The organism is Sarcina ventriculi, assembly GCF_900456775.1.
GTDB classification, from domain to species: domain Bacteria; phylum Bacillota; class Clostridia; order Clostridiales; family Clostridiaceae; genus Sarcina; species Sarcina ventriculi.
In genome coordinates this window covers 288,358-403,700 of sequence record NZ_UAUL01000001.1, presented here as the reverse complement: position 1 = coordinate 403,700, position 115,343 = coordinate 288,358, and the positions used below count along the sequence as shown (strand labels likewise).

The window sequence follows — 115,343 nt, the reverse complement described above, 5'->3', positions numbered from 1 at the left end:
TTTTAATTTATAGGATTAAACATTAAATTTTAAAAACATAAAATATATGGAGAGATAATTATTTTAAATATTATGTTTAATTCTATTAAGACGCAAGGTATTTTAAGAATTGAAGAATGGAGATGAGTTTATATGTGGTATGAAAATGCAATTATTTATCATATTTATCCTTTAGGCTTTTGTAATGCACAACAGTTTAACGATTTTAAAATGAAACCTATAAACAGGATAAAAAAAGTCGGAGAGTGGGCACAATATTTAAAAGATTTAGGGGTTAATACAGTGTTTTTAGGCCCTGTATTTGAATCAAGTAGTCACGGTTATGATACAGCCAATTATTTAAAAATAGATAGAAGACTTGGAACTAACGAGGATTTTAAAGAGGTTTGTAAAATTTTGCATAGTTTTGGAATTAGAATTGTCTTAGATGGTGTTTTTAATCATGTGGGAAGAAATTTTTGGGCGTTTTCTGAATTTTTAAAAAATCGTTCTCATAAAGAATGGTTTAATATCAATTTAGCAGGAAATAGTCCTTATAATGATGGATTTTGGTATGAAGGTTGGGAAGGTCATTATGAACTTGTAAAACTTAACTTATTTAATAAAGAAGTTAGAGATTATTTATTAAGTGTTATTAAATTTTGGATAGATGAATTTTTAATAGATGGCATAAGATTTGATGTGGCTTATTCTTTAAATCATGACTTTATAAAAGAAGTTCATAATATGACAAAGAAAAGTGGTAGAGATTTTTGGCTTATGGGTGAAATGATTCATGGTGATTATAATTCAATTATGAATGATACCATGATGGATTCAGTTACAAATTATGAGTGTTATAAGGGAATTTACTCAAGTTTCAATTCAAGAAATATGTTTGAAATTGGATATTCTTTAAACAGACAATTTGGAGAAGAAGGGTGGTCTTTATATAAAAATAAACTTTTATATACTTTTGTAGATAATCATGATGTAACGAGATTTGCTACTATAATAAAAGAAAAAGCCCATATTCCTTTAGGATATGCATTAATGTTTGCAATGCCAGGAATACCTTCTATATATTACGGTTCAGAATGGGGAATAGAGGGCGAAAAATCTAAAGGAGATAGTGTTTTAAGACCAAGTTTAGAAAAACCTATTAAAAATTTTTTATCAGATTATATTCAAAAATTATGTCAAATAAGAAAAAAGAGTAAAGCATTACAAATTGGAAGTTATAAAACTATTTTTCAAACTAATAATCAATTTGCTTTTTTAAGGGAATATAATGGGGAAAAAGTAGTTTTTGCTGTTAATATAGATGATAAACCATATACTATAAATTTAAAGTGGATAAATGGAGAAAATTTTTTAGATGGAGCAAGGGTTCAAGGACAAATTAACTTAAAGAGCTTTGACAGTGCTTTTATAAAGATAATTTGAGATTTATAAAATTTTTATTGTAAAATGTGTTTAGATAGGTATTTAAATTTTTTTAATAAAATAAAATACTTGCAATAATAGCAAGTGTTTGTTAATATAATTTAGTAAATTAAATAACCTAAGGTTTAAAGCCGTAGGGGAGTAGTTAGCTCAATTTTAGATAAGAGTTATTAAGTCAACATCTTGATTTTTAAAATCTGGCTTAATATTAAATAACGAGACCTATGGGTAGTATTAACATACTACCCATAGGTCTTTTATTTTGAATTATTATATAGGAGGAATTATTTTAATGAGTTTTTTAACAATTTTTTTAACTGGAGTAGGTCTTGCTATGGATGCCTTTGTTGTATCTTTAACTCAAGGTATGGCATTGAAAGGAGGAAGTGGTGATAAAAAGCATATAAAGCTTGCAGTAAAATTAGCAGCATATTTTGGAGCTTTTCAGGCTATAATGCCAATTATAGGATGGGTATTAGGTCGATATTTTGAGAAATACATATTATCTTTTGATGATTATATAGCTTTTGCTCTTTTGTTACTTGTTGGAGGAAAAATGCTTTACGATTCACTTAAGGGTGGTGATGAAGAAGAGGTAAAATCTGATTTAAAGCATAAACAAATAATAGCATTAGCTATTGCAACTAGTATAGACGCATTAGCTGTTGGTGTAAGTTTTGCATTCTTAAACGTATCTATAAGTTCAGCAGCTATAATAATAGGTTTAACAACTTTTGTTATTTGTTTTATAGCAGTTATTTTAGGAAAGAAAATAGGAAGTTTTTTTCAAAAATATGCAGAAATTGCTGGTGGGGTTATATTAATTCTTATGGCTCTTAATATACTTATTCAAAATATAATTCTGTAAATTAGTTCTGTAAATAATGTTTAAAAAGATATTAATTTGCAGACAACGGTTAAAATTTGAGCTTTGAAATAAAAGCTGCATAAAAATAGATTTAATTTAAAAGTTGTGAATTTTTTGTAAATAATTCAAAGGATTCACAACTTTTTTTAGAAATAAGTTTAATTTTTATGGGATATAAAACAATAAAATCATAATAATTATAAGTTTACGTTATTTACCATTATAAAAGGGTTTAAAGTAGTTTTATAAAATAAAAATATCTAAAAAAATTTATACAAGGATAACGGTAACAAATTTAAGTTAATTATATAAAAAACCTATAAAACTGAAAATTTGTATTAAAAAATATATTATGCTATAATATGTTATAAAATAAAGCGCAAAAATTATATAGTTTTATCAAAGCAATTAAATAATCTTAAATATGTTATTAAGATTGAGTATTTTATGAAATGAGGATTCATGGTTATCTATTTTTAGGATAAAAAGTTAATCCTATATTGAATGCGAATATTTCATAAGTATTGAAAGTAATTGTGTAGATAAAATGTACTGTGTAATGTATGTAGATAGCCATGGAAAAATAAAATGGTGGGTGATTTAATAATGAAAAGGACAAGAATAACAGCATTGGTATTAAGCTTAGTAGTAGGTAATACAGTTTTATTACCAACTGGTATTCAAGTACAAGCACAGACGGCAGAGGAAGTTAGACAAGAAATTAAAGAAAATGAGAATAAAATAAATAGTTTAGATGAAGAGAAACAAGAGATTGTAGGGCAAAAAAGTGAGGTTGAAGAAAAGTTAAACGAAATAAAATCTCAATTAGATGAAAAAAATGTACTACTTAATGAATCTCAAAACAAGGTAAATGAATTAAATAGTAGAATAAGTGACTTAGAAAATCAGATAAATAATTTTAATAGTGAAATAGAAAATATAGAAAACGACATAACAATAAAAGAAAATGAGATTGCTGAGAGAGAAGAAATATTAGGACAAAGATTAAGAGGAGTTTATAAAAGTAGTATCGGAAGCGAAATTCTAAATCTTGTTTTAAGTGCCGATAATTTAGGTGATATTATAAGTGTTCTTTCAAATGTTAAGGTTTTAGTTCAAACAGATAATGACCTTATAAATCAAATAGCTGAAATGAAAGAAGATTTACAAAATCAAAAGGTTAATCTTGAAGATAGAAAATCTCAAGTAGAAAAAGATAAAACTGATTTAGAAAGTGCAAAAGCAGAACTTAGTGAAGTTACTAAGCAATATGAAAATCAGGTAAATGAACTTAAAGGTTTAGAAGAAGAACAAAGTGCAGAAATGGCAAAATTGACTGATGAAGAAAGAGCCATACAAGATGAGATAAATAAGTATAAAGAGGATAATGCAAATTTAGAGCAATATTTTAGCAATACAACTAGCGCTACATCAGTTGCAAGATATAGTGGTGATAATACAGCAGCTATAAGCAATGTTGGAGGTAGTAGTAGTGGATTTATTAAACCTTCTGGTGGAGGAGTTACTTGCCCATATGGACCAAGAATACATCCTGTAACAGGAGTTAATAGTATTCATACGGGAGTTGATTTTGGTGCTTCTTATGGTTCGCCTATTGTGGCAGCTAAGGCAGGTGTAGTTACGACAGCTACATATAATACTGCTTATGGCAATATGATTATTATAGATCATGGAGATGGTACAAGCACTCTTTATGCTCATGCATCAAGTTTTGCAGTATCTGTTGGACAAAGTGTGAGTCAAGGACAAACAATAGCTTATGTAGGTTCGACAGGATATAGTACAGGACCACATTTACATTTTGAAATTAGGATAAATGGGCAACATGTAAATCCTTTACCGTATCTTCAATAATAATAATGTAGGAGTGGTATAACCCCACTCCTACATTTATGTTATACAAAACAGATGGAGGAAATAAGCTAAATAAACACAACATAGGTGTTGACATTTACATTAAATAGTATATAATAAAAATCAATGTTTAATATAAATGGATATTAAGTTTAGTAATACTATACTTTAGATTTATAAAAAATACTAATATCATATTCGGAGGTTATTTGCAAATGAAGGTGGAGCAATTAGGCAGACATATACTAATAGAATATTATAATTGTGATAGAGAGATACTAAAGGATCATGAATTGATTGAAAAATTTATGTGTGAAGCTGCTGAAAGAGCTAATGCTACAATAGTTACAAGCTGTTTTCATAGATTTAATCCTTGGGGGGTAAGCGGTGCTGTTATAATACAAGAATCTCACTTAACAATTCATACATGGCCAGAATATGGATATGCTTCAGTAGATTTATATACTTGTGGAGATACAGTTAATCCATGGGATGGATTTGACTATTTAGAAGATGTTTTAAGAGCAGAAAGAAGTGAATCAACTGAAATAGCTAGAGGTATGGTTGAAAAAATAAGAAGATTTTCAAATGTGGAAGATGAGATTATAGTTCATAAGCCAATGGCTTAAAAGTTATATTTCTAAGGAGGAAGAGCTATGGAACTTTGGTATACAGAAAATCAAACTGAAAATATAAAATTTTCAGCAAGAGTAAAAGAAACAGTCTATTCAAAGAAAAGTGACTTTCAACAAATTGACATAATTGATACATATGAACTTGGAAGAGTTCTAGTTATCGATGGATGGACAATGATAACAGAGAAAGACGAATTTATATATCATGAAATGATAGTACATGTTCCTATGTCAGTAAATAAAGATATAAAAAATGTTTTGGTAATAGGAGCAGGTGATGGTGGTACTGTTAGAGAATTAACTAGATATTCTACAATAGAGAAAATAGATATGGTAGAAATTGATGAAGTTGTTGTTAGGGCTTCTCAAGAATTTTTACCATTTACAGCATGTAAATTAGATGATCCAAGAGTTAATTTATATTTCCAAGATGGTTTAGAGTTTGTTAAAGGAAAAGTTAACGAATATGATTTAATAATAGTTGATTCAACAGATCCAATAGGACCTGGAGAAGGGTTATTTACTAAGGAGTTCTATACTGATTGCTACAATGCTTTAACTGAAAAAGGTATTCTTGTGAATCAAGGAGAAAGTCCTTATTATAGCAATAATGCAAGAGAAATGCAAAGAAGTTTCTCTAAGATAAGAGAGATATTCCCAATATCAGAGGCTTATCAATATAATATGCCAACTTATGCATCAGGACATTGGATGTTTGGATTTGCGTCAAAAGTATTACATCCAACAAAGGATTTTAATGCAACTTATTGGAACTCATTAAATTTAGAGACTAAGTATTATAATACAGATTTACATTTAGGTGCGTTTGCTTTACCTAATTATGTTAAAAAATTACTTAATAAATAAATTACTAAATAGATTATAAGTTTTGTTTAGCTTATAATCTATTTTTGTTTTTAAATAAATAGTTTAACTTTGTATATAATAAAAATAGGTACATTAATGTTGTACCTATTTTTATTTTATATATTTAAATAGAAAGGTTATTAGAATTTTAGAGTTCTAATTTAAAAATTATGAAAATCACAGTTAAGGAATTAGTTACTTTATCAATGTTAGGTTCGCTTATGTTTTTAGGTCAATATATATTTCAGTTTATTCCAAACATTGAGGTTATAAGTTTATTTATTATAATTTTTTCTCTTATTTACAGATACAAAACTTTGTATAGTATAACGCTATTTATTATGTTAATGGGAATTTTTTATGGATTTGGTCTATGGATTTTAGGATATTTGATAATATGGCCGCTTTTATGTGTGATAACTATTATTTTAAGTAAATATTTAAAAGAAAATTATTTCATACTTTCATTGTTTTCTGCTACATTTGGTTTCTTATTTGGAGCATTTTATGCTATATCATATATTTTTGTTGGTGGTGCTGGTTTAGCCTTTGTATACTGGATTAGTGGAATTGTTTTTGATATTATCCATATGATAGGTAATTTTTTTATAATGTTATTTGTGGGAAAGACATTATATAATATTATAGTAAAAATAAATATGCTTTATTTAAAATTATAAAATATAGAAATGGTGTGATGAAAATGGGAAATGTTAAGACTAATGCTATGCGTATATTAGATTCAAAGAAAATCGAGTATATTGTTAGTACATATGATAATAAAGATGGAAAAATAGATGGAGTGTCAGTAGCACAAAAAATAAATAAAAATCCTAAAGAGGTTTTTAAAACATTAGTAACACAAGGAAGCGATAGAGAGCTTTTTGTTTTTGTTATTCCAGTTGAGAGTGAGCTTGATTTAAAAAAAGCTGCTAAAGTTGCGAAAGAAAAAAATGTTGAAATGATACCTGTTAAAGATATAAATAAGCATACAGGGTATATTAGAGGGGGATGTTCTCCAATAGGAATGAAAAAAATGTATAAGACATTTATAGATATTTCAGCAAAGGATTTAGATATTATCGTAGTTAGTGCTGGAAAAATAGGAGTTCAAGTCCAATTAAAACCTGACGATTTAATTAAAGTTACCTCTGGAGAATTTGCGGATATATCAAGATAGAATTTAGGCTGTATTTAAATACAGCCTAAATTTTTAATATCTTTTTTTTAACATGTATACGCCTAAAAGACCTAAAGAAATTCCAGCTCCTGCAATTGCAAGGGTTTTACATTTATTACTTTCCATCATTTCTTTTAAGCAACATTTATTATTTCCTAGAAAATCATGATTAAAAAGCTTATGCTTTGTTGTTTTATCATGTTCATAATTATTGTAAGAAGGTTCAATATTGTGTTTATAAGAATAATAATTGTTGTAAGATTTTTTAGGGATTTTAGTCATTTTTCTAAGATTTTTTAGTGTTTTTTTATTATTTATACCAATGTTTAAGCTCATATTTTTACCTATAAATTATAGGGTAGTCACCATCCTTTCTTTTTGACATTTCTATATAAATAAAATGTTCTTATATATTATTAGCAATTTTTTATGATATAAACATAAATATTATTAAATTAACTTTTTAACTCAAAATTAAGAACAAAACATAATAAAAACTAATAAAATATATTATAGCTTTTACTTTTATTTATGGTAACTATGGTTGCTTTAGATGAATAAAATATATAGCCTAAATAGTTGAAAAGGAGTGAGATGCCTTGAGTGATAATTCATATGATTATAGCAAACAAGATGGTTATTACGGAAGTAAAGAAGATTATTATGATGCAGATGGGAATTGCTATAATTTTATTTGTAATAGTTTCTTTAAAAATAAAGGGTTGGAAAATAAGAATATAAAGTTAAATTTAACAGCTGAAAAAAGGGCTAAGTTAGAAAAGGATATAAAAGAGTATTTTAATGAAAGAAGTAATAAAGAATTAAAAGATGAGGATTTTGGTATATTTTTAGATTTTTTTGTAGAAAAGGTTATGCCAGAGATATATAATGAAGGCATAGTAGATGCTTATATTTACGTAATTGAAAAGATAGAATCGCTTTTAGAAGTTAGGGAATAATTATAGTGTATACCTCTCTGATATTTTTAGAGGGGTTTTTTTATTTGCGGATATATGCTAGATAATTAATATAAAATTAGTTTTAAATTGTGAAATTATTAAAAAATATGGTGTATACTAATATTAATATTATAAGATTTTGGAAGCAGGGAGAAAGGAAGAAGTATGAAAGGAAATGCAGAACAAAGAGAATTTAAAAAATTAAAAAATCAAATAAAGCAGATAGAAGAAATTGTACATAATTCGAAAGGAAATGCTTTGTTTGAGCATGAAGCAACCATAAGAAAAAAGCTTATTCAATTAAAATCAATGAAGAAGGAAACTTTTAAGGATTTTAATGATATTTATGAAAGGTACGAATCTCTTTTAGAAGAAACAGGGAAAAAAATATTAGAAGCTTATAATAAAAGAAATGGAACAGATTTTGATTTTTATGAGGTTTTAAGAGGAAATTATAATGTATTTTTAAATTCTGGAATAATTACTGTTTTAACTAAAAATCATATACCTAAAATGATTGCAAAGGAATTTGATGAAAATTTTCCTGATAATCCAAAAGATGAGTATCCATTAGCTAGAAGAATTAAGAGAAAATTTTATATTCATTTAGGAGATACAAATACGGGAAAAACTTATAATGCTATTGAGAAATTAAAAAGTGCTAAAAAAGGATTGTACTTATCTCCTCTTAGAATTTTAGCTTTAGAAATATTTGAGAGATTAAATAACGATAATGTTATTTGTGATTTATCAACAGGTGAAGAGGAGGTTATAAAGCTTGGTGCAACTCATATGTCGTGTACTATAGAAAAAGCGAATTTGAAGCAAGATTATGATATTGTAGTTATAGATGAAATTCAAATGATAAATGACTCACAAAGAGGTAATGCTTGGACTAGAGCTCTATTAGGATTAAAATGTAGAGAAATTCATATATGTGGAGCTTTGAACTCAAAAGATATATTAAAAACTATAATTGAGGATTGTGGTGATGAATATGAAATAAAAGAATATAAAAGAAATACGCCACTAGAGGTTCAATATAAAAGTTTTAATTATAAAGATGTAAATGATGGAGATGCTTTAATTGTATTTTCTAAAAAGAGGGTTTTAGAAATAGCAAAGCAATATGCTGATAATGGAATTAAAACTAGCATAATTTATGGAGCTCTTCCGCCAGAAGTTAGAAAGATGCAGTATAATCAATTTATAAATAAAGAAGCCAATGTCTTAGTTTCAACAGATGCAATAGGTATGGGGGTAAATCTTCCAATAAAAAGAATTGTATTTATGTCAATTAAGAAATTTGATGGAGATGATGTTCGTGAATTAACATCTCAAGAAGTTAAGCAGGTTGCGGGAAGAGCAGGGAGAAAAGGAATTTATGATATAGGTTATGTAGCATCAGTAGGAGATACACAAGATTTTATAAAAGAAAAAATAGAAGCTACTGATGATTTTATTGAAAAGGCTGTGGTTGGTCCATCTGATGCAATATTAAATATAAAAACATTGCCTCTTAATGAAAAATTAGCTCTTTGGAGTAGTAGAGAAGAAAAAGTTAGTTATTATAGGAAAATGGATATAAGTGAATATTTAATAATTTTAGATAAAATAAAAAGATATAGATTACGTGAAGATATACAATGGAATCTTTTAAAAGTACCTTTTGATGTTTCAAATGAAGATCTTATGGATAAATTTTTGGAATATGTAGATGAACTTTTTGTCGCTAAATTAAAAAGTTTGACAAAGCCAGAATGTTTTAGTGGCAACTTAGAGGAGTTAGAGAATTATTATCAAAAAATAAGTATGTACTATTCTTTTTCTAAAATATTTAATTTAAAATTTGATGTAGAATGGGTTTATAAGGAGAGAAGAAGAGTTAGTGATGAAATAAATGAAATATTAGTTGGAATTTAGAATATTTTAGTGTGTTTAAAATTGTTGATTTTAGACTAAAAATCTAAAATTAGCAATTTTAAATATAAATAAAATATAAATTTCTATAAATAAAATATTTCTATTGATTTTGTAGGATTTTAGTAAGATAATTAAAAGAGTAGGTTATTTTTGGTTAATATTTTTACAGTTATAAATTATATTTAGTATAAAGTTAATATACTAAATGGTGTATAAAGCTATTTTATACTGAACATAGTTCACAAGGAGGAAGAGATATGCCTAAAATTATAAATAATTTGAGAGAAAAATTGATGGTTAAAGGCAGGGAAATATTGATATTTAAAGGATATAATTCTTTAAATATTAGAGATTTAGTTAAAGAATGTGATATTGCAATAGGTACATTTTATAATTATTATAAAAATAAAGATGAAATTGTTAACGCAATTATAAAGGCTGATTGGGAAAAAATAATTGCATCAACTGCTACTAAAATGAAGAATCAAGACTTAAATTTTAAAGAAAAAATGTATATTATGTATGATGGAGTTAATGAATTTTTAAAGAATTACTTAGATACATTTATGGTGATGATTTCAAACGGAGCTAGAGAGCATAGATATAGAAATGATAGAATACTTATTCCTTATGAAAATATTTTAAAAGAAATTTTAGTATTTCATAAAAATAAGGGTGATATAAGTTATACAATTGAAGATGAAAAATTGTCAAAGCTTATTTTAAATAACATAATTTTTATATGTAAGGATAATAGCATAAGTTTTGATGAATTTTATTTATCTTTAAATTTTAGCATAAAAATGAATGATTAAAAAAGTGTTGTTTATTAGTTGTACATATAAATAGCTTTGTAAAAATAAAAAGAGATTACTAATTGTAATCTCTTTTTCCTGATTAAAGTGTAACTTAATATTTAAGGGAAATTTTATATATCTAAATTAATAAAGAAAAGTATTCTTTATTAATATTAGGCGGTTAAATTATTATTATCTAAATTTTCATTAACTAATCTTTTCTTTTTAATTTCATATCTTTTATATAAAATCCAACCTACAGCTGCAAAAATTATAGGGCCTGCTGCAAGCCATAAAGTATTTGAAAGTGCATTTGTTTCACCTTCTAAAATAGGTTGTATGATTGAGAATATATTAGCAAATAATAGTGTAGCTGCTGTAATTATTCCCCAAACAACACCAGATTTTACGCTAAAGAATTCATAAGATTTTTTAATATTTTTATTTTTCTTAAATTTTATGTAAGCAATAACAATAAAGAAATATGGTACAGTCATGGCAACTGTCATTATAAGTACAACTTTATTGTAAAGAGCAGTTGATGTACTACCACCGCTAAATCCTATAGCTATTAAAAAAGCACTTACTATAATAGTTTGAAGCCAAACAGCATTCATAGGAATACCATTTTTATTTTCTCTGGTTAGTTTTTCTGGTAAAAGTCCTTTAGGAACTCCTTTAAATAATTGTTTGATAGGAGCATAAACTTTAAGTGGTAAAACTGCAAGTGCAATAGCTGTAGACCATGAAAGTATTCTATTAAGCCATAGTCCAAGATTTATGGAAGCAGCTTGATTAAGCCCAAAAACATGACCAAGTTTAATACCCATAGCTTGTACTTCGTAAACTGAGAAATTACCAAGGCTAACGTCTTGTCCACTTAAAACTTGTTTCCAATTTATATACATACCAATTAATAATACTATACCTACCATAAGACCAGTTATTATAATTGTTGAAAAAATAATTCCTTTTGGAACGTTTTTTGTAGGATTTTTAACTTGGTCAGCAAGCCCTGCTATTATCTCCATACCACCATACATAAATACTACAAAAACAAAGAATCCTGTAGCGGCAAGAGGGGTAGAATAGTTTGGATTAGGTCCAATGAATACTCCTTTAAAAGATGAAATCATAGGTTGAGAAAAGTGAAACCCTGAAGATGCAAATATTATTAAAGAGCCGCCAATTATAAGTATATGTATAACTATCATACTAACTAATGCTACTGTTGATAAGAATGTTAGATTTTTTACTCCAAAGCCAGAAGCAAGAGCTATAACTACTATTAAGATAACTCCTAAAATTGCTAGAGTTTGTGAATTGTTAAGTCCTAAAAATGTCCAAGTAGATGTCATATCTTTACCGAAAATAGCAGTTGATACTACAACCCAAGTTATTGTTGCTGTTGTAACGAACCATAAAACTTGAGAGCCATACCATATCATAGTGACTATAAGAGAATATTTTTCTCCCATAGATTCTTTCATCCAGATAAAAATACCGCCTTGTTTATCTTTAAAGGCAGAACCCATTTCAGACACCATAAAAGAATATGGAATGAAGAAAAGTATTGCGCCCACTATCATATATATTATTGCTGCGTACCCCATTTGATAAAAAGCTTGCTGTGGGTTAGCGATACCATAAAGGTTAGGGAAAATCATTGCTATGAATCCTAAAAGGGAAATTTTATATACATTATTTTTTAAATTTGGTTTTTCCAATTTAATCATCCTTTCATAGAAATATAGAGTAACACAGTTTAAAATATCTTAAAAGCTAAAATGAATTTTTAAAAAGATAATATGCATATGATAATTTTTATATAAGAATTATAAACTTGTATTATATTTAATAATTTATCATAAAAAATATAAAAAATAAATGCAATTATTAATTTTTAACATAAAAAATTAATAATTATTTAATAAAATGTTAACAAAAATAGAAAAAAATTATGATAATATGAAGTAGGGAGATGGGACTGTTACAAATAAAAATGAAATATGAACACAATTAATATTCATAAATAAAAAAGAAATCTAAAATTTAAAATTTTAGATTTCTTTACTTAATATTTTTATTTAAATATTTTTTATTTTATTTTGAATTAGACATTTTACGTTTATATCTAGAATATAAAATCCAGCCTATAAATCCAAATATTACAGGACCTGATGCAAGCCAAATTGAGCTTGAGATATTTCCGCTAAGAGCAGGTTGTATTATAGCAAATAAATTTGCAAAACCTAATACAGCAGCAGCTATAAATCCCCAGAAAAGACCAGATTTAACGCTATAAAATTCATAAGATTTTTTAATATTTTTATTCTTTTTAAATTTAATATAAGTTACAACTATAAAGAAGTATGGTACAGTCATAGCAACTGTCATTATAAGTACAACAGTATTGTAAAGGCTTGATGAACTTCCTGAAGTTGTGAATCCTAATAAGAATACAATAAAGCATACAATAGCAGTTTGAAGCCAAACAGCGTTCATTGCAACACCATGCTTATTTTCTTTAGCTAATTTTTCAGGGAAAACTCCTTTTGGTACACCTCTAAATAATTGTTGAATAGGAGAGAATACTCTAAGTGGTAAAATTGCTAAACCAACAGCAGCTGACCAAGAAAGTATTCTATTAAGCCAAAGTCCTAAAGCAGCAGAAGCTGTAGCATTCATCCCTAAAGCATTACCTATTTTAACACCTAAATTATCAGTTAAATAAACTGAATAGTTAGCAAGGTTTACTCCAGAACCACCTAAAACTTTATCCCAATTAGCATACATTCCAAGGAATATAACTATTCCAATCATAAGACCAGTTATTATTATAGTGGATATGATAATACCTTTTGGAACATTTTTATGAGGATTTTTAACTTTATCAGCAAGTCCAGCTATAACTTCCATTCCGCCGTAATCAAATACTATGAAAACAAAGAAAGCTACAACTTCAAGTGGAGTTGAATAATTAGGATTTGGACCTACAAAAACTCCTTTTACACTATGTATCATAGGTTGTGCAAAGTGACCTCCAGCCATTACAAATACTAAAATAGCTCCGCCAATTACAACAATATGTATAACTATCATACTAATAAGAGCCACTGTTGATAAAAATGTTAAATTTTTAAGACCACGACCGCATATAATTGCTAGTCCAATTATTAGTAAGACACCTAATATAGCAAGGGTTTTACTACTGTTTAACCCAAATAAATGCCAAGTTGATGTGGTGTCGGTACCAAATATTGCAGTTGAAATTGTTACCCAAGTAGTAGTAGCGACAGAAACGAACCATAAAAGTTGGGCAGCATACCATATCATAGAAACTATCATAGAATATTTTTCACCAACAGAATGTTTCATCCATGTAAAAATACCACCTTCGTTATCTTTAAAAGCCGAACCCATTTCAGATACCATAAACGAATATGGAATAAAGAAGAAAATAGCACCTATTATCATATAAATTATTGAAGCATATCCCATTTGATAGTAAGCTTGTTGAGGATTACCTATACCGTATAGTGTAGGAAATATCATTGCAATTAAACCTAAAAGGGATATCTTATAAACCGCACCTTTTGTGCCTGAATCTTTCATTTAAAGAATCATCCTTTCGTTATTAAGTTAAATATTATTTTTAATCAGGAAAATAAATAAAATGTGAATAAAACTGAATAAATATAATAAATTTTATTCATGAAAAGTTATAACGCTAACATAATATATTAATATATTATCATTAAAATGAATATTTTTCAATAAATTTATCATAATATAAATAAAAAAGCAATAAAATATTTAAAAAATATTAATAGAAAATTCAATTAATTAATTAGTTTTGCAATTTATCAATGGAAAGATAGCAAAATTGTGAACTTGTAAATACCAATAAAAAAAGCATCAATAATTACTTGAATTACTGATGCCTTTTTATTATTGTTTTAATTATTCTTCATATAAATATTCTCTTGTAAGAGGAATATCATTATTAACGCCTTTAGTAAATAATATTTGATGAAGATCTGTTATACCATTTTTAAATACGGCAGCACAAGAAGATAAGTATAAATCCCACATTCTTCTAAATTCTTCATCAAACATAGGTTCTATTTTATCCATGTTTGCATGGTAATTTTTATGCCATTCTAAAAGAGTCATCATATAATGACGTCTTAAACTTTCAACATCAATTGTATAGAATTTCATATCTGATGCAATATTTATAATTTCTCTTAAGCTTGGAATAACTCCACCTGGGAATATGTATTTTCTTATAAATGCATCTCCTTGAGATTCTTTTAAGCCACTTATGTAATGTAGAAGGAATAATCCTTTTTTCTTTAAAACTGCTGATACGTTTTGCATAAATAATTCATAGTTTTCTCTACCAACGTGTTCAAGCATACCAACGCTTACAACTCTATCAAATTCTAAACCAGATTTTTCAAGATCTCTGTAATCCATAAGTTTAACATCTAAATAATCTTCTAAATGTTCTTCAGCTATTCTCTCTTTAAACTTTTTGTATTGTTCTTCACTTAAAGTTATTCCTAAACCTTTAACTTTATAAAGTTTAGCAGCTTCTATAAGAAGGAAGCCCCAACCACAACCTATATCTAAAAGACTTTGACCTTCTTTTAAGTTAAGTTTTTTTAATATGTGATGAATTTTATTCATTTGTGCATCATAAAGAGTATCAGTAGGTTTTTTAAAATATGCGCAAGAATAACTCATAGTCTTATCAAGCCATAAGCTATAAAAATCATTTCCAATATCGTAGTGAGAAGATACTTCTTCTTTTTGTTTTGATTTAGAGCTAGCTTTATGGAATATTTTTGGTAGACCTTTAAAATCTGTTTTAAAACTATCTCTATGACTTAAAAATAAATCAAGAGCTTCATAAATGCTTCCTTCGATTTCTATATCTTTTCTCATGTAAGCTTCACAGAAAGTTAGAGATGTACTTGTTAATAGTTCTTTTTTTCTAAGTGGGGCATTTAATATAAGTTTAAATTTTGAAGGTTCTGTTCCAAGAACCATTTCTTCACCATCTGCAAATCTTATAGTAAATGGTATGTCATTAAAATTCTTTAAAAAGGTTTTTAAAAACATTTTATCTAAATCCATATTAGTTCTCCTTTAATTAATATTATAAAATGAAAGTTATTTTTGATTATAACCATTTTATTTGAATATATATCACTAAAATATTATATCAAATTAAATTAATTTTTTCACCAATAATTTATTAATATTTATAAATATTATTCTTTATCACAAAATTAAAGGAAAAAAATTACTTTTAACATAATGAGATGTAATAAATATGAATATAATACCAAAAATATTTAATGTATATAAAGTAAAGTTAATAAATTTATGTTTTTTAGATTTAAATTTATATATATTTTGATTTTTTTCAAAATTTAAACTAATATTGACAATATATGATAAAATATTATTTATAATGAGGTTATTTGAGAATGAAGAAACTGGAGATGATTTTTTTGAAAAACAATTGGATTAAAATTTTAATGCTAATAGTCATAATTTTATTTTCTAGTAAATATGAGGTTTATGGCAGTGAAAAGAAGGATATTTTATTTATAAGTTCTTATAATCCTAATTTTGTGACCTTTAATGATCAGGTTCTTGGAATTGAAGATGGTATGAATAATAATGTGCAATTGCAAATTGAATATATGGATTTTAGAAGCTTTTCAGATGAGGAGAATGAAAATAATTTTTATAATTTGTTAAAATATAAAATCAATAATTATAAGAATTTTGATGCGATAATTTTAGGAGATGATAAAGCATTAAGGTTTGGTATGAAATATAGAGATGAATTATTTAGTAATATTCCTATAGTTTTTTTAGGTGTGGGTAATATGAATGATTTAAATAAAGCTATAGATGAATATGGCATGTATGGGGTAGGCGAAATATATGATATAGAAGAGATATTGCAGTTAGCTTTAAAAATAAACAAGGAGTGTAAAAATATTATATTTTTAGATGGCTCAAGAGTCGATAATATAGAGGAAGATATATTTAAAAATATTGATGAAAATATGGTTAATAAATATGCTAAAGAATACCCAGATAAGAATTTTTCTATATTGTACAGTGAAGATATTGATGAGGAAAATTTAAAAAGTAAACTTCAGAGTTTTACCAAAGATGATATTGTTATATGTGTTTATCCCTATATATTTAAAAATAAAATAAAAATCACTTATAAAGATTTGATAGCTTTAGTTTCAGAAAATGTAAGTGATGATGTTCCTTTTTATGGAACTTTAAGTTATGGTATAGGCAATGGATTTTTAGGTGGAAAAGTAGTAAATCATTATACTCAAGGAAAAGAAGCAGGAATGATAGTAAATAAATTGTTAAATGGGGAAACCTCTAAGAACATATCTGTAGTTTCTAACGATATAAATCAATATATGTTTGATTATAATAAGCTAAAAGCTATTGGTATTAAAGAGAGTAGTTTGCCAGAGGGTTCTATAATAGTAAATAAACCAATATCGTTTTTCAAAAAATATAAAGATGTAATTTTTCCGACTACTTTAACTATAATAGGGTTGATAGGAATTATAGTTTTGCTGGTATTATATTCACTACATCAAAAAAAATATGAAAAAAAGATTCTAGAGGCTAAAATTATTGCAGAAGATACAAGTAGGTCGAAGAATCATTTTATATCAAATATAAGCCATGAACTTAGAACTCCTGTTGCTATTATAATATCTGCTAATCAACTTTTAAAATTAAAATATAAGGGAAATAATTTTGATAAAAACGATGATATTTTAGATAAGTTAAGCATAATAGATAAAAATTGTTATAGGCTGATAAGATTAGTAAATAATATAATAGATGTTGCAAAAATAGATGCTAATTTTATGAAATTAAATCTTGAAAATTTAAATGCTATTGAGTTTTTAGAAGATTTAGTTATGTCAGTTATACCTTATGCTGAAAATAAAAATATAGATATTATATTTGATACACAAGAAGAAGAAGTTATAATGACCCTAGATAAGGAAAAGATGGAGAGAGTAGTTTTAAATCTTTTATCAAATGCAATAAAATTTTCAAATGATGGTGGGGATATTTTCTTTAATGTATATATAGAAAATAATGAATTAGTGTTTTATGTAGCTGATAATGGGATTGGTATTAATGAAGAGGATTTGGAAAAAATATTTGAAAAATTTATTCAAGTAGATAAAACTATGACAAGAAAAAATGAAGGAAGTGGTATAGGGTTATCTTTAGTAAAGTCATTTGTAGAGTTTCATAATGGCAAAATATGTGTTGAATCTAAGCCTAGACAAGGTAGTAAGTTTACTGTAAAATTGCCTATACAAACTATTGAACAACACAATATAAATATAGAGAAGAATTTAGATAAAGATAGAACTAATGATACAATAAGCACTAAAGTTGAATTTTCAGATATTTATTTTTAAATTTATTTATTAAAGGAAACTACTTGATTTAACTAGTAGTTTCTTTTATTTAATATTGTGCACATTTATAAAAAAAGATGATTAAATGCATATCCAGCATAGATAAAGGCAAAATTCCAAATTGTTATGCCAAATACTGAAAATAAAATAAATTTCAAAATATTAGTTTTGGCTATTCCATTGACGAGAGAAATTAATGTACGAGCTACAGGAATAAGCCTAGATATAAAGCTTGCTTTAGCTCCATATTTATTTACATAAGAGAATGTTTTATCTATAGATTTTTGAAATCTAGGAAATTTAATATAAATTTTTTCAACAAAAGGTTTGCCAAGCAAATAACCTAAGAAGTATAAAACTAAGCTTCCTAAAAGCCCAGCTAAGACTGAGATGATAAGGGCTAAAATGAAATTTAAATTATTTGTGGCTATTAATATACCAGTAGCAGGCATGATTATCCCAGATGGAAAACCTGGTAAATTTAGATATTCTAGAAAAACTATTATAAATAGAAACCACATACCATATTCTGATAGATAGTTCATAACAAATTGTAAATTCATGATTATCACCTAAATGAAGCTTTTATTTTTAGCAAAGGCTTATTTTTAATGAAGATATAATTTTAAAATCATATATACTTTTATTATGTCTAATTTATTAAAAAATATATAAAATATTATATTAAATATATTTTACATTTTGTCCATAAAATAGTCAATTTTATGAACAAAATTATATAGCAAAATAAATAAAAAATAGATGATTAACAAATGTAACCATCCATTTTTGTTTTCTTATATTAATTTAATTGATTTTCTTCTCTAATTTTTATCATTTTTTCAGGATTTTTATGTTTCATATATAGATAAAAAGGTACTCCAGCAAGGATTAGCATAAATCCCCAAAGGACATCAGTTGCACCAGAACCATATATTGTCCAAGCAGCATAAACAAATCCTAAAAGAGGTATTATTGATGATTTTATAAATCTACCAATATTAAAGTTTTTATCACGCTTAGTTAAAAGCATTATTTCAGCGGCAGCAGTTGATGCATATACAGGCAAATATGATAATGTCGCAAGAACTACTACAAAATTAAATGCTGAATTAAATGATTTTGTATAATTCATTAAAAGAAGTATATTAACTAAAACTCCGCTTATTATAAGAGACATATATGGTGTTTTATATTTTGGATGTACTTTTGCAAATACTTCAGGGAATACTTTATCTTGTGCAGCAGCAAAAGATATTCTAGCAGTTGATAAAATCCAACCAACAGCTGTTCCAATTACACTAACTATAGCTATAATTGTAATAATTGTTGTAACATTACTACCTAAGTATTTAGAAAGTATATCAGAAATTGGTGATGAACTTTGTGCTAATGCGCTTTGGCTCATTGCACCCATTGCAAAAAAGTTTACTAAAAGATATAAAATAAGAGCTATTATTATACCTAAGATAGTACTTCTTTTAACATTTTTTTCAGGATTTTTGATTTCACCAGCATTAACAGAAGCTGATTCAAGACCTATAAATGCCCAAAGAGTTAAAGTTGCAGCTGATGATAATGTGCTAATGCCTTTATTTTTTGGAAATATTGGAGTAATATTTGCTGAATTAAAGTGCATAGAAGCAATTATTATAAAAAATATAAAAAGTAAAATTTCAACTACTGTTATAATACTTTGAGTTTGTCCTGCTTTTTTAACTCCTAATATATTAAGAAGAGTTGCGCCCCAAAGTATTGCTGAGCTAAATAAGAATGAGTAAAAGTGATTAACACCTAAAATTGGGAATATTACAGTTGAATAACTTGTAACTGTTATTATAACGGCAGCGTTTGCTATCCAACAACCATTCCAATAAAGCCACGCATTCATAAATCCCATGAAATCTCCAAAAGCAAGTTTTGAATATTCATAAGGTCCACCTGTTTTTGGAATTTTAGAACCTAATTTAGCAAAAGATAAAGCTAAAAAAATCGAACCTATACCGGTTATTATCCAAGCTAAAAGAGTGGAACCAGGACCAGATGTTCCAGCTAAAGTTGCCGGTAACATAAATATTCCAGAACCCATCATATTTCCAGCGACTAAAGCCGTTGCTATAAAAAGTCCGATATCCTTTTTTAAATTTTTATTTTCCATATGTATTTCCGTCCTTTATATAAAAATAAATATTTCAAAATTAATTACTATATCAGTTTAACACGCTAAAGTAATATTGTAAACAGATTTAAGATAATTTATTATTAATATAAAAATTTTAATTATATATTATAAGTTAGTATTATGTAATATATTAAATTTTATGAGTTATGTAAAAATATTTTTCTTTTAAAAAATAATTAAAGAAGGAAAAAGGGAAATTTTTGTAGAAATAGATTTAATCAAAATTAAGGAATTTGTTGGTTTTGAAATAAAATAGATGGTAAAAGGGAGGAATTTTAGGCTATGCAAGTTACTTTAGGAAGTGAAAGCTTTAAAAATCTTTATCATTATGATGGGCAGTTAGGTAGTATATGTAGTAAAGATTCGACTAAATTTGTTTTATGGAGCCCAACAGCTAAAAGTGTAAAGCTTGCTCTGTTTGATACAGGAGATTACAATTTAGAAAAATCTCCTAAGGAAGTTATAAGTATGATTAAAGGTGAGAAGGGGACTTGGTATTATGAGACAAATGTTAATCTAAATGGAACTTATTATACTTATTTGGTGAATAATATTGGCAATGAAAAAGAAGTTACAGACCCTTATGCTAAAGCTGTTGGAGTAAATGGAAGAAGAGCTATGGTAATAGATTTAAATGAAACTAATCCAAAAGGATGGGAAAAAGATATTAAGCCGGAGCTTATTGATGTGATAGATTCGATAATATATGAAATGCATATTAGAGATTTTACAATTGATGAATCATCTGGAATTTCATTAGATATTAAGGGTAAATATAATGGAGTTTGGCAAAGGGGCACTACTTTATTTGGAAATGGAGATATAAAAACAGGGGTAGATCACCTTGTTGAACTTGGGATAACACATCTTCATTTACTTCCAACATTTGATTATATGTCAATAGATGAAACAAAATTAGACAATCCACAGTATAATTGGGGATATGACCCACAAAATTATAATGTTCCAGAAGGATCTTACTCAACTAATCCTTATGAAGCAAAAATAAGAATAGAAGAATTTAAGAAAATGATTATGGAACTTCATAAGGTTGGAATAAGGGTAGTTATGGACGTAGTATATAATCATACTGCAGCAACAGATAATTCAAATTTGAATTTAGCAGTTCCTAATTATTATTATAGACAAAATTCACAGGGGTGTTTTTCAAATGGGTCAGGTTGCGGAAATGAACTAGCTTCAGAGCGTTCTATGGTTAGAAAAATGATTGTTGATTCTGTGATATTTTTGGCTAGTGAATATCATATAGATGGTTTTAGATTTGATCTTATGGGGCTTCATGATATAACAACTATGACAAAAATAAGGGAAGAGTTAAATAAAATAGATGAATCTATAATAGTTTATGGCGAGGGATGGACAGGTGGAGATTCACCACTTTTGGATTCTGAAAAATCTACTAAGCTAAACATAATAAAATATGGAGATTTACAAATAGCAGCTTTTAGTGATGAAATGCGAGATGGTATAAGAGGACATGTTTTTGAAAATGGTGTTCCAGGGTTTGTGAATGGATATAAAGGTGTTGAAGAAATGATAAAATTTGGAATAGTAGCTTCAGTAAAACATGATCAAATTAAATATGGAATAAATCCATCACCTTATGAAGGATATTCAGTAACATTTTGGGCAAATAAACCGTATCAAACTATAAATTATGCTTCAGCCCATGATAATTTAACTTTATGGGACAAGCTTCAAACTACTAATAAACATCAAGAAGAAGATGATTTGAAAGCCATGAATAAAATGTCAGCAGCTATAGTTTTAACCTCTCAAGGAATTCCATTTTTTCAAGGTGGAGAAGAAATTTTAAGAACAAAGCAATATAGTGATGGAAGCTTTGAGGAAAATAGTTATAATAAACATGATAGTATAAACGCAATAGATTGGAAGAGAAAAGAAACTTATAGTGATGTATTTAATTATTATAAAGGATTAATAAAACTTAGGAAGTCACATAAAGCATTTAGAATGAATTCTGATACAAATATTCAAAAAGGAATTAATTTTTTAGAAAAGGGTATAAATTTTACAAGTGATAATGTAGTTGCTTACACAATAGATGGGAATGTTGTAAATGATGCTTGGAAAAGTATTGTGGTAATATTTAATGCAAATAATGAAGAAGTTCAAGTAACAATTCCTAAAAAAGATTGGGTGATTGTAGTTAATAGAGAAAGTGCTGGAATTAAGAATTTAGGTGAAATAAATGGAGATAAAGTTATAGTGCCTAAAAATACATCCTATGTTCTTGTTGATAAGAAAAGTTTTGAAAATAAATAAAATTATTTTAGTTATATAAAAAATAAAAGGATATATCAATATTATTTGATATATCCCAAATTTATTTTAATATTATTTTACTAATAAATCACGTATCACAGCTGTAGCATCCATAAGTGGAGATATTGATTTTCCTTTATTTAATCTGTTAATTATTTTAGATAAGAAATCTGATAAATCAACTGACATAAACCATTCAGAGTCAAGTAACTCTTGTGGAGCATAAGTTAAATTAGTTGAATATACTCTTGATATTATTCCATCATTGTAGTATTTGTTGAATTTTTCAAGACCTTCTGTGAAGAATGCAAATGTAGTTGCTACATAAACATTTTTAGCGTTTCTCTTTTTAAGTTCTAGTGCGATATCTAAAACAGATTCACCAGAAGCTATCATATCATCAACTATTAAAACATCTTTTCCTTCTACATCTCTACCCATGTATTCGTGATTAACTATAGGATTTTTACCATTAACAACTAAAGAATGGTCTCTTCTTTTATAGAATAATCCAACATCAACACCAAGTACACTAGAGTAATAAATAGCTCTATCCATAGCTCCAGTATCAGGACTTATAACTAATAATTTATCTTTATCTCTTTCTAATGTTTTTTCATTTGTTATAAGAGATTTAACTATATCATAAGTTGGATATATATTTTCAAAAGATAATAATGGAATTGCATTTTGAACATTAGGGTCATGAACATCAAATGTTAATATTTCATCAACACCTAATCTTTCTAATTCTTGAAGAGCTAAAGCACAATCAAGAGATTCTCTACCCTTACGTCTATGTTGTCTAGATTCATAAAGAAGTGGCATAATAACAGTTATTCTACTAGCTTTTCCTCTTATAGCAGATACAGCTCTTTTTATATCTTGGAAATGTTCATCAGGTCCCATATTGTGTATAAAACCAAACATTTTATAAGTACAACTATAATTTCCTATATCGCATAATAAGTATATATCTTTACCTCTTACTGAATCTGAAAGTTTAGCTTTTCCTTCACCATTAGAAAATCTAACTTCATCGATTGGTATTAAAAAAGAATCAGTAGTATTTCTTCTAGCTTTTATTGAATTGTCTATTTTTTCTCCTAAATCTTTAGCACTTTGTAAAGCTATTATTCCTAACTCGTGAGTTAATTCATTCATAGTTTATGTATCTCCTCTATTTAATTCCTGTGTTTTTTGTCTGATTTTTTCAAATTCAAACAATAATATTATATACTAATAATACATATTAATAAAGTTACTTGTAGAAAAAATTAAATTTAATTTACAAAATGTATACAACAATGTATTATAATATGAAAATAAAGTTATTTAAAGGAGAAAATAGTATGTGTATAAAAATCCATGAAAATACAATAAAAAAAGCAATGGAAATTATTAAAAATAGCGAAAAACAAGGGCTTAGAGTAAAGGCAAACGGTTCTTCTTGCAGTGGAGTTAATTTTGAAATTTTTCCAGATAATATAAATGAAAATGATGATTATGTTATAACAGATAAGAGTGGAATAAAAATAATATTAGATAGAAATATTAAAAATATGTTTTCAGATGCAATCATAGAATATAAACAAACAATGGTAGGATGGGAATTTAAGATATATTAAAATGCAATTTTAAATTATATTTTAGTAGTAACAAATTAAAAATAATATTTATAATTTGTTAATATGTATTGACACAGCAATATTTAAAATCTATAATCAATGTGTGATTTAAAAAAATAAATATTTAAGGGGAGGCTCCTATATTAGATAAATGCTACTGCTCAGAAACATCGAAAGATGCCAATGGGTCAACAGGTATTGCCGAGTTAAGGCTTTACTTAACGTAGCTGAGTTAAGCTCAAAGCTATATAGTGCTAAAACCATGGTACAAGGTTTTATTGCGTATATTTTGAGTTTTTAGAGTTTCTCTAAAGGCTCTTTATTTTTTTATAGACATTATAATATATAATTATTTGATAAAAATAAGAACGGAGGAGTGGTTTTATGGACACGGAAGAGGGGTGTAGTTATCGATAAAGGAAATATAAAGGAGAAGATTTAATTATGAATATGGAAAAAACAATAGTAAATAGAAAGTTTGGAATAATTGATATAGTCATTTTCTTAGCTATTGCAGTATTATTATATTTAGCGTTAACACCAGCTATAAATGGATATGTAAAACCAACAGATGTTGGAAGTACGATATCAACTAATATAAGTAACATACCTTTCTATATGTTAAAATCTGTAGGTAGAATGACAGCGGCATATATACTTTCAATAATTTTCACACTAATCTACGGATACATAGCAGCTCATAATAAGAGAGCAGAAAGAATAATGATTCCAATACTTGATATACTTCAATCAATACCAGTATTATCATTTTTGCCAGCGGTATTATTGTGTCTTATGGCTCTTTTTCCAATGGATAACATAGGTGTTGAACTTGCAAGTATAATTCTTATATTTACAAGTCAAGCTTGGAATATGACTTTTAGCTTTTATAACTCTATAAAACAAATACCAAATGATTTAATAGAAGCATCTGATGTGTTCAGATTGAATAAATGGCAAAAATTTAAAAAATTAGAAGTTCCATTTTCAATGATGGGTCTTGTATGGAACAGTATGATGTCTTGGGCAGGCGGATGGTTTTTCCTAATGACTTGTGAAATGTTTACTTTAAATGGGAAGACATATGTTCTTCAAGGAATTGGATCTTATTTACAAGTTGCAGCAAACCAAGATAATATAAATGCCTTAATTTGGGGAATTGTATCATTAATTATAGTTATAGTATTACTAGATCAACTTGTTTGGAAGCCATTAAATGTATGGGCAGATAAATTTAAAATGGAACTTACTCAAACAGATGTACCACACTCATATGTACTTACTATGCTTAGAAGATCAGTTGTAGTTGGTTTTTTAGTGGATAAAGTTTTTGCACCAGTAATTACAGTTGTTGGTGGTAGAATAGACAAACTAGTTGATAGAAGAACTGTTAATAAGGCGAAAGTTGTAAGCAAAAAAAATAACGGATCAGTAATTAAATGGGCAATAAGAATAATAGCAATTATAGTTTTTGTTTATCTAGCTTTTGATGCAAGTAAACTTATAATGCAACTTTCAGTAAATGAATTATTAGGAATTTTCCCAGCAGCGGGTGCAACTCTTCTAAGAGTAACAGTTGCACAGCTTATTGCAGTAGTATGGACAGTTCCAGTAGGGGTTGCGATAGGTTTAAATAAGAAATTAGCTAGAATACTACAACCAATAGTTCAAATTGCGGCATCAGTACCAGCAACAGCATTATTTCCAGTACTTATTTTATTCCTTATAAACTATATAGGTGGATTAAATATAGCAGCAGTAATACTTATGCTTTTAGGAACTCAATGGTATATTTTATTTAACGTTATAGCAGGTGCTATGGCAATACCAGAAGATTTAAAAGCAGCAGCAAAAACATTTGGAATAACAGGAATAAAGAAATGGAAAGTATTAATAATACCAGCAATATTCCCATATCTAGTTACAGGACTTATAACAGCAGCAGGTGGTTGTTGGAATGCAAGTATAATTGCTGAATATGTAACATTTGGAGGTAAAACAGTAACTACAATTGGACTTGGAGCTTTAATTACAGAATCAACAGCAAATGGAAATTATGCTATGCTTTTAGCTTCAACATTAGCTATGATAATCATGGTTGTTGTTTTAAATAAATTAGTTTGGAATAGATTATACAGGCTTGCAGAAGAAAAATTTAGAATAGAGTTATAAAAAGGGGTGGTAAACATGAAAAACGTAAAAGAATTTATAAAAGTTAATAATATAGTAAAATATTTTGGGGGAGCAGAAAAACCTACATTAGATCATATTAATTTAACAGTACATGAAGGTGAATTTGTAGCAATACTTGGGCCATCTGGTTCAGGTAAATCTACACTTCTTAGAACAATGACAGGTCTTATAAGTCCTGATGAAGGTGAAGTAATCTTAGATGGAAAAAAAGTTACTGATGTGAGTTCAGAAGCCGCAATAGTTTTTCAAACCTTTGCTTTATATCCATGGATGACGGTGCGTGAAAATGTTGAAATTGGTTTAAAGGTGAAAGGATTTCCAAAAGATTATACAAGAAGGAAGGCTGAAGAACTTATAAGTTTAATAGGGCTTGATGGATTTGAAGAAGCATATCCAAAAGAACTATCAGGTGGTATGAGACAAAGGGTAGGATTTGCAAGAGCTTTAGCTGTTGAACCAAAACTTTTATGCTTAGATGAGCCATTTTCAGCTTTAGATTTTTTAACTGCTGAAAATCTAAGAACAGAGCTTGTAGACCTTTGGCAAGAAAAAAGAATGCCTATTAAAGGAATTATAATGATAACACATGGTATAGAAGAAGCTGTGCTTATGGCAGATAAAATAATAATGCTTAGTAAAAAGCCAACTCATGTAGCAGGAGAAATAAAAATAGATTTACCACATCCAAGAAATAGAAAATCACCTGAATTTGAAAAATTAGTAGATAGTGTTTATAAACTCTTAATTGAAGGAAAACTTGAAAATACAGAGGATAAAGTTGATAAAAGTAAAGCCGTATCAAAATCGCAAGTTCCACAAAAACCAGTTCCTATTCCTTTTTCTCACGTTGGAGTAATGGAAGGGCTTTTAGAATTAATTGATGATAATGGCGGAAAGATGGATATATATCAATTAGGTGGAAACTTAATGATGGAGATAGATGATTTATTCCCTAATATAGAAGGGATTTCAATGTTAGGATTTGCTACGGTTAAGGAAGGAGATATTTTTATAACTCCTCTTGGAAAAGAACTTGTTGAGCTTGATAAAGACGAGAGTAAAGAGCTGTTTAAAAAACAAATTGAACAAATATCAACATTTAAAGTTATAATGAATGTTTTAAACAATAAAAGCAATCATACAATGAAAGAGGAATTTTTTAAGGAGTTATTTAAAAAATATTTCCAAGCAGATGAAATTGAAAAAATGATGGATATAATAATAGACTGGGGAAGATATGCAGAACTTTTCTATTATGATCATGACTCAGAAGAATTATATTTAGAGCGTGAAGATGAATAAAAAGGAGATGTCAGATTGATTAATCTGACATCTCTTTTTTAGTTATTTTATTGTAGAAATTTTAAAACAATTTTTAAATTTATATTCCTAAAAATTACAATTTATGATAATATATAATTAATAAAATGGTATTAATTGGGATTTAAACATATATTTTATTTTTTATGGAGGTATTTATGAGTATTAGCGAAATGTTTTATAAATTTTGTAAAAACATAGACATGAGAGATGAAGGCATGATGGCTGATATATATATAGATGTAACTCTTTGTCTAAATAGGCATTTTTGGAATTCTATATCGCCAGTAAAACATAGAATTTATGCTGGTATAAAACAACCAATTTCTTACACTGGAAATTATATGGGCGATGTTTTGTATTTTAGATTGCCTTATTTTTATTATGAAAAATATAATAGATTTATAGGTAATGGACAATTAGGATTGATAGATGAAATAAAAGATGTGCTTCAAAAGGAATATCCAGATATTCCTTTAATTTACGATATAGATGGTATTACCATGGATATAAATCAAAGAAAAAATATAAAATTAAAAGTTATACCTACCTTTGTTAACGAGAATGGGAGTTATACTTATCCTGTTATAAGCGGTAGTGGACGATGGGAGGTAACTAAATTTATTTTAGAAATTGAGGAGTTTAATAAGTTAGATGAGTTATGTAATGGAAATCTAATGAATTTGTCTAAAATGATAAAAGTTTGGAGTAAAGTTATGAATTTGAATATGGATGAACTCCTTATAGACGTTCTATGTTATAATTTTATGCTTCATTATGAGCATAAAAATAAGGATTATATGTGTTATGATTGGATAAGTAGAGATTTCTTTAAATATTTGTCTGAGCAAAATCCAGAACAAGAATACTGGATAGTTCCTGGAAGTTTAAATAAGGTGTACAAAAAGGATGATTTTATAGAAAGAGCTAAAATAACATATTTGATTGCTAGAAAAGCTTGTTTAGATGGGTATGATTTAGATAAGAATATTTGGCAAAATATCTATGGAAGAAAATTTGTTCAAAATTAGTATAAATAAAAACAATGAAAACTAAGATTATTAGTTTTCATTGTTTAAAGAATTTATTTTTGATTCTTTATCTATATGTTTAGAATCTTTTAAAGTTTGCGAATCTACTTTTGCGTCACTAGAGAGTTTGTTTTCTAATGTATGTTCCATATTTTGAATTTTTTCTTGTCTTTTTAAATCAAGCTTTTCTGCATCTAAATCATCATCTAGTATAGTGTTTTCTATATATTTTGGCACCCTTGATGTCATAACAGATGAATCTATTAGTATATCTGGAAGGGATAAAAAACTAGAATATGCTAAATATTTAGCTTCCCATGTAGGACCAAATTTTTGTTTGAATCGTCGAAGTCCTGAAAAACTATAAAATACTTGACCATAATTATAAACTAATCTAGCAAATTTCTCTAAAAGATGAGATCCTGGAGTTAAACCAACGTTAGAAAGTGGAGCTTCTCCTAGGTTGAACTTTTTAAATCCTTTTTCTTGACAATAAAGAATTATACTTAAAAGTAAAAATTCCATAGTAGAGTTTGGAACTTTTTTTCTAAATCTCATTAAATCAATAGCCATTGATTTGTTATCATAACAATACATAAGTGAAACGAACGCGATTATTTCATTCTTATTGTTATCCCTTAAAATAGCAATAGGTCCTTTTTGAAGGTATGCTTCGTTAAACCATCCCATGGAAAAACTCTTTTCTTTTCTTCCTCCAAGCCATTCATCAGAAATGCTTTTGATTTTTTCTATAAATTCTTCAGTATGAGGAGCTTCCATTACTGAAAAAGAATAACCATCTTTTTCAAATCTCCTTAATAAGTTTCTAAATGAACTTTTCTTAGAACCTATAAGATTAAAAGTTTCTAAATTTACTACTGCCTCTTCTCCGAGTTTAAAGAAGTAATATCCATTATCATGATAAATACTTAAATTTTCTTCTGCAACTTGCAAGAAAGATGCCTTATATCCATACGTATCTAAATATTTTTGAAATTCTTGTATACAATCAGATAAATTTTCTCTAGGCACAACAGGGTCACTTAAAACTATTATTTTATCATTGAACTTAGTGTAGGGAATCATGGCAGTGCCATTTAAAGCCCAAAAAATTTTTTTATCTCCTAAGTAGACAAGATGGGTTAGCGAGTTTCCGTTAGTGCTTTTAGATAAAAAATCTTTAACTCTATTCATATCTACTTTTTCAGCATATAAAGGATCATCTTCAATTTTTTCTCTTGTAATATAAAGAAAAATTAAAAATAGTATAAAAATCCCATATGTTAGAATATCAACAAATATGTCGTATTTTTTTAGTTGGAATATTCTCCAATAATAATCATGAACATAACGATGATTTATTAAATTATTATGTATAAAGGTTTTAGCGTGTTCTATTAAAAATATTGTTACAGCAATTACTATTACGGAACTTACTGTATAATTTGAAAGTTTTATAGGAATGCTTTTTCTATGAAAGCTTTTTCTAGATAATCTTAATATTATAGACACTATTAATAAAGCTATAGCTTCTTCATAGCTTAAACCTTTTATAAAAGTAAATATTCCACCTAATATTAAGAGGGCTATTGTTATATAATAAGCTCTTTTTACTTTACAAAAAATTTCTTTAGATATCATAATAAGCATTAAACCTATTAAAAGAGAAATTTTATGAGATAACTGCAATAAAGGTCTTGGTAATATTTGAGATACTATCAAGAACCTATCTAAAAGTGGAGGATATAGAGCAGACACAATTAAAAATAAACCACTAAGTAAGATTAAAATAAATAGTATAAAATTAGTTACATTACTAAATATGCCATACTCATATGCAGACTTAAAAAAGTAAATTATTGAATTTTTTTTAGGTTTACCCTTAGAATTTTTAGAATCTTTTTCTACTTTAGGAGAGTTTCCAACGTTAGATTCTTTAGAATTTTTAAAGGGATTTTTCATTAATTGTCAACTCCTTAACTTTAGGGATTTATTTTATTCCTTTTTCTTTAAGTATATCATAAATGGTTTTAGATGTAGTATCTTTCATAGAGTATCCAAGAAGATTTAGTACTTCGTTAAGTTCTTCTTCTGATGATGTTTCAATTTCTACATATGGGAATGGACAAAAACTTGGGTCATTTATATCAATCTCTATTAAAGTGTTTTTGTACTTATAGCTTTCCCTATATTTTTTTATAGATTTTGTAAGCTCTAAACCTAAAGATTTAAATATATTTTCTCCAACAACACCGTTTTCTATGACAGTTTCATTTTCCTCCATAACTTTAAAAGTATCTTGACTTAACATTTTTTTTGTTGTGATAAAATATACAGTTTTGTTATTTATTAAATCATGAACAGTTCTGATTCTAGCATAACCTTTGTCTTTTAAAAGTCTTCCATCTTTAAAGTCAAATATATTGTTTATTTGGTTTTCTTTTTTTACATTTTCAAAATTTAATTCTTTTAGTTTTTTTCTTAAACTATCTAAATCAATATCGATAATTTTTGTTTCTAATTCTTTCATTATTTTTCTCCTTAATATTTATTCATTACTATATTATAATAGATTAAGGGAATTTTATATATAAGATTAGGTATTTTAATATGAGTTTTAGTTATTATTTTTACAATATTAAAATGATAATATATTTATATAAGTGTCTAATTAATTGTAACAATGGGAGTGAGTTATGTGAAAAACTTTAATATTTTAATTGTTGATGATCAAAAAGATATATGTAGATTTTTGCAGTTGGAGTTAGAGCATGAAGGGTATCATGTATTTATAGCTAATAATGGATATGATGCAATAGAACTAGTAAAAAGCAATTCTATTGATTTAATATTGTTAGATGTTATGATGAATGGTATAGATGGAATAGAAACTTGTAAAAGAATAAGAACTTTTAGTAGTATTCCTATTATAATGTTAACTGCAAAATCACAGCTTAGTGATAAGATAGCAGGTCTTGATGAAGGTGCAGATGATTATATTACAAAGCCTTTCGAAATTGAGGAACTTTTAGCTAGAATAAGGGTTTATGAAAGAAAAGCTAATGATAAATTTGAAACTTTATTTATAGGTGAATTAAAAATGAATGTTGATAAAAGAAGAGTTGAATGCTTAGGGAAAGAGATAAAGTTTACTAAAACTGAGTTTGATTTATTGAAATTTTTACTTAAAAATAAAGAAATTGTCATGGATAGACAAAATATATTAAATAAAGTTTGGGGCTATGATTATTTTGGGGATGAAAATATAGTTGATGTTTACATAAGACATTTGAGAGAAAAGCTTGAGCAATATGGATTAGATAAAAAAATACAAACAGTAAGGGGAGTTGGGTATGTTATAAAAAATGAAGATTAAGGTAAATAGAAAATTAAAATCGTTATTAAAATGGATAAATAATAAAAGAAAGAGTCATCGAGAATTATCGTCTTCTCTTGCTATAAATAATGGAATACTTATAGCCTTGATTTTAATATTTTTAAATTTAGGGGTTTACTGGTTTGTAACTATAGCGTTGAATATGGATAATATCGATGTTTTGAACAATGCAAAAATAACATTGCAAAATGAACTAGAAGAGGGAAGAGGATTAATAAATTCAGTTGAAAATATAGGTTTTGGAGATGATTTATATGGTCTTGTTTTTGATTCGAAGGGAAATTCTGTATATAAGACAAATGAAAATATAAGCATACCAAGTTATTTAGCTAAAGCAGCTGGAAGAATAAGAAAAACAGCAATGAATGGAAAACATGTTTTGTATATGGTTGTACCTGTACAACAAAGTGGGCAAAAATATTATGTATTTTTAATAAAAGATAAAACGTCAGATTCATATTATATAGAACTTCTAGCTGTTGTTATGATGCTGACTACATTTTTAGGAGTAATAATAGCTTTAATTGCTGGAAAAATAATTACTAAAAGAAGCTTAAGGCCAATGACTATAATGAGAGAAACTGCTGAAAAAATAAACGGTAACAATTTAAAAGATAGAATAATTATCAAAAAGCCAGATGATGAAATAGGAAAATTAGCAGGAACGATAAATAATATGATGGACAGAATTGAGGAAACTTTTGAGATGCAAAACAGATTTGTAGGAGATGCATCTCATGAGCTTAAAACACCAATAGCTGTAATAAAAGGTTATGCTGATATGCTAGATAGATGGGGAAAAGACGATAGAGAGGTTTTAGAAGAGTCGATAACTGCTATAAAAAAAGAAAGCGATCATATGAAAGTTCTAATTGACAGATTATTATTTCTAGCCAAGAAGGACAGTGGACTTATGGAAACTAATGATGAAGAATTAGAATTGAATATATTAATTAATGAAGTTATACACAGTTATGATATTATAAATCCCAATAACATATTAAGAAAAATTGAAGGAAATTGTAGAAATATAATAATTAAAGCTGATAGGGATATGATAAAGCAACTTTTAAGAATATTTATAGATAATTCTGTAAAATATACTGATAATGAGCATGGAATTGTAAAAATATCTGCTAATGTAAAAAATGATTATGCTGAGATATTGATAGAAGATAATGGCATAGGAATCCCTAAAAAGGATATAGAAAAAGTATTTGAAAGATTTTATAGAGTGGATAAGGGGAGAAGTAGAGAGCTTGGAGGAAGTGGTTTAGGATTATCTATTGCAGCGATAATAATAAATCATTATAACGGTAAAGTTAATTTAGAAAGTGATGTGGGAATGGGTACTAAGGCTTATATAAAAATACCTTTGTATAATAAAATATAACATCAATATAAGACTTTAAACATAGTATTATTTAATATAGCACTTTTTGGCTTATCATTTAAGGATAAGGTGATATTATGTTTATCAGGTATGAGGATATTAAAGATGAGAAAGTAGTTGATGTTAGAACTACCCTCGAACATGAACTGACTCCTTTTACAAAGTATAGTATTCCAATAATAGAAATAGAGGAATATTTAAAAATAAAAAAATTTTATCCTATGGCTTTTTATATAATTTTGAAGGGAATATTAAAAAGAAGAAGATTCATAAAAACAAGACTTCTTATGATATCTAGAAATAGAAAGAAAGCTTTAGTACTTGTATGTTCAAGGGGGCGTCTTAGAAGTCCCATGTTATATTTTTATGCAAGGCTTTTAGGGATTAAATGTGAGATTTTATATAGGGGAATAAAGCCGTTATTAAAATCTAGTGAAAGAAAGAAGCTTAATGAATTATTGTAGAAGCTAAATATATTAATGAAAATCAAGTTGCTAACTATTACTGCAACTTGATTTTTTTATTTTGAAAAATATTAAAATTAACATTATATAGAAAAAATAAGCATTAATAAATAAAATTTGTTAATATGCGTTGTTTTTTTAAATGTTGAGTCGTATAATAAATAAAGTATATTATTAGTTTGGAATCATGTAAAAAGGGGTGATAAAAATGAAAAAAGTAATGATAGGTGTTATTGTAGTAATAGTTGCAGCTGTTGTTGGCTGTACGATTTACGAGGTTGCATCTGCAAAGAGTACAACAACATCATCTGTATCATCAGTTAATAATTCTATTTCAAATAGCACATCAAGTGTGTCAGCAGCATCTAAAACTAATGCTCAAGAGTCTAATGATACGGCAAGTAGTACAACGAAAGCTAGCAATACAATTAGTAGTAGCAAAACAATAAACACAAAAGATTCATCAGCAAGTGTAAAAGCGAAAGTCATATCAAAGGATACAACAAGTAGTAGTGAAGGAAAAAGTGTAGCAGAAAATTCAAGCACTAAAGTTAGCCAAAGCGCTAAGAAAGATGAAACTGCAAGTAGTATAAGCAGTTCAACACAAATGCAACCAAGTAATACATCTGACACAACTCAAAGTTCAGGAACAAAAGTAATAAATAGTAAGGATAAAAATACAATAGAGAATAATAGCAATAAAGTTGAGAGCGATAACAACGCTAATTCTAGTAATAGTAATATTATAGATGGACAACCTGTGCTATTTAATAATAACTCTCAAGTTTCAGCATATTATGGAACATGGACAGTTGGAAGTAAAATAGGTTCTCCTATGGTTACTGATGGAACATTTGGTTCAAACCCTTCAGGTAAAACTTTAATATTAACTAAATCATTATATTCTTTTGATGGAACTGTTATAGAAAATCCTAATTATTACATAATATCAACTAATGCATTATCATATTTTGGAAGTGAAGGTTGGACAGGAAATGTAGGTGCATCAAATGGAATTATTAGATTTATAATTGCAGTGCCAAGTAATGTGAGAGTAACAACAAGTACAATTTATAAATATGAAACACAATCAAAAATAATAATAAATAGTGGTAGTATAGCGGTAATGAACGATGAGGGAAGTGTTTATTCAGCTAGTTTATAATAATAAAAAAAGATTGCAATTTTGCAATCTTTTTTTTATTAATTAAGCTCTGTTTATTGATCCGAATAATTCCATTTTTTCTTTAACAGTTGCTTTTATAGCTTCAAATCCTGGAGCTAATAATTTTCTTGGGTCAAATCCTTTGCCTTGAAGGTCTTTTCCTTCTTCAACGTACTTTCTAGTAGCAGCAGCAAAAGCTAATTGACATTCAGTATTAACATTTATTTTAGATACTCCTAAAGAGATAGCTTTTTTTATCATATCAGCAGGAATTCCAGTACCACCGTGTAAAACTAATGGCATAGTTCCAACAGAATTATCTATTTTTTCTAAAGTTTCAAAGCTTAATCCAGCCCAGTTTTCAGGGTATACACCATGAATGTTACCTATTCCAGCAGCTAACATAGTAACTCCTAAATCAGCTATTTGTTTACATTCAGCAGGATCAGCAACTTCACCAGCACCTATAACTCCATCTTCTTCTCCACCTATTGAACCAACTTCAGCTTCAACAGATATTCCTTTAGAAGAAGCAATTTCTATTATTTCTTTAGTTTTTTGGATGTTTTCTTCTATTGCATAGTGAGATCCATCAAACATTACTGAAGAGAAACCAGCTTCTATGCAAGCTTTAGCTCCTTCAAAGCTACCATGGTCTAAATGTAGAGCAACAGGAACTGTTATTTTTAATTCTTCTAACATTCCATTAACCATTCCAACTATTGTTTTATATCCGCACATATATTTTCCAGCACCTTCAGATACTCCTAAGATAACTGGTGAATTATTTTCTTGAGCAGTAAGTAATATAGCTTTTGTCCATTCTAAGTTGTTTATGTTGAATTGACCAACAGCGTATTTACCTTCTTTAGCTTTATTTAACATTTCTTTTGCACTAACTAATGCCATGATAATACCGCCTTTCATTATCGAAAAAATTATTTTAAGGGACTAAATTTGTCCCTCTGGGACTAACCCTTATATTATAATTATAAACTAAAATTTTAGAAAATTCTATACTTAAAACAAATTTTATATTATGTTGGCATTAAGATAGAAAATGCTAAATATTAAGGAAAAATATACTATAATATATTGGTTAGATTTATTTGTTGTAGTTCTTTTATGTATTCAGCAAGACATTTTATACTATCTAAAGAAGATAAGCTATTAGATAAATCACGAACTTTAATAAAGTCAATTAGTTTAACAGTTTCAGTATTTAGAGTATCGATATCTTGATGATTTACATATACAGATACTTTTTTAAAGCCATTAGACATAATTTTTTTAAGTTCTACGGATTTTTCTAAAGCATCATCCCAATTATTATTATCTAATGCTATTTGTATTTCTTGACTTACCTTTAAAGAGTTATCACATAAAGAGTTTAAATTAGTATCACCTATAAATACAAAGAATAATAAAATAAAAAGTGTTGCAAATGATATCAGGGTATTTTTCATAAAATCACCCCTTTATAGTGAAAGTTCATCAGAAATATCATCACTATATAGTTCTTGATAAAATATTTCTTCATTAGAATCAATCATGATTAGAAATAAGTCTTCTTTTTTGGGGGCTTTGATTTCTTTTAGTTTTTTATCTAGCCAAGATACATCTTTTTTTAATATATGTAAAGCTCGTTTATTAATCTTGCCATCAACATATAATAGTATTGGCATTTTAGGGTCTTTTACATTTATGTTTAAATCGTGTTTTGTAACAGTATCGCAAGATGATTTTGGAATTATTGATACTTTTCCATTATTTTCGAGAATGGCGTATTGAATTTCTTCTATATCTAAATAGCCACCACTTCGTATTTCTTCTAGTATATCATCAACAGTAAGGCGTTGTTTTTTTATCATACTTAGATTTAATTTTCCATTGCTTACTAAAACACAGGGAGTACCATCTATGAGTTTTCTAAAGGTTACGCTGTGTTGTTGAATTTCTGTGATAATTATATTTATTATTAAAAGAGTTACAATAGGTATTATACCAAGTATTAAGGGAAGTCTTGAGTCTTGCATAGGAAGGGAGGCAAGGTCTGAAATCATAATAGTTATTACAAGTTCATATGGTTGAAGTTCACCTATTTGCCTTTTTCCCATGAGCCTTACAACAAAGATTACTAAAAAATATAAAAGAGCAGTTCTAATAAATACTATGTACATATATTATCACTCCTTACAATTATATAATGTGAAAATACAGTTAATTTATTCTTACTTTCAATGTTTTTTCATAAATATAACTATAGGACATTAAGTTTGCTTAAGATGTTGATTTGCGTTTTGGTTAACAAATTGAAATCTTAAATAATACAATTACTATTGTTAGGGTGTGAGTGCTATTGGAAAAATTAAAAATTAAAATTGATGATAAGTATATTAGTGTGGATAAAGGAACAAAATTTTATCAACTTTTAGATAAAAATTATAAAGAAGACATTTATCCAATCATATTAGCTAAATTTAATAATATATATTTAGAACTTACAGATGAAATAAAGGAAAATGGTGATTTGGTATGGATTAGGTTAGATAATGCAATTGCTATAAAGGCATATAGACGAGCTTTGCAATTTGTATTTATAAAGGCAACACTAGATTTATTTAATGAGTGCAGTATAACAATTCAACATTCAATAAGGAATGGGCTTTATGGAGAAGTGCATAAGGATGTAGCACTAAATGAAGAGGATATAAAACTTATTAAAAATAGAATGATGGAGATAATAAATAAGGATATAGTAATAGAAAAATGTGAAGTAAAAACAAAAGATGCAATAAATATATTTAAAACCTATAAAATGAATGATAAAGTAAGACTTTTATCATCTTTAAAAAATGATAATGTTAAACTTTATAAAATAGATGATAGATACGACTATTTTTATGGAAACATGGTTTATTCAACAGGGATTTTAAAATATTTTGATTTAGAATATTATGACCCAGGATTTGTTTTAAATTTTCCTAAAGTAAAAGAACCAACAAAGGTATGCAAATTTGTTGATATTCCACAACTTTCTAAGGTGTTTAAAGAAACTAAAAGATGGATAAGCATTTTAGATGTAGCAGATGTTTCATCTTTAAACGAAAAGATAAGGAGTCATGAAAAGGAAGATATAATAAGAGTATCTGAAGCTCTTCATGAAAAAAAAATTGCACAGATAGCCGATATGATATTGAATAAAGAAAATACAAAAATAGTTTTAATAGCTGGTCCTTCATCTTCAGGGAAAACGACTTTTTCAAAAAGACTAGCAATTCAGCTTAGGGTAAATGGATATAAACCTCTTTTAATATCATTAGATGATTATTATATAGATAGGGATAAAACACCTTTAGATGAAAATGGAAAACCGGATTTTGAATCAATTAATGCTTTAGATTTAGAATTTTTTAATAATCAGTTAAAAGATTTATTAGCAAATAAAGCTGTAAAATTACCTAAATATAATTTTAAAACTGGAAAAAGAGAGGAAACTAAAGAGAATATTGAACTTTCACAAAATGGGATAATAGTAATAGAGGGAATACATGGTCTTAATCCTAAACTTATTTATAAAATAGCAGATGAGAATAAATTTAAAATATATATATCAGCATTAACTCAGTTAAATTTAGATAATCACAATAGAATATCAACAACAGATATAAGAAAGATTAGAAGAATAGTTAGAGATTTTTTGTCAAGAGGATACGGGGGAGCTGAAACTTTAGAAATGTGGCCATCTATAAAAAGGGGAGAAGAGAAAAATATTTTTAAGTATCAAGAAGAGGCAGATGTTTTATTTAATTCAACTTTGGTGTATGAGATGGCTGTTTTAAAAAAATATGCATTAGAAGAGCTTAAAAAAATAAATAATAAAAAAGATAGTTATGTATACTATGAGGCTAAAAGGCTTATGAATATAATTAATTTTTTTGAGGATATAGAAAAAGAAAAAGTTCCTGAAAACTCTATTTTAAGAGAATTTATAGGTGGAAGTTGTTTTTATGAATACTAGATAATATACAAAAAGGCTGTATCAAATATAAGTGTGCAGAATATATTTTTTATCTTTGATACAGTCTATTTATATAAATATGATAAAAGTATTAAAAGTTTAGAATAAAATTTAAAGTATATAAATTACTAATGACAGTTATGACTTGTGCAAGAGTTGTTTGCATCAAATTGAGGTAATTTATTTTCTTTAAATAGTTTTATGTTTTCTTCAATAGTACCTTGGCAAGCTTTATATACTTTAATTCCCATAGAATTAAGTTTTAATATAGCACCTGCGCCTATTCCTCCAACTATTACAGCATCAACAACCTCACCAGATAAAGCTTTAATTGGTTGACATTTTCCGTGTTCATGATTTAAATCACCATTATTTACAGATTTGATTTCATTGTTTTCTAAGTCACAAATTATAAAATGAGGGGCATTTCCAAAATGATTATAAGTTACACTTTGTAATCCTTCATTTGATTTTACAGGGAAACAAACTTTCATTGATAATTCCTCCTTAAATTTATTTTCATTGAAACATTTTTTATGTGCACATTTTTTTAAACATTCTGTATTGTATTGGCTATCTGAGAATATATAATCATATGTATCTTTGTTGATTAAATTTTCTATAAAAAGCGTAGGTTTTTTTAAAGTATCATAATTAAGGTCATAAATGATATGATATCCTATTTTGTAGCCTATTATAAGATTAACTTTTTTTAAAATTTTGATTTGCTGAGATACAGCAGCTTCACTTATATTTAAATGTTTTGCAATGCCTTTTGCACATATGCTTTTTTTAGACATTAATAATAAAATTTTTAGTCTAGTTTCATCGCTAAGAGCTTTAAAAATATTTATGTAAGCTTCCATAAATGACCTCCACGATTTAGTTAAGTAATTACTTAACTAAATTATAGTACACTTATTTTAGAAATTCAAGGGAAAAATAAAAATAGCTTGTATAAATAATATATACAAACTATTTTAAATAAATTTTTTAATCGTCATTTAAAAATTTTCTTATAGATTCATCATCATCATCTAGAGAATATCGATAGGAATTTTTTATTTTGTTATCCGTATTATTAGAAGAATTAAGTCTAGAGTTTACTGCTTCTCTAAAATCATCTATATTAACCATTCGTGTTTTATCAGATTCATTTTCCTTTAAAGACTCTAAATCAACTAGTTGAGTTTTATCCATAGAGTTTTCTTGTTTTTTTGAAAAATTATCATTAGATATACTTTTATTAGTTATGCTCTTATTTTTGTTTTTAGAATAATTTTCATTAGCCAATTTTATAGAAGAATTAAATTCATAATTTTCTCCGTGGAATGTTTCATCAAGAGAAGAATTTTGTTCTTTTTTCTTTAAAAAATCAAACATATGCTTTTTCTGTGTATTTTCTTCAAAGACATCTTCGTTTTCCTCAATTGTGTCTATAATTGTGTCTATATCATCTTCTGAGTTATAGATTTCTTCATCTTCCTCAGTTGTGTTTGTATGGTTTTCTAAGTCACAGATTTCTTCATTTTTGCTATACTTGTTTTCATTAATATTGGTAGCTGAATTAATATCTTTTAAAGTTTTAGAAAAAACTTCTGATTTTATAGAATTAAACATATCATCATCATTTTCAAATAAAGTTTTATCTAAATCAGAATCATCATTTTTATTTAAATTATTAAAGGAATCTAAATCTTCATATAATGTTTTATCCAAATCAGTAGCAGAGTTTTTCTCATATTTTTCAATATTATTGTTATTTGAATTATGATATGTATTTGGAAATTCAAATAAAGTTTTATCTAAATCTTTATATGAATCATCAACATTTTTAGATATAGCGGCTTCAGCATAATTTTCTATATCATTGCATTTAGCAATTAAATTATCAAATTCAATAAATTTTTCTTTGTTTTTTTCATCTTGAGATATATTATATGTTGTAAATTTATCCTTTGATTTTTCAGAAGCTTTGTATAAATTTCTTGATACAGTATTAAATAATTTTAAAATATTGAATGTAAAAAGCCTTAAAAATTTACCTAAAAATATCATGCCCTTATCAGTTTCGACTTGAGCTTTAATTGCAAACTTGTCCATATTATTTTTAAGTCTTCTTCCAACTATTTTACCATTTTTAGAGCTTTCTTCTCTTACATTGTAACCTTTTTTTGAAATTTTAAATTTAATAAAGCCAAGTAAATCAAATAATAATTCAACTATTTTTTTTAATAAAGAGCCTAATGAAGTAAAAAGCTTATTTACTCCTTTCCCTAATAAACTCATAATGTTGTCCTCCAATTTTTAAAAAATATAAATATTATTTTTAAATATTATATTAAAGTATTTTATAAATAAATACGGTATTAATAAAATAAATTATTTATTCAATATTATTATAATAAAGATTATATATAAGAAAATATAATATTAAAAATTTATTTGAATTGTAATAATTTGTTTACAAACAAAAATAAAGCTGTTTATATATTATAACAGCTTTATTTTACATTTATATATCATTTATATGGTTATGATTAAATTTATATACTATTTATAGAATTTATAAATTTTTTAAATCCGTCTATACCTTGAGGAGTGAGTTTAAATACACCACAATCTTCTAAGACTTTTACGAATTTATTTCCAACTTCTTTATTAATAAACTCATCAATAGATAAGTTTTCTTCTTTAATTTTATCTTTAAGGTAAGATGCCCAAGGTTTATGGTATTCCTTTATCTCTTCTATGCTTAAAGAATTATTTAAGAAGCTTTTTATATCATTTAATTCATTTAAAAGTCTTCCAGGAAGTACGGCAAGTCCCATAACTTCTATTAAACCTATATTTTCTTTTTTTATATGGTGAACATCACTATGAGGATGGAAGATTCCTAATGGATGTTCATTAGATGTTCGATTATTTCTAAGGACTAAATCAATAACAAATTTATTGTTTTCAAATCTTGCAATTGGAGTTATGGTGTTGTGGGGTTCACCATTTTGTGAATAGCTTAAAATATCAAGGCTTTCATCATCATAATTTCTCCAAGCCTCTAATATAAGGTTAGAGCAATTAACAAGAGATTTTATGTTTTCGCTTTTTAATCTTATTGTAGATAAAGGCCAATGTACAACAGATGCTTCAACATCTTTAAATTTATCTAATTTAAAATCAAATAAATTTTTGGCGTTGTTCATAGGAAATGTATGCCTTCCTCCTTGATAATGTTCATGAGCTAAAATAGAGCCTCCAACTATAGGCAAGTCAGCATTAGAACCTATAAAATAATGAGGGAATATATCAACAAATTCAAGAAGGTTAGTAAACGTATCTTTGTTAATACTCATAGGAATATGCTCAGTACATAGAACTATGCAATGCTCATTGTAATAAAGGTATGGGGAATATTGCATCATCCAGTTTTTGTTATTAAAGTTAAGTCGAATAGTTCTATGATTTGCTCTATCTGGATGAGTTACAGTTCCTTCGTAGCCTTCATTTTCAATGCATAAAAGGCACTTTGGATAATTATTTTTCTTTGAATTTCTCTCTAATGCTATTTGCTTAGGATCTTTTTCAGGTTTAGATAGATTTATAGTAATTTCCATGTCTCCATAAGGAGATTTTGATGTAAAGTTTATATTTTTAGCAATTCTATCTGTTTTTATATAATTAGAAGCTTTGCTAAGATTATAAAAATAATCAGTAGCTTCTTTAGGTTCATTATGATACCTTATGAAAAATTCTTTGTTTATTAAAGAGGGTGCAGGAACAAAAGTGTTCATGATGTCGCTAGAAAATATATCTTTTTCATAAAGGGTATTGCCTATTAATTTTTTATTTACAGCAATATCTAATAAACCATTTAAAGTTTCATGAAAATTTAAATTTATATCTTCATTTTTCATATAGCTATCTTCTTTAAAAAGAGATAACAGTCTATTTCTTGTGTAGATTGTATCCATCTCATCTATTAAATTGTTTTTTATAGATATATAAATAAGTCTGTCTATTAATGCGTAAATGTTCATCTTTACCCCCAAAATATTTTGTATTAAATTTATATTTCAATAACAGTTGGACCATCACCAATTGATGCTATATAAAATGATGCTTCATAACCTATGGCATCTTTATAGGCTTGACCTACATTTGCAATAAAGTTTTCTACACTATCATTATTAACAATAGCAATAGCACATCCTCCAAAGCCAGCACCAGTCATACGAGCACCTAAAACACCAGGTTGCTTCCATGAAACTTCAGCTAGTGTATCTAATTCTTTACCTGTAACTTCATAGTCATCTCTTAAAGATATATGAGAGTCATTCATAAGTTTACCAAATGTTATAATATCATTTTCTTTTAATGCTTCAACGGCTTTCTTAACTCTAGCATTTTCATATATAGCATGTCTACATCTTTTAATTTTTGTTTCATCATTTATAAGATGAGCGTGTTTTTCAAATTCTTCAGGTGTTAATTCACAAAGAGCCTCTATGTTACAAGCTTCTTTTAGCTTTTCTAAAGAACTATCACATTCAGCTCTTCTTTCATTATATTTTGAGTCAGCAAGTTCACGTCTTTTATTAGTATTCATTATAACTATGGTTTTATCTCCTAATTTAACAGGTACATATTCGTAGTTTAAAGTATTGCAATCTAGTTGGATAGCAGTATCTTTTTTGCCAAGAGATATAGCAAATTGATCCATTATTCCACTATTTACACCAATATATTTATTTTCTACAGTTTTACCAAGTAAAGCAGCTTGTACATCGTCCATATCAAGGTTAAACTCTTCTCTAAATATTTTAGCACATAACATCTCTAAAGAGGCTGATGATGAAAGACCAGCTCCGTTTGGTAGATTTCCGTATATAGCCATATTGAATCCATGGTTTATTTTAAATCCTTGTTCTAATAAGAATTTAACTACACCTTTTATATAATTAGCCCAATCATCTTCTTTTCTATATTCTAAGTTGTCTAGAGAAAATTCTATAACTCCTTTGTTTTCAAAATTTAATGAATAAACTTTGAAAATGTTATCAGGACGCTTATTAATTGCAGCATAAGTTCCTAAAGTTATTGGACATGGGAAAACAAAACCACCGTTATAGTCTGTATGTTCGCCTATAAGATTTATTCTTCCAGGAGAGAAAAACATTTTATCGTAAGAGTCATTAAATATTTTATTAAAAACCTCATTAAATTTAATTTTTATATCGTTTACTAACACAAAATAACCTCCTAATTTGTACCATGTAATTGTTTTAATAAATTAATTATAATATTTAAGTAAAATAAAATCAATATTTTTACTAAAAAATTTTACTATTGTATAAAAAATATTGTAAATTTTATTTATATTTTTTATAATATCAGTATAAATGTATTGCTTTACAAATTAAAATTAATTCTATTAAATGAAATATTAATCTATTTAATACATAAATGATTATTATGAAGTTTAGATTATTTTAAAATGTGAAGTTTGAAAACAACATTTGTAGAATTAGTATTAAGTAAAAATAAGTAAAATAATAAGGTGGAGGAATTATTATGCAAATAAAAGAATTTAATGAAAATGGATTTAAAAGATATCAATTAATAAATGATAATAATATGTTAGTTGAGGTACTAAGTTTAGGTGGAGTTATTACAAAAATTATAACTGAAGATAGAAATGGATTTTTAGAAAATGTAGTATTATCTTATAAAAATTTGGAAGATTATTATGAAAATCCATCATGTTTTGGTGCCATGATTGGAAGAACAGCAGGAAGGATTGGAGGAGCTAAGTTTTCGTTAAATGGAGTAGAATACAATCTTGATAAAAATAATAATGGGAATTGTCTTCATGGAGGAAATAATTCTTTTTCAAAGAAAATATGGAATGTTGAAACTATAAGAAATAATGATTATGTAGGATTAAAATTATCATACATGAGCAAAGATTTAGAAAATGGATATCCTGGAAATTTAGATTTATCTGTGTATTATACTTTAAATAATGAAAACGAATTAAAAATACATTATACTGGAAAATCAGACAAAGATACAATAGTAAATATGACCAATCATTCTTATTTTAATTTATCAGGAAATGCAAAAAGTAGTGTATTAGGACAAAAACTTGTTATAAATAGTGATTATATAGGGGAGGTAGATGAATATCTAATTCCAACTGGTAAGAATATAGAAGTTAAAAATACTCCTTTTGATTTTAATAATGTTAAAGAAGTAGGCAAGGATATAAATGAAGAAAATATTCAGTTAAAATATGGCTCTGGATATGATCATCCTTGGATTTTAAATAAGAAAAAAGAAAATGATGTAATGTTTTATCACAAGGAATCTGGAAGGTGTTTAGAAATAAAAACTAATCAAAAAGCAATAGTTTGTTATTCAATGAATTTTACAGATGATTTAATTATGGAATGTGGACGAGTTGGAAAAAAACACGATGCAATATGTTTTGAAGCTCAAAGTCTTCCAGTAGGCTATGATGATTGTTTTATAAATGATATAATATTAAGAAATGGGGAAGTTTACGATAACGAGACCATATATAAATTTTATATAAAATAATAAATAGGAGACAATGATGGCAACAATTAAAGACATAGCAAGTATTGTTGGGGTTTCTATTGCTACTGTATCTAGAGTTTTAAATTTAGATGAAACCTTAAATGTTTCTGATGAAACTAGAAAAAGAGTATTAGAGGTAGCTGAAGAGCTTAATTATATAACTATAAAAGAAAGAAAAAACAAAGGAAAAACTTATAATGTGGGAATAGTATATTGGTATACTGATATTCAAGAGATAAATGATCCATATTTTTTATCTATAAGAATGGCTGTAGAGAGAAAATGTAGTGAAGAAGAAGTGAATTTTAGAAATATTGATTTCCAAAGGGTTTTAAATGGGAATTTTAATGATTACAATAATTTAGATGGAATAATCGCCATAGGAATTTTTGATAATACAGATATAGAAAAGATGAAAAAAATATCAAAAAATTTAGTTTTTGTTGATTCTTCACCTAATGAAAAAATTTATGATAGCATAGTTGTAGATTTTAAAAATGCTGTCAAAGAATCTATGGAATATTTATATAGTTTAGGACATAGGGATATAGGATATATTGGTGGATTATGCTATTCAAGAAATGAAAAATCTATTTTTACAAACTATCGTGAAAAAACTTATAAAGAGTTTATGGAATCGATTGGTTGTTATAAAAAGGAATGGATATTAACAGGTAGGTTTTTACCAGAAGATGGTTATAATCTTATGAAAAAAGCTTTAAATAATAAAGAAAGACCAACAGCTTTTTTTGTTGCCAGTGATCCTATGGCAATAGGAGCTTATAAAGCTGTATTTGAAGCAGGTTTAAAAATTCCAGATGATATTAGTATAATAGGTTTTGATGATATATATACAGCGCAATTTTTAGCACCTTCTTTAACAACTGTTAGAGTTTATAAAGATACTATGGGCGAAGTGGCTGTTGAAACTTTATTAGATAGAATAAAGCAAAAGAGAGATTTAGGGAGAAAAATAGTCCTTCCTACCAAACTTATAAAAAGAGAAAGTTGTAAAAAACTTTAATTATATAGTATTTTATTAAAATAAGTTCTTATATATTTTTTGAAAATTTTAATAAAATTATAGTAAAATATGTGATTAAATTATCAATGAAATATTTAGAACTTTAATATAAAGAATAAGTTTAATATAAGCAAAATACTTTAAATTAATAAGTATGACGTTAAAAATAGCAGTTATTTAAATAACTGCTATTTTTGTTTAGAAATATTTATATAAAATAAACGGATTATATATTTTTTTATATGTAAACAATATAAATTGAGTAAAATATCTAACTTTAAACTAGAAATAATTGATTTAATAAAAGATAACGTTAGCAAATGGTAAAATAGAAAAAATAAATATAAATTAAAAATATAGTAAAAAATAAATAAAAATTACAGTAAATTTATTGAAATTTATTTACCTCTATGTTAACATTTAATTGTAAAATAAATGAATACGTTTTATTTGTAGAATTGAAAAGGGGGAGCAAAATGAAACTAACTTTTAAGGAAAAATATTCTTATGGTTTAGGTGCTTTGGGTAAAGACTTAGCTTACGGTATTGTTGGAACATATTTAATGTTTTATTTTACTGATGTAATAGGTTTAGCACCTGCTTTTGTAGGGACGTTATTTTTAGTTGCAAGAATTTGGGATGCTTTTAATGATCCGGCTATGGGAATGATAGTTGATAATACGAGAACAAAATGGGGTAAATTTAGACCTTGGATTTTTATTGGAACAATAATAAATGCAATAGTAATAGTATTTTTATTTTTTAAACCAAATTTATCTCCAACAGGATTAATGGCGTATTATGCAGCTATGTATATACTTTGGGGTATGACTTATACAATAATGGATATCCCTTATTGGTCAATGATACCATCTCTTGCTCAAGATAAGGAAGAAAGAGAAAAAATATCAGTTATTCCTAGAATATTTGCAAGTTTAGGTGGACTTACAGTATCAACTTTTGGTCTTATTATAGTATCTAAATTAGGTGGGGGAGATCAAGTAAAGGGTTTCTTTGGTTTTGGAATAGTAGTAGCAATAGTGTTTGTAGCAACTATAACTATAACTTGCATAAATGTTAAAGATTCATCAGCAACAGTGGTAAATAATAAAAAAGCTAAAAAGGTAACATTGAAAGAATCTTTTAAAATAATAGCAAGTAATGATCAACTTGTAGTTTTTATAGGAATAGTATTAGCTTATAATTTGGTTATGCAATTATCAGGTGGAATGGCTATTTATTATTTTAAATATGTTGTAGGCAATGAAAACCTATTCCCAGTATATACAGCTTTTTCTGGTATTGCAGAAATGAGTGCTTTAGTATTATTCCCAATGTTAACTAAAAAGCTTGGTAGACCAAGGGTATTTAAAATAGCAGCATTTCTTCCAGTTATAGGATTATTCATGTTGTTGGGTGCAGGATTTATACTTCCTCAAAATGCAGTATTTGTAGCTATATCAGGAATAATATTAAAATTTGGTTCAGGATTAACTTTAGCTTCTTCTACAGTAATGCTTGCAGATATTGTTGATTATGGTGAAGTTAAATTAGGCTCAAGAAATGAAAGTATAGTATTTTCATGCCAAACACTATTGGTTAAATCTGCATCTGCTGTTAGTGGATGGTTGGTTGGAGTTGGTTTAACAATAGTTGGATATGTAGCAAATGCTCAACAAACAGCTCAAACTATTTTAGGTATGAGAGTAATAATGGTAATTATACCGGCTATAGTTAGTGTTTTAAGCTATGTAATATATAAAAAATTCTATAAAATTAACGGAAAATATCATGATGATATGTTAGAAGAATTAGAAGCTAAAAGATCAAATGATTTAGAGCCAGTTATATAACATAAATATATAAAATATGAAACAAAAAGCTACGTGAAAGGCAATTATCATGTAGCTTTTTTGTTTGAAAATTTTAATTTCTATAATCATTTACATATCTTTGAAAAGACCATGAGTTTATAAAATTTTCAGTAGCCTTGTATCCAGACTTATAAAGACTTAAAACTTTACTTTTATTTAAATTAAAATCAGTAGTTTTAATACTTAGAGTTGGAAGTTCTATTGTTCTAACAGCATCTTTGTTTTCCAAATGAATATTTTCATTATGTGTAAGAGCTGTCTGAATTATGTCTGATATATAGGAAAAAAGTGAGTGGCTTCTTTCTAAATGTAATATATCATCTTCTTTTAATTTTAATCCAAATGTTGGCCAACGAGGGACTTTTTTAGAATCAAATATCCAAATTGGAAAATTACTAATAAGTCCACCATCAACTATAAGATTTTTTTCAGAGGGAGTTTTGAAAATAAAAGGAAAAAAATAAAAAGGAATACTCATACTCATAACAACAGCTTTAGATATTTCAAATTCCATAGGATCTATTTCATAATTTGGTAAATCATCAGGAAGAATTATAAGCTTTTTATTCGTAATATCAGATGCTAACACTTTAAGGGGACTTTCGTTATTTATTGAAATATATTTAAATTTAGTTTTTCCTTTTGCAAGATAAAGATTGTAAAGATAATTTTCAATATTTTTAGTAGAATATATTCCTTTTTTTAAAAAAAGATTTATACCACCTTTTAATGTATAAAATATCTGATTTAATCTAGTATTAAAAATTAATTTATTATAATTTAAATTTAAAACTAAATTTTTTAATTCATCTCCATTGTAACCAACAGCAAGCAAAGAAGTAATAATTGCACCAGCAGATACTCCAGCCATTTTTTTAAATTCATATCCATGGTCTTCTAAACAATTTATAGACCCAACTAAAGAAATGCCTTTAACTCCACCACCTTCACATACTATATCTGCGTACATAAAATCACCTAATATATTTTTTTACATTATATGAATAATATAATGGATAAGTTATTAAATTAAAGCCATAAAAATAATAAAATAGATAGTTAATATAAATAAATACATAAAATACAGAAATAAAGTTAATAATAAATGATTTATTACTTACAATATTAATAGTAAGTAAATTAAATATAGATATTCTTTCTTGATAACTTAAACAATTATAACAAATAACTTTAGATAAAATTATTAGGTAGTTAAAATATATAATTTATAAAATTATATATTTTTGATTATAAGGATGGTGATAGATATGAAAAAAAATATTTTTATCAATGCCTTAGTATGTGTATTTATAACAAGTGTGCTTATTGATTTTAGTAATTTAGCTTATATAAAAAATCCACAGAAGAAGCCTCTTAGAGTATCACCTTATGTAACAGAAGTAAATTTAAAATGTGAATGATAAAAAATTAATTTATTATATGAAAGATGTATTTGTTTTTATTTATTATTTATATAGTGTTGATTTAAAATTAAGATAATTTTTATTTAAAATCAACACTATTTATACATATATTTTATTCTAGTTTTAACAAAATATTATTAAGTTCTGCTGATGAATTTATTAAAGTAATTAAATCATCTTTTGATAAAATAAACATTTTATTTGCAAATATTTGTTCAAGTTTTTTCATTTGCTCATTTAAAAAATCATCAGCTTTTTTTGTATGTTGTATTCTTAAAATTCGTCTATCTTTTGGATCTTCACTTCTTATAATAAATCCCTCTTGAATTAATTTGTCTAAAATAGGTGTCATATTAGGTTTATACATACCAAGTCTTTTAGCAATTTCACTTATGGACATAGAACCATTTTTTTGGAGGCAAAACAAAACTCTCACATGAGATATTGGAATAGATAATCCTTTAGTAAGTTCTGTATTATTGAATATTATTTTATTAAGTGAAAAAGATAAATGAAGTAAGGTACTAGATACCTTATTTAAATCGATATTATCCATAAAAAGCTCCTCTATGAAAAATTTTTTAAAATAAATTAGCAATTATATATTAAATTATAAACTAATAAAAAAGTTTATACAAATATAAAAATTATTGACTTATAATAGTTATAAATTTATAATCTTTATATACTAATATTAGATAAATTTAAAAAAATAAACATCGGAGAGGGGAAAATAGTATAAATGGTTAAACTAATGAGATACCTAAAGGGCTCAGTTTTTGCAGTTATTGTAATAGTGATATTTCTAGCAATACAAGCTATGGCAAACTTAGCTTTACCAAACTACACATCTAATATTGTAGATATTGGTATTCAACAAAACGGTATAGAAAACTCAGTACCAAGTGTTATACAAGAATCAGAATTAGACAAAATACTATTGTTTATGTCAAGTAATGATAAACAGACGGTAGAACAAGATTATAAGCTTATAGATAAAGGGAATTTATCTAAAGAACAATATGATTCTTATGTAAAAAAATATCCAGCTTTAGCAAATGAAGCTCTTTATGTATTGGACAATACAAATAGTAGTCAATTAACTACACTAAATAATATTTTAGGAAAACCAATACTTTTGGTTCAAATGTTAGAGAAGGGATCAAAGGGAAATGAACTTAAAGCAGCTTTATTAAGTAATCTTCCAGCAAGTGAGGCTGCTAAGTATGAAAATGCAGGAATATTTACTGTGCTTCAAACGCTTCCTAAAGATCAATTAGACCAAATTGTAAGTGAAATAGATGCTAAGATAAACAATATGCCAGAGAGTTTAGTAACTCAAACAGCTGTTACATATATTAAAACTCAATATGAGGCAATTGGTGTTAACGTAAATAAACTTCAAAGTAATTATATCTGGAAAGTGGGTATAATTATGGTTGTAATTGCTCTTATAAGTATGATAGCGTCTATCGTTGTAACTTTTATAGCTTCAAAGGTAGCAGCTAAAATTGGTATGAATCTTAGAGGAAAAATATTTAAAAAAGTTATGAGTTTTTCAAATTCAGAACTTGATAAATTTTCTACGGCTTCGTTAATTACAAGAAGTGCTAACGATGTTCAGCAGGTTCAAAATCTTATGGTTATGTTTTTAAGATTAGTGTTTTATGCACCAATTTTAGGAATTGGAGGTTTTATAGAAGTTTTATATACTAATGCTTCTATGTCTTGGCTTATAGGAGTTATAATTTTAGTTATCATAGGGTGTGTGGTTGTAATATTTGCTATTGCAGTACCTAAGTATAAAAAGGTACAAAAACTTGTAGATAAAGTTAATTTAGTAATACGTGAAAATTTAACAGGTATGCTTGTAATAAGAGCTTTTACAACTCAAAAACATGAGGAAGAAAGATTTGATGATGTAAATAAAGATTTAACTAAAACAACTCTTTTTGTAACACGTGTAACATCAGTTATGATGCCACTTGTTATACTTATTATGAATGTGTCAACAATTGCGATAGTATGGGTTGGAGCATATAAAATTAACAATGGTACAATGCAAGTTGGGGACATGATGGCGTTTATACAATATGTTATGCTTATAATAATGGCGTTTGTAATGGTAACAATGTTATCTATAATGTTACCTCGTGCTGCAGTTTCAGCTCAACGTATAGATGAAATTTTAGAAACTGAACCAAGCATAAAAGATCCTAAAGAAATTAAGTCTTTTGATGAAAATAAAAAAGGATTAGTTGAATTTAGAAATGTATCATTTAAATATCCATCAGCAGAACAAAATGTTTTAACTAACATAACATTTACAGCAAAGCCAGGGGAAACTACGGCTATTATAGGTAGTACAGGTAGTGGAAAGTCAACAATCATTAACTTAATACCAAGATTTTATGATGCAACAGAAGGTGAAGTTTTAGTAGATGGGGTTAATGTAAAAGATGTATCACAACATGATTTAAGAGAAAAAATAGGATACGTTCCTCAAAAAGGAGTACTATTCTCAGGTACTATTGATAGTAATATAAAATATAACAATGATAAGATAAATGATGATGATGTAAAATTTGCGGTAGATATTTCTCAATCTAAGGAATTTATAGAACAAAAACCAGATGGATTGGAGTCTAGAATATCTCAAGGAGGAGCAAATGTATCTGGTGGGCAAAAACAAAGACTATCTATTGCAAGAGCTATTGCTAAAAGACCAGATATATATATATTTGATGATAGTTTTTCAGCTTTAGATTTTAAAACTGATTCTAAACTTCGTAAAGCATTAAAGGAAAATACAGGAGATAGTACTGTTATTTTAGTAGCACAAAGAGTTAGTACAATATTAAAAGCTAATAAAATATTAGTTATAGATGAAGGTAAAATAGTTGGTATGGGAACACATAGAGAACTTTTAGATACCTGTGATGTTTACAAACAAATAGCCTTATCACAACTTTCAAAGGAGGAGTTATATAATGAGTAATAAAAGTAAGAGTAACCCTCAAAGCAGTGGTATGGGGATGGGACGTGGACAAAAACAACAAGGTTCGCCTCAAAAAGCTAAAGATTTTAAGAAAGCTATGGGAAAACTTTTAAGTTATTTAAAACCATATAGATTATCATTGGTTGTAGTAGTGATTTTTGCTATATTAAGTTCAATATTTTCAATTGTTGGGCCTAAAATTTTAGGAAATGCAACAACTGAAATATATAGTGGTATAATGGGAAAAATACTTGGAACCAATTCGGCTGGAATTAATTTTATAGCCATAGGAAAAATACTTTTGGTGCTTTTAGTATTATATTTGCTAAGTGCAGGTTTTTCATATATACAGTCTTATATAGTTGCTGGGATAGTGCAAAAAATGTCCTATAGTTTTAGAAAACAAATATCAGAAAAAATGAACCGTATGCCTCTTAAATATTTTGATAAAAGAAGTAAGGGTGATGTTTTATCTATATTAACTAATGATGTAGGAATGATAAGTGAAAACTTAAATCAAAGTTTAACACAAGTTATAACATCAATAGTTACACTAATTGGTGTGCTTATAATGATGTTCTCTATAAGTTGGATTATGACGTTAATTGCAATAATAATTCTACCAGTTTCAGGATTACTTATGGGTTCTATAGTTAAAAAATCTCAAAAGTATTTTACAGAACAACAAAAGTATTTAGGAAAAGTAAATGGTGAAGTAGAAGAAATATACGGAGGACATAATGTAGTAAAGGCATTTAATGGAGAAGATAGTGCTTATGAATCCTTTGAAAAGTTAAATAAAACTTTATATTCTTCAGCATGGAAGTCTCAATTTTTATCAGGTCTTATGATGCCTATAATGAATTTTATAGGAAATTTTGGATATGTTTTAATGTCAATAGTTGGAGGATACCTTACTATTTTAGGTGCAATACAAGTAGGTGATATATTAGCATTTATCCAATATATAAGATCATTTACACAACCTATAGCACAATTAACTCAAGTGGCTAATCTTATGCAAACAACAGCAGCAGCTTGTGAAAGAGTATTTGAATTCCTAGATGAAGAAGAGGAAGTTCAAGTTATTGAAAATCCAGTTAGAGATGTTAATATTAAAGGAGATGTTGCATTTAAAGATGTTAGCTTTGGATATAATGAAGATAAAATAATAATAAATGATTTTACAGCTAATATTAAGGCTGGACAAAGAGTTGCAATAGTTGGTCCAACAGGAGCTGGTAAAACTACAATTGTAAAACTTCTTATGCGTTTTTATGATATAAATAAAGGCTCAATTATGATTGATGGTCATGATATTAGAGATTTCAATCGTAATGATTTAAGAGATTTATTTGGTATGGTACTTCAAGAAACATGGTTATATAATGGAAGTATAATGGAAAATATAAGATATGGAAAATTAACAGCTAGTGATGAAGATGTTATAGAAGCTATAAAAGCTGCTCATGCAAATCACTTTATAGAAGCACTTCCTGATGGATATAATATGGAACTAAATGAAGAAGCATCTAATATATCACAAGGTCAAAAGCAACTTTTAACAATAGCACGTGCTATTTTAGCAGACCCTAAAATTCTTATATTGGATGAAGCTACAAGTTCAGTTGATACTCGTACTGAAGTTTTAATACAAAAGGCTATGGATAACTTAATGAAGGGAAGAACAAGTTTTATAATAGCTCACAGGTTATCAACAATACAAGATGCAGATCTTATATTAGTTATGAAAGATGGAGATATTATAGAACAAGGAAATCATGATGAGTTAATGGCTAAGGGAGGATTCTATTCATCTTTATATAACAGTCAATTTGACAGTGTAAGTTAAAAAATTATATAAGAATAATAAACATAAAGATTAAACTTTTTCAGGAGAATTTTATGAAAAATAGAAAACTAATTATAGCAGGTCTTATTGCACTTTTAGTAATTGTATTTGGCTTAAATATATATATAAGCCTTCCAAAAGCAATAAAAGAAATTGATCAAAAAACAATAACTATAACAGTTGTTGATAATACTAAAAATGTAGATAAAACATACACTATAAAGACAAGTAAAGATACTTTATTAGATGCTTTAAAACCATTAGGTATAATATCTGGAGTTGAGAGTGGAAACAATTATACAGTAACTAGTGTAAATGGGCTTGAAGCTGATAATAACGGACAAACATGGGAACTTTCGATAAATGGCAATGTGACTAAAACTCCAATAAATAATATTGAAATTAAAAATAATGATCGTGTAGAATTTGACTTAGTAAGCAATTAATAAAAACACATTATCTCAAACAATGGGATAATGTGTTTTTATATAATGATATAAGATTTAGATGATGGTTAAAATTATTAATAATATATTTTAAAGCAGTAATGTGCTAAAATATACTCTAATAAAGATGAATAATATTAAAATTTAGGAGAGAATAGAATAATGGAGAGACCAATAAAAGTTTTAAATAGACTTTTTGGATATAAAGAATTTAGAAATGGACAATTTGAGATAATAAATAATATTTTAAAAAAAAGAGATAGTTTTTGTATAATGCCAACAGGTGGAGGAAAGTCTATTTGTTATCAAATTCCAGCATTTATTTTTGATGGAATAACTATTGTAATTTCTCCACTTATAGCTCTTATGAAAGATCAAGTTGATAATATAAATAATATAGGGATAAAAGCTAAATATATAAATAGTACAAATACTTTAGATGAAGTAAAAGAAATTATAGATATGTGTTATTTAGGGCAGGTTAAACTTTTATACATATCTCCTGAAAGGCTTAAAAATAATTATTTTATAAATGCAATAAAGACACTTAATATATCTCAAATAGCAATAGATGAGGCTCATTGCATATCTATGTGGGGACATGATTTTAGAAAAAGTTATAGAGATATAGAGGGATTTGTTAGGATTTTTAGAAATAGACCTGTTGTGAGTGCTTTTACAGCAACTGCAACTAAAGAGGTTTTAGAAGATTCTATAAAGCTTTTAAATTTAAATAATCCTTATATATATAAAGGTAGTTTTGATAGAGAAAATTTAGAGATTAATGTTCATAAGGAAATTGATAAATTAGAATTTATTAGGGATTTTTTAAAGGAGAATGAAGAAAAGTCAGGTATAATATACTGTTTAACTAGAAAAGAAGTTGAAGCTTTATATGATTACTTAAATGATTTGAATTTTTCAGTTCTAAAATATCATGCAGGGTTATCAGATTCAGAAAAGGAATATTATCAAAAGAGTTTTTTTAATGATGATAAGGATATTATGATAGCAACAAATGCTTTTGGTATGGGAATTGATAAAGAAAATATAAGGTTTATTATACATTTTACTTTTCCAAAAAATATAGAAAGTTATTATCAAGAAATTGGAAGAGGCGGAAGGGATGGAGAAAAAGCAGTATGTCATCTTTTATATTCTAGAGATGATATTAAAAGGCTAGATTATATAGTTAATTTAAATTATGAATTTAATCGTAAGGAAATAAATATAAAAAAATTAAATGATATGATAAAATTTTGCGAGTATGATAAATGTTATAGAGAATATATTTTAAATTACTTTAATGAAAAAGATATAACTCCGTATTGTAATAATTGTAGCAACTGTTTAAACAATGAAGAAGTTTTAGATATAACAATAGAGGCGCAAAAAATATTATCTTGTGTTTATAGAACTAAAGAATTAGTTGGAGAAAGCGTTTTAATAGATATTTTAAAAGGAATTAGAGGTCCTAAAATTGAAGAAAAGGGATTTTATAATCTTACAACTTTTGGAATAATGAAGGGATCTTCAAATAAGATAATAAAAGAAATTATAAAATCATTAATAGATGCTGGATACATAGATAGAAAAAAAGGAACTTATTCGATGGTGAAATTAAATAAGAAATCTATAAATATTTTAAAGGGAAAAGAAAAAGCTTTAGTTAAATTAAATCCGTTAGATTATACTCCTTTAGATGAGGAATTGTTTAGAAGGTTTAAAATTTTAAGAAAAAATTTATCTAATAAGGAAAGCATAAGACCATATATGGTATTTTCAGACACAACTATTATGGATATTATAAAAATTTCACCTAGAACAATTGATGAATTATTTAGTGTTAAAGGGCTTGGAGAAAAGAAAATTTTTAAATATGGAGAAGCTATAATAAATCTTATTAATTCTTATTACAATAATTTAAAAGAAAAAAATTAATAGTTATTATGGAGAGGAGAAAATGATGCTTTTACTAATTTGATAAACTTAGTAAAAGCATTATTTTTTGTCATATATTTATAATATATGTGAATATATTAAGGGTAAAGGGAGGGATAATAATGAATTTTAAAGAGTTTATAGAGAATGATAGAGAAAATCATAATAGTGAGAAATTTGAGGGAACTTTTTTAGATTATTTAGAGCTTGTAAGAAAAAATCCTGATATAGTTAAACTTGCCCATAAAAGAATATATGACATGATAATTGAACAGGGAGTTGAAGTATTAAAGCCTGAAGATAATCCTAAAATAAAAAAAATATATGGGAATGAAAAAATAAAAAGATATAATTTCTTTAAAGATGATTTTTTTGGAATAGATAAAGTTATAATGAAACTTATGAATTATATGTATTCAGCATCTATGAAAGGTGAAGAGGCAAGACAGGTTCTATATTTAGTTGGGCCAGTTGGTGCTGGTAAGTCATCTTTAGTTGAATCTATTAAAAAATTACTAGAGGTAGCACCATCTATATATGCAATAAAAGGTTGTCCTATGCATGAAGAGCCACTTCATTTAATACCTAAACACTTAAGAAAGAAATTTGAAGACAATTTAGGAGTTCAAATAGAAGGGGATTTATGTCCTGTATGTAAGTATAGATTACTTCATGAGTATGATGGAAGATATGAAGAAATGCCAGTTGTGTCTACAGATTTTTCTATTCGTTCAAGAAAAGGTGTAGGTGTTGTTCCACCAGTTGATCCAAACAATCAAGATACTTCAATTTTAACTGGATCTATTGATATATCAAAAATGGATATGTATCCAGAGGATGACCCTAGAATATTCTCTTTAAATGGAGCATTTAATGTTGGTAATAGAGGGCTTGTTGAGTTTATAGAGGTATTTAAAAATGATGTTGAATACTTGCATACAATAATTACTGCAACCCAAGAAAAATCAATCCCATCTCCTGGAAAGGGTTCAATGATTTATTTTGATGGTCTTATAATAGCTCATTCAAATGAAGCTGAGTGGAATAAATTTAAATCAGACCATACAAATGAAGCCATCTTAGATAGAATCGTAAAGATAGAAGTTCCTTATTGTTTAGAGTCAAGTGCAGAGCAAAAGATTTATGAAAAAATACTTAAAAAATCAAATTTTAATGCTCATATAGCACCTCATACTATAGAAATTGCAGCTATGTTTGCAACGCTTTCAAGACTTGCACCATCAATGAAGGTAGATCCAGTTACAAAACTTAGAATATATAATGGTGAAGATATAGTTGAAAAGGGTTCAACTAAAAAAATAGACATAGGAGAGCTTAGAGAAGAAGCAGGACCTATGGAGGGTATGAAGGGTATATCTACAAGATTTATAGTTAAGGCAATAGATAATGCATTATCTAATTCTGAGCATAACTGCATAAACCCTTTAAGCATGATGGAAAGTATAATAAAGTCAGTTAAAGATTTAGATATATCTCAAGATGATAAGAAGAAATATCTAGTTTATATTCAAGATACGATAAGAAAAGAGTATAACAAGATTCTTGAAAAAGAGATAACTAAGGCATTTATTCATTCGTTTAGAGAACAAGCTGAAAGCTTATTTAATAATTATTTAGACAATGCGGAAGCTTATACAAATAAAAATAAAATAAAAGATGATTCAACAGGGGAAGAGTTAAATCCTGATGAAGATTTTATGAGAAGTATAGAAGAACAAATAGGAATTTCAGAATCTTCAGCTAAAGGCTTTAGAGCAGATGTTACATCTTATATGTTCTATGTAATTAGAAATGGTGGAAAATTAGATTACACTTCCTATGAGCCATTAAAAGAAGCGATAGAAAAGAAATTAACAGCGTCTGTTAAAGACCTTTCTAGAATAATAACTAAATCAAGAGTTAGAGATAAAGAACAAGATGAAAAATATAATGCTATGGTAGAACAATTAACTGAAAATGGATACTGTCCACATTGCTGTGATGTAATTTTAAAATACGCTGCTAATAACTTGTGGAAGGATTAGTTCTATGGCTATATTCAGAGATAAGGGTGAAAACCAAATTGAATATGATAGAGCAATGGAAGATAGGAGACGACATAGGCAGTTAGTTGAAAAATCCATAAAAGAAAATCTAGGTGATATTTTATCAGAAGAAAGTATAATAGGTGAAGCTAAAAATAAAAAATTTAAAATTCCTATAAGGGGTTTAAAGGAGTATCAGTTTATATACGGAGAGAGTAACAAAGGGGTAACAACAGGTGATGGTAGTGAAAAGAGAGGGGATAAAATAGGTTCATCTAATGGTAAATCTCAAAAGGGGCAAGGAAAAGGTCAGGCAGGAAATCAAGAAGGGTCTGACATATATGAAACTGAAATAACTTTAGAAGAACTTTTAGATTATATTGTAGAAGATTTAAATCTTCCTAATTTAGATAAAAAGAAATATTCAGAAATAATAGTGGAATCTGCAGGACGCAAAAGAGGGTATCAAAAGTATGGTATAAGACCTAGACTTGCTAAAAAGAAAACAGTAATGGCTAAAATAGCTAGAAAGCAAGGAAAAAAGCGAGCTCTTTTAGAAAGTGGATTAAATGAAAGTGAAATTCAAAGATTTCCATTTAGAGATGAAGATTTGAGATATCATAGAGTTAAGAAAAAACCAAGAAAAGAAAGTAATGCAGTTATGATATTTATAATGGACGTTTCAGGTTCTATGGATACTACTAAAAAATATTTAGCTAGATCATTTTTCTTTGTTTTATCTAAATTTTTAAGAAAAAAATATAACAATATTGCTTTTGAATTTATATCTCATACAACCTCCGCAAAAGTTGTAAATGAATATGAATTTTTCCATAAGGGAGAATCTGGAGGAACTTATATTTCTTCAGGGCTTAATGTAGCTTTAGAATTAATAAAGAAAAAGTATAATCCAGATATGTGGAATATATATCCTTTTTATGCTTCTGATGGTGATAACTGGAGTGAAGATAATGAAAAAGCAATTAAAGCAGTTAATGAATTATCTGAAATTAGCAATTTATTTGGTTATATAGAACTTTTACCATCTACTTATTCAACTACTATGTATTATAGATTTTCTAAAGAAATAAAACAAAAGAAATTTGCATCAGTAGTGGTTAAAGAGAAAAAAGATCTTTGGAATGCCATAAAATTTATGTTATCTAAAGAACTCGAAGATGAAGGGTAGGTGAGACTTAAGTGAGTATAGATTATAATTTAAAAGATTTAATGCAGTGGCATGAAAAGATTGAAAAAATAGTAAATAAAGTGGGGCTTGATTATTATCCACAAGAATATGAAATTGTAGGGTATAATGATATGCTAGCTTATGAATCTTATGTGGGTATGCCATCTAGATATCCACATTGGAGTTATGGTAAGTCATATGAAAAAAACAAAACTTTATATCAATTAAATATGACAGGTCTTCCTTACGAAATGGTGATAAATTCAAACCCATGTTTAGCTTATTTAATGAAAGATAATACACTTCTTCTTCAAATATTAACAATGGCACATGTTTATGGGCATAATGATTTCTTTAAAAATAACAGATTATTTAAAGAGGGAACGGATGCAGATAGTACAGTAGAGATGTTTAAACGTGGAGCAGATACAATAAGAAGTTATATAAATGATCCAAGTATTGGGTATTGCGAGGTTGAAAGAGTTTTAGACGCAGCTCATGCGATAAGGTTTCAAACACCTAGAATAGTTAATGATATAAGAGTTTCTCAAGGAGAACAAAGAAAAAAGGCTATAGAAGAATATAATAGGCTAAGAGATGCTAGAACTATTTTAGATGAAAATAAAGAAATTCCTATGCCTAATATATCTAAAGTTCCATTAAGTCCAGATGATGATGTTATGCAATTTATAATTGAGTTTGGCAATTTACAAGATTGGGAAAGAACAATACTTCAAATAGTTAGAAGGGAGAGCTTATATTTTCTTCCTCAAATTGAAACAAAAATAATGAATGAAGGTTGGGCAAGCTTTTGGCACTATAATATTTTAAAGGAATTAAATCTTCCAACTGGACTTCATTTAGAATTTTTGAAAAGACATAATGATGTAGTCGCTCCAATTCCGTATGGACTAAATCCATATTATGTAGGATTTAGAATTTTTCAAGATATTGAAAAAAGATATGGTAGAGATAAAATCTTTGAGGTTAGAGCATTAGAAAGAGATAATTCTTTTATAAGGAAATATTTAACGGAAGAACTTTGTGCGGAACTTAATCTTTTTAAGTATGGAAAACGTGGATTTGATTATGTTGTTGAAGAAGTTGCAGATGAACAAGGTTGGAGAGAAATCAGAAATAATATAGCAGATGATTGTGGAGTAGGTTCTATACCATATATAAGAGTTGTAGAACTTGATCCACGTGATTATTCTCTTCACTTAGAACATGTTTTTGATGGTAGAGAACTTGAAAGTGTTTATGCTAAAAAGACTTTGAAATATATAAATAATTTATGGAAAAGAAAAGTCACTTTAACAACTAAGAGTAAAGATGGTACAGATATTGTCTTAACTTGTGATGAGAAGTAAATTTAATTTTGATATTAATTTATTGTATTTTTAATTGATAATAATATATTAATTGATATTGTAATTTTAAATAAGAATAAAAGAGCATTGGATTAACTACAATGCTCTTTTATGAGTTAAGAGGAATATGATTTATTACAGCTAAACCACATACCAGAATACATACATTTAATATAAATGTATACTAATACAAGCAGTTTGTCAAATGAAAATAACACTTAAATGAAATTATATATATTAATATTAAATGAGAATGACAATATATTAATTAAATATTATATATATTTATATAAGGTATTAAGTAGCCAAAATGAATTTAATGAATATTATAATAGCAAAAGTAATTTTTACAGGAGTAACAAATGAAAACTTTAAAAGGTAGCGAAACAGAGAAAAATTTGTATAAAACTTTTGCAGGAGAATGTAGAGCTAGGACTAAATATAATTTGTTTTCAGAAAAAGCAAAAGAAGAAGGATACATGTGGGTCTCAGAGATATTTAATATTACAGCTGAAAATGAGTATGCCCATGCTAGAGAGGCTTATAAAAGGTACTTAGAATGTATTAAAGATACTGAGGAAAATCTTATGGCAGCTGCCATAGGTGAAACTGAAGAGTTTAAAGACATATATAAAGGTTATGAGGAAACTGCAAGAAAAGAAGGTTTTAAAGAGATTGCACATTTTTTTAAAGAATTAAGAGAAGTTGAAGAAGAACATCAAAAAAGATTTTTAAAGCTTTATGAAAAAGTAAAGAATGGAAAGATGTTTGAAAGTAAAAAATCTACAAAATGGATTTGCTTAAATTGTGGTTATATACATGAAGGTGAGGAAGCGCCAGAAAAATGTCCATTATGTAAATATCCACAATCTTTTTTTAAAGAAGATAGTTGTACAAAAGAGTCAGTAAAAGAAAAATAATATTAATAAGATGTAATAAAAAGGTCTGTGTTCAATTAATGGATACAGACTTTCTTTGTTAAAGTCGACAATATTTTTTTAAAATGCTATAATTTTTGAGCAGATTAATTTATAAAATTGTATATAAATATATGTCTTATTATTCTATATTTAATACATAATATAAAAATATGAGTATTAAATTAAAATTTCAAATATAAGTTAAATAGTATTATGCTTATAATTTACTTTTATTATATATGTAAAGGGGGATAAAAATGAATAAAGTTAAATTTATTTATAATCCGTACTCAGGAGAAGGAGCTATTTTAAAGGAAATAGATAAAATAATAGATATGCATCAAAAAAAAGGATATACCATTATACCTTATAGAATTGAAAGAGGTGTAGATATCAAAGAGGCATTTAAAGATATTGATGAATATTATAAATACATTTTAATAGCTGGTGGAGATGGAACAATAGATAGTGTGGTAAATGCTATGAAACAAGAAGGCATAGAATTACCTATAGGAATTTTGCCAGTAGGAACAGCTAATGATTTTGCTAGATTTTTAGGAATGACAAATAATATAGATAATGATATAGAGAAAATATTAAACTCAGAACCTATGAAGATAGATATTGGTCATGTTAATGATAAATATTTTGTAAATGTGTTATCAACTGGGCTTTTCACTGATGTGTCACAAAAGACAGATACAAATTTAAAAAATACTTTAGGTAAACTTGCTTATTATATAAAAGGAATTGAACAATTACCTAAATTTAGAAGTTTAGATGTGAAAATAACTGCCAATGGGAAGATTTATGATACTCCTATGTATTTAATACTTGTTTTTAATGGGCAAACAGCTGGTGGATTTAAAATAGCATTAGACGCTAAGGTGGATGATGGTCTTTTAGATGTTTTTATATTAAAATCTTGTCATATTGCAGAATTTATACATGTATTTTTAAAATTTATGATGGGTGAGCATATGGATGATCCTCGAGTTGAGTATGTGAAGACAAAAGAGTTATTAATTGAATCAACAGAAGGCATAGTAACTGATATAGATGGTGAGAAGGGACCAGATTTTCCGTTAAGAGTTAGTTGTATAAAAGATGGCATAGAAGTTCTTGGTGTAAATAAATTATAGTGCTTTTTAAATATAACTTCACTAAAGCTTGAAGTTATATTTTTCATTTTATATAAATTAGCAATAAAAATATTTGAAAACTAGATTAAATATTTCAAAATTACTAGAAAAATAAATATAAAAATAATAAAATTACATTATGATAATTTTTTAAAAATTATACAAAAATTTTACAATATAGCATAAAATATAAGTAAGAAAATTGTTTTAAGGTGGTGAATTTACATGGAGGGTGTCCCTGTGGACATTAAGTATAAATTTAATATAACATTTAGAGAAGGGAAACATCTAAAATGTAATTATTAGATAGTATAACTTTTCCTTCTCTTTTAAAATGAGTTAAGGAGGAAACATATGGAAAAGTTAACTGTTTTTCTTTACAGAAATATATTAAATAAAAAGATATATGATGAATTTAATGAAGTTTTAGGGATTTTAAAGGATATATATGTAACGACTGATGATGGATATCCTAAATTTATAGGATATAAGGTAAAAACTGAAAGTGGAATTTGTAATTATGAATTTAGGAATATAGAATTTTTATCTAGGGATAATGGAAAGATAATTATAAAAATTAAGGGCAGTAAAGAGATATTAGCTAGAAGCTACTCCTATCTTTTATCTGAAAACTTGTTAAATAAAAAAATTGTAGATATAAATGGAAAAAAAGTTATACGAGTAGATGATTTAAGAATAGTAGAATTGGCTGGAGAGTATAGAATTGTAGCTGTTGAAAGTGGTAAAATAGTAAGATTTAGAAGATATGGTTTAGAATCTTTAGCAAAATTTTTAAGCAATATATTTAAGGGCAAATTTGAAGAAAAAGTAGTCGTTTGGGATGATGTAGCATCTCTTGAAATGTGCAATGATAATAATTTAAAGTTATCTATTTCATATAAAAAATTAGAAAAGCTTCATCCAGCTGATTTAGCTGATATTTTAGAGGAGTTAGATTCAAAGAGTAGAACCAAAGTTTTAGAAAATTTAAATGAAGATTTAGCAGCAGATACATTGGAAGAAATTGATCCAGAGTTTCAAGGCAGTATAATAAGAGAACTTTCTCAATCTAAGACAGCAGAACTTTTTGAAAATATACCAAATGATGAAATTGCAGATATTTTAGACGACCTTAATGAAGAAGAGCGAGAAAAGGTGTTAATGTCACTTGAAACTGATGATGCTGAAGAGATTAAGGAGCTTTTATCTTATGAGGATGAATCTGTAGGTAGCATTATGAATAAAGATTTTATATCTTTTAATATAGAGTTAAGCGTAGGTGAAACCTTAGAGCTTTTGAGGGAACTTAATGCAGACGAGGAAGTTATGAACTATGTTTATATAACAGATAACAATGATAGATTAAAAGGTGTTGTAACACTTAGGGATTTGATTTTAAATCAAGAAAAAGAAAAAATAACCAATATAATGCATACGTTAGGTATAAACGTAAAAATAGATAATAATATAGGAGAAGCAGCTGAAATAGCTATAAAATACGATCTTATATCTATACCTGTTGTGGATTATGAGGAGAAGCTTGTGGGGATTGTGTTAATACATGATATTTTAGATGAATTGCTACCACATAGTTGGAAAAAGAAATTTAAAAAAGCAAATTAATAATAGTTGACTTTTGAAAATTTTTGAATATAATTTAACTATAAGGAAATCATATCAAAATACTCGGAATAAATGCGATGATAAAGTAGAGTATTATAAAACTAGATTACAGAGAGAAAGATTAAGCTGAGAACTTTCATTAATGTTTTATAAGAAGTGCGCTTTGGAGCAGTAATCTGAAACTTAAGGTAGTAGGAGAATTCGGTGCTTACCCGTTATAGTAAGAGGCTTTGCCATAAAGAGGGGTTTTTATAACCTAAACTAGAGTGGAACCACGAATTTATACTTCGTCTCTATATTTATAGAGTCGAAGTTTTTTATGATTTGTAAGAAATTTCTTGATTTAAAAGAAAAATATTAATTTTATGTATATAAAATATGATTAAAAATGTTTTATAAATGGAATTAGTGATTAGGTAAATATATAAGATATATCATTAGAAAATAAATTTTTTTTAGAAAGGAAGTTATAATTATGTTAGTAAATAGCGCATTAGAATTAATAGGAAATACTCCTGTGTTGAGAGTTAATAATATGACAGATGAAAATGATGGTGAGGTTTTTATAAAGCTTGAAAAGTTTAACCCAGGTTTAAGCATTAAAGATAGAGCTGCTTTAGGAATGATAGAGAAGGCTGAAAAAGACGGTATATTAAAAAGTGGTAGCGTTATTGTAGAGCCAACAAGTGGAAATACAGGGATTGGAATTGCTTTGGTTGGTAAATTAAAAGGTTATAAAGTAGTTATAGTAATGCCTGAAACTATGAGTAAAGAGAGACGTGATATGATAAAAGCTTATGGTGCAGAATTGGTTTTAACTGAAGGAAAAAAAGGAATGAAAGGTGCCATAGAAATGGCAGAAAAATTAGTTAAGGAAAAAGGATATTTCATGCCACAGCAATTTGAGAATAAGGCAAATCCTCAAAAGCATTATGAAACAACAGCAGAAGAAATTTTAAGAGACATTCCAGATATTGATGTTTTTGTTGCTGGAGTTGGTAGTGGTGGAACAATAGTAGGTGTTGGAAGAAAATTAAAAGAATTAAAACCAGATGTAAAGGTAGTTGCAGTAGAGCCAGAAAAATCTCCAGTGCTTTCAGGTGGAAATCCTGGAGCTCATAAGATACAAGGTATAGGTGCAGGATTTGTTCCAGGAGTGTATTCAAAAGATATTGTTGATGAAATTTTTGAGGTTTCAGATGAAGATTCTTATAAAGTGGCTAAAGAATTTGCAACTAAGGAAGGTGTTTTAATAGGTATTTCTTCAGGAGCAGCTCTTTACGCTGGTATAGAGATAGCTAAGAAATTAGGTAGAGATAAAAAAATAGTTGTTATATCTCCAGATGGAGGAGAAAAATATTTCTCATCAGGGTTATATGACTAAACTTAGGATGTGATTAAAAGTGTTTAAAAATCTGAAATATGATATCCAAATTGTTTTAAAAAATGACCCTGCTGCAAGAAGTGCTTTTGAGGTTCTTTTACTTTATCCATCAATACACGCTTTGATAAATCATAGAATAGCTCATAAATTATATAAGAAAAAACATTTTTTTTTAGCAAGATTGTTATCTCAAATATCTAGATTTTTTACTGGTATAGAAATACATCCAGGAGCTACAATTGGAAAAGGACTTTTTATAGACCATGGAATGGGTGTTGTTATAGGTGAAACAGCTGAGATTGGAGATGATGTTTTAATATATCATGGAGTAACTTTAGGTGGAACAGGAAAAGATACAGGTAAAAGGCATCCAACGGTAGGAAATAATGTTGTAATTGGATGTGGTGCTAAAGTTTTAGGACCAATAAATATTGGAAATAATGTTAAAATAGGAGCTAATTCAGTAGTTTTAAAAGATGTACCAGATGATAGTACAACAGTTGGGATTCCAGCTGTTAATAAAATTAAAGGGAAAGAAGAGATTATAGAGATAATAGATATTAATGGTAATATAAGAAAAATATATAATAATATGACTATATAATAAAGGGGTTAAGAAGTGGATATTAAAGGACAGATAGTTAAATATTGTGCAGACTTAGGTTTAGATTTGATAGGATTTACTCCATGTAGAGAATTTAGTGAGCTTAGAAAATTTTATAATTATAGAAAAGATGAGGGATTAGAAAATGAATTTGAGGAAGTGGATATAGAAAAAAGAATAAATCCCAATCATTATATGCAAGAAGGGAAAACTATAATATCTATAGCTTTCCCTTATCTGCATGATGGTGTTTATAATAGCAACGGTTTTTCGCTTTATACAAGAGGATTAGATTATCATAGAGTAGTTAAAAGTTATTTAGATAAAATATGTGAATTTATAGAAAAGATTGGAGGAAAAGCAATGTCATTTGTAGACAGCAATACTCTTCCAGAAAGATATATTGCTTACCTAAGTGGCATTGGATTTATTGGAAAAAATAATATGCTTATAACTAAAAAATATGGGTCTTTTGTATTTTTAGGAGAAATAATAACTGATTTAGATATTGATACAAAGGATATTAAGCAATTAGATAATACACCATGTACAGAATGTAATAGATGTTATACTGCATGTCCAACCAATTCTATAAATGATAAAAAGAAAAATTGTAATATATGTATGTCGTATATTACCCAAAAAAAAGAAATTAATGATAAATATTTATATCTTATGAAGGGAAGAATATTTGGGTGTGATACATGTCAAAATAGCTGTCCATGTAATAAAGATATAGCTTATTCTGGTATAAATGAATTTAAACCATTAGATTTTATGAACAATAATATATGTACTGAAAGCATACTATCTTTAACTAACTCAAAGTTTAAAGAAACATTTAAAACAACATCTTGCGGATGGAGAGGAAAAAATATACTTATAAGAAATTCACTTATAAAAATGTACTTAATAGAAAATAAAAATATAGAAGATTATAGCTTTGAATCACCATATCTAGAGGAGTATAAAAATAGACTTTTACTGCTAAATAAGGTATAATATTTAGAGCTAAAGTTAAGAATTTTTGTAAGAATGGAAAGGATAATTTAGATGTTAAAGCGTTTTGGTATGGGCATAATAGTAAAAATGCCAGATTTTCTATTTGTACCACTTGCAAGTAAAGTTGTAAATAGTATATTAGATAAGTATGCAGACCTTCATGTACACGGTTTAGAAGAAATAAAAAATGAAGAAGGGCCATTTATTTTTATAGGAAACCATTTAAGCAATGCAGATGGTCTTATAGTTGATAGAATTATAAGAAATATATATGATCCATATTATATAGCTGGGGTTAAATTAGATGATAAAGCTCTAACTTATTTAGGGGCTAGATTGTTAAAGACAATTAATATTGTGCCAAACACAGCAGATAAAGAATCACTAAATAAGATAGTTAAAGAGGTTAAAAGTGGTCAAAATATAGTCATGTTTCCAGAGGGAACAAGAAGTAGAACGGCATCTATGATTGAAGCTAAAAAAGGAGTTTTATTAATAGCAAGATTGACTAAAGCTAAGATAGTTCCTTTTGGGCTTATAGGGACAGAAAAACTTATGCCTATAAATGATACAGATATGGGGGCTGAACATTTTGAAAATGCTAAAGTAGATGTTGTTTTTGGAAAGCCAATCACTTTGCCAACAAAAGAAAAGGGCGAAGATAAGCATGAGTATGATGATAGAGCTTTGACATATATTATGAAAAGCGTAGCTAATTTATTACCAGATAGTTATAAGGGAGTATATAAGGATTAAATTAGTTTTAAGAGGTATAATGATATGAAACAAAGAACAAAAGAAATTTTAGAACTATTAAAAGAAGAGTATCCAGATGCTAAATGTGAATTAAATTACAAAACACCATTTCAACTTTTAGTAGCTACTATTTTATCAGCACAAACAACTGATAAAAAGGTAAATGAAGTAACTAAAACTTTGTTTAATGATTATCCAGACGTTGAATCATTTAGTAAAATTACTCAAGAAGAATTAGAAAATAGAATCAGAGTAATAGGTCTATATAGAAATAAAACTAAAAATTTACTTATGATGTGCAAGCAGTTAAAGGAAAATTTTAATGGAGAGGTTCCAAAAACTATAGAAGAAATAAGTTCTTTAGCTGGTGCTGGAAGAAAGACTGCTAATGTTGTTATATCAAATGCTTTTAATATTCCAGCAATTGCAGTTGATACTCATGTGTTTAGAGTTTCAAATAGAATAGGTCTTGCAGATGGAAAAAATGTTTTAGATGTTGAAAAACAACTTCAAAAAGAAATATCAAAGGATATGTGGTCATTAGCACATCACTTAATAATATTCCATGGAAGGAGATGCTGTAGTGCAAAATCTCCTAAATGCAATAATTGTATAATTAACCAATACTGTAAATATTATAAAGAAATGACTGAAAAATAAAAAATTTATTTATTAAAAAATGTTTTATATTAACATCGAAGATAATAATGTAACGTCTGAATGTTCTTTATAGAGGTGACTATGATAATAGATATAAATTATACAAATAATCATAAAATTAAAATAAATAGAGCTATAAAGTTAGTAATAATAATTGCAGCTATTTTTACAGCTGTTGCACTTTTAAATACTATTCATATATATCAAGTAAAAAATACTATTTTAGATTATATAATATCTAGAGAAGCTAGTTTTGGAATACCGGCGTTAGCAATTATAAGTTGTTGGTTATACTATTATACATATAAAAAAGATGATTTATATCTTATGTCTTTAGTATTTGTAAGTTTAGCTTGTGAATATGTTTGTGCCAGTTTGTATTCTAAAAACTTAGGAGGATTAAGTGTCGTAGCTACTTCCCTTATTATTTTTACATATTTGTTTAGAGCATTGTTTGTAACACTAGTTGTTGTTCCAGAAAATAAGCTTGCTAAACTAATAATTAAAAGAAAAATATTATTTACATTAATTACAGTTATAGTAACAGCACTTTTATCTATAGGCAGTTTAAAAATGTTAGAATCTTTTGGGCATAATGAACCTTTGTGGATATCATTATTTGTTTCAAATATCATACTGTCAATATATCATTTTATAATTATAATTATGATTATAAGGAAGAGTTTGAAAACTAATGAATTTATATACACTATAATATCTATAAGTTTAGATCTCTTTATAATTAAAAGTGTATACGCAAATCTTTATGCTTGGGGTTATAGGCCCATAATTAACGAGTACTCTAATATATTTAGTATGGGTGGATACATAATATTAATAGTTGGAATATTTATAGAATTTGTTCTCAAAGTAAAGGAAAGTAGAGAATTGCATCAAAAATTATTGGTGTTTTATGCAATATCTGAAGAAGATAGATATAATGATATAGTAGTTAGGGATAGAGATGATAAAATAGTATATGCTAATAAAAAAGTTAGAAAACAATGGGGCGTTGACAGAACCGAAAAAGGATATGAGCAACTTAACCATAATCTTTTAAATGTTATAAGTGTAGATCAAAGATTGTCGGCTTATGAATATGTAAAAAATAATAAGTCAGGATGGAACGGAAACTTTTTCACAAATGACGGTAGGGTTATAAGAGGTAGCCTACAAAGATTAAGTGATGAGTATGGATGTATATATAATGTCTTAACAACTAGAGATATAACGGATGATTACAATGTAAGTCATGAACTTAAAGTTAATGAAGAGCGATTACGTCTTATAACCAAAAATATAAAAGACTTAATATTTACTGTTGATATGAATGGAGTTATAAACTATGTGAATACTACAGTAAGTGCTATGTTGGGATATGATGAGAAAGAATTAATAGGAAAAAATTATTTAGATATCGTAAATAATACAGATAGTGAATCATTAAGTATAATGATTGAAGAAGGAGATGTTAGCACCTTTATTGAGCATAAACTTGTAGGTAAAAATGATAAGTTGGTAGCTGTGGAATCAGTCATAAGTACTATCAGAGATTATTATGAAGAACCAATAGGAAAAGTTATTGTATCTAGAGGATTACAACATAGAAATGCTATAAGATCTCTTCAAAAAAAATATAGAGAAGTAAAACAGTATGAACAAATAAGAAATGAGTTTTTTGCAAATTTATCTCATGAACTTAGAACACCTATAAATATAATATACTCATGTATTCAACTTTTAGATTATAAAAAGAAAAATAGTGATCAAGATGGATTTATAGAGTATTATGATAAATATTATAAGAGCATGCAACAAAATTGCTTTAGAATGTTAAGACTTGTAAATAATTTGATAGATATAACAAAAATTGATTCAGGATTTTTAAAAATGGATTTTACAAATTATGATATAGTGAATTTAGTAGAAGATATTACTATGTCCATAGTTCCTTATGTAGAGGAGAAGCAAATAAATATAATTTTTGATACAGAGGTAGAAGAATTAGAAATAAGATGTGATCCTGATAAAATAGAGAGAGTTGTTTTAAATCTTTTATCAAATGCTGTTAAATTTACTGAAACCGGAGGAAATATAGATGTAAATATAGCTTTGGTAGATGATAATAAATGGGTTGAAATAAGCGTCAAAGATGATGGTATAGGAATTCCTAAGCATATGAGAAAATTTATTTTTGAAAGATTTATTCAAGTTGATAAATCTTATAATAGAAATAAAGAAGGAAGTGGAATTGGACTAGCTTTAGTTAAGTCATTAGTAGAACTCCATGGAGGTCGTGTGTATCTTAAAGATGATACTGAAAAAGGATGTAATTTTATAGTTTTATTGCCTAACGTGATTGAGGAGAATGTTGTTATAAAAGAAAAAGAAAGTAGATATAAATCATCGGTAGATAGAATTTCTATAGAATTTGCAGATATATATGAATTAAATTAAAATTTCTAGTTTTCATCTTTATAAAAATAAATTTTTATACCACTAAGAACCACTAACAGGTTAAATAAAAGGATTAGTGGTTCTTTTTTTTTATGAAAAAATTTATATAATATTACTTAGGTGAAGGCACTTGTGTATGTGTCTAAATTAAACAAAGTGTTTGGAGGATTTTGAAATGAAAGTTGGAGTTTTAATGGGTGGTATTTCTACAGAAAAAGAAATATCTATAATGAGCGGAAATGTAATGGTTGAAAACTTAGATAAAAATAAATATGAAGTAGTTCCAATAGTTTTAAAAGAAAAAGAAGATGTAATAACAAAGGTTAAAGATCAAGGATTAGATTTTGCACTTTTAGCATTACATGGTCAATTTGGTGAAGATGGAACAGTTCAATCTGTTTTAGAAGTTTTGGACATACCTTATTCAGGATGTGGTCCTTTAAGTGGAGCTATTGGAATAGATAAAGATATGACAAAAAGAATTTTAGACTGGGGTGGAGTTAGAACTGCTAAATGGACAATGGTTGATTCAGTAGAAAATATAGATTATGATGCTATAGAAAAGGTTACTTACCCAGTATTTGTTAAACCAAATAACGGAGGTTCATCAGTAGCTACAACTTTCGTTGAAAGAAAAGAAGATATAGCTAAGGCTGTAGAAGAAGCTTTACAATACGATACTGAAGTTATGATAGAAGAATATATAAAGGGTGATGAAATAACTTGTCCAGTATTAAATGGTGAAATGTTACCAGTAGTTGCTATAAAACCAAACAATGGTTTCTTCTATAATAAAGAATCAAAACACTGTGATGGTGGAGCGGATCAATATGTTGTTGAATTACCAGCAGAAGTACATGCTGAGGTTAAAAAAATGGCAGAAAAGACATATAAACTTTTAAAATCAAGTGTATATACAAGAATAGATATGTTAATAAAAGATGGAGTTCCTTATGTATTAGAAGTTAATACATTACCTGGAATGACTAAAAACAGTCTTTTCCCATTAGGAGCAGCTGCAGCTGGTATAGATATACCAAAACTTTTAGATTTAATAATTGAAGGATCTTTAAGAGTTAAAAGAAATCAAATAGCAAAATAATTTTTAAGTAAATTATAAATATTAAAATTATATATTTAAAAATAAAAGGTTAAGATAAGTTTATCTTAACCTTTTATTTTTAAATAGAAACAGAAATTAAGGTTAACTATAAACAAAAAATATATAACAAAAGAAGAAATGCTTTTGTACTATATATAGAGTATGTTTTTGGAGGAAAGAGCAATGAGGATAGGAGTATTAATGGGTGGTATTTCAACAGAGAGGGACGTATCACTTGAGACAGGTAAAGCAATAGTTAACAATATAAATAAAAAAAAATATGAAGTTGTACCTATAATAATAGATAAAAAAGAGGATGTTTTAGCTAAGTGTAATAATATAGATTTTGCATTCTTAGCCCTTCATGGAAAATTTGGTGAAGATGGTAGTGTACAAAAAATTTTGGAAGTATTAAATATACCTTATTCAGGATGCAATGCATTAAGCAGTTCTATATGCATGGATAAAGATATTGCAAAAAAAATAATGGTATCACAAAATATAAAAACGCCTAAATGGATTTCTATAAAATCTGTAAATGATATAGATTACGATTATATAAAAAAAATGAAATATCCTATATTTATAAAGCCTAATAGTGGTGGTTCTTCAGTTGCTACATTTTTAATTGAAAAGGAGGAAAATGTAAAAAAAGCAGTAGAAACTGTACTTTTATATGACAAAATAGCAATAATAGAGGAATATATAAAGGGTGATGAAATAACCTGTCCTATATTAAATGGCAAAGTTTTACCTATATTGGCTATAAAACCAAAGGGAAAATTCTTTGACTTAAAATCTAAATATACTGACAGTGAAGCTTATGAGTATGTTGTTAATTTTAATGAAAATATGCAAAAAAAAATAGAAACTATAGCTTTAAATGCTTATGATTCTCTAAGATGTAGTGTTTACGCTAGAGTAGATATGATAATTAAAGATGGGGAAAGTTATGTATTAGAAGTTAATACGTTGCCTGGAATGACTAAAAACAGTTTATTTCCTAAAAGTTGTAATAGTATAAATATAGATTTTTCAACTCTTTTGGATTTAATTATAGAATATTCTTTGAAAGAAAAAAGATAAAATAATAGTAACATGTTGAAATGAAAAATTATAAATTATATAGTATATAGTAATTTTATAAGAGAGTAATTTCATGCAAGATAAAAGTTCTAATAATACTTTTGGACCAGATATAAATCAATATACTCAAAATGTAAATTTTGATTTATTAGCTAATAATTCTGATTTCGTATATCTTAGAGCATCTAGTTCAAGCACAGGAACATTTAATGTTGATAGACAGTTTGTAAATTTTGCAAAACAATGTTTAAGAAGAGGTATTCCATGCGGTGCATATCATTATGGAATTCCATCTTATGATTTAACAACAGCAGATAGTCAATGTGATAATTTCATAAATACATTACAATTAGGGTTTGGACAGGGAAACTATGGTGATTTATTTCCTGTTTTAGATGTGGAGGAACCTATTGATGGATCTATATCAACTACAGGACTAATAAATTGGATACAAAGGTTTAAAATTAGGTTTGAACAAAAGACTAGAAGAAAAATTATGTATTATACAGGGCTTTTTTTTATAGAATTATATGATAATTTTAATATTCAAGGAAAAGGATATCCATTGAGTAATATGCCTCTTTGGATAGCTATGTATCCTAGAATTTTATCAAATCCTAAATATCCACCTAATATTGGAGGGTGGAGTAAATGGACTCTTTGGCAATATACTGATGAAGGGAAGCTATCAGGAATAGATAATCCAGTAGATTTAAATTGGGGTCCGATAGATATAGCATACTTAATGCCACCAGCACCTGTTGTAGGGCTTTATGCAGTGCAAAACGGAAGCATTATTACAGTTTATTGGAAAGCTAATACTGAAGCAGATATATCAGGGTATAATATATTTATAAATTCTCTTTATGCAGGAACAGTATCCTCTAAAACGACTAAGTTTAATATAAATAAGAGTAAGTTTAATTTGCCTAAAAATCAAGACATAGAAATAAGTATAGAGGCTTTTGATTATGCAGGAGATTTTTCATTAGAAAGAAGCAAATATATATTAAGTTAATATATTAAAATTAAAAGTGTTGTGTCAAATAATTTAAATATAAAGATACAACATTTTTATAATTTTATTATATATTTTGACTATAATTCATAAATAATGTATTATTAAAATAATTATTAAACGAGTTTCAAAAAGGGGATAAAATAAATGGGGAAAATAAAGAAAATCCTAATAAGTACATCAGTTGCAATGGCTATTGGCGCAACTGCAAGTGGAATTTATTATGATAATGCAAAAAGAGTTGTGGATGAATGGTCAAATAAAATATATCCAGGAATTACTGTTGAAGGAATTGATTTAGGTGGAATGACAAAAAATCAAGCTGAAGAAACATTAAAAAGTAAATACGGAAAAGTTGCTGAAAACAAGGAGATAATTATAAAGGCTGATGATGAAGAGATAGATATAAATTTTTCTGATTTATCACCTCAGTATGATATAGATGATGTTGTTGCAAAAGCTATGGAGATAGGAAAAAATAAAAATATATTTGAAAAACAAAAATATATACATGAAGGAATTAGCGAAAATTTAGATTTAACTGTTGATTATAATGAAGATGAGCTAAAAAAATACGAGGAAGAATTAGAAAAAAAGGTAGATATAGCAGCAAAGAATGCAACAATATCTATGGTGAATGGAAAATTAGTAGTAAGTTCTAGTTCTAATGGAAGAGATATAGATGTTAATGATGTAGATACTCTTGTAAAAAATGCAATAAACAATGATATTAGTGAGGATTTAAATGATAAAACGATTGTAGTTGATATTCCAGTTACAGAAACTACACCAAGTGTTACAACAGCAGAATTAGAGAGTATAAATGGGGTTATAGGAAGTTTTACATCTGATTATTCATCATCAACTGATGCAAGGGCTACTAATATAGCATTAGCTTTAAAATCTATTAATGGGACATTGATAATGCCAGGAGAAACTTTTAGTTTTAATAATATAGTAGGTGAAAGAACTGAGGCAAGAGGATATAAAAATGCTGCTACTTTTGTATCAAATCAGGTCGTTGATGGATTAGGAGGAGGAATATGTCAGGTATCTACTGCATTAAACAGAGCGGTAATAAGGGCAGGATTAGTTCCAACAGAGAGACATAACCATTCACTTAAAACATCTTACTCAGATTATGGTCTAGATAGTGCTGTTGCTTGGGGATATTTAGACTACAAGTTTACTAATACCTACAATGTGCCTATATATATAGAGGCTACAACTAATGGTTCTAAGGTTATGACAATTAATATTTATGGAAATACACAAGCTAAAGGAGATAAAAGTTACGAGTTATTAGCAACAAATGCTGAAGTTACATCAAAAGCCACAGTTACAAGGGTAAATGATGCAAGTTTATCTAAAGGTCAAGAAGTTTGGCAAACTAAGCCTGTTGATGGATATAAATCAAGTGCTTATGTGGTTACTTATGAAAATGGAAAAGAAGTTTCTAGAAAGCTACTTGGAACATATAATTATTCTAAAGTAGATGGAGTGTTAAAGGTAGGAACTGGTGGAATAGGAACAGGACAAACTGAAATAAGTGAATAATAAAGTGAAAGACTGAATCGGTTAAATGATGCAGTCTTTTAGTTTACATTATTTTATAAAAACTTTGTGTGAAAAATAAAAGAAGTGATATAAGTATATTTTAACCAAATAATTTCTTGCATTTTATATAATTAGGTAATATGATATAACTTGAATATATTAAACCAAGTATAATAGGTTATTCGGAGGAAAATCAAGTGAATTTAAATATAGTATTGTATCAACCAGAGATACCACAAAATACAGGGAATATTGCACGAACATGTGTTTTAACTAATTCTAAACTACACATAATAAAGCCTATGGGATTTAGTTTAGATGAAAAACATGTAAGGCGTGCAGGATTAGATTATTGGAAACAATTAAATTTAGAAATATATGAAAGTTATGAAGATTTTATGAAAAAGCATGGTGATAAAACAATTTATTTATCATCAACTCATACTGATAGATTATATAGTGATGTAAGTTATAAAGAAGGGGATTTCATAATGTTTGGAAGAGAATCATCAGGTGTTCCTGAAGAGGTTCATAAAAATCATATAGAGATAAGAGTTCCTATGATTAATACCACAACTAGAAGCTTAAATTTATCAAATACTGTAGCCATTGTTACTTATGAAGCATTAAAGGGTATTGGTTTTCCAAATATGAAATAGGGGGGATTTAATTTGGAAAAAATAAAAATAATTACAGATAGTTCGTGCGATCTTTCAAAAAATTTAATAGAAAAATATAAAATAGAGGTCTTACCTCTTTTGATTAATTTTGGAGAAGAGAGTTATTTAGATGGAATAGATATAGACTTTAACGCAATGCAAGAAAGAATTGAGAGAGAAAATGTGCTTCCAACTACATCTCAAGTTACACCTAGTAGATTTGTTGAATCTTATAAAAAGTGGCTTGACGAAGGATATAAAATAATAGTTTTACCGTTGTCATCAAAGATGAGTGGAACATATCAATCAGCTACAATAGCTAAAATGGAAATTGGTAGCGAAGATATAAAGGTTATAGATACGTTAAATGTAACATCAGGTCTTGGTCTTATAGTTTTAAAAGCAGCTACAATGATAGAAGATGGTTTTACTTTAAATGAAATTGAAGAGGAAATATTAAAGTATAGAGAAGCTATAGATGCAGGGCTTGTATTTGAAAGTTTAGATAACCTTGTAAGGGGTGGAAGACTTTCAAAGGGGAAGGCTATGTTAGTGGGAGCATTAGGTATAAAACTATTATTAGATGTAGAAAATGGTGAAATGAATGTTTACAGTAAGGTTCGTGGTACTAAAAAAGCTATAAAAGAAGTTGTAGAAAAATTTAATAGTACAGATAGAAAACAAGGTGAACCTGTAATATTATTAGAAGTTGAAAGTCCTGAAGTTTGTACTACTATTAGGGAATATTTAGAAAGTAATAATATAGAATATATACATCAAAGAGTTGGATGTGCTGTTGGAATACATTCAGGAATTAAAGCTTGCGGTTTATTTTTTGTTAAAAATTACTAGTGTGCATTTTATTTAGGCAAAAGTTATGTTAAAAATGATTGAACAATTAAATTAATTAAAAAATGGCTTTATTAAAGTGGTATCTTTAATAAAGCCATTTTAATTTGAATGAAATGGGTATAGTATTGAATATTTTAGCAATCTAAATGTGTGATAATATTTGAATAAAATAAATTTATTGATTAAATACATAAGATACATATGACTTTGAGAAAGATATAAATAAAGATAATAGATAGTTTATATTAAAAGTTTAGGAGTTGTGTATTTATGAGGAAGATATTTAAATTAGGAATAATAATAGTATTTCTTTTTATGTTAATTGGTTGTGAAAATGGAAGTTTAGATGTGGGAGAAATCTCTATATCCAAAACTTCGAATATAGGATTAAATGCAGATACTGCTGGAATTGATGATTTTGGATTTAATAATTTTGCTTATGAGGGTCTAGTTAAGGCGGGAGATGAATTTAATGTGAAATATGCCACTTTAGAAAGCAAAGAAATATCTGAATATGAAAGGAATATAAGAAATTTAGCTAAAAAAAGTTCTTTGATTTTTGGAGTTGGTTTTAGAATGAAAGATAGTATGGAAAATGTAGCTAAAAATAATAGTAATAAAAATTTTGTTTTAATAGATAGTACCTCAAATTTAGCTAATATAAAATCTATAATGTTTAAAAATGAAGAGGGGGCTTTTTTAATGGGAATTATAGCTGGTAATATGACTAAGACAAATAAAATAGGTTTCATAGGAGGGGTAGAAGCTCCAATAATTGAGGAAATAGGAACAGGATTTGCCTATGGTATTCAGGTTGTTAATAAAGATGCTGCAAAAGATTTGATAAATCAAAAAAATATTAGATACACTATGGATTTTAATGATGAAGAAAAAGGATATATGGTCGCAAAGGAACTATATAATAATGGTGTAGATATAATATTTCATGCTGCTGGAAAAAGTGGTCTTGGTGTTTTTAAAGCTGCAAAGGAAGAGGGTAAATATGCTATAGGAATAGATGAGGATCAGGGTGAAAAGCTTAAAGAATATTTAGGGTGTATATTATCTTCTATGATTAAGAAAACAGATTTAGCAGTTTATAATTCAATTGAAGAATTTACAAAGGGAACATTTAAGGCGGGAAAAGATAATATCTTAAGACTTGGTTTAAAGGAAGGTGCAATAGATATAGCAAGTAGTACAAAAAATATTGTTCCTTCAGAAGTTTTAGATATAGTAAAATATTATAAAGGTTTAATAATAAATGGAGAGTTAACTATACCTAAAACTAGCAATGAGATAATGGGGAGTTAATGATTTTATTAAAGTTGTTTGATATTGAAAAAAAATGTTATTTATAAGATAATTAAAAATGAAACTTAATATTTGTATGTTTTATGATAGATATTTAAACGAAGATATATGTTTAAATAAGGATAGGTGTTTTAAAAATGGAAATGAATTTTAATTTAAATTTAACACAAGAACAAAAACTTATAATGACACAACAAATGCAACTATCAATTAAATTATTACAAATGTCGACTAATGATTTAAGGGAATATATAGAAAAAGAGTTTTTAGAAAATCCAGTTTTAGAAGTTCAATATGAAAGTTTAGAAAATAAAACAAAAGAACAAGATAGATTAGAATATAAAGAACTTATAAAATATTTTGAATCAGATAATTATGGTTCTCAAAGCTATAGTGATTACAGTGAAGATAGTGTTTCTCCATTTACGTTTATAAGTAATCCAAAATCATTAAAGGAACATTTGTTAGAACAAATTATAGATATACCAATTGATGATTATCTAAGAAGTATTTGCAGTTATATGATTGAATCTTTAGATAATAGAGGATATTTAGATGTAAGTACTGAAGAAATAGAAGAGGAATTAGGATGTGGAAAAGAAAATGTAAAAAGAGCCTTAATACTTCTTCATAATTTAGAGCCAGCAGGCATTGGGGCAAGAGATATAAAGGAATGTCTAATACTTCAATTAAAAAGGCTTGGAAAAGATAACGAAATGTTAGAAAAAATTATAAATAATCATTTAGAAGACTTAGCAGATAATAAATATCAACTTATCGGTAAAGCGTTAAAAATAACAGCAAAAGAAGCACAAAGCTTTGGTGATTTAATAAAAACATTGGAACCAAAACCATCAAGAGGTTTTTATACTGGAGAAAATATGAAATTTATAATTCCTGATGCTGAAATAAAAAAAATAGGAAATGAATTTTTTATTGTGATGAATGATAAAGTTTTGCCTAAGTTATCGATAAATTCTATGTATAATGAAATACTTAGAGATAATGATGATAAGGATGCGGTAAAATATATAGAAGAAAAAATAGATAAAGCATTATTTTTAGTTAAAAGTATAAATCATAGAAAAACAACATTGCATAAAGTTTTAGAGAAAATTGTTAAAAAGCAACGAGGTTATTTTGAAAAAGGTGAAAGTGCATTAATTCCTATGACATTAAAAGAGATTGCAGAAGAGATAGATATGCATGAATCAACTATATCAAGGGCAATTAGGGAAAAATATATACTAACATCTTTTAGTACAATAAAAATTAAAGATTTATTTACAAATGGAATACAAACAAATGGTAAAAATAGTAATAAAATAGAGGATATTTCAGTTGTGAATATTAAAAAAATCATAGAGAAGATGGTAAATGAAGAAGATAAGGTAAAACCATTATCAGATCAGATAATTTGTGAAAAATTAAATAAAAATGGTATGAATATATCTAGAAGGACAGTGGCAAAATACAGAGAAGAGATAGGTATAAAATCTTCTAGTAAAAGAAAAAGATTTTAAATGGATGATAGGTATAATTACGCCAATTAAATAAAAATTTTCTGAAAAATTTAAAAAAATACTTTTAAAATGTACACTTTTGTTTTATAATAATTGTTGTGGGACATTTAAGTTTTAAGTGGGACGCTAAATGACCAAAGGAGTTGTTTGGTTTGCAAGATACATTAAAGTTGCAAAAAGTAATAGTTCCAGAAATGGTGGAACTCTTAGAAAAAAGATATAATATTCTAAGAACAATCCATTACAACGAACCAATAGGTAGACGAGTATTAGCAAGTAATTTGGGCTTAGGAGAAAGAATAGTTAGAACAGAAATTAACTTTCTTAAAACTCAAAATTTAATTCAAATTACTACGCCTGGTATGTATGTAACCAAAGAAGGAGAAAACATATTAGAAATGCTTAAGGAGTTTATTCATGAGATAAAAGGATTATCTTATGTAGAATCAAGTTTAAAAGAACTTTTAAACTTAAAGGATGTAATAATTGTTCCTGGAAGTTTAGATGAAGAAATTGATGTTTATAAAGAACTTGGAAAAGCAGCAGCAAATTATATAAAGTCTATATTGAAAGATGATTATGTTCTTGCTCTTACAGGTGGTAGTACAATAAGAGAAGTGGTAGATCATTTTCCTAAAATTCAGAATTTACATGATATTTTGATTGTTCCAGCTAGAGGTGGAATGGGGAAAAATGTAGAAACACAAGCTAATACTTTAGCAGGAGAGTTGGCTAAAAAAGTGAATGGAAGTTATAAAATGCTTCATATTCCGGCTAATGCTGTAGCAGAAGTAGTTGAAACTTTGAGTAAACAAAAAGATGTCAAAGAAATTATAAATTATATAAACAATGCAGATATACTTTTATATGGTATAGGAGATGCAGAAAAAATGGCATTTAAAAGAGGAGTTTCAGATGAGTTAATAAATGATTTATTAGACTTAGGAGCTATTGGGGAGGCATTAGGATTTTATTTTGACAAAAATGCAAAAGTGGTATCAGTTATGCCTAATTTAGGTATTGATATAAATAAAATAAAAAATGTAAAAAATCAAGTTGCTGTAGCTGGAGGCAGATATAAAGCAGAAGCAATAATGTCTGCTGTATCAAATAATGAAAATGTTGTTTTAGTATTAGATGAAGGTGCAGCTAAAGAAATTATTAAAAAGTTTCAACAAAATAATTAAATCGTTTAAAATATTTAAAAATATTTTATATATATCTATTTATATTTAGGAGGAATTCACAATGGTAAAAGTTGCTATTAACGGATTTGGACGTATTGGACGTCTTGCATTTAGACAAATGTTTGGAGCAGAAGGGTATGAAATAGTTGCTATAAACGACTTAACTAGCCCAAAAATGTTAGCTCATTTATTAAAATATGATTCAGCTCAAGGAAGATACGCTTTATGTGATAAAGTTGTAGCTGGAGAAGATTCTATTACAGTTGATGGAAAAGAAATCAGAATCTATGCTGAAGCTGATGCTTCTAAATTACCATGGGGAGAAATCGGAGTAGACGTAGTTTTAGAATGTACAGGATTCTATGTATCAAAAGCTAAATCACAAGCTCATATAGATGCTGGTGCTAAAAAAGTTGTTATATCAGCTCCTGCTGGAAACGACCTTCCAACAGTTGTATTCAACGTAAACCAAAATGTATTAACAGCTGAAGATAAAATAATATCTGCTGCATCTTGTACTACAAACTGCTTAGCTCCAATGGCTAAAGCTTTAAATGATTTTGCAACAATTCAATCAGGTATAATGTCAACAATTCATGCTTATACTGGAGATCAAATGGTTTTAGATGGACCACATAGAAAAGGTGACTTCAGAAGAGCTAGAGCTGCTGCTGTTAACATAGTACCAAACTCAACTGGTGCTGCTAAAGCTATAGGATTAGTTATTCCAGAATTAAACGGAAAATTAATAGGATCTGCACAAAGAGTTCCAGTTCCAACTGGATCAACTACAATCTTAACAGCTGTAGTTAAAGGTGAAAACATAACTAAAGAAGCTATAAACGCTGCTATGAAAGCTGCTTCAAATGAATCATTTGGTTACACTGAAGAACAATTAGTTTCTTCTGATATCGTAGGAATCACTTATGGTTCATTATTCGATGCAACTCAAACAATGGTATCTGAAATCGGAGAAGGATTATACCAAGTTCAAGTTGTTGCATGGTATGATAACGAAAATTCATACACTAGCCAAATGGTTAGAACAATTAAATACTTTGCTGAATTAGCTTAATTTTAGTATTTTAATAAATAAGGATATAAGATTTTTATAGGTCTTATATGATCCTATGATGGGTCCGGTCTTTAAGGCGTACACTTTAGGACCGGACCATTTTAAATATAAATAAAATTTAGAGGTGAATTTCATGAGTTACAATAAAAAAACTATTGAAGATATCCAAGTAAACGGAAAAAAAGTTTTAGTAAGATGCGACTTTAACGTACCATTAAAAGACGGAGTTATAACAGATGAAAATAGATTAAAAGGGGCTCTTCCTACTATAAAATATTTAATAGAAAACGGAGCAAAAGTTATCCTTTGTTCACACTTAGGAAAAGATGCTTCAAAATCTTTAGCACCAGTTGCTGTAAGATTAAGCGAAATGTTAGGAAAAACTGTAGTTTTTGCTGCTGACCAAGAAGTTGTTGGAGAAAATGCTAGAAAAGCAGTTGCTGACATGAAAGACGGAGATGTTGTTTTATTAGAAAACACAAGATGCAGAAAAGAAGAAACTAAAAATGGTGAAGAATTATCAAAAGAATTAGCTAGCCTTTGTGATATTTATGTAAATGATGCATTTGGTACAGCTCATAGAGCTCACTCTTCAACTGAAGGTGTAACTAAATTCGTTGATACTGCAGTATGTGGATATTTAATTCAAAAAGAATTAAAATTCTTAGGAGAAGCAGTTAACAATCCAGTAAGACCATTTGTTGCTATATTAGGTGGAGCTAAGGTTTCAGATAAAATAGCAGTTATAGAAAACTTATTAGATAAGGTTAACACTTTAATAATAGGTGGAGGAATGGCTTACACATTCTTAAAAGCTCAAGGATATAGCGTTGGAAATTCTTTAGTTGAAGAAGATAGATTAGACTACGCTAAAAAAATGATAGCTGATGCTGAAGCTAAAGGAGTTAGATTCTTATTACCAGTAGATCACAGAGTTGCTGCTGAATTTAAAGATGTTGCTCCTGTTATTACTGAAGATCAAAATATCCAAGATGGATTTATGGGATTAGATATAGGACCTAAAACAGAAGCTATTTATGCAGAAGCTATAAAAGATGCTAAAACAGTTATATGGAATGGACCTATGGGAGTATTCGAATTTGAAAACTTCAACAAAGGAACAATAGCTGTTGCCAAGGCTATGGCAGATGCAGATGCTACAACAGTAATTGGTGGAGGAGATTCAGCTGCTGCTGTTAATACATTGGGATTTGGTGATAAAATGACACACATTTCAACTGGTGGTGGAGCTTCACTTGAATTCTTAGAAGGAAAAACTTTACCAGGAATAGCTGCTTTAAACGATAAATAATTTAAATATAGATAATATAAGATTGATAGATTGAAGAAATTATAAAGTAGATATTATCTTAAAAGATAATATCTACGCCTTTTTAAAATATTAAAAAATTATGAGGTGAAAGATATGAGAACTCCAATAATAGCTGGAAACTGGAAAATGAATAAAACTCCTGCAGAAGCAGTAGAAATGATAAATGAATTAAAACCATTAGTTAAAGATGCTAAGTGTGATGTTGTTATATGTCCAACATTTGTGTGTTTAAGTGCTGCTTTAGAAGCTGCCAAAGGTTCAAATGTTAAAATAGCTGCACAAAATATGCATTTTGAAAATAGTGGAGCCTTCACTGGGGAAGTTTCACCAGTAATGCTTGAAGCTATGGGAATAGAATATGTTATTTTAGGACATAGTGAAAGAAGAGAATATTTCAATGAAACAGATGAAGCTTTAAATAAAAAAGTTAAGGCTGCATTTGCACACAACATAACTCCAATACTTTGCTGTGGAGAAACTTTAGAACAAAGAGAAAACGGAACAACTAATCAAGTTGTTGGAGCTCAAATAAAAGCTGACTTAGAAGAATTATCAAAGGAATTAGTTGAAAAAGTTGTTATAGCTTACGAACCAATTTGGGCTATAGGAACTGGTAAAACTGCTACAGATGAACAAGCTAATGAAACAATAATGGCTATAAGAGGCGTTGTTGCTGAAATGTTTGGAAAAGAAGTTGCTGATAAAGTAAGAATACAATACGGTGGATCAGTTAAACCAAACACTATAAAGAATCAAATGGCTATGTCTGATATTGATGGTGCTTTAGTTGGTGGAGCTAGCTTAAAAGCTTCAGACTTCTCACAAATAGTTAATTTCTAATAAAATATAACTAAGGGCTATATCAAAAAGATAAATTTATGACTTATAAAAATAAGTTAAAAAGTCTATTTTGATATAGCTTTTTTAATTTTTATATAGCAATTGTTTTAATAACTAAGTATGGATAGTTTTTGTAAAATGTTTAATAATATTTATCAGTTGTTTGAATTTTTAAAATATAGTATAATAAATTTGTTAAACAAGCATATAAAAAGAATAAAAAATGTTTTTATATTTTAATATTTATAGATAGAAAATTTATTTTAATTTCGATAATTAAATAGAAAAGTTTGGAGGATTAAGATGACTAAAAAACCAGTATTATTAATGATATTAGATGGATTTGGAATAGCTCCAAAAGAAGATGGAAATGCTGTAGAAATGGCTAAAAAACCAAATTATGATAAATATTTTGCTAAATACCCACATACTAAATTAGAAGCTTCAGGTTTAGAAGTTGGACTACCAGAAGGTCAAATGGGAAATTCAGAAGTTGGGCATTTAAATATAGGTTCAGGAAGAATAGTATATCAAGAATTAACTAGAATAACTAAAGAAATAAAAGAAGGTAATTTCTTTAAAAATGAATCATTATGTAAGGCAGTTAAAAATGTAGAGGAAAATGATACTGCATTACATTTAATGGGACTTTTATCAAATGGAGGAGTTCATTCACATATAGATCACTTAAAAGGACTTTTAGATTTAGCTAAACAAAAAGGGTTAACTAAAGTTTATGTTCATTGTTTTATGGATGGAAGAGATGTTGCTCCAGGTTCAGGTGTAGATTTCGTTAAGGAATTAGAGAGCTACATGAAGGAAATTGGAGTAGGTGAAATAGCTACTATAAGTGGTAGATATTATGCAATGGATAGAGATAACAGATGGGAAAGAGTTCAATTAGCATATAATGCTATGGTTTTAGGAGAAGGACAAAAAGCATCTTCAGCCGTAGAATGTATGGAAAATTCATATCATGATAATAAATCAGACGAATTTGTTTTACCATGTGTTATAGAAAAAAATGGAGAGCCAGTAGCTAGAATTAAGAGTGGAGATTCTGTTATATTCTTCAACTTTAGACCAGATAGAGCTAGAGAAATGACAAGAGCTATAACTGAAAAAGAGTTTGATGGATTTGAAAGACAAAATCTTAATTTAGTATTTGTAACAATGACTCAATATGATAAAACATTACAAAATGTTGATGTTGCATATAGAGCTGAAAAGTTAACTAATACTTTAGGGGAATATGTGTCTAAAAATGGATTAAATCAATTAAGAATAGCAGAAACTGAAAAGTATGCACATGTAACTTTCTTCTTTAATGGAGGAGTTGAAACTCCAAATGCTAATGAGGATAGAGCATTAATCGCATCTCCAAAGGTTGCAACTTATGATTTAAAACCAGAAATGAGTGCAAATGAAGTTACTGAAGAATTAATAAGTAGATTAGATCAAGATAAATATGATATGATTATATTAAACTTTGCAAACCCTGATATGGTGGGACATACAGGAGTTATGGAAGCTGCTGTTAAAGCAATAGAGACAGTAGATACTTGTCTTGGAAAAGTAGTTGAAAAAGTTCTTGAGAAAGATGGAACAGTATTTGTAACTGCAGACCATGGTAATGCTGAAGTTATGATAGATTATTCAACAGGAAATCCTATGACAGCTCATACAACTGATGAAGTTCCTTTCCTTTGGATTTCAAAAGATTCAGAAGGAAAAGAGTTAAAATCTAAAGGAAAATTAGCTGACATAGCACCAACAATGCTTACAGTTATGGGACTTGAAGTACCTTCTGAAATGACAGGTGAAAATTTAATAAAATAGTTTTAAATAAAAAAACACTTAGGAAAAAATCCTATGTGTTTTTTTTATGAAATTTTATTGTATTTTATATAGATGTTCTTTTTTATAAAAATGATAAGCAAGAAATAAAAATATAATTCCTAAAATAGTAATTATTAAAATATTTGGGAAAATAGCAAAAACTATAGGTAAGATAACACTTCCTAAGATATTAAATATTATATGACAAAGCATATTTCCTAGAATGCTTCCTGTATAAAGGTAAATTAAGCATAAAACAATGCCTAAAAAGAACGCATAAATTCCTTGAAGTGGATTTCCGTGTAGAAGACCAAATAATATTGCTTGAATTATAATTGCAGGTACAAGAGGAATGTTTTTTCTTAAAATAGAGAATATAGCACCTCTAAATATAATTTCTTCAAAAATAGGTCCAATTAAAAGCACAACTAGCATTTTAATATACGAATTTTTAGCTGCATTCATAGTGTTTTCTACAGTTTGATAGCTTGGAAAAAAGTTTTGACCTAAAATTACAAAGAGCATTGAAAATAAACTAAGACCTATTGTTAAACAAATTATCACAGGTAGTTTTTTACTATTTATTTCTTTGAAATTGCATCTTTTAATTAAATTTTTAGGAATAAATATAAAAATTATAAATAATATAAAAACTGTGAGTCCTTCACCAATCAATGTTCCTATATAAGCAGTATTAATTAAAACTTCGTTTAGATATGAAACGTTAGAAATTTTCTCAACTGTAATAAAAAAATATAAAATAATAAAATTAGCTATGTATAATAAGGAATAAAGAAGTAGTGGAATTCCTATAACAGCACCTAAAACATTTAAAGTTTTTTTGAAAATGGTCATAAAAACCTCCTTTGAATATAGTAAATTAAAGGTTATGATTTAATAATAGTATTAAACAATTAAAAGATAAATATTAAAAAAATTAAAAATAATAAAATTATTTAATGCTAAAAGGTTTAATAATTAATAATTAAAAAAGTCATGTAAATTATAGGATTTAGTTGTATAATTAGATAGTAAAATAAATCCGTAAAAATATAGCAAAAAATCAAATTTATTAATGGGGGAATTTTATATGAATCTTATAGATATGCACTGTGATACAATAAGTCTTATACACACAAATAGTAAAGGTCATTCATTTCAAAAAGATGGAACAACTAATAGTAGTTATGAAAATGTCATAGAAGAAAAAATGAATTTAAAAAAGAATGATTTACATGTGGATTTAGAAAAATTAAGATTAGCCAATGCTAAGGCTCAATTTTTTGCTTTATTTGTTGAATATGATTATTTGAAAAAGATAAAACAAACACCGTATAATTACTTTAATTTAATGTATGAAACTTTGATGAAAAACTTAGATGAAAATAAAGATAGTATTGCAATTGCAAGAAATTATGATGAAATGGAGAAAAATTTTAACGAAAATAAAATATCTGCATTTTTAACAATTGAAGAGGGTGGTGCAATAGAAGGAAAGTTAGAAAGAATAGAAGATGTTTACAATAAAGGGGTTAGGCTTATAACAATAACTTGGAATCATGAAAATGAATTGGGATATCCTAATGCAGTTGCTAAGTTTATGAATAAAGGGCTTAAGAAAAAAGGAATTGAAACAATTGAAAGAATGAATGAACTTGGAATGTTAGTTGATGTATCTCATTTATCAGATGGTGGATTTTGGGATGTGGTGAAACATTCTAAGAAACCATTTGTAGCATCTCATTCAAACGCAAGAGCATTAGCTAGTCATCCAAGAAATTTAACAGATGATATGATAAAAGCAATTGCAAATGCTGGTGGAACAATAGGTATAAATTACTTTGGAAGATTTTTAAGCAACAGAGATGATAATATAAGTTATGTATCAGATATAGTAAATCATATAAAGTATATAAGAAACATAGGTGGAGATGATGTTTTATCTCTAGGTGGAGATTTTGATGGAGTAGATAGTACTTTAGAGATGGCGAATGTAGGAGAAATGAATAAACTTTTACATGCATTAAAAAAAGATAAATTTAGTGATGATTTTATAGAAAAGCTTTGGGAAAAAAATGTTACAAGAGTTATTAAAGATGTTCTAAGATAGTTTTATTATTTAAAATATTTTAATACTATATAAAGATAGTATAGAATGATATCTTTTTTAATTCGTTATATTTAGCAAGGATATATTAAAGGAGAAAATATCCTTGCTATTTTTAGTATTAATTATTGATAAGTTTTAAATATTCCTCAAAAGTTAAGTTGTTTTTCATTATATATTTTGCAACATCAACTCCAACATATCTAAAATGCCAAGGTTCATAAGTATAACCTGTAATGTCTTCTTTATCCTTTAAGAATCTTAATATAAACCCGTAGTTTGCACAATTTTCTTTAAGCCACTTTCCTTCTTCTGTATCACCAAAAGATTGATAAAGTCCTCCTCCTTGAGATACAGATGATATATCAATAGCTAAGCCTGTTTGATGTTCACTTTGTCCAGGTTTAGCAGAAAATTGACTTGTCCAAGCTTCTCCTTTGTTTTTTATATTATTATTATATATAGAAGATTGTAAATCGTAAGAGCGATACCCACTTACAAGCATTAAATCAAAGCCTTTTTCTTTTGCATCTTTAAACAAGTTTTCAACTGAATCAACAATATCATATCTAACAGAAGAGTTTGTTTTATAAGGAATATTAGGAGTTTTTGTATCGGGTATATAATCTTTGTCTAAATTATTGTTTTTATTAACAAGAATTGAGAATTTAGAATTTATAATTGGAATATCTGATTCATTTGAGTTATTGTAAGTAATATTGTTATCTGATAAAGAAAATGAATTAGTATCAGATTGATTAGTATTGCTTTGAAGTAAGTTAGCTTTAGTGGATATATAAGCAGTACCACACCCTAAAAGAGAAGGTGTACAAATACATAAAAATACTATACTTAATGATTTTTTTAAATTAATCACTGAAATCACATCCATAAAATTATTTATATATATTTTAACACAAAAAGTAAAAAAAACAAATATATTGAAATTTTAAAATAATTTTTAAATAATAATGAAAATTATAATAATATTTAGGAAATAAGGAACAATATAAAAGTATATAAATAATTATATTGAGGAGGATTTTACATGAAACAATATGTTGAAATAGTAGATATAGTAGCAAGGCAAATATTAGATTCTAGAGCTTTTCCAACAGTGGAAGTTGAGGTTGTTTTAGAAGACGGAACAGTAGGGCGTGCAGCAGTTCCATCAGGTGCATCTACTGGAATATATGAGGCTGTGGAACTTAGAGATAATGATAAAAATAAATTTATGGGAAAGGGTGTTGAAATAGCAGTTAATAATGTCAATGAAACTATTGCAGAAGCTGTGATAGGAATGAATGTTTTTGATCAAGTGGCGATAGATAAAGAATTAATTAAATTAGATGGAACACAAAATAAAGAAAAATTAGGTGCTAATGCAATTTTAGGTGTTTCATTAGCTGTTGCTAAAGCTGCAACAAATTATTTAGGAATTCCACTATATCAATATATAGGTGGAGTAAATGCTAAGGTTTTACCAGTGCCTATGATGAACATAATAAATGGAGGAAGCCATGCAGATAATTCTGTAGATCTTCAAGAATTTATGATTATGCCAGCTGGATTTGACTGTTTTAACAAGGCTATTCAAGCTTGTGCTGAAGTTTATCATGCGTTAAAGAAAACATTAAATGAAAAAGGATATTCAACAGGCGTTGGTGATGAAGGTGGCTTTGCACCTAATTTAAAATCAAATGCGGAGGCGATAGAAGTTATTTTAGAAGCGATACAAAAAGCTGGATACACAGCAGGTAAAGATATATTTATAGCAATAGATGCAGCCTCTTCTGAATACTATAAAGATGGTAAATATGTTTTAGAGCATGAAGGCAAGACATTAACAGCAGAAGAAATGGTTGATTTTTTAGAGGACTGGGTTAATAAGTATCCTATAATATCAATAGAAGACGGTATGGCAGAAGAGGATTGGGAAGGATGGAAGCTATTAACTGAGAGGTTAGGTGAAAAAGTTCAGTTAGTAGGAGATGATCTTTTTGTAACTAATACAGAAAGACTAAGTTATGGTATTAAAAGAGGAGTTGCAAACTCTATTTTAATAAAACTAAATCAAATAGGAACATTAACAGAAACTTTAAATGCCATAGAGATGGCAAATAGAGCAGGATATACTGCAGTTGTATCTCATAGATCAGGAGAAACTGAAGATACAACAATAGCTGATTTAGTAGTTGCAACAAATTCAGGTCAAATAAAAACCGGAGCACCAGCAAGATCAGAGAGAGTTTCAAAATATAATCAACTTATAAGAATAGATGAAGAACTTGAGGATGTATCAGAATATAGAGGAATTAAAGCATTTTTTAATATAAAACAATGTTGCAACAATCAAAATTGTGAATGTAAGGAAAATAAATAATTTAATAAATTTACCAATTAAATTTAAGTATTATTGTAAATAACTTCTCACTATGCTATTATATAATTTGTTAAATATGTGTATAGGAGGAGTTTCTATGAGAGATATTTTAATAGTTATTGAAGCTATATTAGCTGTTATTATAATGATATCTATACTTGTTCAACCAAGTAAATCTGATGCATTAAGTGGATTTGTTCCTGGAAATGGTGATACATTTTTTGCTAAAAATAAAGGTAGAACAAAAGAAGCTAGACTAGTAAAACTTACAATAGTTACATCAATATTATTTGCAATATGCACAATATTATTAAATTTAAATATATTTTCATAATATGAAAACACCACTTAGGGTTTAAATGATTTTTAACCTTAGGTGGTTTTTTATTTGAATATACAATAGAGTTTTAAATAATAAAAACCCAGGTTAAAAATTTAAACTACTACATATTATAATAATATATAATATAATGAAGTAATTATTTGAACATTATTTGTTATTGTGTTAGGATAAGGTAAGAATTTTAGAAATTAATAATTAAAATATATGTTGGAGGCAATATGGGACTTAAGGAAGTTATACTAAATTTTATGAAAGAAGAAGCTTATAAACCAATGGAAATTCCCGAAATAGCTAAAATATTTAATATAAATAAGAATGAATATAAGTCTTTTAAAAAAGCCATAAAAACTATGGAAAAAGAAGGCTTACTTGCAAGAGATGAAAGCGATAAGTTAGGTTTAGCACAAAGGATGGGAGTCATTACAGGGAAAATAGAAATTCATGACAGAGGATTTGGATTTTTAATTCCTGATATTGAAGGAATTAAAGATTTATTTATAGCAAAAACTAATTTAATGGGTGCCATGAATGGTGATAGAGTAGTTGCTAAGATAATAAAAGAAGGCAGAAATGGAAAAAGAACTGAAGGTATCATAATTAATATAGTTGAAAGAGTAAATAAAAATATTGTAGGGATTTATGAAGATAATAAAAGTTTTGGATTTGTGCTTCCGGAAGATAAAAGAATTCAAAATGATATATTTATATCTAAAAAAGATAGAAATGGGGCTAAAAAAGGTCAAATAGTTATGGTAGAAATAACAAGGTGGCCAGATGGAAAGAGAAAAAATCCTGAGGGAAAGGTTGTTGAAATTTTAGGAAGGCCAGGAGATAAAGGGATTGATATAGATATTATAATAAGGAAGTATAATCTGCCTGAGGATTTTCCACCAAGTGTTTTAAATAGTGCTTTAGATATAGAAGATTTTATAACTGAAGATGAAATAAAAGGAAGGTTAGATCTTAGAAATATAAAAATGGTAACAATAGATGGAGAAGATGCTAAGGATTTAGATGATGCTGTATCTATTGAAAGATTGGAAAATGGAAATTTTAAGCTTGGAGTTCATATAGCAGATGTAACTCATTACGTTAAAGAGAGAAGTGTTATAGATAAGGAAGCTTTTAAAAGAGCAACGTCTGTATATCTTATAGATAGGGTTATTCCTATGCTTCCTAAAAAGTTATCAAATGGAATATGTTCATTAAATCCTAAAGTTGATAGATTAACTTTAAGTTGTATTATGGAGGTAAATAGACAAGGTAAGGTTGTTAATCATACAATAGCTCAATCTGTTATAAAAACTAATGAAAGAATGACTTATACTGATGTAACCAAGATTTTGAGAGATAATGATGTAGAATTAATTGAAAGATATAAAGATTTAGTTGATGATTTTAAGGCTATGGAAGAACTTTGTAAAATCCTAAGAAAGAAGAGGTTAGATAGGGGAGCTATTGATTTTGATTTTGAAGAATGTAAAATAATTTTAGATGAAAAGGGAAAGCCAATAGATATAAAACCTTATGAAAGAGCTATTGCAAATAGAATGATAGAGGAATTTATGCTTTTAGCAAATGAAACAGTTGCAGAGCATATGGAAAAACTTAAAGTTCCATTTGTGTATAGGATTCATGAAAATCCTGATGCAGAAAAGCTTGAAAAGTTTAAAGCTTTTATTTACAATCTAGGATATAATGATATAACATGGGGAGAAGAAGTAAATCCTAAAGCACTTCAAAGGGTGTTGGATAAATTTAAGGGTGAAAATGAAGAAACAATAATTAGTACACTTTTACTTAGAAGTATGATGCAAGCTAGATATTCACCAGAATGTGCAGGGCACTTTGGATTAGCAGCAGATTATTATTGCCATTTTACATCCCCAATTAGGAGATATCCAGATCTTCAAATTCATAGAATAATAAAAGAGTATTTAAATAAAGAGTTAACTGAGAATAGAAGCAAAAAGTTGGTTTCAATAGTAGATAGTGCAGCTAAACAATCATCAGAAATGGAGAGAGTTGCACAAGAGGCAGAACGTGAAGTTGATGACCTAAAAAAGGCTGAGTATATGAAAGATAGAATAGGTGAAATATTTGAAGGAATGATATCATCTGTGACAGGTTTTGGTGCATTTGTAGAACTTCCAAACACTATAGAAGGTTTAGTTCATATAACAAGCTTTAGAGATGATTATTATATTTATGATGAAGATAGATTAATTTTAATTGGAGAAAGAAATAAGAAAATATATAGATTAGGCGATAAACTTAAGGTTTTGTGTTCAAAAGTAGATATTTTAAGTAGAGAGGTCTATTTTGAAATAGTTGAAGATAAATATATTTTAGAAGAAAAAGAAAGAGCTAAAAAAATACAAGAAGAAAAGCTTGAGAATATAAAAAGAGAATTAAATAGTGAAAGCTTAAAAGAAGATGATATATAAAATTATTTGATAAAAAATTTGTCTTAAAATAAAACAATAAATTAATTTTAGATTTTGGCTTTGTTTAAAATATTTTTAATTTTATTAATATAATAAGGTTAAACATTATATTTAAAACATAGCCAAATTTTAAATAATAGATAAATTAATATTTAATTTAATTTTAATAAAATATTTTAATTTTTTATGTATAATATGCTAGAATGTAATTGATAATAGTTCTTAATATTTTACATTTACATAAGAAATATGATAAAATTAAATAATATAGCTTAAATTATTATATTGTAATTTGTTTAAGAGGTGTAAGATAATGGCTAGAGCTAATAATAATAAAACATTAGTTGAAAATAGAAAAGCAAGACATGATTATTTTGTAGAAGAAGCAATGGAAGCAGGAATTGCTTTAGTAGGAACGGAAGTAAAATCAATAAGAAAAGGAAGAGCAAATATTAAGGAGGCATATGCACAAGTTGTTAACGGTGAAATTATAATATATGGTATGCATATAAGTCCTTATGAGGAAGGTAATATATTTAATGTCGATCCATTAAGACCTAAGAAATTATTACTTCATAAAGCAGAAATAAGAAGAATTGAAGGCATGTTAAATCAGCAAGGGGTAACATTAATTCCATTATCAATGTATTTAAAAAATGGTAGAGTAAAGATAAATCTTGGTATTTGCAAGGGTAAGAAAAATTATGATAAGAGAGATGCAATGCTTGAAAAAGCCCATAAAAGAGATATAGAAAGACAGATGAAGGAAAAAAATAGGTATTAATCACAAAATAAAATTTATAAAGGGGGCTAAATAAATGAATCATATATCTAAAAGAGAAAAGTTTGATATATTTATATTAAAGCAAATAAGATCTAAATTAAGTAATCCTATATTAGATAAGATTATGGTCATGTTCACCATGTTAGGTGAATTTGGTGCTGTTTGGTCTCTTTTAGGGATAGCTTTAGTAATTGAAAGTAAATATAGAATAATTGGACTTATGGTTATAGCAGCTCTTATATTTACTACAATAATGGGAGAAGGAGTAATTAAAAATTTGGTTAAGCGTTCAAGACCTTGCAAAGATATGACTCAACAAGATCTTGTAGTTAGAAAACCAAATACTTATTCTTTCCCATCAGGACATACAGCATCATCTTTTGCAGTAGCTAATGTATTGCTTACTTGTTTTGCTGGAGTTGGTGTAGCATTTTTAATAATAGCTAGTTTAATTGCATTTTCTAGAATGTATTTATATGTTCATTACCCAACAGATATTATTGCTGGAATAGCACTTGGATTATTATGTAGTCAAGCTACTATATATATGTTTCAAACATTTATGGTAAGAATATAATAAATTCTTCTACTCTAGAAAGGAGAAAAATGGAAATATTAAAAGAAACAATAAGAAATAAAGGAACTATAACAGAAGATAATATACTTCATGTAGATTCATTTATAAATTATCAAATGGATGTAAAACTTTTTAATGAAATAGGAAAAGAATTTAAAGAAAGATTTAAAAATGAAAAGATAGACAAAATTCTTACAGTAGAATCAGCAGGTATTGGAATAAGTGCGATAACATCACAATATTTTGATTGTGTTCCTGTGGTCTTTGGAAAAAAGATGGATAGAGTGTCAAGAGATGCTTTAGGCATTTATAAATCAGAAGTATATTCTTTTACTAAAAATACATTATATAATGTAGTTGTTAAAGATAATCTTATAAAAAAAGGTGAAAAAATACTAATAATAGATGATTTTTTAGCAAATGCATCGGGTGCATTTGCTCTTATGGATATAGTAAAGCAAGCAGGAGCTGAAGTTGTTGGCGTTGGAATAGTTATAGAAAAAGCATTTCAAAAAGGAAGAGAAAACTTAGAAAATAAAGGAATAAGAGTCGAATCTTTAGTATCTATAGAAAAAATAGAAAATGGAAAAGTTTATTTTGCTAAATAAAATTTATTTAGCAATTTTTTCTTTGGATTTAGAATAAATAATTAATCAAAAAAACTAATTTTATTGCATTATATTTAAAATGGAAAATTTGAAATTAAAATCAAAATTTACAATATTAATTATAATTTTAATTTATAATGAAATGTTGACTAAAATCTTAATACAGTATATAATTATAGTGTCAAATCAATATTGTTATCGCACTACATGGGGACGTTTTGGCTTCGACGGGGGTAATGATGGGTTTGGTAAGCGAGTGGAGGTAAGCATGTTCCCTCCTAAATCAAATATGCATTAAATATAAACGCAGATAATAATAATTTTGCATTAGCAGCTTAATATAAGCTACTCATCCGCCCAGGTTGCCTACGGCTTGGATTACGGGTGTCAAATGAGTGGGACACGAATCTTAGTAAAGCTTTGAGCTAAGGGGGTATTTATGAAGCTAGCAAATTATGTGCCCGTCTATAGGCGGCATAATGAGCGAATGTAATATGTAGACTACACTCGTAGAAAGTCAGGCTGGTCTACTTTCGGACAGGGGTTCGATTTTTGAAAGATGGTCGCCTTATGAAGTGATTCATAAGTGAAAACTTGGCTTTATCGGTGAAACCGTAGTGGATTATGCCACCGGCAATACCGAGAGGTATGTAGAGAAATCTAACAGCCTTGTATCGACTTATAGGTTCCTAAAGTTTTTAAGCTATGGAATACTAGGATAGAAGATAAAAACTATACTAAGCTTCTATAATACGCCAAGGACATTTATTTTATATAAATGTCAAGATATAGTCATAGCCAGAATATTGATAAAATATTTAATTAATTTTATAATAAAATATCAATGTGGAAACACTGGACGCCATAGACCCCTCGTCTCCACCATATAGTAAAGACCTTACAACATTAATATTGTAAGGTCTTTTTATAATTAATAATATAAAATATAAAAAGAAGGTGTAGCGGGTATGGATAAAAAAGATGTAATGATTTTAGTAGGTGCTGGACAAATAGGTATGGCAATTGCAAGAAGAGTAGGATATGGAAAGAAAATTGTTATTGGAGATAAAAAGATAGAAAATGCAAATGATATTGCAAAGATTATGAATGATGCTGGATATGATGTATATGCAATGGAAATGGATTTATCCTCAAGAGAATCAATTTTAAATATTATTGCAAAAGCGAAAGAATATGGGGATATTACTATGTTAGTTAATGCAGCTGGTGTATCGCCAAGTCAAGCCTCCATAGAAACAATTCTTAAAGTAGATCTTTATGGTACTGCAGTTTTATTAGAGGAAGTAGGAAAAGTAATTGCAAAAGGTGGGGTAGGAGTTACTATTTCTAGCCAGTCAGGTTGGAGAATGCCGCAACTTACACAAGAGGAAGATTTTTTGCTTGCTACAACTCCAACAGAAGATTTATTAAATCTTGAAATATTAAATGAAAAAAATATAAAAGATACATTGCATGCTTATCAAATGGCAAAATGTTGTAATGAAAAACGTGTAATGGCTGAAGCTGTAAAATGGGGTGAAAGGGGTGCAAGGATTAATGATATTGCACCAGGAATCATAGTAACACCTCTTGCTATAGATGAGTTTAATGGACCACGAGGAGATTTTTATAAAAATAATGTTTGCTAAGTGTCCAGCAGGTCGTCCAGGTACTGCAGATGAGGTGGCTAATGTAGCAGAACTTTTAATGAGTGATAAAGGTGCATTTATTACAGGATCTACGTTTTTAATTGATGGTGGTGCTACATCATCTTACTATTATGGACCATTAAAGCCAGAAATATAAATTAAAAAATAAAAGAGGTTGTTTTTAGCTATAAACGCTATTATTCTACCTCTTTTTAAATTTAATTATCTTATGAAAAGTGCATTATTAAATGAAAGTAATTATATCACCAAACGACTTTACCATTTTTAAATTTAGGACTAGGAAAACTACTACCGGCTATTTCATTTTGGGGTATAGCATTTTCTATTCTTTCTATATCTTGAGAATTTAAAACTATGTCCATAGATTTTAGTGAATTTGATAGGGTGCTTCTTCTAGATGCTCCAACTAAAGGTAAAATATCATCACCTTTAGATAATAACCAAGCAAGTGATAGCTGAGGTATAGTAATATTTTTTTCAGCAGCTATTATTTTCAGTCTTTCAACTAATTCTAAATTCTTATTTATATTTTCTTCATAGAATAGCGGTATCCTTGAGTTATATTTATTTGCACTATCTTTTGAAAAGTTTCCGCTTAAAAGACTGTGAGCGAGTGCACCGAAAGCTATAACGCCTATTCCTAATTCTCTTGCTGTAGGTATTATATCTTTTTCTATATTTCTATTAAATAAAGAATATTCAGATTCTATAAAAGTAATAGGATGTGTTTTATGAGCTTTTTTTAAAGTTTCTGCATCTACTTGTGTAATGCCGATATGTTTTACATAACCTTCTTTGACTAAATCAGATATAGCCCCAATAGTTTCTTCAACAGGTATTGCTAAATCTATTCTAGCAGGTTGATAAAGATCAATATAATCTACGTTTAATCTTTTTAGAGTTTGAGCTAAGTGGCTTTTTATGTTAAATGGATTAACATCAAGTCCATACATTTGACCATTTGGACTAACTAGTGCACCAGTTTTTACAGAAATAAAGACATCGTCTCTTTTTCTGCCTTTAAGAGCTTCACCGATTATCATTTCACTTTGACCAGATCCATAAAAATCTGCTGTATTTAACATATTTACTCCATTATCTAGTGCTTTATGTATAGTTTTAATATTTTCTTCTTTATTATTAAGATTAGTCATACCTCCGCAGCCTAATCCAATCTTATAAAGTTCTAAATTAGCATTTTTATAGTTCATAATATCATCTCCTAAATATTAAATTATTTAAAAACTTTTTTACTTATCTATTTTTTAGAATTTAAGAATCAATAGATATGTTGATACTTACTAATGCTGAAAATAGAAAGAGATTAATTAAGAAATAATAATTTTAATAATTTAGTACAGTTGTACTATATTTGACATTATAGTACGAGTGTACTAAACTGTCAAATATAGTTTCATAAATTTTATAGGAGGCTTTAAAATGGCAGGGCAAACTAAGGAAGATATATTGATTACAGCTCGTGAGTTATTTAATGAATATGGATATAAGAACATTTCAATGAGAGATATAGCTAAAAAATTAAATATTAGTGTAGGAAATTTAACTTATTATTTTAAGAAAAAAGAGGATTTAATTGAAGAAGTTGTAATGTATAAACACAGAAAATATAAGGGGGTTTTATTACCAAAATCCCTTGATGATTTAAATAATTTATTTTTAGATATGCTAAATACTCAAAATGAAAATATATACTATTTTAAACATTTTGATGAATTAGCTGAAATAAGTTCTAAGATATATGAAATTCAATTAGCTACACTTAATAAAATTGAAAAAATCTTAAAAGAATGTTTTGAAGAATTACAAAGAAAGAACTTAGTTCAAAAGGTTGAGCCAAAAAGTCATATAGATAATCTTATTAAATGCATATTAACTGTGATAATATATAAACCTATAAAAACAAAAGATCTTAATAAGCAAGATAATATTGATTCTATTATAAGTTGCCTATGGAGTATGATTTTCATGTATCTTACTGATGAAGGAAAAGATATGTATTTATCCATATTCAAATAAAGGACAACAATAACAGTTATTAATCATTAAAAAAGATTGTAAAATATTATTAGTTATTTACTGAAATAATTTATAATTTAAGGTAGTTTAATGGTATCATTCTAGCTTTACGTTTAAAAAGTAAATAAGCATATGCAATGAAGTAAGATTTTTTAGAATAAGGAGGAGTAATAATATGGCAAATAAAATATTAAATGAAATGATTTTTAAACCAGCACTTGATTATATAGATGATGGACATATTCATGGTGTGCTAAGTCCTTTTGAACCAGGAGAACGTATCTTAAAAGCAGGAACACAGATTGCACCAGAATTTAAACCTCTTTCAAAAGATATTCGTATGCTTAAGGATGTGGCAGTAAAGATGAGAGATGGAGTAACAATCTATACAGATATCTATATGCCAGCTAATAGTAAAGAAACTAAATTCCCTACATTAATTTTATGGAGTCCATATGGAAAGAGTGCTGGTAGCGCTCCACGTTATACTAATTTGTTTAACATGATTGGGATGGGGAATTCATGGAATTCTGGTTTAACAAAGTTTGAAGGAGCAGATCCTGATTATTGGTGTCAAAGAGGATATGCAGTGTGTAATCCAGATCCACGTGGAATCGCTCATAGTGAAGGTAATATTACATTAATGGGTTCTCAAGAAGCAGAGGACTGCTATGACTTAATTGAATGGATTGCAAAGCAGGAATGGAGCAATGAGAAGACAGCATTAACAGGAACTAGTTATCTGGCTTTTTCTCAATGGTTTATTGCTGCAACACAGCCACCACATCTTACTTGTATCAATCCATACGAAGGACTTTCAGATGCTTATCGTGATCTTGCATGTAAAGGTGGTATTCCAGATAAAAACTTTATAGAGCGTTTGCAAGTAAACCATGTGAGTGCAGTATCAAGTACAATGCGTGAAGATATGATAGACGAGATGAAAGAATATCCATTAGCAGATGCACCTCTATGGCTTGATAAAAAAGCAGATATCAGCAATATTAGTATTCCAGTGTACTGCGTTGCAAGTTACAGCAATACTTTACATACAATGGGAACATTCCGCCAGTGGAGAAAGATTAGAACACAAGATAAGTGGCTTAGAATTCATAATACACAAGAGTGGCCAGATTACTATAGTGATGCAGGACAAGAAGATCGTCAGAAGTTTTTTGATTATTATCTTAAAGGAATTGATAATGGATGGAAAGAAACACCACATGTGCGTTACAGCCTTTTAGATATGGAAGGTGGAGATTTACTTAATATTCCAGAAGAAGAATTTGGGTATGGAGAAAATGTAGAGTACATTAAGTTTTATCTTGATGGAAAGTTACGTGAGTTAAGTAAAGTGGCGTCAACAGAAGAAGTTATTGCAAAATATGATACACAAGGACTTCCAGGACGTATTAGTTTTATGACAACTTTTGACGAAGAAACAAATCTTGTAGGATATCCAAAGCTTCATCTTTACGCAGAAGTAGAGGGAGCAGATGATGCAGATGTTTTTGTATGGATGCAAAAATTAGATAAGAATGGTAATATGCTTGCGGAAATTACAGTTCCTAACCATAGTGCATCTATTTATGATTTTGTTGATGACGGTGCATCAATCATTCGTTATAAGGGTTCATGGGGGAGGTTACGTCTTTCTATGAGACATCTTGATGAGAAGGAATCTACAGATGAAGTTCCAGCATATAGTTTTGATCGTGTGGAAAAATTAGAAAAGGGTCAAGTTGTTGAGGCTGATATCGTGATGAGTCCAATTGGATTAAAATTCTATAAAGGTGAATCTATCAGAGTGATTATATCTCCAAAAGAAGAATATGGCAATGGAATGATGCCAGGTACATCTGGATGTACTCCTAACAATAAAGGATGGCAAATAATCCATACTGGTGGGGATAAAGCATCATACCTTCAACTTCCAGTATTAAAGAAATAAATTTATATCCAGCTACAAGTGCTACATATGGGATTATTTTGTTTCAAGAACTTAAAAATTAAAGAGATGTAGATAAATTAAAGAGATGTAGATTAGGTTAGTTCAGTATAAAGCTTTTAAGCTTTATACTGAATTTTTTATTTTAAATATCTCATATGAAACTCAAAATGTTCTTCTAAAAAAGTAGCAATAAAGAAATAGCTATGGTCATAGCCTTCAACTTGGTTATAATTTACTATTTGATTATTTTCTTTAGCATTTTTTAAGAAGAGAGTTTCATTTAGTTGTTCTTTATAAAAGTTATCTTTAGTTCCTTGAGTAATTAGAATAGGTGGAACATTAGTTATTTTAATTAATTCAGTAGCATCCCATTCTTGCCAAGAATTCTTATTTTCCCCTAAATAAGTTGAAAAAGCTTTTATACCCCAAGGTACATTGCTAGGATTTAAAATAGGAGCAAATGCAGAGATTGCTTTGAATCTTGTAGAATTCTTCATACCAAGAACTAAAGCACCATGACCTCCCATTGAGTGTCCCATTATGCTTTCTTTCCCAGAGAAATTAGGAATTAAACTTTTTACAATATCAGTTAATTCTTCTGTGATATAACTATACATTTTATAATTTTTTGCCCAAGGATCTCTTGTAGCATTTAAATAAAACCCTGCACCTTGACCTAAATCCCAATCTTTATCATCAGGAATATGTTCTCCACGAGGTGAAGTGTCTGGTATAATTACGGCTACTTGATATTTATTAGCTAACCTTTGAAAACCACTTTTTTGAGTAAAGATATCATCTGTGCAAGTTAAACCTGATAACCACCAAATAAGAGGAATTTTTTCATTTTGTTTATTAGATGGTAGATAAAGACTAAATGTCATAGTACAATCAAGAATTTTTGAATAGTGACTATATTTATATTGTTCACCATTAAATGAAGAATGTCTTTCAATTTCTTTAAGCTTCATCATTAGAATCTCCATATGTTAAAATTGTACGGATTGATTCGCCCTTATGAAGTAGGTCAAATGCTTCATTAATATCCTTAAAATCTAAATGATGTGTAATAAATGAATCTAAATCTATTTTACCTTCCATATAATCTTCAATCATTCCTGGAAGCTGAGTTTTTCCTTTAACTCCGCCAAAGGCAGAACCACGCCAAACTCTACCTGTTACTAGCTGGAATGGACGAGTATGGATTTCTTCACCAGCACCTGCAACGCCAATTATGATACTTTCACCCCAGCCCTTGTGACAACATTCAAGAGCAGACTTCATAACTTCAACATTTCCTATACATTCAAAACTATAATCTACACCGCCGTTAGTCATTTCAATTATTACATCTTGTATTGGTTTGTTAAATTTAGTTGGGTTTATAAAATCTGTAGCACCCATTTTTTTAGCTAATTCAAATTTATCTTCATTTATATCTATAGCGATAATTCTACTAGCCTTTGCTTGTGCTAGTCCTTGAATAGCAGCTAATCCAATAGCTCCTAAACCAAATACTGCAGTTACGGCTCCTTCTTCAACTTTAGCTGTGTTATGTACTGCACCAATTCCAGTAGTAACTCCACATCCAAATAGGCAAACTTTATCCAATGGTGCTTCTGGTTGTATTTTTACAAGTGATACTTCTGCAACTACTGTATATTCACTAAATGTACTTGTTCCCATGTAATGATAAACGGGTTTTCCATTATAAGAGAAACGAGTTGTTCCATCAGGCATTAAACCTTTTCCTTGAGTTTCTCTTACTGCACTACAAAGGTTTGTTTTACCAGAACGGCAAAACTCACATTCTCCACATTCGGCATTATATAATGGAATAACATGATCTCCAGGTTTTACTGAGGTAACACCTTCACCTACAGCAACAACAATTCCTGCTCCTTCATGCCCTAAAACTACTGGAAAAACTCCTTCAGAATCCTTTCCTGATAAAGTGAATGCATCTGTGTGGCAAACTGATGTATATAGAATTTTTACTAATACTTCTTTTGCTTTTGGTTCAGCTACATCAATTTCTACAATTTTTAATGGTTCTCCTGGTTTAAAAGCAACAGCTGCTCTACTTTTCAAATTAATTCCCTTCTTTCTTTTTATAATGTTGTTGCATGATTAAAATAACAATATATGTAGTTTCATTTTTCAATAAGATTATATATTGTTTTTGCAACTTATATTTTAATAATAATAAAGAATAATTTATTATGCAATATGAGATTAAAGTTTTTAAAGTGCAATAAGTAAATATAAATAGGTTATAATTAATAATAGAGAGTTAAAGGTTAGTAAGTTTTTGGGTGCTAAAAAATAATGGGATAGAAAGGTGGAAAAGTATAATGAAAATAGGAAATTCGCAGTTGATAAAAAATATAGATAATTATTGTATAAATGATTTAGGTATTCCTTCAACAGTTCTTATGGAAAATGCCGCATTAAAAGTTGTTAGGAATATAGATTTTGAGAAATTCAATTCCTTTACTATAATTTGTGGGACAGGAAATAATGGTGGTGATGCTCTAGCTGTTGCTCGTCAACTTTTTAGTATGAACATGAAAGTTGATATATTTATTATAGGGGAACATTCTATGAGCAAGGATTGTTTGATAAATTATAATATTTTAAAAAATATGGGTGTTCCTATAAAGCAGATTGTAAAAACGCAAGATATTCAATTGTTAAATGATATATTAAATAAAAATGACATGATTATTGATGGGATTTTTGGAAGTGGTTTAGCAAGAAATATAGATGGAATTTATAAAGAGGTAATTGAGTGTATAAATAAGAGTAGTGTGTACATACTTTCCATAGATATGCCATCTGGAATGTTATGTGATAGTTTTGGAATTTTAGGTAGTTGTGTTAAAGCAAATAAAACTGTTTCATTTGAGGTTTATAAGAAAGGTTTTTTAGGTTATGAAAGTGACAAATATACTGGAGAAATAGTTGTTGAAAGTATTGGAATTCCAGAATATGTAGTTAATAAATTTTATTTAAAGGAATACTTAGTACAGAAAAAAGAGATAAAAAGTATCATAAAAAAGAGAGAGAAATATTCATATAAAGGTGATTTTGGAAGAGTAAGTGTTATAGCTGGATCTAAAAAATATACTGGTGCTGCCTATCTTACATCTCAAGGTGCTGTAAGAAGTGGTGCTGGACTTGTTACTTTATGTACTGAAAAGTCAGTAGTTGAAATTTTACAAAGTAAAACGATAGAAGCTATGATTATGTCTTATGAAAATAATGATTTCAAAGAACTTATATTAAATAGTGATAGCATTGCAATAGGGCCTGGGATGGGCAATAATGAAAATACTTTTAATATTATAAAAGATATTTTATCTAAGGAAGGTTGTCCACTAGTACTTGATGCTGATGCATTAAATGTACTTCAGCATAATTTAGATTTGTTAAAAAATAGTAAAAGAAAAATAGTAATAACTCCACATATAGGAGAAATGGGTAGGCTTACAGGCATTGATAGTAAAAATATAATTAAAAATAGAATAGATATTGCAAGAGATTTTGCTAAGAAATATGGAATAATTGTATTATTAAAGGGATATAATACAATAATAACTAATGGAGAAGAAGTTTATATAAATTCAACAGGGAATAGTAAGATGGCATCAGGTGGAATGGGAGATGTTCTTACAGGAATTATTGCATCTTTTATTGGGCAGGGTTATGAGCCATTAAAGGCTACAATATTAAGTGCATTTATTCATGGTTATGTTGGAGATATATTGTCAAAAGATATGTTTTGTGTCAATGCATCTCATATTGTTGAAAGGTTGCCTTATATAATTGAAAATTTGACATATTAATTTTAGATTTATTGTATTAAGTTTTTTAATTGTAAATAGATTTAATTATGCTTAGATAAGAGTAGAAAATAATAGTAGTTTAGTTATTTTCTACTCTTTTATTAATGCTTTATAATTTTTGTATTATTCATTGAAATTTTCGTTTTCGCATAATTTGATATAAAATTTGCTTATAGCATCTAAAGAAAGATGTTTTTCTACATAAAATTTATTCCAATTTCCTAGTTTTTTTGATTTTTCCTTAGAGTTAATTAGTAGATTAATTGATGTACTAAGTTTCTCAATAATTAATTTATTATCAAACTTTGGAGAAGAAGATGAATGATCTCCAAAATTTGAATTAATCATTTTTTCAATGGTATTTTTATTTATAATATTTACCTCTCCGTTTGAGCCAAATGAAATAACAGGTTTGCCTATGCTCATAGCTTCAAGTGCTACTCTTCCAGTACCTATAATTAAATCGCTGTCATTATAATAATCAAAAATATTAAATCTATTTGCTAAAGTAAATATTTTGTTTTCTTTTAATTCTAAATTTATATTATAACTTAATTCATTAATTTGTTTATAGTAATTTCCATGTCCTATAATAACAGCAAAAATTTTTTTGTTTTTTTTTGCTATGTTTTTGAAGCTTTCTAAAAAAAGCATGGCTAAATTTGATTTATTATATGATAGCCTACTACAGTATAGTATAATTATTGAGTTTTTTTGGATTTTAAGTGTATTTCTTAGTATATTTTTACAATTAATATTTTTAATGGAGTTTTCTATACCATTGGGAATAGTTACATTTTCTTTAAAAGATAATTGTGTCATTAGTTGGTTATAATATTTTTTTGAATAATCACTTACAAAAACAACTTTATCTATATAAGATAGATAATTACTAAGTAATTTTTGAGAATAATATATACCATGTATTGTTAGTACTAAAGGAACATCTATTATAGATTTAATTACTTTACATAAGTTAATATCTTCATTCATGTGAATTTGAATGACTTTTATATTATTAATGCTTGAAATAGTAGTTGTTAATTCCTTCTTATTATATAAATTTAACACGTGAAATTCTATATTATAAAAAGCAAATACTTCTTTATTAAAGCACTTGTTTGTTAGTATACATAAATTAATATTTTCTTTTTTTAATTTTTTTGCCAAATTTATAATATAGCTTTCAGTACCACCAATGTTAAAGTAGTTTAAGATAGAAACAATAGTATATTTATATTTTTTATTGTCTTTCGTAGTTTTTTTCCTTGAGTTTATTATTTCATTAAAATAATATTGGTTATCTAGTGTTTTATTTTCATTAAATATTGCTAGTTTGTTGGTTGTATTTGGGCCTAAATAATAGTTTAAGCATTCATCATAAGGTATTTTAGGGTTATCTACATAATAAAGTACTTCAGGTATTTTACTTATGTTTTCGAAACGCAGGAAATATAGTATTAAGTCAATTTCAGATGTGAAAAAATAATAACTTGAGTAATATAATATTTTAATGAAAAAGCTTTTTCTAAACACAAATGTATACAAATCTAATGGTAGATAGGAAGCTGAAATAACAGAATTAATATCATCACTGGTTATAAAGTTATTAGATTCAATTAAAGCTTGTTTTTGTTGTATATTGTTATGAAGTGGCATTTCTAAACAAGAGCAAATATTTAAATTATTTAAATTCATAAATAGTATTTGTTTTTCAAATCTTTCAAAGGCATTTATATCAGAGCTGTTCATAAAAGTAATAAAATCCCCAGGAAGTGATGCAGATAGTGAAATTAATTCATTAAATATAGAGAAGTTATTATAAGGCTCTATTATATGAATTTTGTTTTCAGTTAATTTAGGTAATTTTAAATTTTTTGTATATGTTATTATAAAAACTTCAAAGTTAATAAAAGTTTGATTAAATATATTATTTAAAGAATTATCGATATTGTTACAATTATGAATTAAAATTATACTTAGCTTATTCATGTTATTAATTAATAAATAGTTCTTTATATGATAATTGAATAAAATGATTTGGAGTAGTATATGATATCCTGTATATTTTAATATTTAAGCAATCATCATAATTTTGAGATACTAATGGAAAAGTTAATGCTTTAATTGATTTCGCATTTAGGTACAAAGTGGTATTGTAGGCAATTTGGGGAGTGCAATTTGTATAATCATATATAACTAGTGCAATTGTATTGGGATTAGGGCATGGATTTATAAGCCTAATATATAAAGCATTACTGTTTTTAGAGCGGTTTATAATCTTTGTATTATAAGTTCTTTGCATTTGGAAGTCTCCTTTATAGATTAAATTTGGGTTATTTTTTTACATATTTAATATATGATTTTCTGAAAAAAATGTTAAAACAACCAAACAAAAAACATATATTTAGCATATTATGTATATTGATAACGAATGTTTGGAGGCTGAGTTGATGGGAAATAACAGAATAAAGGGTCTAGTAAGTATTGTTGTTTCTAATTATAATAATGGAAAATATGTTGAACAATGTTTGAATTCATTAATAAATCAGTCATATAAAAATATAGAAATAATCATAGTAGATGATTGTTCGACAGATAATAGTGTGAAACTTATAAAAGCATGGATAAATAGACGTAGTAGTCGTGAGAAGAACAGAATAAAATTTTTGAAAATGCCTAAAAATATAGGATTTTCTGGTGCTGTTACTGTTGGAATGTATCTGGCACAAGGAGAATATATAGCTATGCAAGATAGTGATGATGTTTCACATAAGAATAGAATAAAACTTCAAGTTAAATATTTAGAAGAAAATCAAGATATAATGATGGTTGGCTCAAATTATTATGTCTTTGAAGATGATATAAATAGGGCTAGAGTTGAACCTAATTTTGTTGTATATGGAAAAAATGAAATTTTAGAAGATTTTGCACAGGGGAGAAGCCCTGTTTGTTTTGGAACTATACTTTTTAAGGGAAGTATATTTGATGAGATTGGCGGATTAACAAGAAAATTGGCAGGAGCAGAAGATTATGAGTTTATACAAAAATCTGTTATTAATGGAATAGATAATATAGAAAAAGCATTGTATTTTTATAGGTCTCATGAAGGACAAAGATCAAGGATATATTATCCTAATTGTAGCGCAGAAAAAGACAAGATAAATAAAAAGGAATTAAGTGTATTATTAGTGTTAGATAAATTTAATATCGGAGGAACAGAAACTCATGTACTAACACTTACAAAGCAATTAATAAAAGATGGTATAAAGGTAACGGTGGTAGCTAGTGATGGACCATTAGCGCAAGAGTTTGAAAAATTAAATTGTAAAATTTATAATATAGATTTTCCATTATCAATAGAAATGGATAGTACAAAAAGAAACAATTTTTTAAATGAGATATATAATATATTTGAATTAGAGAAAATTAGCGTAGTTCATGCACACCAGTCATCATCTGGAAATCTTGTAGTGGAAGCTGCAAAAAAAATGAATATAAAGAGTGTATTTACAATTCATGGCATGTATTATTATGATATATTGGGTAATACATTGAAGATAGCAGATAGTGTTATTAGTGTTAGTATTCCAGTATATAAGTGGTTATTAAAATTTGGAATAAACTCTATAGTTATTCCAAATGGAATAGCTTATAAAAATTATGCTAATAATACAAGTCAACTTTTAAGAAGAAAATATAATATATCAAGGGATACTATGTGTATAACTTACTGTAGTAGGATGGCTTGGGAGAAGATAAATGTTTGTAAAAATTTAATTACAGTAGTTAGAGATTTAAGAATAAATGAAAATATAAAATATGAAGCGGTAATAGTTGGGGATGGACCTGGGTATAAAGAATTAAAAGATTTAGGGGATGAAATTAATAAAGAATTAAAAGAAGAAGTAATTCATTTTACTGGAAATCAAATAGATGTAAATAAATATTATGTAGGTAGTGATTGTGTGCTTGGAACAGGCAGGGTTGCAATTGAAGCAATGGCTGCATCTAAAAAAGTTATTGCTGGAGGAAATTCTGGGTATTTTGGATTAATAACTAGTGAAAATTTTAATGAGGCATGGCAGACTTATTTTGGAGATCATGATTTTAAAGTAAAAAATGATGCGATATATCTGTATAATGACATGAAAAAATATTATTTAGATAAAAGAAATTATGATAAAGATATATATGAAATATATAAAAAAAGCAAAGAATTATTTGAAATAGGAAAAGTTACAAAAAAATTAATAGATATTTATACAGAGTAAAAAGAAACACAGTTTTATCTATTATTAATAACAAAAGTTTAGATTTAAAGTTTGCTTAATAAAAAGTGTAAAATTAGAATTTTAAGTATAAAGATAAAATATAAACTGTATCAGAATTTATTAGTAATTAAAAATCCGATACAGTTTTTTTATATGTAATTAATGTTTTTGATATCTACATTATTTTAACATATTTAATATTTCATTTTCTGGAGTTGAAGAATCGCAGCGAACGTCTATTTGTCCGTTTTTACTAACGATAAATCCTGGAACTGTTACAACATTGTATTTTGATCTAAATGAATTTATCTCGTCATCTGAAAAATCTGCACTATCTACGTAATAAATAGTTGTATTAAGTTTGTCAGTTAAGCCTCCTAATGTTTTAGCAAATTTACGGCAAAATGGACATGTTTCTCTACCAATATATACGGTAGCTAAGTTTTCATTAGATAATAATTTATCTGCTTCTGAAGAAAGAACCTTTTTAAATGATTTTATATTTTCTTTATATGTATCGTTTTCAAACATTTATATTCCTCCTAAGTTTTTAGAAATATTATATCAAAACTAGATTTTTATATCAAATACATAATAGAAAATAAATAATCTATTGCACGATTAATATTTTTAATTGCAATAGATTATTTTTCTTTAAAGTAGTTTATTTACACCATTTACATTAGTTTGTTCGTCATCTTCAACTGGTATAATGATATATTTTTTTCCATCAATTATTTGACTTTTAATTTCTGCTACTTTTTCAGGTTTTACTTGTAGAAGGATATCATAATTTGAAAAATCATTATTATCTTCTAGATTTAAAGAACTATCTTGTCTGACTTTCTCTAGTTCATCTTGTAGTGTTTGAACTTGTTTTTCAAGTTTTTCCTCTTTTTTTCTTTGAGCATTAATTTGTAGTGCTTTTGTGTCAATTAGATGTTCTGCTAAAGGAGGAGCATCATCAAAGCTTTCAGTGTAAGATTCTTCAATTTTAGCAGCGATGTCTTCAGCTATCTCATTTTCAGATAAGATATCTTGTACCATTTCTTTAGTTAAAATTATAGATTCTGCATTATTATCGTTTATAATATTATGTTCATCTATTAAATTATTAAGAGTTTCTTGTATTTCCATAAATATATGCTCTGATTCTTTTTCATTAGCTCCAACAGCATTATGAATAATATTAGTAAAGGTTTCTTTTTGTTCTGTGGCAGTTTGTTTAGAATTGCATCCAAGAACATAATTCATTATTTCAGTTTGAGGATTCTTTACATTTTTTGTATAGTACATAACAGAATTAACATCTGAACTACGATCTATAAATGCAGGATATATAAATCCAAGGCTTGGAGCTTCAATAACCCAATCTCTATCAATTGCTGCAATTTTATTGTCTTTTTCAAAGTAGCCAAGACCTGGTTTTGAAAGTGATACAGGACATACAGCACACAATATATATTCATATACTTCCTCTGATTCATCAAGCTTTAAATTGTCAGAAGTTTTAGTAATAACATCATAAGCATCATGAAAAAGTAATATTAAAAAATTGCCTTCATAGTTATAGTTATCTATAATTGATTTATAAAAATCATTCAGAATAAGTTCATCTTTTAATTTGCTATTTCTTAGTTTTAACAAAAACTGTTGTTTATTATTTGTATTTTCTTCGTTAGAAAAATCTAATTCTAAAATATTATTTCCTATTGTTCCAGATAAAGTTTTTTTGGCGATTTCTAGATATTTAAAGAATTCATCTTCCTCTAAATTTAAAAATGTTTCATTAAAATTTAAGATAATATTTTTTTCACCATTTACATAACAACCACATACTTTAGTAAATGTACACTTATCTTTTTTAAGTCTTTTTTTTAATTCTAATATATCTTTTTTTTTCATATATAGTCCCCTCATTCATAAATTTTACTAATATCTATAATAAAAAAATATATGTCAATATTAAGTATAATTATTGTAGCATGATTTCTTAAGTTATCTTCATAAAATACTCCTTTTTTAAAATAATAAGTTATAAATTTATTCTTATAATATATTATTAGTTAAAAAGAGTAAAACTACAAGTGTAGAAAAAATACATAATTTATAAAAATGTAATTTATCTATACATTACAAGTTTTTTGATTCTTGAATAATATACATAAACAATATAAACTACAAATATAGAAAAGTATATAAGTTAAAGTAAATAATTTTAATAAAGATTTTACATTAGGAGGATAATAAAATGGCAAAAATACTTATAATAAATGTTCCAGCACATGGTCACGTGAATCCAACAATAGGTCTTACTAAAGCATTAGTTCGTGCAGGACATGATGTTACTTATTTAGTTTCAGAAGAGTTTAGAAGTAAAATTGAGCCAACAGGAGCGGTTTTTGAAACTTATGATTTTGATAATAAAAGACCTTTTACAGAGAAAAATGTTAGAAGAGTATATGATAGGGCTTTAGAACTTGGAAAGAATGCTGATTGTATAGTTTATGAAATGATGTTTTTCTTAGGTAAGGCATTAGGAGACAAGCTTAATAAACCTACCGTTCGTTTATATTCATGTTTTGCGTGGAACAAGGAAATATCACAACAAGTATTTAATAATTGTGGATTTAAGCTTAAGCTTTTAGGAAATAGAGCTTTTAGAAAAGTTGCATTTTCAAGGCGATTAAAGAGTTTTGAAACTAAGACGCAAGATATAATAGATGAGATTACAGATATTCCTGCTGATTTAAATATTGTATATACTACAAGAGAATTTCAAGTTGATAATGATAGATTTGATGATAAGATATGGAAGTTTGTAGGAACTTCAATTGTAGATAGAAATGATAAAAATGATATTCCTTTTAATGAAATAAAAAATAAAATTATTTATGTATCTTTAGGAACTATATTTAATAATTCTCTAAAATTTTTTAAAAATTGCATAGAGGCATTTAAAAATACTGATGTTATTGTGATAATGTCTATAGGAAAAATATTGAAAAAGGAACAATTAGGGAAAATATCTAATAACTTTTATGTATACAACTTTGTACCGCAAATAGAAGTTTTAAAAAGGACAGATTTATTTATAACCCACGGAGGTATGAATAGCACAAGTGAAGCTATGTATTTTGGAGTACCCTTAATAGTTGTACCTCAAGCTGCTGATCAACCAATTGTGGGAAAGAGAATTGAAGATTTAGAACTTGGAAGGGTTATAAATAAAAATAATATTTCATCTAATATAATAAGAAATTATGCTAATGAAATTTTAAATGATGATAGGTATAAAGATAATATGATGAAAATGAGAACAAAGGTAAGACAAGTTGGTGGAGAGGAGAGAGCAGTTGAATTAATAAATGATTTATTAAAAGAGAAATTGGGTAGTGATTAATATATTTTCGCAATAAAATATGACAGAGTTAACTTGTTAAATACACAATAGCATTTATCTTCATAATATATTAATAGAAAAATTTTAATAGGAAAAGTTTATGAGTATTATAAGTAAAGAGTTATTAAAATTAAATTTAAAAGCAGGGCTATTAATTAAGATAAAGTTTAATAAGGATACTGAAAAATCTTATAAAGTAAATGGCAGAGTTCTCCTTAAAATTTTAAAGTTGAATTGTAAAAGTGAAATAGGAATTAAATATAATTTTAAAGATATTAAATGCATTAAAGATTTTAAGGAAAATTTTCCTATAACTAACTATGATTTTTATGAAGATTATATTGAGAAGATAGTAAATGGAAAAGAGAATATATTATTTAGTGGAAAAATTGAATATTTTGGACACACATCAGGAACAACTGGAAAACAAAAATTAATTCCAACAACTAAAAAAAGCAGACTTATTGCTTCAAAATATATGGGTATACTGTTAAATAGATTTGCATATGATAACTTCAAAAATAACTGGAATTATGAAAGAGGACTTGCAGTATCTGATATAGTTACTACCACTTATACCAATGGGGGGATTCCTATATGTTCTGCAACATCTGGCGGTATGAAAGGAATAAAAAATATAATAAGATATTTTTATACATCACCTATTGAGGTTATGGAAATAAAAGATAAAGATAGCGCTAATTATCTTCATTTATTATTTGCACTTAAAGAAAAGAATTTAGCGTACATAAGTGCAGCATTTATTTCTAATATTTTAGATTTATTTAGGATACTTGAAGATAATTATAATGATTTAGTAAATGATATTAAAAAAGGAAGAATAAATAAAAAAATTAATTTAGATGAAGAGGTTAGAAAAATTTTAAACGGTTATTTAGAACCTAATGCAACAAGAGCTGACGAACTTAGTATAGAGTTTAAAAAAGGTTTCAAGGGAGTAATAAGAAATATATGGCCTAATACTATGTATATTGCAACAGTTACAGGAGGAAATTTTTCAATTTATGATGATAAAGTAAATTATTACACAGATAATCTTCCTATTTATTCACCAGTTTATGC

At 27.4% G+C, this 115,343-nt stretch carries 94 protein-coding genes, 1 other RNA gene, 1 pseudogene, 1 riboswitch and 1 other annotated feature (1 of these 98 running past the window's edge); of the genes and pseudogenes, 69 read left to right on the top strand and 27 right to left on the bottom strand.

Annotated features, from left to right (window positions below; translation table 11 throughout):
- Nucleotides 1-132 precede the first annotated feature (132 nt).
- The 7 genes from DR020_RS01790 (at nt 133) to ybaK (ending at nt 6,850) form a co-directional block, all read left to right on the top strand.
- Entirely contained in the window at nt 133-1,425 is a 1,293-nt protein-coding gene (locus tag DR020_RS01790; protein WP_112365091.1) for an alpha-amylase family glycosyl hydrolase, read from the top strand.
- A gap of 292 nt (nt 1,426-1,717) precedes the next feature.
- Entirely contained in the window at nt 1,718-2,293 is a 576-nt protein-coding gene (locus tag DR020_RS01785; RefSeq protein ID WP_055258348.1) for a manganese efflux pump MntP, read from the top strand.
- A gap of 606 nt (nt 2,294-2,899) precedes the next feature.
- A complete protein-coding gene (locus DR020_RS01780; protein WP_070101182.1) occupies nt 2,900-4,168 on the top strand; it encodes a murein hydrolase activator EnvC family protein in 1,269 nt (422 codons plus the stop codon).
- A 221-nt stretch (nt 4,169-4,389) separates the two neighbouring features.
- The gene (speD, locus tag DR020_RS01775) at nt 4,390-4,797 is read left to right on the top strand and encodes an adenosylmethionine decarboxylase (RefSeq protein ID WP_201784285.1); all 408 of its coding nucleotides are present in this window, start codon (nt 4,390-4,392) and stop codon (nt 4,795-4,797) included.
- Between the two features lie 27 nt (nt 4,798-4,824).
- Nucleotides 4,825-5,670, top strand: coding sequence for a polyamine aminopropyltransferase (gene speE / locus DR020_RS01770; RefSeq protein ID WP_058992878.1), 846 nt, complete (start codon nt 4,825-4,827; stop codon nt 5,668-5,670).
- A 170-nt stretch (nt 5,671-5,840) separates the two neighbouring features.
- The gene (locus DR020_RS01765) at nt 5,841-6,350 is read left to right on the top strand and encodes a hypothetical protein (RefSeq protein WP_112365090.1); all 510 of its coding nucleotides are present in this window, start codon (nt 5,841-5,843) and stop codon (nt 6,348-6,350) included.
- 14 nt (nt 6,351-6,364) lie between these two features.
- Nucleotides 6,365-6,850 (top strand): Cys-tRNA(Pro) deacylase, encoded by a 486-nt coding sequence (gene ybaK / locus DR020_RS01760; protein ID WP_407695570.1) that lies wholly within the window; start codon nt 6,365-6,367, stop codon nt 6,848-6,850.
- A 33-nt stretch (nt 6,851-6,883) separates the two neighbouring features.
- On the opposite strand, the gene DR020_RS01755 is transcribed toward ybaK, so the two are convergent.
- Nucleotides 6,884-7,186, bottom strand: a complete 303-nt coding sequence (locus DR020_RS01755) for a hypothetical protein (RefSeq protein ID WP_055258358.1) — start codon at nt 7,184-7,186, stop codon at nt 6,884-6,886.
- Between the two features lie 263 nt (nt 7,187-7,449).
- Here DR020_RS01755 and DR020_RS01750 point away from each other — a divergent pair, with 263 nt between their 5' ends.
- From DR020_RS01750 to DR020_RS01740, 3 genes are all read left to right on the top strand, one after another.
- On the top strand, nt 7,450-7,809 hold the full coding sequence (locus tag DR020_RS01750; RefSeq protein ID WP_055258361.1) for a DUF2164 family protein: 360 nt from the start codon (nt 7,450-7,452) through the stop codon (nt 7,807-7,809).
- A 165-nt stretch (nt 7,810-7,974) separates the two neighbouring features.
- Complete coding sequence (locus tag DR020_RS01745; protein ID WP_058992881.1) at nt 7,975-9,732, top strand: helicase-related protein; 1,758 nt, start codon at nt 7,975-7,977, stop codon at nt 9,730-9,732.
- Nucleotides 9,733-9,989: 257 nt separating this feature from the next.
- Complete coding sequence (locus DR020_RS01740) at nt 9,990-10,547, top strand: TetR/AcrR family transcriptional regulator (protein WP_112365089.1); 558 nt, start codon at nt 9,990-9,992, stop codon at nt 10,545-10,547.
- Nucleotides 10,548-10,702: 155 nt separating this feature from the next.
- Here the strand turns inward: DR020_RS01740 and yjeM (DR020_RS01735) are convergent, their stop codons facing one another.
- The 3 genes from yjeM (DR020_RS01735) to DR020_RS01725 form a co-directional block, all read right to left on the bottom strand.
- On the bottom strand, nt 10,703-12,256 hold the full coding sequence (yjeM, locus tag DR020_RS01735; RefSeq protein ID WP_160110431.1) for a glutamate/gamma-aminobutyrate family transporter YjeM: 1,554 nt from the start codon (nt 12,254-12,256) through the stop codon (nt 10,703-10,705).
- Between the two features lie 376 nt (nt 12,257-12,632).
- Complete coding sequence (gene yjeM / locus DR020_RS01730) at nt 12,633-14,144, bottom strand: glutamate/gamma-aminobutyrate family transporter YjeM (RefSeq protein WP_112365087.1); 1,512 nt, start codon at nt 14,142-14,144, stop codon at nt 12,633-12,635.
- Nucleotides 14,145-14,492: 348 nt separating this feature from the next.
- Nucleotides 14,493-15,674, bottom strand: coding sequence for an SAM-dependent methyltransferase (locus tag DR020_RS01725; protein ID WP_055258370.1), 1,182 nt, complete (start codon nt 15,672-15,674; stop codon nt 14,493-14,495).
- A gap of 380 nt (nt 15,675-16,054) precedes the next feature.
- Here DR020_RS01725 and DR020_RS01720 point away from each other — a divergent pair, with 380 nt between their 5' ends.
- A complete protein-coding gene (locus DR020_RS01720) occupies nt 16,055-18,031 on the top strand; it encodes a sensor histidine kinase (RefSeq protein WP_160110430.1) in 1,977 nt (658 codons plus the stop codon).
- A gap of 65 nt (nt 18,032-18,096) precedes the next feature.
- Here the strand turns inward: DR020_RS01720 and DR020_RS01715 are convergent, their stop codons facing one another.
- Nucleotides 18,097-18,594, bottom strand: coding sequence for a DedA family protein (locus DR020_RS01715; protein ID WP_055258374.1), 498 nt, complete (start codon nt 18,592-18,594; stop codon nt 18,097-18,099).
- A gap of 239 nt (nt 18,595-18,833) precedes the next feature.
- Nucleotides 18,834-20,189 (bottom strand): APC family permease, encoded by a 1,356-nt coding sequence (locus DR020_RS01710; RefSeq protein ID WP_055258376.1) that lies wholly within the window; start codon nt 20,187-20,189, stop codon nt 18,834-18,836.
- Nucleotides 20,190-20,495: 306 nt separating this feature from the next.
- On the opposite strand from DR020_RS01710, the gene pulA reads away from it, so the two are divergent.
- Nucleotides 20,496-22,520: a type I pullulanase gene (pulA, locus tag DR020_RS01705; RefSeq protein ID WP_112365085.1), complete on the top strand. Its 2,025-nt coding sequence runs from the start codon at nt 20,496-20,498 to the stop codon at nt 22,518-22,520.
- Between the two features lie 72 nt (nt 22,521-22,592).
- Here the strand turns inward: pulA and DR020_RS01700 are convergent, their stop codons facing one another.
- A complete protein-coding gene (locus DR020_RS01700) occupies nt 22,593-23,684 on the bottom strand; it encodes a ribose-phosphate pyrophosphokinase (RefSeq protein ID WP_055258380.1) in 1,092 nt (363 codons plus the stop codon).
- 188 nt (nt 23,685-23,872) lie between these two features.
- Between DR020_RS01700 and DR020_RS01695 the strand changes: the two genes are divergently transcribed.
- The 4 genes from DR020_RS01695 to DR020_RS01680 all read left to right on the top strand — a co-directional run bounded on the left by DR020_RS01695 (nt 23,873) and on the right by DR020_RS01680 (nt 28,692).
- Nucleotides 23,873-24,148, top strand: a complete 276-nt coding sequence (locus DR020_RS01695) for a hypothetical protein (RefSeq protein WP_055258382.1) — start codon at nt 23,873-23,875, stop codon at nt 24,146-24,148.
- Nucleotides 24,149-24,262: 114 nt separating this feature from the next.
- Nucleotides 24,263-24,428: riboswitch (M-box (ykoK) riboswitch) on the top strand.
- Nucleotides 24,429-24,592: 164 nt separating this feature from the next.
- Nucleotides 24,593-26,320, top strand: coding sequence for an ABC transporter permease (locus DR020_RS01690; RefSeq protein ID WP_112365084.1), 1,728 nt, complete (start codon nt 24,593-24,595; stop codon nt 26,318-26,320).
- A 15-nt stretch (nt 26,321-26,335) separates the two neighbouring features.
- The gene (locus DR020_RS01685) at nt 26,336-27,643 is read left to right on the top strand and encodes an ABC transporter ATP-binding protein (RefSeq protein WP_055258386.1); all 1,308 of its coding nucleotides are present in this window, start codon (nt 26,336-26,338) and stop codon (nt 27,641-27,643) included.
- 176 nt (nt 27,644-27,819) lie between these two features.
- A complete protein-coding gene (locus tag DR020_RS01680; RefSeq protein ID WP_055258389.1) occupies nt 27,820-28,692 on the top strand; it encodes an SMODS domain-containing nucleotidyltransferase in 873 nt (290 codons plus the stop codon).
- Nucleotides 28,693-28,722: 30 nt separating this feature from the next.
- Here DR020_RS01680 and DR020_RS01675 read toward each other — a convergent pair whose 3' ends face one another.
- The gene (locus tag DR020_RS01675) at nt 28,723-30,654 is read right to left on the bottom strand and encodes a phosphatidylglycerol lysyltransferase domain-containing protein (protein WP_055258391.1); all 1,932 of its coding nucleotides are present in this window, start codon (nt 30,652-30,654) and stop codon (nt 28,723-28,725) included.
- Nucleotides 30,655-30,682: 28 nt separating this feature from the next.
- Nucleotides 30,683-31,222: a class IV adenylate cyclase gene (locus tag DR020_RS01670; protein WP_055258393.1), complete on the bottom strand. Its 540-nt coding sequence runs from the start codon at nt 31,220-31,222 to the stop codon at nt 30,683-30,685.
- Between the two features lie 168 nt (nt 31,223-31,390).
- Here DR020_RS01670 and DR020_RS01665 point away from each other — a divergent pair, with 168 nt between their 5' ends.
- From DR020_RS01665 to DR020_RS01650, 4 genes are all read left to right on the top strand, one after another.
- Complete coding sequence (locus DR020_RS01665) at nt 31,391-32,068, top strand: response regulator transcription factor (protein WP_235804569.1); 678 nt, start codon at nt 31,391-31,393, stop codon at nt 32,066-32,068.
- Entirely contained in the window at nt 32,058-33,482 is a 1,425-nt protein-coding gene (locus DR020_RS01660; RefSeq protein ID WP_055258400.1) for a sensor histidine kinase, read from the top strand. Before DR020_RS01665 ends, DR020_RS01660 begins: the two co-directional genes overlap by 11 nt.
- 77 nt (nt 33,483-33,559) lie before the next feature.
- Complete coding sequence (locus DR020_RS01655) at nt 33,560-33,946, top strand: hypothetical protein (RefSeq protein WP_055258402.1); 387 nt, start codon at nt 33,560-33,562, stop codon at nt 33,944-33,946.
- A 208-nt stretch (nt 33,947-34,154) separates the two neighbouring features.
- Complete coding sequence (locus tag DR020_RS01650; RefSeq protein WP_112365083.1) at nt 34,155-35,111, top strand: hypothetical protein; 957 nt, start codon at nt 34,155-34,157, stop codon at nt 35,109-35,111.
- Nucleotides 35,112-35,153: 42 nt separating this feature from the next.
- On the opposite strand, the gene fba is transcribed toward DR020_RS01650, so the two are convergent.
- The 3 genes from fba to DR020_RS01635 all read right to left on the bottom strand — a co-directional run bounded on the left by fba (nt 35,154) and on the right by DR020_RS01635 (nt 37,291).
- A complete protein-coding gene (gene fba, locus DR020_RS01645) occupies nt 35,154-36,020 on the bottom strand; it encodes a class II fructose-1,6-bisphosphate aldolase (RefSeq protein ID WP_055258407.1) in 867 nt (288 codons plus the stop codon).
- Nucleotides 36,021-36,196: 176 nt separating this feature from the next.
- Nucleotides 36,197-36,577: a DUF4363 family protein gene (locus tag DR020_RS01640; RefSeq protein ID WP_055258409.1), complete on the bottom strand. Its 381-nt coding sequence runs from the start codon at nt 36,575-36,577 to the stop codon at nt 36,197-36,199.
- 12 nt (nt 36,578-36,589) lie between these two features.
- Nucleotides 36,590-37,291 (bottom strand): DUF421 domain-containing protein, encoded by a 702-nt coding sequence (locus tag DR020_RS01635; protein WP_055258411.1) that lies wholly within the window; start codon nt 37,289-37,291, stop codon nt 36,590-36,592.
- Nucleotides 37,292-37,470: 179 nt separating this feature from the next.
- Here DR020_RS01635 and DR020_RS01630 point away from each other — a divergent pair, with 179 nt between their 5' ends.
- A complete protein-coding gene (locus DR020_RS01630; protein ID WP_112365082.1) occupies nt 37,471-39,132 on the top strand; it encodes a nucleoside kinase in 1,662 nt (553 codons plus the stop codon).
- Between the two features lie 128 nt (nt 39,133-39,260).
- Here the strand turns inward: DR020_RS01630 and DR020_RS12700 are convergent, their stop codons facing one another.
- The 4 genes from DR020_RS12700 to DR020_RS01610 all read right to left on the bottom strand — a co-directional run bounded on the left by DR020_RS12700 (nt 39,261) and on the right by DR020_RS01610 (nt 44,380).
- Nucleotides 39,261-39,998, bottom strand: a complete 738-nt coding sequence (locus DR020_RS12700; protein ID WP_082412324.1) for a metalloregulator ArsR/SmtB family transcription factor — start codon at nt 39,996-39,998, stop codon at nt 39,261-39,263.
- Between the two features lie 127 nt (nt 39,999-40,125).
- A complete protein-coding gene (locus DR020_RS01620) occupies nt 40,126-41,421 on the bottom strand; it encodes a hypothetical protein (RefSeq protein WP_112365081.1) in 1,296 nt (431 codons plus the stop codon).
- Nucleotides 41,422-41,678: 257 nt separating this feature from the next.
- Nucleotides 41,679-43,169, bottom strand: coding sequence for a UDP-glucose--hexose-1-phosphate uridylyltransferase (gene galT, locus DR020_RS01615; protein WP_055258416.1), 1,491 nt, complete (start codon nt 43,167-43,169; stop codon nt 41,679-41,681).
- Nucleotides 43,170-43,198: 29 nt separating this feature from the next.
- Nucleotides 43,199-44,380, bottom strand: coding sequence for a galactokinase (locus tag DR020_RS01610; RefSeq protein WP_055258418.1), 1,182 nt, complete (start codon nt 44,378-44,380; stop codon nt 43,199-43,201).
- 323 nt (nt 44,381-44,703) lie between these two features.
- On the opposite strand from DR020_RS01610, the gene DR020_RS01605 reads away from it, so the two are divergent.
- The 3 genes from DR020_RS01605 (at nt 44,704) to melB (ending at nt 48,609) form a co-directional block, all read left to right on the top strand.
- Nucleotides 44,704-45,732, top strand: a complete 1,029-nt coding sequence (locus DR020_RS01605) for an aldose epimerase family protein (RefSeq protein WP_055258420.1) — start codon at nt 44,704-44,706, stop codon at nt 45,730-45,732.
- A 16-nt stretch (nt 45,733-45,748) separates the two neighbouring features.
- Nucleotides 45,749-46,756 carry a LacI family DNA-binding transcriptional regulator gene (locus DR020_RS01600; RefSeq protein WP_055258422.1) on the top strand — a complete coding sequence of 336 codons (1,008 nt, stop codon included), beginning with the start codon at nt 45,749-45,751 and terminating at the stop codon, nt 46,754-46,756.
- 476 nt (nt 46,757-47,232) lie between these two features.
- On the top strand, nt 47,233-48,609 hold the full coding sequence (gene melB / locus DR020_RS01595) for a melibiose:sodium transporter MelB (RefSeq protein WP_112365080.1): 1,377 nt from the start codon (nt 47,233-47,235) through the stop codon (nt 48,607-48,609).
- 73 nt (nt 48,610-48,682) lie between these two features.
- Here melB and DR020_RS01590 read toward each other — a convergent pair whose 3' ends face one another.
- On the bottom strand, nt 48,683-49,600 hold the full coding sequence (locus tag DR020_RS01590) for a patatin-like phospholipase family protein (RefSeq protein ID WP_112365079.1): 918 nt from the start codon (nt 49,598-49,600) through the stop codon (nt 48,683-48,685).
- 298 nt (nt 49,601-49,898) lie between these two features.
- On the opposite strand from DR020_RS01590, the gene DR020_RS12220 reads away from it, so the two are divergent.
- On the top strand, nt 49,899-50,051 hold the full coding sequence (locus tag DR020_RS12220) for a hypothetical protein (RefSeq protein ID WP_156304290.1): 153 nt from the start codon (nt 49,899-49,901) through the stop codon (nt 50,049-50,051).
- Nucleotides 50,052-50,166: 115 nt separating this feature from the next.
- On the opposite strand, the gene DR020_RS01585 is transcribed toward DR020_RS12220, so the two are convergent.
- Entirely contained in the window at nt 50,167-50,610 is a 444-nt protein-coding gene (locus DR020_RS01585) for a MarR family winged helix-turn-helix transcriptional regulator (RefSeq protein ID WP_058992907.1), read from the bottom strand.
- A 186-nt stretch (nt 50,611-50,796) separates the two neighbouring features.
- Here DR020_RS01585 and DR020_RS01580 point away from each other — a divergent pair, with 186 nt between their 5' ends.
- The 29 genes from DR020_RS01580 (at nt 50,797) to gpmI (ending at nt 87,828) form a co-directional block, all read left to right on the top strand.
- Complete coding sequence (locus tag DR020_RS01580) at nt 50,797-53,052, top strand: ABC transporter ATP-binding protein (protein ID WP_055258431.1); 2,256 nt, start codon at nt 50,797-50,799, stop codon at nt 53,050-53,052.
- Nucleotides 53,045-54,904, top strand: a complete 1,860-nt coding sequence (locus DR020_RS01575; RefSeq protein ID WP_055258433.1) for an ABC transporter ATP-binding protein — start codon at nt 53,045-53,047, stop codon at nt 54,902-54,904. The genes DR020_RS01580 and DR020_RS01575 overlap by 8 nt, the downstream gene beginning before the upstream one ends.
- Nucleotides 54,905-54,957: 53 nt before the next feature.
- Entirely contained in the window at nt 54,958-55,350 is a 393-nt protein-coding gene (locus DR020_RS01570) for a DUF4430 domain-containing protein (protein WP_055258435.1), read from the top strand.
- A gap of 162 nt (nt 55,351-55,512) precedes the next feature.
- A complete protein-coding gene (gene recQ, locus DR020_RS01565) occupies nt 55,513-57,291 on the top strand; it encodes a DNA helicase RecQ (protein WP_112365078.1) in 1,779 nt (592 codons plus the stop codon).
- 122 nt (nt 57,292-57,413) lie between these two features.
- A complete protein-coding gene (locus DR020_RS01560; RefSeq protein WP_112365077.1) occupies nt 57,414-59,336 on the top strand; it encodes a PrkA family serine protein kinase in 1,923 nt (640 codons plus the stop codon).
- A 4-nt stretch (nt 59,337-59,340) separates the two neighbouring features.
- Complete coding sequence (gene yhbH, locus DR020_RS01555; protein WP_055258441.1) at nt 59,341-60,525, top strand: sporulation protein YhbH; 1,185 nt, start codon at nt 59,341-59,343, stop codon at nt 60,523-60,525.
- 17 nt (nt 60,526-60,542) lie between these two features.
- A complete protein-coding gene (locus DR020_RS01550) occupies nt 60,543-61,895 on the top strand; it encodes a SpoVR family protein (RefSeq protein WP_055258650.1) in 1,353 nt (450 codons plus the stop codon).
- A 362-nt stretch (nt 61,896-62,257) separates the two neighbouring features.
- On the top strand, nt 62,258-62,815 hold the full coding sequence (locus tag DR020_RS01545) for a rubrerythrin family protein (protein ID WP_055258443.1): 558 nt from the start codon (nt 62,258-62,260) through the stop codon (nt 62,813-62,815).
- A gap of 257 nt (nt 62,816-63,072) precedes the next feature.
- On the top strand, nt 63,073-63,957 hold the full coding sequence (locus DR020_RS01540) for a YegS/Rv2252/BmrU family lipid kinase (protein WP_112365076.1): 885 nt from the start codon (nt 63,073-63,075) through the stop codon (nt 63,955-63,957).
- 354 nt (nt 63,958-64,311) lie between these two features.
- On the top strand, nt 64,312-65,580 hold the full coding sequence (locus DR020_RS01535; RefSeq protein WP_055258447.1) for a magnesium transporter: 1,269 nt from the start codon (nt 64,312-64,314) through the stop codon (nt 65,578-65,580).
- Between the two features lie 68 nt (nt 65,581-65,648).
- Nucleotides 65,649-65,878: a binding site (T-box leader), on the top strand.
- Nucleotides 65,879-66,055: 177 nt separating this feature from the next.
- The gene (cysK, locus tag DR020_RS01530; RefSeq protein WP_055258449.1) at nt 66,056-66,964 is read left to right on the top strand and encodes a cysteine synthase A; all 909 of its coding nucleotides are present in this window, start codon (nt 66,056-66,058) and stop codon (nt 66,962-66,964) included.
- Nucleotides 66,965-66,983: 19 nt separating this feature from the next.
- A complete protein-coding gene (gene epsC, locus DR020_RS01525; protein ID WP_055258451.1) occupies nt 66,984-67,568 on the top strand; it encodes a serine O-acetyltransferase EpsC in 585 nt (194 codons plus the stop codon).
- A 15-nt stretch (nt 67,569-67,583) separates the two neighbouring features.
- A complete protein-coding gene (gene queG, locus DR020_RS01520; protein ID WP_112365075.1) occupies nt 67,584-68,570 on the top strand; it encodes a tRNA epoxyqueuosine(34) reductase QueG in 987 nt (328 codons plus the stop codon).
- Between the two features lie 51 nt (nt 68,571-68,621).
- Nucleotides 68,622-69,326 carry a lysophospholipid acyltransferase family protein gene (locus DR020_RS01515; protein ID WP_055258455.1) on the top strand — a complete coding sequence of 235 codons (705 nt, stop codon included), beginning with the start codon at nt 68,622-68,624 and terminating at the stop codon, nt 69,324-69,326.
- A gap of 24 nt (nt 69,327-69,350) precedes the next feature.
- Nucleotides 69,351-69,986: an endonuclease III gene (gene nth / locus DR020_RS01510; protein ID WP_055258457.1), complete on the top strand. Its 636-nt coding sequence runs from the start codon at nt 69,351-69,353 to the stop codon at nt 69,984-69,986.
- Between the two features lie 81 nt (nt 69,987-70,067).
- Nucleotides 70,068-72,443, top strand: a complete 2,376-nt coding sequence (locus DR020_RS01505; protein ID WP_055258458.1) for a sensor histidine kinase — start codon at nt 70,068-70,070, stop codon at nt 72,441-72,443.
- Nucleotides 72,444-72,618: 175 nt separating this feature from the next.
- Nucleotides 72,619-73,545 (top strand): D-alanine--D-alanine ligase, encoded by a 927-nt coding sequence (locus DR020_RS01500; protein ID WP_112365074.1) that lies wholly within the window; start codon nt 72,619-72,621, stop codon nt 73,543-73,545.
- A 183-nt stretch (nt 73,546-73,728) separates the two neighbouring features.
- Nucleotides 73,729-74,631 carry a D-alanine--D-alanine ligase gene (locus tag DR020_RS01495; protein ID WP_112365073.1) on the top strand — a complete coding sequence of 301 codons (903 nt, stop codon included), beginning with the start codon at nt 73,729-73,731 and terminating at the stop codon, nt 74,629-74,631.
- Between the two features lie 73 nt (nt 74,632-74,704).
- A complete protein-coding gene (locus tag DR020_RS01490; RefSeq protein WP_112365072.1) occupies nt 74,705-75,649 on the top strand; it encodes a glycoside hydrolase family 25 protein in 945 nt (314 codons plus the stop codon).
- A gap of 147 nt (nt 75,650-75,796) precedes the next feature.
- Complete coding sequence (locus DR020_RS01485) at nt 75,797-77,206, top strand: VanW family protein (protein WP_112365071.1); 1,410 nt, start codon at nt 75,797-75,799, stop codon at nt 77,204-77,206.
- Between the two features lie 197 nt (nt 77,207-77,403).
- Entirely contained in the window at nt 77,404-77,865 is a 462-nt protein-coding gene (locus DR020_RS01480) for a tRNA (cytidine(34)-2'-O)-methyltransferase (RefSeq protein ID WP_055258466.1), read from the top strand.
- Nucleotides 77,866-77,877: 12 nt separating this feature from the next.
- A complete protein-coding gene (locus DR020_RS01475) occupies nt 77,878-78,717 on the top strand; it encodes a DegV family protein (RefSeq protein ID WP_055258467.1) in 840 nt (279 codons plus the stop codon).
- A gap of 270 nt (nt 78,718-78,987) precedes the next feature.
- A complete protein-coding gene (locus DR020_RS01470; RefSeq protein ID WP_112365070.1) occupies nt 78,988-80,031 on the top strand; it encodes a BMP family lipoprotein in 1,044 nt (347 codons plus the stop codon).
- Between the two features lie 143 nt (nt 80,032-80,174).
- Nucleotides 80,175-81,554 (top strand): RNA polymerase factor sigma-54, encoded by a 1,380-nt coding sequence (gene rpoN, locus DR020_RS01465; protein WP_174208895.1) that lies wholly within the window; start codon nt 80,175-80,177, stop codon nt 81,552-81,554.
- Between the two features lie 152 nt (nt 81,555-81,706).
- Nucleotides 81,707-82,741 carry a sugar-binding transcriptional regulator gene (locus tag DR020_RS01460; RefSeq protein ID WP_055258473.1) on the top strand — a complete coding sequence of 345 codons (1,035 nt, stop codon included), beginning with the start codon at nt 81,707-81,709 and terminating at the stop codon, nt 82,739-82,741.
- Nucleotides 82,742-82,802: 61 nt separating this feature from the next.
- Nucleotides 82,803-83,816 (top strand): type I glyceraldehyde-3-phosphate dehydrogenase, encoded by a 1,014-nt coding sequence (gene gap / locus DR020_RS01455; RefSeq protein WP_055258475.1) that lies wholly within the window; start codon nt 82,803-82,805, stop codon nt 83,814-83,816.
- Nucleotides 83,817-83,949: 133 nt separating this feature from the next.
- Nucleotides 83,950-85,128, top strand: a complete 1,179-nt coding sequence (locus DR020_RS01450) for a phosphoglycerate kinase (RefSeq protein ID WP_055258477.1) — start codon at nt 83,950-83,952, stop codon at nt 85,126-85,128.
- A 114-nt stretch (nt 85,129-85,242) separates the two neighbouring features.
- Nucleotides 85,243-85,989 (top strand): triose-phosphate isomerase, encoded by a 747-nt coding sequence (gene tpiA / locus DR020_RS01445; protein WP_112365068.1) that lies wholly within the window; start codon nt 85,243-85,245, stop codon nt 85,987-85,989.
- 303 nt (nt 85,990-86,292) lie between these two features.
- Nucleotides 86,293-87,828 (top strand): 2,3-bisphosphoglycerate-independent phosphoglycerate mutase, encoded by a 1,536-nt coding sequence (gene gpmI / locus DR020_RS01440; RefSeq protein WP_055258481.1) that lies wholly within the window; start codon nt 86,293-86,295, stop codon nt 87,826-87,828.
- Nucleotides 87,829-87,882: 54 nt separating this feature from the next.
- On the opposite strand, the gene DR020_RS01435 is transcribed toward gpmI, so the two are convergent.
- On the bottom strand, nt 87,883-88,683 hold the full coding sequence (locus tag DR020_RS01435; RefSeq protein ID WP_112365067.1) for a CPBP family intramembrane glutamic endopeptidase: 801 nt from the start codon (nt 88,681-88,683) through the stop codon (nt 87,883-87,885).
- 235 nt (nt 88,684-88,918) lie between these two features.
- On the opposite strand from DR020_RS01435, the gene DR020_RS01430 reads away from it, so the two are divergent.
- Nucleotides 88,919-89,938 carry a dipeptidase gene (locus DR020_RS01430; protein ID WP_112365066.1) on the top strand — a complete coding sequence of 340 codons (1,020 nt, stop codon included), beginning with the start codon at nt 88,919-88,921 and terminating at the stop codon, nt 89,936-89,938.
- Nucleotides 89,939-90,056: 118 nt separating this feature from the next.
- On the opposite strand, the gene DR020_RS01425 is transcribed toward DR020_RS01430, so the two are convergent.
- Nucleotides 90,057-90,812: a M15 family metallopeptidase gene (locus DR020_RS01425; RefSeq protein ID WP_160110429.1), complete on the bottom strand. Its 756-nt coding sequence runs from the start codon at nt 90,810-90,812 to the stop codon at nt 90,057-90,059.
- 171 nt (nt 90,813-90,983) lie between these two features.
- Between DR020_RS01425 and eno the strand changes: the two genes are divergently transcribed.
- The 8 genes and pseudogenes from eno to DR020_RS01385 all read left to right on the top strand — a co-directional run bounded on the left by eno (nt 90,984) and on the right by DR020_RS01385 (nt 98,883).
- Nucleotides 90,984-92,318 carry a phosphopyruvate hydratase gene (eno, locus tag DR020_RS01420; protein ID WP_112365064.1) on the top strand — a complete coding sequence of 445 codons (1,335 nt, stop codon included), beginning with the start codon at nt 90,984-90,986 and terminating at the stop codon, nt 92,316-92,318.
- 97 nt (nt 92,319-92,415) lie between these two features.
- Nucleotides 92,416-92,652: a preprotein translocase subunit SecG gene (secG, locus tag DR020_RS01415; protein ID WP_055258491.1), complete on the top strand. Its 237-nt coding sequence runs from the start codon at nt 92,416-92,418 to the stop codon at nt 92,650-92,652.
- Between the two features lie 227 nt (nt 92,653-92,879).
- Nucleotides 92,880-95,108 carry a ribonuclease R gene (rnr, locus tag DR020_RS01410; RefSeq protein WP_058992941.1) on the top strand — a complete coding sequence of 743 codons (2,229 nt, stop codon included), beginning with the start codon at nt 92,880-92,882 and terminating at the stop codon, nt 95,106-95,108.
- A 313-nt stretch (nt 95,109-95,421) separates the two neighbouring features.
- On the top strand, nt 95,422-95,892 hold the full coding sequence (gene smpB, locus DR020_RS01405; protein ID WP_112365063.1) for an SsrA-binding protein SmpB: 471 nt from the start codon (nt 95,422-95,424) through the stop codon (nt 95,890-95,892).
- Nucleotides 95,893-95,926: 34 nt separating this feature from the next.
- Entirely contained in the window at nt 95,927-96,469 is a 543-nt protein-coding gene (locus tag DR020_RS01400; RefSeq protein ID WP_055258498.1) for a phosphatase PAP2 family protein, read from the top strand.
- A gap of 29 nt (nt 96,470-96,498) precedes the next feature.
- Complete coding sequence (locus DR020_RS01395) at nt 96,499-97,077, top strand: xanthine phosphoribosyltransferase (protein WP_055258499.1); 579 nt, start codon at nt 96,499-96,501, stop codon at nt 97,075-97,077.
- Nucleotides 97,078-97,294: 217 nt separating this feature from the next.
- Nucleotides 97,295-97,630: a transfer-messenger RNA gene (ssrA, locus tag DR020_RS01390) on the top strand.
- Nucleotides 97,631-98,045: 415 nt separating this feature from the next.
- Nucleotides 98,046-98,883: pseudogene (locus DR020_RS01385) on the top strand (SDR family oxidoreductase).
- A gap of 106 nt (nt 98,884-98,989) precedes the next feature.
- On the opposite strand, the gene DR020_RS01380 reads toward DR020_RS01385, so the two are convergent.
- On the bottom strand, nt 98,990-99,958 hold the full coding sequence (locus DR020_RS01380) for an aldo/keto reductase (RefSeq protein WP_112365062.1): 969 nt from the start codon (nt 99,956-99,958) through the stop codon (nt 98,990-98,992).
- A gap of 229 nt (nt 99,959-100,187) precedes the next feature.
- On the opposite strand from DR020_RS01380, the gene DR020_RS01375 reads away from it, so the two are divergent.
- Both DR020_RS01375 and DR020_RS12430 read left to right on the top strand, forming a co-directional pair.
- The gene (locus DR020_RS01375; protein ID WP_055258505.1) at nt 100,188-100,784 is read left to right on the top strand and encodes a TetR/AcrR family transcriptional regulator; all 597 of its coding nucleotides are present in this window, start codon (nt 100,188-100,190) and stop codon (nt 100,782-100,784) included.
- Between the two features lie 340 nt (nt 100,785-101,124).
- Nucleotides 101,125-102,735 carry a CocE/NonD family hydrolase gene (locus DR020_RS12430; RefSeq protein WP_235865647.1) on the top strand — a complete coding sequence of 537 codons (1,611 nt, stop codon included), beginning with the start codon at nt 101,125-101,127 and terminating at the stop codon, nt 102,733-102,735.
- 137 nt (nt 102,736-102,872) lie between these two features.
- Here DR020_RS12430 and fghA read toward each other — a convergent pair whose 3' ends face one another.
- Nucleotides 102,873-103,706, bottom strand: a complete 834-nt coding sequence (gene fghA / locus DR020_RS01365) for an S-formylglutathione hydrolase (protein WP_055258509.1) — start codon at nt 103,704-103,706, stop codon at nt 102,873-102,875.
- Nucleotides 103,696-104,826: an S-(hydroxymethyl)glutathione dehydrogenase/class III alcohol dehydrogenase gene (locus tag DR020_RS01360; RefSeq protein WP_055258511.1), complete on the bottom strand. Its 1,131-nt coding sequence runs from the start codon at nt 104,824-104,826 to the stop codon at nt 103,696-103,698. The genes fghA and DR020_RS01360 overlap by 11 nt, the downstream gene beginning before the upstream one ends.
- 263 nt (nt 104,827-105,089) lie before the next feature.
- On the opposite strand from DR020_RS01360, the gene DR020_RS01355 reads away from it, so the two are divergent.
- On the top strand, nt 105,090-106,583 hold the full coding sequence (locus DR020_RS01355) for an NAD(P)H-hydrate dehydratase (protein WP_112365060.1): 1,494 nt from the start codon (nt 105,090-105,092) through the stop codon (nt 106,581-106,583).
- Between the two features lie 123 nt (nt 106,584-106,706).
- Here DR020_RS01355 and DR020_RS01350 read toward each other — a convergent pair whose 3' ends face one another.
- Nucleotides 106,707-108,575: a glycosyltransferase gene (locus DR020_RS01350; RefSeq protein ID WP_112365059.1), complete on the bottom strand. Its 1,869-nt coding sequence runs from the start codon at nt 108,573-108,575 to the stop codon at nt 106,707-106,709.
- Between the two features lie 4 nt (nt 108,576-108,579).
- Complete coding sequence (locus tag DR020_RS01345; RefSeq protein WP_055258514.1) at nt 108,580-108,888, bottom strand: hypothetical protein; 309 nt, start codon at nt 108,886-108,888, stop codon at nt 108,580-108,582.
- 148 nt (nt 108,889-109,036) lie between these two features.
- Here DR020_RS01345 and DR020_RS01340 point away from each other — a divergent pair, with 148 nt between their 5' ends.
- Entirely contained in the window at nt 109,037-110,857 is a 1,821-nt protein-coding gene (locus DR020_RS01340; RefSeq protein WP_055258516.1) for a glycosyltransferase, read from the top strand.
- Nucleotides 110,858-111,037: 180 nt separating this feature from the next.
- Here the strand turns inward: DR020_RS01340 and DR020_RS01335 are convergent, their stop codons facing one another.
- A complete protein-coding gene (locus DR020_RS01335) occupies nt 111,038-111,388 on the bottom strand; it encodes a thioredoxin domain-containing protein (RefSeq protein WP_112365058.1) in 351 nt (116 codons plus the stop codon).
- A gap of 123 nt (nt 111,389-111,511) precedes the next feature.
- Nucleotides 111,512-112,762, bottom strand: coding sequence for a DUF4317 domain-containing protein (locus DR020_RS01330; protein ID WP_112365057.1), 1,251 nt, complete (start codon nt 112,760-112,762; stop codon nt 111,512-111,514).
- A gap of 346 nt (nt 112,763-113,108) precedes the next feature.
- Here DR020_RS01330 and DR020_RS01325 point away from each other — a divergent pair, with 346 nt between their 5' ends.
- Both DR020_RS01325 and DR020_RS01320 read left to right on the top strand, forming a co-directional pair.
- Nucleotides 113,109-114,260 carry a macrolide family glycosyltransferase gene (locus tag DR020_RS01325; protein WP_112365056.1) on the top strand — a complete coding sequence of 384 codons (1,152 nt, stop codon included), beginning with the start codon at nt 113,109-113,111 and terminating at the stop codon, nt 114,258-114,260.
- A gap of 100 nt (nt 114,261-114,360) precedes the next feature.
- Nucleotides 114,361-115,343, top strand: partial view of a GH3 auxin-responsive promoter family protein gene (locus DR020_RS01320; RefSeq protein WP_112365055.1) — the 5' portion only. It continues 694 nt past the right edge of the window; only the first 983 of its 1,677 coding nucleotides appear in the window; its start codon is at nt 114,361-114,363; its stop codon lies beyond the right edge, outside the window.

Bases quoted from the DNA above. Each gene is read 5' to 3' on its own strand.
- DR020_RS01745 (WP_058992881.1), top strand. From the start codon at position 7,975: ATGAAAGGAAATGCAGAACAAAGAGAATTTAAAAAATTAAAAAATCAA.
- DR020_RS01695 (WP_055258382.1), top strand. From the start codon at position 23,873: ATGTGTATAAAAATCCATGAAAATACAATAAAAAAAGCAATGGAAATT.
- DR020_RS01710 (WP_055258376.1), bottom strand. From the start codon at position 20,189: ATGGAAAATAAAAATTTAAAAAAGGATATCGGACTTTTTATAGCAACG.
- DR020_RS01575 (WP_055258433.1), top strand. From the start codon at position 53,045: ATGAGTAATAAAAGTAAGAGTAACCCTCAAAGCAGTGGTATGGGGATG.
- DR020_RS01590 (WP_112365079.1), bottom strand. From the start codon at position 49,600: ATGTACGCAGATATAGTATGTGAAGGTGGTGGAGTTAAAGGCATTTCT.
- DR020_RS01395 (WP_055258499.1), top strand. From the start codon at position 96,499: ATGGAAATATTAAAAGAAACAATAAGAAATAAAGGAACTATAACAGAA.
- cysK (WP_055258449.1), top strand. From the start codon at position 66,056: ATGTTAGTAAATAGCGCATTAGAATTAATAGGAAATACTCCTGTGTTG.
- DR020_RS01765 (WP_112365090.1), top strand. From the start codon at position 5,841: ATGAAAATCACAGTTAAGGAATTAGTTACTTTATCAATGTTAGGTTCG.
- rnr (WP_058992941.1), top strand. From the start codon at position 92,880: ATGGGACTTAAGGAAGTTATACTAAATTTTATGAAAGAAGAAGCTTAT.
- pulA (WP_112365085.1), top strand. From the start codon at position 20,496: ATGCAAGTTACTTTAGGAAGTGAAAGCTTTAAAAATCTTTATCATTAT.
- fba (WP_055258407.1), bottom strand. From the start codon at position 36,020: ATGGCATTAGTTAGTGCAAAAGAAATGTTAAATAAAGCTAAAGAAGGT.
- yjeM (WP_112365087.1), bottom strand. From the start codon at position 14,144: ATGAAAGATTCAGGCACAAAAGGTGCGGTTTATAAGATATCCCTTTTA.
- DR020_RS01430 (WP_112365066.1), top strand. From the start codon at position 88,919: ATGAATCTTATAGATATGCACTGTGATACAATAAGTCTTATACACACA.
- DR020_RS01640 (WP_055258409.1), bottom strand. From the start codon at position 36,577: ATGAAAAATACCCTGATATCATTTGCAACACTTTTTATTTTATTATTC.
- yhbH (WP_055258441.1), top strand. From the start codon at position 59,341: ATGGCTATATTCAGAGATAAGGGTGAAAACCAAATTGAATATGATAGA.
- DR020_RS01485 (WP_112365071.1), top strand. From the start codon at position 75,797: ATGGGGAAAATAAAGAAAATCCTAATAAGTACATCAGTTGCAATGGCT.
- tpiA (WP_112365068.1), top strand. From the start codon at position 85,243: ATGAGAACTCCAATAATAGCTGGAAACTGGAAAATGAATAAAACTCCT.
- melB (WP_112365080.1), top strand. From the start codon at position 47,233: ATGAAACTAACTTTTAAGGAAAAATATTCTTATGGTTTAGGTGCTTTG.
- DR020_RS01715 (WP_055258374.1), bottom strand. From the start codon at position 18,594: ATGAATTTACAATTTGTTATGAACTATCTATCAGAATATGGTATGTGG.
- DR020_RS01325 (WP_112365056.1), top strand. From the start codon at position 113,109: ATGGCAAAAATACTTATAATAAATGTTCCAGCACATGGTCACGTGAAT.
- galT (WP_055258416.1), bottom strand. From the start codon at position 43,169: ATGAACATTTACGCATTAATAGACAGACTTATTTATATATCTATAAAA.
- DR020_RS01540 (WP_112365076.1), top strand. From the start codon at position 63,073: ATGAATAAAGTTAAATTTATTTATAATCCGTACTCAGGAGAAGGAGCT.
- DR020_RS01620 (WP_112365081.1), bottom strand. From the start codon at position 41,421: ATGAGTTTATTAGGGAAAGGAGTAAATAAGCTTTTTACTTCATTAGGC.
- DR020_RS01535 (WP_055258447.1), top strand. From the start codon at position 64,312: ATGGAAAAGTTAACTGTTTTTCTTTACAGAAATATATTAAATAAAAAG.
- DR020_RS12220 (WP_156304290.1), top strand. From the start codon at position 49,899: ATGAAAAAAAATATTTTTATCAATGCCTTAGTATGTGTATTTATAACA.
- DR020_RS01505 (WP_055258458.1), top strand. From the start codon at position 70,068: ATGATAATAGATATAAATTATACAAATAATCATAAAATTAAAATAAAT.
- DR020_RS01755 (WP_055258358.1), bottom strand. From the start codon at position 7,186: ATGAGCTTAAACATTGGTATAAATAATAAAAAAACACTAAAAAATCTT.
- rpoN (WP_174208895.1), top strand. From the start codon at position 80,175: ATGAATTTTAATTTAAATTTAACACAAGAACAAAAACTTATAATGACA.
- DR020_RS01345 (WP_055258514.1), bottom strand. From the start codon at position 108,888: ATGCAAAGAACTTATAATACAAAGATTATAAACCGCTCTAAAAACAGT.
- DR020_RS01740 (WP_112365089.1), top strand. From the start codon at position 9,990: ATGCCTAAAATTATAAATAATTTGAGAGAAAAATTGATGGTTAAAGGC.
- DR020_RS01350 (WP_112365059.1), bottom strand. From the start codon at position 108,575: ATGAATAAGCTAAGTATAATTTTAATTCATAATTGTAACAATATCGAT.
- recQ (WP_112365078.1), top strand. From the start codon at position 55,513: ATGGAGAGACCAATAAAAGTTTTAAATAGACTTTTTGGATATAAAGAA.
- DR020_RS01725 (WP_055258370.1), bottom strand. From the start codon at position 15,674: ATGGATTTAGATAAAATGTTTTTAAAAACCTTTTTAAAGAATTTTAAT.
- DR020_RS01545 (WP_055258443.1), top strand. From the start codon at position 62,258: ATGAAAACTTTAAAAGGTAGCGAAACAGAGAAAAATTTGTATAAAACT.
- DR020_RS01490 (WP_112365072.1), top strand. From the start codon at position 74,705: ATGCAAGATAAAAGTTCTAATAATACTTTTGGACCAGATATAAATCAA.
- DR020_RS01515 (WP_055258455.1), top strand. From the start codon at position 68,622: ATGTTAAAGCGTTTTGGTATGGGCATAATAGTAAAAATGCCAGATTTT.
- DR020_RS01375 (WP_055258505.1), top strand. From the start codon at position 100,188: ATGGCAGGGCAAACTAAGGAAGATATATTGATTACAGCTCGTGAGTTA.
- DR020_RS01560 (WP_112365077.1), top strand. From the start codon at position 57,414: ATGAATTTTAAAGAGTTTATAGAGAATGATAGAGAAAATCATAATAGT.
- DR020_RS01450 (WP_055258477.1), top strand. From the start codon at position 83,950: ATGAGTTACAATAAAAAAACTATTGAAGATATCCAAGTAAACGGAAAA.
- DR020_RS01585 (WP_058992907.1), bottom strand. From the start codon at position 50,610: ATGGATAATATCGATTTAAATAAGGTATCTAGTACCTTACTTCATTTA.
- nth (WP_055258457.1), top strand. From the start codon at position 69,351: ATGAAACAAAGAACAAAAGAAATTTTAGAACTATTAAAAGAAGAGTAT.
- DR020_RS01330 (WP_112365057.1), bottom strand. From the start codon at position 112,762: ATGAAAAAAAAAGATATATTAGAATTAAAAAAAAGACTTAAAAAAGAT.
- DR020_RS01500 (WP_112365074.1), top strand. From the start codon at position 72,619: ATGAAAGTTGGAGTTTTAATGGGTGGTATTTCTACAGAAAAAGAAATA.
- DR020_RS12430 (WP_235865647.1), top strand. From the start codon at position 101,125: ATGCTTAAGGATGTGGCAGTAAAGATGAGAGATGGAGTAACAATCTAT.
- DR020_RS01400 (WP_055258498.1), top strand. From the start codon at position 95,927: ATGAATCATATATCTAAAAGAGAAAAGTTTGATATATTTATATTAAAG.
- DR020_RS01580 (WP_055258431.1), top strand. From the start codon at position 50,797: ATGGTTAAACTAATGAGATACCTAAAGGGCTCAGTTTTTGCAGTTATT.
- eno (WP_112365064.1), top strand. From the start codon at position 90,984: ATGAAACAATATGTTGAAATAGTAGATATAGTAGCAAGGCAAATATTA.
- DR020_RS01685 (WP_055258386.1), top strand. From the start codon at position 26,336: ATGAAAAACGTAAAAGAATTTATAAAAGTTAATAATATAGTAAAATAT.
- DR020_RS01635 (WP_055258411.1), bottom strand. From the start codon at position 37,291: ATGTACATAGTATTTATTAGAACTGCTCTTTTATATTTTTTAGTAATC.
- DR020_RS01600 (WP_055258422.1), top strand. From the start codon at position 45,749: ATGGCAACAATTAAAGACATAGCAAGTATTGTTGGGGTTTCTATTGCT.
- secG (WP_055258491.1), top strand. From the start codon at position 92,416: ATGAGAGATATTTTAATAGTTATTGAAGCTATATTAGCTGTTATTATA.
- fghA (WP_055258509.1), bottom strand. From the start codon at position 103,706: ATGAAGCTTAAAGAAATTGAAAGACATTCTTCATTTAATGGTGAACAA.
- DR020_RS01660 (WP_055258400.1), top strand. From the start codon at position 32,058: ATGAAGATTAAGGTAAATAGAAAATTAAAATCGTTATTAAAATGGATA.
- DR020_RS01355 (WP_112365060.1), top strand. From the start codon at position 105,090: ATGAAAATAGGAAATTCGCAGTTGATAAAAAATATAGATAATTATTGT.
- gpmI (WP_055258481.1), top strand. From the start codon at position 86,293: ATGACTAAAAAACCAGTATTATTAATGATATTAGATGGATTTGGAATA.
- DR020_RS01655 (WP_055258402.1), top strand. From the start codon at position 33,560: ATGTTTATCAGGTATGAGGATATTAAAGATGAGAAAGTAGTTGATGTT.
- DR020_RS01785 (WP_055258348.1), top strand. From the start codon at position 1,718: ATGAGTTTTTTAACAATTTTTTTAACTGGAGTAGGTCTTGCTATGGAT.
- gap (WP_055258475.1), top strand. From the start codon at position 82,803: ATGGTAAAAGTTGCTATTAACGGATTTGGACGTATTGGACGTCTTGCA.
- DR020_RS01680 (WP_055258389.1), top strand. From the start codon at position 27,820: ATGAGTATTAGCGAAATGTTTTATAAATTTTGTAAAAACATAGACATG.
- DR020_RS12700 (WP_082412324.1), bottom strand. From the start codon at position 39,998: ATGGAAGCTTACATAAATATTTTTAAAGCTCTTAGCGATGAAACTAGA.
- DR020_RS01570 (WP_055258435.1), top strand. From the start codon at position 54,958: ATGAAAAATAGAAAACTAATTATAGCAGGTCTTATTGCACTTTTAGTA.
- DR020_RS01380 (WP_112365062.1), bottom strand. From the start codon at position 99,958: ATGAACTATAAAAATGCTAATTTAGAACTTTATAAGATTGGATTAGGC.
- DR020_RS01470 (WP_112365070.1), top strand. From the start codon at position 78,988: ATGAGGAAGATATTTAAATTAGGAATAATAATAGTATTTCTTTTTATG.
- DR020_RS01650 (WP_112365083.1), top strand. From the start codon at position 34,155: ATGAAAAAAGTAATGATAGGTGTTATTGTAGTAATAGTTGCAGCTGTT.
- DR020_RS01780 (WP_070101182.1), top strand. From the start codon at position 2,900: ATGAAAAGGACAAGAATAACAGCATTGGTATTAAGCTTAGTAGTAGGT.
- DR020_RS01435 (WP_112365067.1), bottom strand. From the start codon at position 88,683: ATGACCATTTTCAAAAAAACTTTAAATGTTTTAGGTGCTGTTATAGGA.
- DR020_RS01690 (WP_112365084.1), top strand. From the start codon at position 24,593: ATGAATATGGAAAAAACAATAGTAAATAGAAAGTTTGGAATAATTGAT.
- DR020_RS01670 (WP_055258393.1), bottom strand. From the start codon at position 31,222: ATGAAAGAATTAGAAACAAAAATTATCGATATTGATTTAGATAGTTTA.
- speE (WP_058992878.1), top strand. From the start codon at position 4,825: ATGGAACTTTGGTATACAGAAAATCAAACTGAAAATATAAAATTTTCA.
- DR020_RS01700 (WP_055258380.1), bottom strand. From the start codon at position 23,684: ATGAATGAATTAACTCACGAGTTAGGAATAATAGCTTTACAAAGTGCT.
- DR020_RS01675 (WP_055258391.1), bottom strand. From the start codon at position 30,654: ATGAAAAATCCCTTTAAAAATTCTAAAGAATCTAACGTTGGAAACTCT.
- DR020_RS01605 (WP_055258420.1), top strand. From the start codon at position 44,704: ATGCAAATAAAAGAATTTAATGAAAATGGATTTAAAAGATATCAATTA.
- DR020_RS01335 (WP_112365058.1), bottom strand. From the start codon at position 111,388: ATGTTTGAAAACGATACATATAAAGAAAATATAAAATCATTTAAAAAG.
- DR020_RS01495 (WP_112365073.1), top strand. From the start codon at position 73,729: ATGAGGATAGGAGTATTAATGGGTGGTATTTCAACAGAGAGGGACGTA.
- DR020_RS01340 (WP_055258516.1), top strand. From the start codon at position 109,037: ATGGGAAATAACAGAATAAAGGGTCTAGTAAGTATTGTTGTTTCTAAT.
- smpB (WP_112365063.1), top strand. From the start codon at position 95,422: ATGGCTAGAGCTAATAATAATAAAACATTAGTTGAAAATAGAAAAGCA.
- DR020_RS01790 (WP_112365091.1), top strand. From the start codon at position 133: ATGTGGTATGAAAATGCAATTATTTATCATATTTATCCTTTAGGCTTT.